Raw genomic sequence first — 115,343 nt, 5'->3', positions numbered from 1 at the left:
ACGTCCTGAGCACCACCGACTCGTCGAAGGTGACCCGCCAGCGCATCGCCAGCGGGCTGAAGGAACCGATGGGGATCAAGGAGGTCGACGGCAAGCTGTACGTGTCGGAGAAGACCCGGCTCGTCGAGCTGAACGACACCGACGGCGACGGCGTGACCGACGACTACCGCACCGTCGCCACCTGGCCCTACGGCGGCAACTTCCACGAGTTCGCGTTCGGCCTGCTGTACCGGGACGGATTCTTCTACGCCAACCTGTCGGTGTCGATCAATCGCGGTGGCGCGACGACCGACCCGCAGCCGGCGCCCAACCGCGGGACCACGATCAAGATCAACAAGGCGACCGGTGAGGTGTCCTACATCGCCGGCGGCCTGCGCACGCCGAACGGCATCGGCTGGGGACCGGAGAACGACCTGTTCGTCACCGACAACCAGGGCGGCTGGCTCCCGGCCAACAAACTGGTGCGGGTCAAGCAGGACCGGTTCTTCAACCACTACACCAACCCGGCCGGCCCGTTCGACTCCGAGCCGGTGACCGCGCCCGTGCTGTGGTTGCCGCACAACGAGATCGCCAACTCGCCGAGCAACCCGGTCATGCTCGCGCGTGGTCCGTTCGCCGGGCAGCTGGTGTACGGCGACGTGACCTACGGTGGTCTGCAGCGGGCCTATCTGGAGAAGGTCAACGGCGAGTACCAGGGCGCGGTGTTCCGGATGACCCAGGGGCTGGAGTCCGGTGTCAGCCGGATCAGCATCGGGCCCGACGGCGCCATCTACACCGGCGGCATCGGCGGCGGTGGCAACTGGGGCCAGCCCGGCAAGCTCAACCACGGCCTGCAGAAACTGACCCCGAACAGTGCCGCGTTCTTCGACATCCGCGCGATGCGGGCCGTCGAGGGCGGATTCGAACTGGAGTACACCCAGCCGGTGTCCGCCGAGACCGCGCGGAACCTGGCGGCCCGGTACCAGGTCCAGCAGTGGCGGTATCACCCCACCGCCGCCTACGGCGGTCCGAAGATCGACGAGCAGACGCTCGCGGTGAGTTCCGCGGAGCTGTCCGCCGACCGCACGAAGGTCACCCTGAAGCTGGCCGGGCTGCGGGCCGGCCACGTGGTGCACGTCCGTTCGCCCCGCCCGTTCACCTCGCAGGCCGGCACGCCGCTGTGGAGCACCGAGGCGTGGTACACGCTCAACTCCCTGGTCGGCGGCCCGCCGGCGGGTACGACGTACGAGGCCGAGCGGGCCGCCCTCAGCGGCGGCGCCGGGGTGGCCACTGACCACAGCGGTTACACCGGCACCGGTTTCGTCGACGGCTACGGCACCCAGGGCGCCGGCACGGCCTTCACGGTGACCGTGCCCAAGGCCGGGAACTACAACGCCGGCCTGCGGTTCTCCAACGGCCCCAACCCGCCGGGGATGGGAACCAAGTCGGTGAGCGTCCACGTCAACGGCACGAAGGTCCGGCAGATCAGGCTGGCCAGTACCGGCAACTGGGACACCTGGGCGACCCAGCCGGAAACCCTCCAGCTCGCCGCGGGCGAGAACACGATCACCTACCGCCACGACGAGGGCGACACCGGCCACGTCAACCTCGACAACCTCACCGTCACCGAGGCCCAGCGGATCCAGCTGTTCGACGGCACCGGCCTCGACGCCTGGGAGAAACGCACCGGCGGCCCGGCGACCTGGCCCGTCGCGGACGGCTCGATGGAGTCGCTCGGCGGTGACATCCGCACCAGGAAGCAGTTCGGCGACTTCCGGATGCACGTCGAGTGGTACGAGCCGCACTACCCGCCGGAGGTGACCGGGCAGGCCAGGGGCAACAGTGGCGTCTACATCCAGGAACGCTACGAGGTCCAGGTGCTGGAATCGTTCGGTGACACCACGCCCGCGAACAACGAGGCGGGCGCCATCTACCTGAAGAAGGCGCCGGACGCCAACGCCGCGGCACCGCCGGGGACCTGGCAGACCTACGACATCACGTTCCGCGCCGCACGGTTCGACGGCGCGGGCAACAAGACCGACAACGCCAGGGTCACCGTGGTGTGGAACGGCGTCGTGGTGCACGACGACGTCGCCATCGACGGCCCGACCGGCGCGGGCAATCCGGAGAACCCGAACCCGGGCGCCATCCGGCTGCAGGACCACGGTGATCCGGGCGAGAATCCGAGGTTCCGCAACATCTGGATCGAGCCCATCGCCTGACACTGGCGAAAAAGTAGAACGTGTTCTAACGTGGCCCTACGGATCACCGACGTGAGGAGCGTGGGGTGCGGTATGGCGTCGTGTTGTTCACCAGCGACCGCGGCATCACCCCCTCGGCCGCCGCCAGGGCGGCCGAGGAGGCGGGCTTCGCCTCGTTCGCCGTCCCCGAGCACACGCACATCCCGGTCCGGCGGGACGCGGCGCATCCGGGCACCGGCACCGGTGAGCTGCCCGACGACCGCTACCTGCGCACGCTCGACCCGTGGGTCGCGCTGGCGACGGCCGCGTCGGTGACCGAGCGGATCACCTTGTGCACCGCCGTCGCCCTGCCGACCGAGCACGACCCGATCGCACTGGCCAAGACCATCGCGACCCTGGATCACCTGTCCGGCGGCCGAGTCAAGCTGGGCGCGGGATTCGGCTGGAACACCGACGAGCTGGCCGATCACGGCGTGCCGGGCAACCGGCGCCGGACCGCGCTGCGCGAGTACCTGGCCGCCATGCGTGCACTGTGGACACAGGAGGAAGCCAGCTACGACGGCGAGTTCGTCCGCTTCGGGCCGAGCTGGGCATGGCCGAAACCCGGGCCGATCCCGGTGGTCCTCGGCGCGGGCGGCACCGACCGCAACCTGGCCTGGATCGCACGGCACGCCGACGGCTGGATGACCACGCCGGCCGACCGCGACATCGGCGAGCGGGCCCGGCAGCTGCGCAAGCTCTGGGACGAGGCGGGCCGCGACGGCACGCCGGAGGTGATCGCCCTGGCCGGTAAACCGAAGCCGGACCTGCTGGCCGAGTGGGCCGAGGCCGGGGTGACCGAGGTCCTCTTCGGACTGCCGGACGCACCGGCGGACGTCGTCACCGGCTACCTCGGCAAGCTCGCCGGGACCGTCGGCGTCACGCCTGGTTGAGGGCATCGACGGCCAGCAGCGCCGCACCGAGCTGGACGCGGGCCAGGGTGCGCAGCGGAATGGTCTCGCCCGGCGCGAACTCATGCGCCCGCGCATGCCAGTCGTCGAACAGGCGCGAAAGCCGGGCGTGCTCGGTACGGATCGCGGGGGTGGCGTTGCCCGCCGCCAGTTCCGCGTCGAGCTGACGCAGCAGCATTCCAGCCAGTCGCAGGCGGAACAGGTGTACTCGCTGCCGGCTGCTGAACAGTTCGGCGACGGTGGCGATTCGATCATGTCCTGGCGCGGCGACGGCCAGTTCCTCGACCGAGTCGAGGACGGTGAGGGTGTCGGCCACCGCGCGGCCGAACGGGGAGGGCACGACCAGGCCGGATTCGACCGCGGCCAGCGACGCCGTGACGATGCCCGCCAACTCCCGGTGCTCTTCGGCCTCGGCGGCGGCGACGGCGCCGCGGGTGATTCCGGCCGGTGCCTGGTCGGCGATCCTGGGATCGGTCCAGTACGGCACCTCGGTCACCAGGTGAAGCGCGCCGTAGGTAGCGGCGTAGTCGGCGCTGCCGGCACCGGCGCCGACGCCCGCGGCCAGGACGCTGCCGGCCGTGGTCTCGTACACAGCGGGCGCCATGAGCCTCGCGCCGGGCAGTTCGGGCTCGCCGTGGTGCAGTGGGATGCCTTCCGCCGTGGCGAGGTCGGCGAGCCGCCCGGCCAGTCCGGAAACGTCCCGGCTGAGGTAGTAGAAGCAGCCGTTGAACTCTCCGTTGTGCAGTGAGTACACGAATGCGGGCCGTGTCGCGTCGATGAGCCGCATCAGGGCCTGGGTCTCCGGGAGGCACCGGTCGAAGACGTAGTCCTCGGTGAACAGCGGGAAGGTCCACTCCACCTGCTCGGCCATCGCGGGACGATAGAAGTGACGGCTGTAGGTGTAGCGGTCACCAGGCCGGCGATACCAGGTCTCGTTGAGCCGGGCGCCGTCCGGATCGGCGCAGGGCAGCAGGTGCCAGCGGAAGCCGGACCGGTCGCGCAGGGTGGCGTCCTCGCACAGGAGCTGGGCCAGCACGCTGACGGTGAGCGCGCCGACCGGCTCGTTGGGGTGCGGACCGCCGATGATCACCGCGTCCCGCGATCCGGAACCGACGGTGATGACCCGCAACGGCTCGCCGAGCCGCGATGTGCCGATCCGGCGCAGGGTGACAAGGTCCGGATAGGTGGCGGCCAGTTCGTCGAGCTCGGCGTGCATCCGGTCGACCGAAGGGAACCGGTCGTGTTCGGGTACCCGGTCCAGCAGTGCCTGGACGTCCATGATCGACCTCGCTCAGATAGTCACCGTTATTCAGATAATGACGACTATACTGATTCTCATGCGCGTCAGTCGTTCGGAACAGCAGGAGCGCAACCGCCGGGCGTTGGTGGTGTCGGCCCGGAGGATGCTCGCCGCCGCCGGACCGTCGGTGACACTGGAGGCGATCGCGGACGACGCGGGCCTCACGACCGGCGCCGTCTATTCGATCTTCGGCAGCAAGCAGAAGCTTTTCGCCGCCGCGGTCGAGGACCAGTTCGCCGGGCAGATCGACATCGTGCGCGAGGTGTCCGCGACCGACCTGGACCTGCCCGGCGTGCTGGTGGCGTACGCCCGGCGGTTCCAGGCACTGGCCAGTGCCGCTGGGCCGGTGGCCTGCCGCACCGAGCTGTCCGAGATGTTGCTGCTGGTCGAGGACGACGACTTCCGGCTGCACTGCCGGGAGCTCAAACGTCAGGAACTGCAACGGCTCACCCGGATGCTGACCGGGCGGGTGATTCCGCATACCCGGCCTCGCCGCCGCACCACGGCCGAGCAGGCCGGGCAGCTGGCGGCGGCGTTGCGTGCCGTGCTGAGCGGGTTCGCCGTACAGGCGTACCTCGACGGTGGAACGCGGGACTGCGAGGTCGCCGAGAAGGCGTGTGCCGCCCTGGCCCGAATGGTCGGCTGACGCCTCAGCGGTGCGCACGGCTCCAGAGGGCCGTCCAGCCGCCCTTGCCGAGCAGCGCGGCCGGGACGAGCAGGCCGCGGCCGCCGAACGACTCCACCGGCGCGCCCAGTTCGGCCGCCGCCGGCAGCGCCCGCTGCCAGGGGCCGTCCTCGTCGAGCAGGTCCGTGGCGGGAAAGCCGGGAACCGTCGTGGACCCGGGACGCACCAGCCGCACCTCGCCGTCCACAGTGGACTCGCCGCAGGTCCGGGCGATCAGCACGGCACACAGCAGCTCGGGCGACGGCCTGCGGGCCACCGAGCGGATCAGCACGTCCTCGCCGACGAGCGTGCCCATGGCCGCGCGGACGGCCCGCGCCACCACGTCCATGGCATAGGCAGGGGCGATCTCCGGGCGGCGCACCAGGGCACTCAGCGTCCGGGGCAGCGGCGCGCCGCCGGTCAGCGTGGTGAGCCGGTCGTACTCGCGCAGCGCCGGGTCGAGGGCGCCGACCGCGGTGGCGAGCGGCCGGACGCCGGTGGCCCGCCAGAGGGTCGCCGCGGCGAGGCCGTTGCCCAGCGCCGTGCGCAGCAGTTCGGCGTGCCGGGACTGGCCGAGCCGCTTCAGCGCGATCACCGCCGCCTCCGGTTCGAAGTCGCCGAGTCCGCGCGCCAGCGTCGCGTAGGCCCGGCGGGCGGCCGCGGTCCTCGCCAGTGCCCGTTCGACCTCGGTGGTCAGCGCGCCGACGAGCTTCACCGGCAGGCGTGGAGCCGACCGCGAACCGCCACGTGCGCGCACCGGCGGCACGGGCACGGCGGGCGGGGGCTCGGGTGGCCTCGGCGGCGCCAGGCTGGTGACCCAGCGCCGCACCGGCTTCTCGAGCGCCGGCTGCAGGGTGTTGTTGAACCGCGCGAGCAGCTCGTAGACCTGCCAGCCCGCCGTGCGCCGCCGGATGTCGAGGTTGGCGACGATGCGGCCGTCGCCGTCGCGTAACGCCATCAGCACGCACTCACCTCGATGGGCCCGCTCGGCGTACCACTCCTGGCCGATGCAGTTGCCCATGTACGCCGACCAGCCTGCCAGCTGACGCGGGTCGCGGCCCACCTCGACGGTGAGCGTGGTGCCGGGGACGGGCTTGCCGTCCATGGCGGCCAACTCCGCGGGGACGGGGAAGGCGGCGACGCTCGCCTCGGTGGCCGCGGCGGCCGCGGCGACCCCGTCGGCCAGCTCGGCCCAGCCACGGCAGCGCGGCGGCGGTGTCACGCCGAACGCGACCAGCTGGGCGACCTCCGCGATCGCCAGCGGCACCGAGTCGGCACGCAGGCGGTCGGGCTCGGTGTCCGTCAGGTGGTAGGTCAGCCACGGGTTGGGCTGCTCGTGGCGCACGCCGGCGGTCTCGCGCCCGTGGAACGGCGCCAGCGCGTCGGCGAGGTCGGCGTACCAGAGCAGGTCGTGTGGCTGCTCGGCCGCGGCGGGGTCGGCGGCCAGCCGCTGGGCGAGTGTCTCCTTCGGACCGTCGGTGTGGGCGTCGCGCAACGGCGGCTGCTCCCAGCTGCCCGGTGCCCTGCCGTAACCCGCCACGCGACGCCACTCGTCCAGCCCGGCGACCCGCCACGGTTTGCAGGTGTCCCAGCAGTTGTGCAGCGGCTGCTCCTCGAGGTTGCGCAGGCTCGTGGCCACCTGGTCGAACACGACGACGCCGTAGTTGCGGGCCATCCCGGCCCGCTCCCGGACGTAGACCTCGGTCTTCGCGGTGAACGTCCGCCCCGGGCGCAACGGGCCCAGCAGGTCGGCGACATAGCAGCCCGGCCGCGCCGGATGGCTGTACTCGCCCTGCTTGCGGCGGGCCGCCGCGGACCGCTCCTTGCCGCTGAGGAAGGTGGCGGCCGCGGCCAGTTCGTCGTAGTGCCGGTGCGCGGCGGCCGTCAGCCCCTCGTCGGACAGTGTTCTGGCGAACCGCAGCAACGCGGTCGCCGCGATGGCGTCGTGCACCAGCCGCCTCAGCTCCCGCGCGGCCCACCACCGCGGCGGCCGCCAGCGGGCCGCGGTGGCCAGTGGCGGATCGTTGTCGACCTCCAGGTGCAGCTGACGCAGGATCGGCTCGTCGAAGTGGTCCCGGAAGCGCACGCGGAGCCGGTCGATCCGGTCGGACCGGACCTGGGTCGACGGCAGCGCGGCGAGCCGCTTGCGGTCCCGCAGCCGCGTGCAGACGTGCTCCCACAGGCTGACGATCAGCGCCAGCCGCCTCGGCCGCGGATACCGGGTCAGCACCGCGGCCAGGTGCCCGGCCAGCGTCGACGCCGTGCCCCGCGGGAACGGGTCGATCCCGTCCGGGGCACGCAGGCCGAGGACCTCCTCCAGCTGCTCAGGGCCCAGCAGATCCGACGCCGCCGAGGCCAGTTGCAGCGCCGCCCAGCGTTCCTCGTCGATCGCCGTGTTCGCCGCGGCGCCCACCCGCTTGGTCGCCGACAGCCCGAACAGCGACACGAGGACGCTGGCCCGGTCGCCTGCGCGGTGGGCCTCCCGCGTGCCGAGGTGCCGCAGCGCGGCGAGCACGGCGTCGCGCCGGTCGCCGTGGGCACCGGCCAGGCGGGCCGAGACGAACCCGCCGCCGAGGTCGACGCCCGCGCCAGCGGCGACGTCGGTTCCGCCGTGCACCAGCAGGGTCAGCTGCCGGACGGCTTCCCGCAGCTCGGCGGGCCCGGCGTCGTGCGGGCCGAGCACGACCGGCGCGCCGGCGGGGCCGGTCCGGTCGTCGGCGGGGCGCGCGGCACCGCCCGGGGCGGCCAGCCAGCAACGCAGCCCCGGTCCGGTGGTCACCCCGAAGGCCAGTCGCACGGACACGCTGACGATTATCCGGACGCCCGCCACCGATTTGCCCCGCTACTGCATTCGGGTTCGAGATCAGGTGAAGGCCATCACAGGCGCGCCTTAATACGCAGGTCGTCCCGTTACTGCAAGCTCGATCACATCGTGGGACAAGTTAGTGTTCGTTTTCGGCACCACGCCGCTTCCTCCGCCAGCTTCGAACCCGGGAACCCGGGGAATTCAGCGCGCCCGGGGGACCCCCATTTCCCGAGGAGAACCACGTTGAACGCCGAGTTCGAGCCTGCTCGACTTGACGACATCGATGAGCTGTTGAGCCTGTACCGGCGCGTCTACGGCGCCACCTACGCCCTGCCACTGGGCACCGACCCGGCCGTGATGGCCGCCGAGATCACCGGCGACACGACCACCTGGCTGATCGCCCGCGAACGCGGCGCGATCACGGCGTCGGTGCTGGCCACCGTCGAACCCGCCGACCGCCTGGGCAAGCTCCAGGGCCTGGTCGTCGACCCCGCCAGCCGCGGCTCCGGCATCGCGCACCGCGCGGTCGGCACGCTCGCGCGGACCCTGCTGGACAGCGGTACCGTCGACTCGGTCTACGGCACCGCCCGCACCACCGCCACGGCACCGCAGCGGATCTGCCTGCGCAACGGATTCGCCGCGCTCGGCCTGTTCCCCAACCTGCGCAAGGCAGCCCGGCACGAGACCATGGCGCTGCTGGCCCGCCACCGCGACGGCGTGCTGGCCCGGCGGCACCCCGTGCACAAGGTGCCCGCCCGCCTGGGCAGGCTGCTCGACGCCGCCGAGCGGACCGTCGGCCTGCCCGAGCGGCCCGAGCTGGTCGCCGAGTCGGACTACCGGGCCGCCGAACCCGCGGCGGAGCTGGAGATCGTCGACGCGCCGCGGTTCGTCAAGCGGTCCTTCGACCGCGCGGTGACCGATCCGGTCCGCCGCTTCTACCCCTTCCACACCCCGAACGTCCTGATTGCCGACGCGGACGCGGCGTTCGAGGTGTACGTGCACCTGAGCCGCTCCGACGGCTACTGCACGCTGCTCGGCGTCACCCCGGCCGCCATCGCGGCGGCCCCGCACCTGGAAGCCGTGTTCGACCTGCTCGGCCGGGCGGGCGCGCACTACATCGAGACCCTCGTCCCGCTGCACTGCTTCGAGGAGCTCTCGGCGTTGCTGGCCAACGGATTCCTGCCCGCCGCGCTGTACCCGGCGATGCGCCGCGACGGCGAGCTGTTCCACGACTACGTGGTGATGGCCCGCACCACCCAGCCGCTCAGCTTCCGCGGCCTGGCCATCGACGAGGCCTTCCGGCCCTACGCCGAGCAGTACATCGACCTGTGGACGCAGCGCCACCTCGACACCAGTGGAGTCTTCCGGTGAACCCGCACCTGACCAGCCCCGCGCTGGTACCCGATCCCGCGCTGCTGGCGGACGTCCAGCGGTTCTGCGACATCGCCGAGCCGTACCGGCACGACGCCGGGACCGACGCGCTGTTCCTGGCCGCGATGAACGAGGCCAACGCCTGGCACGCCGCCCGCTCGCCGTTCTTCGCCAGCCTGCACGACGGCCGCCCGCCGCTGGCGTCGATGGCCGACCTGGCCGGCCAGCCCTACATCCACGCCAACTTCTTCAAGGCACACGAGGTCCTCTCCGTCCCGCGGGACGAGGTCGCGGTGCACGCCACCTCGTCGGGCACCACCGGCCAGAAGTCGCAGATGTTCTGGGACGCCTGGACGCTGCGGGCCGGCCAGCGGATGGTGGCCCGGATCTTCGACCACTACGGCTGGATCGACGACACCACCCCGGTCCACTACCTCCTCTACACCAACCAGCCGCGGCCCGACGTGAAGCTGGGCAGCTCGTTCACCGGCCAGTTCATGACCGACTTCGCACCGGTCGCCTCGGTCGACTACGGCCTGGCCCACACCGGCACCACGCACGAGTTCGACGCGTTCGGCTGCATCCGCGCGCTGCGCCGGTTCGCCGAGACCGGCGCCCCGGTGCGGATCTTCGGCTTCCCGGCGTTCCTGTCGTTCACCCTGGACCGCATGCGGGCACTCGGCCTGCCACCACTGGAGCTGAACCCGCGGTCGCTGATCCTGTTCGGCGGCGGCTGGAAGGGCAACGCCGACCGCCAGCTCGCCAAACCCGAGCTGTACCGCAGGATCAACGCCCAGCTCGGCATCCCGGACGAGCGCATCCGCGACGGCTTCGGCTCGGTCGAGCACTCGATCCCGTACCTGGAGTGCCGCAACCACCGGCTGCACGTGCCCACCTGGTCACGCGTGCTGATCCGGTCGGTGCGCACGCTGGAGCCGCTGCCCTACGGCGAACGCGGCTACCTGCAGTTCCTCTCGCCCTACATCACCTCCGCCCCGGCGCAGAGCGTCCTCATGGGCGACCTCGCGTCGCTGCACCCGCACGCCGAGTGCGGGTGCGACACCCCGACCCCGTGGTTCGAGATCCACGGCAGGGCCGGGCTGACCCGCAACCGCAGCTGCGCCATCGCCGCCGCCGAACTTCTCAAGGACAAGTCGTGAACCACTTCTGGCAGGGAACCTGGGTCGGTGACGCCGAGGCAGGCCGGCTGCTCGGCACGCTGGAGGACACCACCCGCCGCGTGCTCGCCGCACCGCGGCTCAACCCGCTGACCGTGCTGGCCGCCGGCGAACGCCTGCGCGAGGCACTGGCCAAGCCGGACGCCCCGCTGCGGACCCGGCTGACCGAGCTGCTGCGTGCCGACGGCGTGGCCGCCGGCGAGATCGACCACGCCTTCGGCAGCCTGCTCACCGTGTTCGACCGCGCCGAGCTGGAACGCAAGCTGACCCGCGAGCTGGGCGGCATCGACCCGGCCCGGCTGTCCAGAGTGGACTTCCGGGAGACGGTGTTCGAGGCGTGGGTGCCGGTCGGCCTGCTCGCACACGTCACGGCAGGCAACGCGCCGGTGGTCGGCGTGCTGAGCGCCGTCGAGGGCCTGCTGTCCGGCAACCTCAACGTGATCAAGACCAGCGGCGACTCGGCGTTCACCGCCGAGGTCCTCGCCGCGCTGGCCGGGCAGGACCCGACCGGCGCGATCGCCGAGCGGCTCATCGTGCTGCGTTACCCGTCGTCGCGGCAGGACTGGCTGGAACGCATGTGCGCGCCCGCGGACGCCGTCGCCGCCTGGGGCGGCGAGGAAGCCCTCGCCGGCATCGCGCGCGTCGTCCGGCCCGGCACCCGGCTGATCGACTGGGGACCGAAGCTGTCGTTCGCCTACCTCACCGCGGCGTGCTGGTCGGACCCGGCGACCCTGCGTGGCGTCGCCGCTGACGTCTGCCGGCTGGACCAGCAGGCGTGCTCCAGCCCGCAGGTCGTCTACCTCGACACCGACGACGAGGGCGAACTGTTCGCGTTCGCCGACCGGTTCTCCGCCGTGCTGAACGACGTCGTCCGCTCCGGCGAACCGGGGGAGCCCGGCGACGCGGAGTGGGCCGAGATCACCAACACCACGCTGGTGGCCGAGCTGGAGCAGCACCTCGGGCTGACCAGGGTGGTCGCCGCGGGCGACGGCGCCTGGCGGGTCATCGCCGACACCCGCCCGGCGCTGCGGGCCTCGCCGCTGTACCGGACGGTGTGGGTGAAACCGCTGCCGCGGACCGAACTGGCCGGCGTGCTGCGACCGATGCGCCGCTACCTGCAGACCGTCGGCCTCGGCGCGTCCCGGCAGGACACCGCCGAGCTGGCCCGCACGCTGGTCGGCCTCGGCGCGGCCCGGATCACCGGGCCGGGCGCGATGCTGTCCGGGTACGCCGGCGAGCCGCACGACGGCGTGTACGCGCTGCAGCGCTACTCGCGCAGGGTCGACGTCCAGCTCGACGAGCGGTTCCGCACCGACGCCGCGCTGGACGACCTGATCGCCGCCGGGCAGCTGCCCGCCCCCGACGTCGCCGTCACGCCGAAGTCGGACTTCGGCACCCTGCCCGCCAGCGACCGGGCTGAGGTGTTCTTCCTGTCCGGCGGCAGCTCCGGTGCGCCGAAGCTGTCGGCGTTCAGCTGGGCCGACTACGACGAGCACATGCGCTTCGGCGCGGAAAGCCTGCTCGCCACCGGACTGGACCCGCGGACCGACCGGGTGATGAACCTGTTCTTCGGCGGGCACATGTACGGCAGCTACACCAGTTTCTTCTCCGCGCTGGAACGGCTGGGCGCGGTGCAGTTCCCGATGGGTGGCGACTGGGGACGGTTCACCGCGATCGCGCAGTCCATTGTGGACAACCAGGTGAACACGGTGATGAGCGTGCCCAGCTTCATCGTCCGGCTGTTCACCGAGGGCGGCGACATCCTGCGCCGCTACCGCGGTGTGCGCAAGGTGTTCTACGCCGGTGAGCACTTCGCCGAGGGCCAGGTCCGGTGGCTGCGCGAGGAGTTCGGCGTCGAGCTGGTGCGCTCGGCCGCCTACGGCGGCGTCGACGCGGGCCCGATGGGCTACCAGTGCCCGGACTCGCCCGCCCGCGTGCACCATTTGTTCACCGGGCTGCACACGCTGGAGATACTCGACGCCGCCGACCAGCCCGTCGCGGCGGGGGAGACCGGCAGGCTGGTGTTCACCGCGCACACCCGGCGTGGTCAGCGGCTGGACCGCTACGAGGTCGGCGACCTCGGCCGCTGGGTGGCCGAACCGTGCCCGTGCGGGCGGCGTACCCCGCGGTTCGAGCTGTTCGGCCGGGTCGGCGACGTGTTCCGTGTGCCATCGCAGACGCTGAACTACCGGCGGTTCGTGACCCTGATCGAGGACGCCTTCGGCTACACCGGCGCCCTGCAGCTGGTGCTGCACGGCGACACGCTCACCGTCCGGGTCGAGCCGGGCGCCGACCCGGCTGCCGTGCGTACCGCCCTGCTGGACGGCTACCCCGGACTGTCCGATGTGGTCACCACGAGCCGGATGCTGGACCTGGAGGTGGTGGCGCTGCCGATCGGCGACTTCACCCGCACCGCGACCAGCGGCAAGCTCGTCTCCGTCGTGGACAGGAGGGTGGAGGCGTGAACGACCGGCTGACCGAGCTCGTCGACTTCGTCCGCGAGCACTCGCCGTTCTACCGCGAGCTGTACCGGGACCTGACCGGGCCGTACCGGCTGACCGACCTGCCGGTGATCGACCAGGCGGCGTTCTGGGCGGCCAACACCGTGCGGGACAACAGGATCCTGACCGGCCGGCAGACCGGTGGCATCGTGTTCAAGACCGGCGGCACCACCAGCGCGCCGCGGGTGTCGGTCTACACCCGGCAGGAGTGGCGGGAGATGAGCGCCACGTTCGGCACCGGCCTGCGCGCCGCTGGCGTGCGCGACGGGGACCGGGTGGCGAACCTGTACTACGCGGGCGAGCTGTACTCGGGGTTCGTGTTCACGCTCAACATGCTGCAGGACGCCCTCGTCGACACCGTGCAGCTGCCCATCGCGGGCAACGCGCCGCTGGAGTTCGCGGTCCAGACGATGCTGGACTTCGACGCCACGGTCGTCGCCGCGTTCCCGACGTCGCTGGTGCGCCTGGCGCGGCACGTCCGCGACACCGCTGGCACGCTGCCCGGGATCCGGCTGATCCTGTTCAGCGGTGAGGCGTTCTACGGCGACCAGCGGGCCGTGGTGGAGGCGGCGTTCCCCGGTGCGGACGTCCGGTCCATCGGGTATGCCAGCGTCGACGGCGGCATCCTCGGCGCACCGGTGGCGGGGGAGCCGGACGTGCGGGTGTTCCGTGCCTTCACCGGGTCGCGGGTGCTGGAGATCCTGGATCCGGTGACCGGTGAGCCGATCGAGGACGCGGGCAGGCCGGGCAGGCTGGTGCTGACCGACCTGGGCAGGCGGCTGCTGCCGATCCTGCGTTACCCGGTCGGTGACCTCGCCGAGTGGACCGACCCCGGCGAGCGGGTGTTCCGCCTGCTCGGCCGGGCCGAGGAGGGTGCCCGTGTCGGCCACGCCACGTTGCACCTGGACCAGCTGCGTGACGCTGTCGACATGGCGACCGGCGCCCACCACGTCGACGGGTTCCAGGTGGTGCTGCGCCGCCGGGACGCCCGGGACGAGCTGGTGCTGCGGGTGTCGAGCCGGGTGCCCGACCGGGAGCGGGCGGCCGAGCGGATCCGCGCGCTGGTGGACGAGATCAGCCCGCGCTTCGCCGACCAGGCCCGGCGCGGCGTCGTCGCGCCGGTGTCGGTGGAGTGGGTGGGGGAGGACGGCATCCGCGTCAACCCGAGGACCGGCAAGTCCCTGCGGCTGATCGACGAGCGGCCGGTCTGACTGCCGTGAGGGCCCCGGCAACGTCCGGGGTGGGGCAGGGCAAGGTGGGTGGTCCCGAGCGTAGAACTCGCGTGCCGGAACGCAGAACTCGCGTGCGTGAGCGCAGAACTCACGGTGTGGACCGGGTTCTCACCCGGCGCCGGTCGGACGTGTGAACGGCCCGTTCGCGCGAGTCCTCCGTTCCCGACCCGCGAGTCGTACGTCCTGACGCGCGAGTTGTACGTTCCCGCCTGCCTGGTCCCACCGCCTGGCGCGCCGGTCCAGGGACGAATCCGTCTTCGCGTGGCCGAACGAGCCGCTCGCGCTGCCTGCCGGGCCGGAACGCGAGTGCCGCCTTCCGGAACGCGAATGACGTGCTCCGGAGCCCCTTCACGGCATGCTTGCCGCGGACACGTGGGCGGATCGCCCGGTCTCCGGGTGGAGGCCGAGTTTCTGTCGTCTCATGTGATGAAGGTGGCCTTCACGAACTCCACGCCCCGGCGTCGCGGCCTCACCGGTCACACCCGGCCCAACAGACCCAGCCGTCACCACGAAAGAGACCCAGCAAACTCCCCCAATGTGGCATTGGGGAACTTGAACTCCCCCAATGCCACATTGGGGGCGCACAGCACCGGGACCTTGCCACCTTCACGGCACTCGACACTTAGCCCTTGCGCTAAGTGTTGGGCCAGGGTAATACTTAGCCACATGGCTCAGTATTCGGCTGTTCTCGACGGCGTGTTCATCGCGCTCGCCGACCCGACGAGGCGCGCGGTGGTCCGCAGGCTGGGTCGCGGGCCTGCCAGCGTCGGCGACCTCGCCAGTGAGGCGCCCATGACGTTGCCGTCGTTCATGAAGCACGTGCGGATGCTCGAGTCGAACGGCCTGATCCGCACGGCCAAGTCCGGACGGGTCCGCACCTGCGAGCTCAACCGCGAGCGGTTCGCGCTCGTCGAGGACTGGCTCGCGGAGCAACGGCGCATCTGGACCGACCGCACCGACCGCCTGGAGCGGTTCGTCACCACAACGGAGGAGAACCCGTGAACCCCGACCTCGACCTCGGCATCGACCGGATCATCCGGGCACCCCGCAAACTCGTCTGGGAAGCCTGGACCGACCCGGCCAACCTCGCGCGGTGGTGGCTGCCCGAACCGTCCCGGTGCCGCGTCGAGCGGCTGGAGGTCCGGCCAGGCGGCGGGCTCGTCACGACGATGAGCGACGACGGCGAGGCGTTCGTCCCGCACATGGACGCCTGCTTCCTGGTGGTGGACGAGTACGAACGGATCGTGTTCACCAACGCCGTCGACAGCGGCTGGCGCCCGGCGAATCCCGCGCCGGTCCCGCTCACCGCCGAGATCGTCATGCTCGATCACGCCGACGGCACCGACTACCGGGTCACCGTCCGCCACGGCGACCCCGCCGCTCGCGACCGCCATGCCGAACTCGGCTTCGCCGACGGCTGGGGCACCGTCACCGGCCAGCTCGCCGCCCTGGTGGAGAGCCGCCGATGAGGCTCGTCGTCATGCAGTTCGTCACCCTCGACGGCGTGAGCCAGGGGCCGGGTTCGTCCACAGAGGACACCAGTGACGGCTTCGACCGGGGCGGCTGGCTGGTGCCGCACATGGACGAGCTGTTCGTGCGGCGGACGTCGCAGTGGCTCGGCCTCGCCGACGGCCTGCTGCTCGGCCGGCGCACATACACGGCGTTCGCCCGCGACTGGCCGGCGATCACCGACCCGGACGACCCGTACACCGGGCGGATGAACTCGCTGCCGAAGTACGTCGTGTCGAACACCCTGGAAACCGGCCAGTGGCAGCCGGCGACCGTGCTCCGCGGCGACGCCGCCGGGGCGGTGCGCGACCTGAAGGCCAAGCCGGGCCGGGAGCTGCAGGTCCACGGCAGCGCCCGGCTCGCGGGCGCGCTGCTGTCGGCGGGCGTCGTCGACGCGCTGCGGCTGGTCGTGGCGCCGGTCGTGCTCGGGTCCGGACGGCGCCTGCTCACCCAGCCCGCCGAGGCGGCCGGCCTGCGGCTGGTCCGGCACGAGGCGACCGGCAGCGGCCTGCTGTTGCTGGAGTACGAGACCGCCGGTGCCGCGCCGACCGCCGACTACGACGGCGTCACCGGGCTGGTCGGAGGCTAGGCTGACCCCGGTCGCACAGGGGGGAGCCGGGGATGCCGGACGGTCAGCCGGAGGGGGAGCGCTCCGGCGCGGTCCGGCTGCTGCGCCGCAACCGCCCGTTCGCCGCCCTGTGGTCCGCGCGCGCCATCTCCTTCCTCGGCGACTCGATGAGCCTGGTGGCGCTCATGCTCCACGTCGCAGACAACACCGGCCAGGCGGTCGCCGTCGCCGTGCTGTTGCTGGTGGGCGACTTCGCGCCGTCCCTGCTGAGCCCGCTGACCGGCACGATCAGCGACCGCTTCGACCTCAAACGGGTCATGGTCGCCTGCGAACTCGTGCAGGCCGCACTGGTCGCGGTGATCGCGCTGACCATGCCGCCGCTGCCCCTGCTGCTGGTCCTGGTCGCGTTCCGGGCACTGGCCGGTCAGGTGTTCCAGCCCGCCTCCCGGGCGGCCGTGCCCGCACTCGTGCGCGACCGCGACCTGGAGACCGCGAACTCCTCGCTCGGCTTCGGCACCAACGGCGGCGAGGCACTCGGTCCGCTGGTGGCCGCCGCGCTGTTCCCATTGCTGGGCGTGCGGGGCGTGCTGCTGATCGACGCGGCGACCTTCGTGCTGTCCGCGCTGCTGCTGGCCAGGCTGCCGAAGCTGCCGCCGGCCGCGCCGGACGAGGAGGCGCGCGGGTCGTTCCTCGGCGACGCCAGGGCCGGCATCGGCTACATCCTCTCGGTTCCGGCCGTGCGTGCCATCGCCGTCGGCTTCTGTGCCGTCGTCGCCTTCAACGGCGTCGACGACGTCGCGCTGGTCTTCCTCGCCAAGGACACCCTCGGCGGGGACGACTCGGCGGTGAGCCTGCTGCTGGCCGGGGTGGGCGTCGGGCTGCTGGCCGGCTATCTGGTCCTGGCCGGGCGGGCGTCCCGGCTGTCGATGACGGTGCTGTTCCTGGCCGGGCTCGCCGTGAGCAGCGCGGGCAACCTGCTCAGCGGACTGGCCTGGGCAGTGCTGGCCGCGTTCGTCCTGCAGACCATCCGTGGCATCGGGATCGCCGCACTCGACGTCGGCGCCAACACACTGCTGCAACGCCTGGTGCCGCCCACGATGCTCGGCCGGGTGTTCGGAAACCTCTACGGCGCGCTCGGTGCCGCCGCGGCACTGTCCTATCTGGCCGGTGGGCTGCTGCTCGACCTCACCTCCCCGGGGACCACCCTGATCATCGCGGGCGCCGGCGGCCTGCTGGCCACCGCCGTCACCGCGCTGGCGGTCACGCGGGAGAGGTGACAGGTCAGCGCTTGCGGTCGTAGATCATGGCGATCTCGCCGAGGTCACCGGTGTCGAGGCGGCTGAGTTCCCACTTCGACGCAGGCAGGCCGTCGTCCAGCAAACGCTTGCCGCCGCCCGCGATCTCCGGGCAGATCATCAGGTACAGCCGGTCGAGCAGGTCGGCCTCCAGCAGTGCCCGGATGACGCTGGCGCTGTTGTTGACCAGGATGTCGCCCTCGCCGGACGCCTTCAGCTCGGCGACGACGTCCGCGGCCGGGGCGTCGACGACGCGGGTGCGCTCCCACGGCGCCTCGGTCAGCGTCCTCGACAGGACCACCTTCTCCACGTCGGTCAGCCACTTGGCGTAGCCGCGGTCACGGGGATCAGCGTTCTCGTCGGCCGCGACCGACGGCCAGAAGCCCAGGAATCCCTCGGCGTTGAGGCGGCCGAGCAGGGCCGTCGTCGCCCCCTCCCACATGCGGGCCATGTGGTCGCGGGCGACGTCGGTGGCCGCGTACGCGACGATCGCGCCGAGGTCGCCGGGCCCGCCGGGGCCGCTGTAGCGCCCGTCCAGAGTGAGGCTCATGTTGGCGCGCACCCGGCGGCCACCCGTGTTCGTCATGATCGTTTCCTTTCCGTGGTGAGGACAGCGGTGAGGTTGTCGAGTACCTGCCCCCAGCCGGTCTCGATCCCGGCGATGTAGGGGACGGCCTCGACGGTGGTGCCGGTGATGCGTAACCCCAGCCGCAGCCGGGTCCCCTCCGGGACCACGTCGAGGCTGAGGTCGTAGTGACCGGTGAACGAGATCCCGCCCGCGGCGTCGTCGACCGAGAGGTCGAACGCGAGATGCCCCGGCCGCTTCGCGGCGTGGACCCGGCCGGCCGACCGGTAGCGGCCCTCCGCGTCGCGGTAGTCGAGAACCGCGCGCCCGCCCGGCTTCGGCTCGATGACGCACTCGGTGACCGTCAGCGACGGCGGCGCCCACCAGGAAGCCAGCAGGTCCGGTTCCGTCCAGTGCCGCCAGACGACATCCCGGGACGCGGGCAGCAGGCGCTCGAACGAGAAGGCCCGGCCGTCGGCCCAGCGATCCCGGTCGGCGATCGCGGACTCCGCCTCGATGGCCGCCTGGTAACGCGCGATGACGTCCCGCTCGCCGGCGTGCGCCTCGGCGGTCTCGGCCAGCGTCCGCAGCCGCCGCGCCAGCGCCGTCAGCGGCCCGGCCTCGACGGCGTAGACGCGACGCTGCCCGAGCGGGGTGACCGTGACCAGGCCCGCGCGGGCCAGCGTCTGCAGGTGCTTGGTGGTCTGCGGCTGACGCAACCCCGTCAGTTCCGCCAGCTCACCGACGGACCGGGGCCGCTCGGCGAGCAGCTCTACGAGGTGCCACCGGGCTCCGTCGCCGAGCGCCGCTGCGATCTGGTCCATGACCCGAAGTATTCACTACTCAGAATATTCGTGTCAAGGAATATCTTGGTGAACAGTGCGACGGCGGCGACGCCCAGGACCGCGCCGATCACGTCGGTGACGTAGTGCTCGGTCAGCAGGACCCGGCTGGCCATCGTCAGCAGGACCGCCAGCGTCTGCGTGGCCAGTACCGGCCGGAACCACGTCGGCAGCCAGGCGGTCGCGACGACCACGGCGGTGGCCGCGACGGCGCCGGCGACGGTGGCGTGCCCGCTCGGGTAGCTGAACGAGTCCGGCTGACCCGGCGGCCCCGGCCGGCCGAACACGTTCTGCAACGTCAGTGGCACCGCGCAGGCCACCAGCAGTGCGCCGCACCACAGCAGGCGCAGCGGCCTGCGCCACGCTGCCCGCGCCGCCGTCGCCACCAGTACGGCGAAGCCGCACAGCACCGCCACCGTGCTCACGACGGTGGCGGTGCCCTCCAGTGCGCTGCCCGCCTCGGCGACCGCGTTGTCCAGAGCCCACCGGTCGACCAGGGGCAGCCGGTGGGGCACGACGACACCGAGCGCGACGAAGGACAGGGCGCAGGCGCTTGCGGCGGCCAGGATCAAGGAGCGTCTCATGGGGTCCGGACGGTAGCCGCGATCGCCATCCGGCGGATCCGGGATTTCCCCGACAGGGTGGACGCGGGCGACCCGCCGTGATGCCGCACGGCCGAACGGGGGAGTCGGGAATGGACTAATCCTCACACCTTCGGTGCCGTTATGATGTGAGCCCTTCTGTTGTTCCGGAAATTGTGCCTGGCGAATTCCATGGTCATTTTCTTTCCATTTCCGGCGGCGGTGTGGTCAGCCTGCCGGACGTGGCTTTCACCGTGTTGGCCCAACGGAATGCCTTGCAGGTAGTGCATTTCCGGCACCGTTGTCGCCTTTCGAGTTGTCCTCGGAACGACGGGTGTTGTCCGGCGGTTGGTGTCGCGCATAGTGGCCCGGGGAACGACAGCGGACAGCAGGGAAGGACTAATCCACGTGACCATGACCCGTTCCAATCCCGGCAATGTGTTGCGCAGCGACTACCAGCGAGCGGTGGCGGCCTACTGGAACAAGGAGAAGGATCCGGTCAACCTGCGTCTGGGCGATGTGGACGGTCTCTACCACCATCACTACGGCATCGGTGAGGTCGACTGGTCCGTACTGGACGGTGACGAGGCCACCCGGGACGAACGGATCATCGCCGAGATGCACCGCCTGGAGACGGTCCAGGCCGAGGTCCTGCTCGACCACCTCGGCGACGTCCGGCCCGGCGACCGCCTGCTGGACGCCGGATGCGGTCGGGGCGGCAGCAGCATCATGGCCCATCTGCGGTTCGGGTGCCGGGTCGACGGGGTGTCGATCTCCGAACAGCAGGTCGAGTTCGCCAACGGGCAGGCGGCCGCGCGCGGGGTCGCCGGCAAGGTGCGTTACCACTTCCGCAACATGCTCGACACCGGCTTCGAGACCGGCAGCATGCGCGGGATCTGGAACAACGAGAGCACGATGTACGTCGACCTGTCCGAACTGTTCGCCGAGCACGCGCGGCAGCTGGCGTTCGGTGGACGCTACGTCTGCATCACCGGGTGCTACAACGACGTGACCGGTGGCCGGTCCAAGGCGGTCAGCCAGATCGACCAGCACTACACCTGCAACATCCATCCGCGCAGCGAGTACTTCCGGGCCATGACGGCCAACAGCCTCGTCCCGATCAGCGTCGTCGACCTGACCGCGCAGACCATCCCGTACTGGGAGCTGCGGGCGAAATCGCCGGTGGCGACCGGGATCGAGGAGCCGTTCCTCACCGCGTACCGGGAAGGCAGCTTCCACTACCTGCTCATCGCCGCCGACAGGGTCTGACCGATGACCGACGTACTGCCGCCCTTCCTGCCGGGGCCGACCGGCATCGGGACCTCGGCCGCCCGCCTGGCGAGCCGGCTGGCGACGGCGGACCCGGAACCGGAGGACCCCGTCGCCGAGGCGGATCCGGCCTACGCGCACCGGCCGTGGGGCGACGGATCCGCACCGCCGCTGTACTGCCCGGTCACCGAACGCGTCGACGACGTCCTCGCCGCCGAGGTCGACGACCGGCTGGCCGCCTGGATGGGCGAGTGCGGGTTCTCCGAGGAGGAGACCGGCCAGGTCCGCAAGACCCGGTTCGGGCGGCTGGTGACGCTGGCCCACCCCGACTGCGACGACGTGGACCGGCTGCTGGTGTCGGCGAAACTCAACGCGGCCTGGTGGGCCGCGGACGACCTCTGGGCCGACGACACCGCACTGGGCGCGGTCTCCGAGGAACTGCCCGCGAAGCTGACGCTGGCCATGGCGGCGATGGACCCGGTGCCGCCGGCGGGCGAGTTCACCCCCGGACTGGACGAGGCGCTGGGGAACGACCGGGTGCTGGTCGCGTTGCGGTCCGCCGTCGAATACCTGACCGGGTACGCCAGCCCGGCGCAGGTCCAGCGGGTCTGCTACTCGACGTTCGCGATGTTCGTGTCCTGGACGGCCTACGCCGCCTGGCGGCACACCGACCGCCGCCCGCCCGCGTGGGAGTACCTCGCCGCCCGCCAGCACGACAGCTTCTACACCTCGATGACGCTGATCGACGTCCTCGGCGGTTACGAGCTGACGGCCAACGTGTTCTACGGGCCGCCGGTGCGCAGCGCGGCCATCCAGGCGGGAACCGCGTCGGTGCTGGTGAACGACCTGCACTCGGTGACCAAGGACCTCGCCGACGAGTCACCGCCGTGCAACATGGTCCTGCAGATCGCGGCCGACCGGGGCTGTTCGGTGCGGGAGGCCACCGAGATCACCGTCGGCCTGCACAACGACCTGGTCCGCGACTTCCAGGCGGCACACCGGGAACTGCAGGCAGTGCCGGCCCCCGAGCTGCACCGGTTCCTGCGTGGCCTGCGGGCGTGGATGGGTGGCGGCTTCGAATGGCACGCCACCAACCCGCGTTACCGGTGAGGCTCCGTTTGACATGCAAGTGATGACTTGCCTATGGTGGGGTGGTGAACGCCGAACCGGACCTGTTCAAGGCCATCGGTGATCCGACCCGCCGAACCATCCTCGACGAACTGACCGAAAAGGACGGTCAGACGTTGTTCGAGATCTGCGGCCGGCTCACCATGAAGCACGGCCTGGCTTCCTCACGCCAGGCCATCTCGCAGCACCTCGCGGTGCTCGAGCAGGCCGGTCTGGTGCACACCCGGCGACAGGGCCGGTACAAGTTCCATCACATCGACACCGGCCCGTTGCGTTCGATCGTCGAGCGCTGGCCCGTCAACCGAGAGGACCCCGAACCGTGATCCGCGTCAACATCACCAGCGTGTTCGTCGACGACCAGGCCAAGGCGCTGGCGTTCTACACCGAGAAGCTGGGCTTCATCAAGAAGACCGACGAGCCCGCCGGCAGTGCCCGCTGGCTGACCGTCGTGTCCCCGGCCGACCCGGACGGCGTCGAGCTGCTGCTGGAGCCGGACGGGCACCCGGCGGCGGGGCCGTTCAAGAAGGCGCTGGTCGACGACGGCATCCCGTTCACCCAGTTCGCCGTCGACGACGTCCACGCCGAGGTCGAGCGGCTCAAGGCGCTGGGGGTCGAGTTCACCCAGGAGGCGACCGACCTGGGGCCGGTCGTCACCGCCGTCTTCGACGACACCTGCGGCAACCTGATCCAGCTCGCCGCCATGAAGTAGCCGTTACGCCCGCTCGCCGGTGCCGAAGCCGGGCCGGGCGCTGCGCTCGGCCAGCGACTCCAGCTCCTCGAACAGGGTGATCTGCAAGCCCGCCGGGGCGTCGAGCCGCGCGTTGCGCGAACGCCACGGGGTCACCGTGGGCGGAGCCACCAGCCGCGCACCCGCGCCGGTGAGGGCGGCCGTCGTCGTCTCGGCGTCGGTCACCTCGAAGGCCACCCGCAGGCGCGGCGAGACCTGCCTGCCCACCTCGACCTCGTCGATGAGCGCCTTCTGTGCGGGGTTGGCGATCTCCAGGGTGGCCCGGCCGGCCTCCAGGATCGCCACCCGCGCGTCGCCCTCCCCCTGGAAGGCCGCCTGCTCGGGCAACCCGAGCACATCGCGGTAGAACGCCACCGCTTCCTCGTAATCCTCGGCCTCGACCACGAGGCGCAGCTGCAACACCGTCATGCCCGGATGCTAGAACCTGACACTGGTGTCAAGAGCAAGTCTTGCACTCAACCCGGGTTCAGTTTGCACGCTGGCCCCGGCGGCGAGACACGCCGCCGGACGAGCCGGTGGAGGTTGTGGTGGTCCGGGTGGATTCGGTGGTCGAGGCCGGGAAGGCGTTGCGCCGCGGAGAGGTGAGCAGTACGGAGCTGGTGTCGGCCGCGCTGGCGGCCGCCGACGCCGCCGACGCCGGACTCGGCGTGTTCCTGACCCGGTTTCCCGAGCGGGCGCTGGCGGCGGCGCGGCGCGCCGACCTGGAGCTGGCGTCCGGAGTGGACCGTGGTCCGCTGCACGGAATCCCGCTCGGCGTCAAGGATCTCATCACGGTCGCGGAGGGCCCGACCACCGCGCAGAGCCTGGTGCTCGGCGACGGCTGGGGCCTGGGTGTCGACGCCGCCGTCACCACCCGGCTGCGGGAGGCGGGCGGGGTGATCGTCGGCAAGACGACGACGATGGAGTTCGGCTGCGGCGTACCCGACCCGGGCAAACCGTTCCCGGTCCCGCGCAATCCCTGGGACACCGGCCGCTGGGCTGGCGGGTCGAGTTCCGGCACCGCGAGCGGCATCGCCAGCGGAATGTTCCTGGCCGGGCTGGGCACCGACACCGCGGGCAGCATCCGCATGCCTGCCGCGTTCTGCGGCGTGACCGGCCTGATGCCCACCTACGGCCTGATCCCGGACGACGGCGTCCTCCCGCTGGCCCGCAGCCTCGACCGGATCGGGCCGCTGGCCCGCACCGCCCGCGACTGCGCCGAGCTGCTGGCGGTCCTCGACGGCACCCGGAGCTGTGCCCCGGCCGGGCACCTGCGCGGGCTGCGGGTGGGGGTGGTGCGGGACTGGCCGGGTGGCGCCGATCCGGCGCTGCCCGCGGTGTTCGGCGCCGCTCTGTCCACTGTGGAGGAGCTGGGTGCGCGGCTGGTCGACGTCACGCTGCCCTACCGAGCGGAGCTGACCGACGCGGTACTGCTCACCGTCGCCGCCGAGGGACTGGCCCAGTACCGGGCCGAACTGACCGCACGCCCGGATGACTTCTTCGTCTCCACCCGCGGGATCCTGGAGCCGGGAGCGGTCGTCTCCGGCGCCGACTACGTCGAGGCGCAACGGCTGCGGCAGCGCGCCCGGCAGGCACTGGCGGCGTTGTTCCGGACCGTCGACGTGGTGGCGAGCCCGGTCGCCGTCATCGGCGCGCCGCGGCTGGACGAGGTCGCCGACGCGGCCGGTCACCTGGACAGCGGCCTGGTCGCCAGGCTCTGCACGCCGTACTGGAACGGGGTCGGCAACCCGGTGCTCGCTCTCCCGATGGGACGGACCGCCGGCGGGCTGCCGCTGTCCCTGCAACTGGCCGCGGAACCGCACGGCGAGGCCACCCTGCTGCGGATGGGCGAGGTTTTCCAGCGCCACACCGCCTGGCACGAGGAGCGGGTGTGCCGGTGATCCTCCTGCTGGCCTGCGCCGGGTCCTTCGTGGTCATCCTCGACGCCACGATCGTGTCGGTGGCACTGCCCCCGATCCGCGCCGCGCTGGGGCTGGACCCCGAGACGCTGACCTGGGTGGTCAACGCCTACACGCTGGCGTTCGCCGGATTCCTGCTGCTGGGCGGCAGGCTCTGCGACGAGTTCGGCAGGCGCCGGATGTTCGTGCTGGGCCTGAGCCTGTTCACCGTGGCCAGGCTGGTCGCCGGCCTCGCCGGTTCGGCAGGGGTGCTGCTCGCCGCGCGGGCGGTGCAGGGCTTCGGCGCGGCACTGCTGATGCCGGTGACGCTGGCACTGCTGACCTCGACCTACACCGAACCCGCGCGGCGGGCACGGGTGCTGGGCACGTGGAGCGCGGTCGGCGCCATCGGTGCCGCGGCCGGCCCGGTCGTCGGCGGCCTGCTGACCGAGTGGGCGGGCTGGCGGTGGGTTTTCTTCGTCACCGTCCCGATCGGTGCCGTGGCCGTCGCCGTGGCGGCGCGGGCACTGCCGCCACCGGACCACGACGGTCCGCGCGGCAGGCTCGACGTTCTCGGCGCGGTGCTCTCGACGGCGGGTCTGGTCGGCGTGGTGTACGCCGTGATGCGGTCGTCGGCGGCGGGCTGGGGCAGCGGCGAGGTGGTGCTGCCGCTGCTGGCCGGGCTGGCGCTGCTGGTGGTCTTCGTGGTCCACCAGGGCCGGTGGGCGGCCGACCCGCTGCTGGCGCTGGACATCTTCCGGCTGCGGTCGGTCAGCAGCGGCAACGTCGTGATCCTGTTGCTGGGACTGGGTTTTCTCGCCAGCCCGGTGTTGCTGTCGCTGTATCTGCAGGACGTGCACGGTTACCCGCCGCTGGCCGCGGGCCTGGCGTATCTGCCGATCGGGGTGGCGATGTTCGCCGGTGCGCAGAGCGCGGGCCGGCTGTCGGTGCGGATGGGGCCACGGCGCGCGACGGTGCTGTTCTGCGTGCTCGCCGCGGCCGGCCTCGGCGGGGTGGCCGCACTGGCCGGGCCGCACGCGTCCTACCCGGCGTCGGTGCTGGTGCCCGGGATCGTGTTCGGGTTCGGGTCGGCCGCGGCGTTCACGCCGATCACCGTGTCCGCCACCAGCGGTGTTCCGCCTCGGCGCAACGGGCTGGCGGCCGGCGTGCTCAACACCGTGCGGCAGACCAGCGGTGCGGTCGGCCTGGCGGCACTGGGCACGCTCGCCGCGGCGGTGGCAGGCCGGACCGGCGCGGTGGACGCGTTGTCGGACGGCTACACGGCGGCGTTCGCCGCCTCGGCCTGCTGCCTCGCCGCGGCCGCGGTGGTCGCCGCGGTGGCCATGCCCCGCCGCTGAGCCCGGCCGGGCAGCTCGACCCCGGCGCGGAACTCGGGGCAGTGCTCGACGTTCTCGGCGTAGCGGCAGGTGGCCAGCCTGCTCAGGTAGCCGTGCGCCGCGTCCAGCCTGGCTCGCTCGGCCTCGATCTCGGCCAGTTGCGCGGCGACGGTGGCGCGCCAGCCGTCGCCGCTGGTGAGCAGCCGCGCGATCCGGTCGAGGCTGAGCATGCCGGTCTGCCGCCACAGCTTGATCACCGCGACGCGGTACAGCTGCTCTGTGTCGTAGAACCGCTGCCCCGAGCGCCGGTACGGCGTGACCAGCCCGCGGCGCTCCCAGTAGTGCAGCGTCGAGATGGCAAGCCCGAAGTGATCGGCGACCTCGCGGACGGGGACCAGGGTGTCCATGCAGGTAAGGCTACCCTAATTAACGAGCCGGAGAAGGGTGCTCACCACCTCGTCCACCGGCGCCGTGGTGTCGACCTCGTGGGTCGCCGACTCGCGCAGCAGCGGCTCGATCTCGGCGAGGTCACCGAGGACGCGGCGCAGCTCGTCCGGCCGCTTGCCGAACGGGTTGCCGGTGCGGGTGGCCAGCCGGCGGACCAGGACCGGTGCCGGGGCGCTGAGCAGGACGACGTGGTCGAACCGGGGAAGGAAGCCCGCCTGGTTCTCCTCGCAGCCGGCGACGAACAGGACCTCGGCGTCCTCGGTGTCCAGCAGGGTCGTGATCGCGTCCTCCCGCCACCGCTGCAGGCCGCCGGGTGCGGGTTCGCACCAGCCGTCGTCGGTGTCCACCGCCTTGTAGCCCCTGGCGACCAGCTGCCGCACGATCGTCGACTTGCCGGTTCCGGACATTCCGGTGATCAGGACTCGCTTCACCTGGCCAGCCTACGGACTGCGCGAATCTGCGCAGAACTGTTGACTTATGTGCGAAGTAGACCTAAAGATTGCACAAAAGAACGCATGGAGGGTCTGCCATGATCGCCCGTTCGCTGCTCGCCGCCGCTCTGCTGGCCGGCTTCACACCACCGGCCGCGGCCGCTCCCGCGCACCTGACGATCAGCTCGCCCGAGCTGGTGGTCGAGGTCGGCGCCGACTTCCCGCTGGTGCGCCGCTACACCGACCGGGCCAGCGGCGCGGTGCTCGACGGCCGCACGACCGCACTCGACGAGATCACCGTCGACGGTGTCGCCCGCCGGGTCTCCGGCCGGGGCGAGGTGGGCGCGGACGGCGTAGCGCGTTACCGGCTCACCGTCGACGGGCTGCCCGGGGTGGTGGTCGAGGCCTCGCTGCGGGTGACCGGGCGGGCCACCACGTTCCGCGTCGACCGCGTCACCGACACCCCGCGGGCACGGGTGGGCACGCTCGACATCCCCGGCCACGACCTGGTGTCGGTGTCCAGCGAGCAGGCCGGAGCGGGCACCGCGTTCACCACGCTCGACCCCAACGCCACCCGCACGGCCGACGTCATCGGCCCGCTCACCCGCGCGACCCCGGCCGACCCGGCGCCCGTCGGCGCGTCCTACGGCATCGTCCACACCGGACAGCTGGCGGCGGCCGTCGAGACGAACTCGTCCTACGACAAGCCGTCCGGCCCGGCCAACGGCGACGACGCGCGGCTGTGGCACCAGGCCCGGTCCGACGGCGACGGTATGCGGGTCGGCCTGTGGAGCGGGCAGTGGACCCACCGCGCCGCGGGATCGGACGCCACCGAGGAGGCGCCGTGGGCCACGGTCGTGGTGACCCCGGAGGTCAACGGCGACGGCCGGGTCGACTGGCAGGACGGCGCGGTCGCCTTCCGCGACATCGCGGTCACCGCCCCCGGTGCCGGCCGCACGGCCGAGCGGGTGATCACGCACATCCCGTTCAACTTCGCCAGCCAGGCGACCCACCCGTTCCTGCGCACCCTCGACGACGTCAAGCGCATCTCGCTGGCCACCGACGGGCTGGGACAGCTCGCCGTGCTCAAGGGCTACGGCAGCGAGGGCCACGACTCGGCCCATCCCGACTACGCGGACAACTACAACGAGCGCGCGGGCGGACTGCGTGACATCAACACCCTGGCCGCCGAGGGACAGCGGTGGAACGCCGACATCGGCGTCCACGTCAACGCCACCGAGTCCTATCCGGAGGCGAAGGCGTTCAGCGAGCGGCTGGTCGACCTGAACCGGAAGGGCTGGAACTGGCTGGACCAGTCCTGGGAGATCGACCAGCGGCGCGACAACGCCTCCGGCGCGCTGGCCGAACGGTTCCGCCGCCTGCGCGAGCAGGCCCACCCGAACCTCGACTTCCTCTACGTCGACGTCTACCGCAACCACGGCTACGTCGCCGACCACATGCTCACCGAACTGCGCCGCCAGGGCTGGACGGTCGGCACCGAGTGGTCGGACAAGCTGGAGCGGTCGTCGGTGTGGTCGCACTGGGCCAACGACCTCGACTACGGCGGGCAGACCAACAAGGGGCTGAACTCGCGGATCATCCGGTTCGTCCGCAACCACGAGCGTGACGTGTGGAACCCGCATCCGGTGCTGGGCAACAGCCGCATCGAGGAGTTCGAGGGCTGGACCGGGGAAACCGACTGGAACGCCTTCTACCGCAATATCTGGACGCACAACCTGCCGGCGAAGTTCCTGCAGCGGCAGCGGATCCTGCGCTGGGACGACCACGAGATCACGTTCACCGGCGGCGTGCGCGGCACCGACGCGTCCGGCCGCAGGGAGATCTTCGCCGGCGGGGCCAAGGTGCTCGACGGTGACAGGTACCTGTTGCCGTGGAACGGAAAGTACTACCACTACAACCCCGCGGGCGGCCGTACCGAGTGGACGGTCGAGGGGGACCGGCCGCTGACCGTGTACCGGCTCACCGACACCGGCCGCAGGGCCGTCGGCGAGGTGCGCCCGGCGGGCGGCCGGATCACCCTGGACGCCGAACCGGGCGTGCCCTACGTGCTCGACGACGCCGGCCGGCCGAGCCCGGACCCGGGGTGGGGGCAGGGCAGCGGGCTGAACGATCCCGGCTTCAACGCCGCCGGCCTGGCGGCCTGGCACCCGCGCGGCGACGTGCGTGCCGAGCGGACCGCGCAGGGACACACCGTCGCCCGGTTCACCGGCCCCGGAACGCTGGAGCAGCGGCTGGCCCCGCTGCGGCCGGGCACCTACAGCGCGTCGGTCTGGGTCGAGGTCGAACCGGGGGCCACGCGCCGGGCCACCCTGTCCGTCGGCGGTGCGAGCAACCACGTCGACTCGTCCACCGCACGCAACTACGTCGCGGCCGACGAGAAGCACGGCACGTACTTCCAGCGGCTGCGGGTGCTGTTCGACGTGCCGTCCGGGCAGCGGCCGGTGCTGCGGATCACCGGCGGGGCCGGGGTCCGGGTCGACGACGTGCGCGTGGTGCGGACCGAGCGGGTGGCCGGGCCGGGGATGGCCGCCGAGGACTTCGAGCACGTCGACCAGGGCTGGGGACCGTTCGTGAAGGGCGACGCGGGCGGCAGCACCGACCCGCGCACGCATCTGGCGCAGCGGCACGCGCCGTACACCCAGCGCGGCTGGAACGGCAAGCTGGTCGACGACGTGCTGACCGGCAGCTGGTCGCTGAAGGCCCACGAGGAGAACGCCGGGCTGGTCTACCGCACCGTGCCGCAGACCGTCCGGCTGCAGCCGGGCAGGCGGTACCGCGTGGAGTTCGCCTACCAGAACGGTCACGCGGGCCAGTACTCGTGGATCACCGGCACCGGCGCGGCCGAACGGGCCACGCCGATGCCGCGAGCCCTGACCACGACGCCCTTCGCCGAGGAGTTCACCGCGGGGCCGGACGCCTGGGTCGGGCTGCGCAAGCACCGGGTGGACACGCCGGCCGAGGCCGACTTCGTGCTGGACGACTTCCGCGTCACCGACCTCGGCCCGGCGTAGGTGCGCCGTTGTCGCGCACCAATGTGGAGTTCGGTGCGTTCAGCTCCCCCAATGCCACATTGGGGGAGCTGAGGTTCCCCAATGCCACATTGGGGGAGTTGAAGTACCCCAATGCCACATTGGGGGCGGCGGGCGGCGGGCGGCGGACAGTGCCGGTCAGTTGCGGCGGGCGCGGTCCTCGGCGGTGGGGTCGCGGTGCTCGCCCTGCGTCAGCCGCGGGGTGGACGCCGCGGCGTCGTCGAGGATGTCCATGATCCAGCTGACCAGATCCTGCTTCGTCGTCGACGCCGCCTCGGCCCACAGCCGTTTCTGGTCGGCCGGGACGTTGACCTCCAGGCTCTGCACGGCCTCGCCCTCGGCACCCTCGATCGGGCTCGCGTTGCGGCTGGCCTTGAGCCGGTTGCGCAGCTCGTTGCGCGACCAGCCGAACTTCTCGGCCCGGTCGAGCCACTTGTCCTGCTGGTCCTCGGGCAGGCTGGCCAGCTCGGCGTGGTGCTGGAAGCTCAGCCCGGCACGCCGCCGCGACGCCGGATAGCGCCGCGCGACCCAGGCGTAGTTGCGCAGTGTCTGGTAGTCCAGCGAGGTCTCCGCGACCGCGTGCAGGTAGCGGTCCGGGTAGTGCGACTGCCCGTAGATCAGCCAGTCGCCCAGCCACCAGGTGGACGACTCGGAGATGACGAAGATCTTGTGGCCGATCCGGCTCCACTCGTCGAGCGGGATCTGCGGCGGCAGGCTGAGGCTCGTGCGCTTGGTCAGCGCGCCGGACTGGGCGCGGCTCTCCAGCTGCTTGCCCGGCGGCGGGGCCGGGCGGTGCGTCGTCTCGGGGGGTCCGAACTCCTCGCCCCCATTGTTCGTGCCGTCCAAGAATCGCTCCTCGATTGGTCCCCTCTGGCAACGAACGAGTGTGCCAGCTTCGCGTACAAATCCAATACAAAAGCGTGCCCGATATGGTGTGACTTCGCCCGGCGGGCGGGGTCCACCGCGGGACGGCCTGGCGGTCCCGCCCGCGACCTGGTAAAGATCCTGTCCCGCGGCCGTCCCGCCGGCGAGACAGCCTCCCCGCCGCATTGACTGCCCGGCGCGCCGCTGCCTAGTCTCGATGTTGCGTTCCGGGGGTTCTGGGGAGAATAGGAATTGAGCCCCCTAATCAGCTGATTTCCTCGAACTGAACGGGTCATCACGTTCCCAGGAAATTCACAGAATGGATTAGCTCATGAAGGGCATCGTTCTCGCCGGTGGTAGCGGCACGCGGCTGTATCCACTCACCAAGGTGACCTCCAAGCAACTGCTGTCGGTCTACGACAAGCCGATGGTCTATTACCCGATCTCGGTGCTGATGCTCGCCGGCGTCCGGGACATCCTGGTCATCTCGACCCCGGACAGCCTGCCCTCGCTGCGAAACCTGCTCGGCGACGGCTCCCAGCTCGGCCTGAACTTCAGCTACGCGGAGCAGGACCAGCCGCGCGGCATCGCCGAGGCACTGATCATCGGCGCCGACCACATCGACGGCGGTCCGACGGCGCTGATCCTCGGTGACAACATCTTCCACGGCGCCGGATTCCCGAAACTGCTGCGTGACGCCCGTGAGCAGCTGACCGGCTGCACCCTGTTCGGCTACCCGGTCTCCGACCCCGAGCGGTACGGCATCGGTGAGACCGACGGCGATGGCGCGCTGGTGTCGATCGAGGAGAAGCCGCTGCGCCCGCGTTCGGACAACGCGATCACCGGGCTGTACTTCTACGACTCCGACGCCGTCGAGATCGCCCGCGGCCTGGAGCCCTCGGCCCGTGGCGAGCTGGAGATCACCGACGTCAACAAGCACTACCTCAAGAACGGCCGCGCCCGGCTGTTCCGCCTGGGCCGCGGGTTCACCTGGCTGGACGCCGGCACCCACGACTCGCTGTTGTCGGCCAGCCAGTACGTGCAGGTCATCGAGAAGCGGCAGGGCATCCGGGTCGCCTGTCTCGAGGAGATCGCGCTGCGGATGGGCTACATCACCGCCGACGCCTGCCACAAGATCGGCGCGCAGATGAAGAACTCCGAGTACGGCCAGTACCTGATGCAGATCGCCCAGTCGCTCGAATGACCGAGGCATACGCCGAGCGCGAGCCGCGACGGCTGCTGGAGGGCGGGTTGTCCGCGCCGGAGACCGTCGACGCGTCCTGGCACGTGCGGTGGGACCGGCTCGGCCCTTCGGAGGGCGAACGGCTGTGCCGGGACCTGCTGCCCGAGCAGATCGACTTCTCCACCTCGGGCACGACCGGGCCGAGCCGGACCTGGCGCAGGCTGGCACACCGGGTCTGGGACGAGGCGGGCATGCTCGCCGGGTTCGTCGCCGACGACGTGCCCGGCGCGGTGGTGTCGTTCGTCCCGCCCGCGCACCTGTTCGGCGCGCTCACCAGCGTGCTCGTTCCCGCCCACCTCGGGGTCCCGGTGTGGTACCGCCCGGCGTTCGTCGGGGCGATGCCGCGGGTCGGCCGGTCCCGGGTGGTGGTGATGGCGACGCCGTGGATCTTCCAGCTGCTCCTGCAGCACCTGGACTGGGTCCGCGGCTTCGAGCGGATCACCGTGCTCTACGGCGGCGCCATGCTGCCCGCGACCGCCGGCCGGTTCCTGCGCGAGGCAGGCCCGCGGCGGGCCCGCATCGTCGAGGTGCTCGGCTCCACCGAGGCGGGCGGGGTCGGCGTGCGGACCTGGCGGGAGGGCGAGCCGCCGCCGTGGAACCTGTTCCCCGACGTCGAGTTCGCCGAGAAGTCCACTGTGGACGAAGTGGTGCCGCTGGTGGTGCGCAGCCCGAGGCTGGCGTTCCGGCCCGGTGAGGCGCCGCCGCCGGTGTGGGAGGCCGACGACCGGGTCACCCACCTGCCCGACGGCCGGTTCCTGCTGGTCGGCCGCGGTGGCCGGCTGGTCAAGGTGAACGGCCGCCGCATCAACCTCGACGAGGCCGAGTACACGCTGCGGTCGGTGCTGGACTGCGAGGACCTCGCCCTGGTCCCGGTCCACGACGAGCGGATCGGCGAGCACGTCGAGCTTCTGCTGGTGCCCGCGGCCGGTACCGGCGTGGCCGACCTGGACCTCGCCGCCGCCTTCGCGCGGCTCGGGGTCCGCCCGAAGAAACTGCATGTGGTGTCCCGGATCGAACGTTCCGCGCTCGGAAAGCTGCGGCACGACCAGGTGGAGGTAGTGACAACGTGACGCAGGTGGTCGAAGGCCAGGCGGCGGAACTGGCCAGCACCGGGTATCTCCGGCGGATCGTGGCCAGCGCCGGCTGGGACGCCCGGCTCGCGCCCTGCGACGCCGACGACCTCGCCAGGATGGCGGCCAGCGCCCGCACCATCGAGGCGCAGCTCGCCGACGGCAAGCCGATCTACGGGCTCACCCAGGGGTTCGGCCCGCTGGTGACCTACACCGCCGAGTCCGAACTGGAGCAGGGCAGCTCGCTGATCTCCCACCTCGGCACCGGCCAGGGCGAACCGCTGAGCCCGGAGGTGTCGCGGCTGATCCTGTGGCTGCGTATCCAGAACATGCGCAAGGGCTACTCGGCCGTCTCGCCGGAGTTCTGGCAGGTCGTGGCCGACCTGTGGAACAAGGGCTTCACGCCGGTCATCCCGCGGCACGGCACGGTCAGCGCCAGCGGTGACCTCCAGCCACTGGCCCACGCCGCGCTGGCGTTCACCGGCCTGGGGGAGGCGTGGCAGCGCGACTCCGGCGGACGGTGGACGACCGTCCCGGCGGCCGACGCGCTGGCGGCGCTGGGCGCGCGGCCGTTCGAATGGCCGGTGCGCGAGGCGCTGGCGTTCGTCAACGGCACCGGCGCCAGCCTCGCCGTGTCGGTGCTCAACCACCAGTCGGCGGTCCGCCTGGTGCGGGCCGGAGCCGCCCTCACCGGCAGACTGGCGACCTTGTTGCGGGCCAACGCCGAGCACTACGACGCCGGGCACGGCATCGCCCGTGGCCAGCTCGGCCAGCTGACCGCCGCGGAATGGATGCGCCAGGAGATCCCGGCCGGGCTGGAGCGCGACGCACGGCGGCCGCTGCAGGAGCCCTACAGCCTGCGCTGCGCGCCCCAGGTGCTCGGCGCGGTGCTCGACCAGCTCGACGCCGCGGGCGACGTGCTGCGCCGCGAGGTCGACGGCTGCCAGGACAACCCGATCACGTTCGAGGGGGAGTTGCTGCACGGCGGCAACTTCCACGCCATGCCGGTGGGGCTGGCGTCCGACCAGATCGGGCTGGCCCTGCACATGGCGGCCTATCTGGCCGAGCGTCAGCTGGGACTGCTGCTCAGCCCGGCCACCAACGGCGACCTGCCGCCGATGCTCACCCCGCGGGCAGGCCGCGGCTGCGGCCTGGCGGGTGTCCACATCAGCGCGACGTCGTTCGTGTCGCGGATCCGCATGCTGGCGCAGCCGTCGTCGCTGACCACGCTGCCCACCAACGGCTGGAACCAGGATCACGTGCCGATGGCGCTCAACGGGGCCAATTCGGTGTCGGAGGCACTCGAACTGGGCTGGCTGGTGATGGGGTCGCTGGCGCTGGGTGTCGCGCAGCTCGCCGTGATGACCGGACACGACACCACCGGCGAGGGCGTCTGGGCGCGGCTGGCCGAGATCTGCCCGCCGCTGGACGCGGACCGGCCGATGGCGGCGGAGGTCCGAGCCGCCCGCGACCTGCTGTGCGAGCACGCCGCCGGCGCGCTGGCGGACGCCGATCGGTGAGCGGGGATCGAGTGTGAACAACAGCGCCCACGACTGTGCGCGGGGTAACCGCGACGCTACACTCGCCCCGCGAAAGACGGCCGGTCTCCGGCCGCAACCACAGTGCGTTCGACGGGGGTTCGATGGACATCAACCTGCTGCAGCGGCAGCAACAGTTCCACATGCACCAGAAGGTGACCATGATGGTCAACCGGTACCAGCTGTTCGCCGACGACGGCAATGGTGGTCCGGGCGAGCTGGTCGGATTCGCCGAGCAGAAGCGGATGACCTTCAAGGAACAGGTCACCGTCTACACCGACGAGGACAAGCGCGACGTGCTGTTCTCGTTCAAGGCACGCAAGGCGATCGACCTCGCCAGCGCCTACGACGTGACCACGCCGGACGGCCAGGCGGTCGGTGTGTTCGGCAAGAAGTTCGGCAAGTCCCTGCTGCGGTCCACCTGGCAGCTCGACAACCCGGGGCAGGAGCCGGTCACGATCCAGGAGCGGAGCATGGCGCTGGCCCTGTTCCGGCGGATCTGGGACAGCATCCCCGTCGTCGGCGACTTCCCGTTCATCTTCAAGTACCACTTCGACTTCCTGCGCGGCGAGCAGAAGGTCGGCTTCTTCGAGAAGAAGACGCGACTGCGCGACCACTACCTGCTGCGGATCGACGACCCGTCGCTGGACCGCCGCCTGGTGCTGGCGCAGGCCATCGCGCTGGACGCGCTGCAGGCCCGCTGATCCGGGAGCACCGAGGCCCGCTCCCCGGGCTCCGCCGCCGTCCGCGTAGCCCTTCGGACACCGCGCCGTGCGGTCCGAGTGCAACCGACTCCGCGGACTCCCGCGGTCGACAGTGTGGAACGGGGAAGCTATGAGCCTGGCCGTCAGAGGGATCTCGTACATGGTCGAGGAGGTCCCCCTCGACGCGGTGCGGCGTGACCTACGGGTGATCCGCGAGGAACTGCACTGCAACGCGGTCATCCTGATCGGGATGGACATCCAGCGGCTGATGGAGTCCGCGGAGTACGCGCTCGAGGTGGGGCTCGACGTCTGGATCGAGCCTCACCCCAGCGACATCCCCTACGTGAAGGTCGTGAGCAACCTGGCGGTCACGGCCGCCGCGGCGGAGCGGCTACGTGCCCGCTATCCCGGTCGCGTGTTCTTCATTCTGGGCTGCGAGTTCTCGCTGCACCTGCACGGGATGATCCCGGGGCGCCCGGAGACCGTCCGGATCCTGTTCACGATGAAGTGGCGGCACCGGTTCCGCAGGCGGATCAACCGCAAGGTCAACGACCTGCTCTCCGACGCGCTGGCCACCGTCCGCAGCGTCTTCAACGGACCGGTGACCTACGCGTCCGCAGCGTGGGAGGAGGTCGACTGGTCCGGGTTCGACTATGTCGGCGTCAACCTCTACCGGACGGCGTCCAACGCGCACCGGTTCACCGACCACCTGCGTGAGCTGCAGGAGACGTCCGGCAAGCCGCTGGTCATCACCGAGTTCGGCTGCGGGTCGTTCGTGGGTGCCCCGAAGAAGGGCCCGGGGTCGTTCAAGATCGTCAACTGGTTCAGCCTGCCACCGCGTATCCGCAAGGGGCACATCCGCAGCGAGCGGATTCAGGCCGCCTACATCGCGCATCTCATCGACGTCTACGACTCCCAGGGGGTGCACGGCTGCTTCGTGTTCACGTTCTCGCTGAAGGACTATCCGCACCACCAGGATCCGCGGTTCGACCTGGACATGGCGGCCTTCGGTGTGGTCAAGGTATCGGCGGAGGACCCTACCCGGTGGGAACGGAAAGAGGCGTTCCACGAGCTGGCCCGGCAGTACTCGGAGCTGGCCGGCCGGTCGTAGCGAACCCGCCAGGCGTGTCCTCCCGCCGGCGGGACACGGTGAGAATCAATCGATTTCCGGCCGGCCAAATCGTCGTCCACGAGTGAGCTCGGTCTCTGTGGAATCCCAGTAAGATAATAGCTACCCGCCGGGCGTCGCCTCATGTGACCATAACCGACTGAGTGCTCTCTATTGGCGTCATGAAAGAAAGATAACTGCCCGCCATGCCTTTGACGGCTCGACAAACTTGAGTGGACAAATGTATCAGATGTTCCAGAGTCGCTTCGCCGAGATCTACGACCTTCTCATGCGCAGCCGGGCCAAGGACTACGACACCGAGTCTGCTCAAGTGGAACGGGTTGTCCGTGCGCGGAATCCCAACGCCTCGTCACTGCTGGACGTCGCCTGCGGGACCGGTCTGCACCTGCGCTCCTTCGCGGAACGTTTCGACCGGGCCGTCGGGTTCGACCAGTCCAAGGACATGCTCAGCGTCGCGCAGGGCCACATCGCGGGACTGGAAACACGTTCGGGCGATATGCGGCATTTCGACCTGGGAGAGACGTTCGACGTCATCACCTGCATGTTCGCGGTCCCGCTGCTGCAGTCCGTGGCGGAACTCGAGTCGATGATCTCGTGTTTCCTGCGCCACCTGAATCCGAATGGTGTTCTGGTCATCGAACCGTGGCACAATCCGGAGCAGTTCATTCCCGGCTACATTTCCTCCGACCTGATCACCGACGGGCCGCGCAAGGTCTACCGGGTGTCGCACTCCATGCACCACCCCGACGGTAAGGACCGGGTGCACATGGTCGTGCACTACGTGGACACCGATCCCGAGTCCGGCATGCAGTACCTCACCGAGACCTGCGACATGACGCTGTTCACCCGGGAGCACTACGAGGCCACCTTCGCCAAGGTGGGCTGTGTCGCCGAGCACGTACAGCTGCAGCCGTTCGAGCGCGGCCTCTGGGTGGCCCAGCGGGCCTGAACCCCTCCGCGGCAAGGCGGCCCGCGAGTCCGGCGACTCGCGGGCCGTTTTCGTGCGGGATCGTGGGACTCGCGTTCCCGACGCTAGGCTCCCGGCGAAGTCGGGTGGCCGGGCAGGGCGAGGTGGGTGGTCCGGAGCGCAGAACTCGCGTGCGTGAGCGCAGAACTCACGATGTGGATCGGGGTTCTCACGTGGTGCCGGTCGTCCGGGTGAACGGCCCGTTCGCGCGAGTCGTCCGTTCCGGACCCGCGAGTTTCGCGTTCCCGAACACGACACTCACCACGTGACTGTGCCGTGAAGGGGGCCCTCACGGCATCAGATGCCGTGAGGGCCCCCTTCACGGCACCGGACGTCGGTGCCGCAGCCACGAAGGTTTACAGGGTGCGGATCTCCGGCCAGAGCTCGGACAGCGGCCAGTGCGGCGCCGTGCAGAAGAAGATCGGCGTGCCGACCAGCGTGCCGCGTTCGCCCTCCACGGCACCCATCGGGTGCACCTCACCGAACAGGTCCTTGAGGCCCTGCTCGTCCCAGCCGACGAACAACACGTGCTGCGCCTCGGCGGGCGGCGTCGAGATGTAGCCGAAACCACCGGAGAAGCTGTACGCCTGCGCCGGCAGTCCCCGCTCGGGGCCCAGGACTTCCAGCGCGGCGGCCAGCGGCGAGTCGATGGTGATGACGATCGTGCTCTCGCGGACCTCCGGGGGCAGTTCGGCGTAGGCCTTGGCGACCGAGTCGGCGAACTCCGGCCAGCCGAACTGCTTGAGCCAGTCGTTCCAGTTGATGACCTGGCTCACCAGGTCCTTCTGGTCGACCTCCTGCTGCATCTGCTCGGCGGTGGGCTGCTCGATCGACGACGCCGGCGCCAGCGGCAGGGCCAGCAGCACCGGAACGGCCGAGAGCGCGAACACCGGCCAGGTGGTCAGCCACCGCCACCACGCCGCGGGCCTGCCCAGCTCCAGCTGCACGGCACCGGCGGCGAACACGACCGGGAAGATCCCGGCCACGTAGGTGAACCGGCCACCGGAGATCAGGAAGATGGCGATCACGCCGACGGCGGTGAGCCCGAGGAAGCGGAAGTCCCGCAGCAGCGGCGACCGGAACAGCTTCCACAGGCCGTAGCAGAACAACACCAGGCCGACGATGATGCCGGTCATCAGCAGCATACGGGGCAGGAACATGAGCCTGCCGCCGAACAGGATCTCGTCCTGCGCGGTGAGCACGCGCGCCATCTCCACCTGCGGCCAGCCGTTGCTCGCCTGCCAGATCAGCCCCGGTACGGTGGTGAGCACGGCGATCGCGCCGCCCGCCCACAGCAGCGGCCGCCGCAGCATGGCGCGCGGGCCCACGATGAGCACGCTGACGATCAGCGCCACCCAGAACACCGGGATCAGGAACTTCACCTGCAGTGCGACCGCCGTGGCCACACCTGCCCACAGCAGCGGCAGGTCTGCGCTGCGGCCGGTGAGCCCCTCGCGCCGCAGTCGCACCCACCGGACCACCAGCCAGGAGACCAGCAGCCAGGCGAAGGCGTTGAACGAGTCGGTCTGCAGCAGGGTGGCGAAGGAGAAGAACGCGATCGAGTAGGCACCGGCCGAGACGAGCTGCGCCTTGCGGCCGCCGCCCATCTCCCTGGCCAGCTGGCCTGCGACGAACACGCCGATCAGCACCACGATCAGCGACGGCAGCCGCAGTGCGTAGACCGAGCCGGGGAACAGGGTGTCCATCAGCCAGGCCACGAACGGCACGAACGGCGGCTGGTCGGCGTAACCCCAGTCCAGATGTCCGCCCGCAGCGACGAAGTACAGCTCGTCCGGGTCGTAACCGTAGGCGCCCAGGGTCAGCAGCAGCGGCACCGCGACGAGAGCCGTGATCACCGACAGGCCCTTCCAGGCGAGTGGAGCAAGAGCTGGTTTCTCTTGCTCCGCGGGCCGTTCTGTCTCCACGATGCTCATCGTCGTCCTCCTAGGTGCGGTACTTGGTGGTGAGCTCTTCGATCCGGCCGACGAGCTCGTTGGGGGTGGGCAGTGCGGTGACCTCGTCCCGCAGTGCGGCCGCCCGCTCGGCGAAAGCCGGTTCGGTCAGCAGCCGCAGCAGGCCGGCGCGGACGTGCTCGCCGGACGCCTCGTCGGCGTGCACGGTGAGCCCCGCGCCCTGCTCGGCGAGCTTGCGGCAGATCAGCGGTCCCTCGAAGTCGTGCGGCAGGGTCAGCTGGGGGACCGCGTGCCGGATGAACGTGCTCAGGGTCCCGAAGCCGCCGTGGTTGATGGCCGCCGAGCAGGTGGCCGCCAGTGCGTCCAGCGGCACGTAGGACACGATCCGGGCGTTGTCCGGGACGGTGCCCAGCTTCGCCTGCTCGGGCTCGGCGAGGGTGGCGACCACCTCCACGTCCACATCGGACAGTGCGTCGAGGATACCCGCGACGTTGACCCGGTAGCCGGGCAGATCCTCGGTCGCCGAGGTCCCCAGGGTCAGCGCCACCCGGGGCCGTTCGGCGGGCCGCTGCAGCCACGGCGGGACCGTCGCCGCGCCGCCGTAGGGGCTGTACCGCATGGACAGGTACTCGTGGTCCGGCGCGGTGATCCGCAGGGACGCGGGGGACTGGTCGATGGTGAACTGGCCGGCCAGCAGGTCGGGGGTGAACTCGACACCGTGCTCGCACGCGGTCGACGTGAGCCACGCCGTCAGCGGATCGCCGGCGACGTTGCGGACGATCCAGTCGTGCGGCACGCCGAGGAAGTCGACGCTGAACAGCAGCCGGGCGTGCGCGGCGCCGCAGGCGGCCGCGGCGATCGGGCCGGCGTAGGTGAACGGTTCCCAGACGACGAGGTCCGGCTGCCACGCGCGGGCCAGGTCGACCAGTGCGGGCAGCATCGGGGCGTTGTCCTCGCCGAAGGCGTAGGTGACCATCACCTCGAACGCCTCCCGGCGCTCCTCGGTCCAGGTCACCGGGCCGGGCAGGGTGGTGGCGATGTCGTAGGGCAGGGGAAGCCCGCGGCGCAGTTCCTGCAGTGCCGCCACCGCCTCGGGCGAGTCGTCCTCGGGTTCGAGGTCCCAGCCGACCGGGACGGCGGTGAGCCCGGCCTGGGTGATCGTCGCGGCGAAGCCGGGCAGGCACGCGAACCGCACCTCGTGCCCGGCGGTACGCAGCGCCCACGCCAGCGGCACCATCCCCAGCACGTGCGTCTTCTGCGGCAGTGCGCAGAACAGGACCTTCACCGGGTCACCCCGGTCCGGAACTTCACGGTCAGCTCCTCGAGTTGCCCGACCAGCCGGCCAGGGGCGGGCAGGTCCAGGATCTCCTCGCGCAGCGCGGCGGCGCGCTCGCCGAAGGTGGCCTCGTCCAGCAGCCGCACGACCTGCTCGCGGATGTGCGCGCCGGTGACCGGACCGTCGTGCAGCGACACCACAGCGCCCTGCGCGGCGGCCCGGCGGGCCAGCTCGGGCTCGTCGAAGTCCCTCGGCAGGGCGAGCTGTGGCACCCCGGCCAGCGCCGAGGTGAGCAGCGTTCCCGGTCCGGCGTGGTTGATGACGGCCGAACAGGTCGGTGCCAGCGCGTGCAGTGGCACGTAGGACACGATCCGGGCGTTGCCCGGGACGGTGCCCAGCTTCGCCTGCACGGACCCGGCGACGGTGGCGACCACCTCGACGTCCAGATCGGACAGTGCGTGGAGAATCTCCCCGACACTGGCCGAGTACCCGGTGTACTGCTCGACGGCGGACGTGCCCAGCGTGAGCCCGATCCGCGGCCGGGCCGGCCGTTCGCGCAGCCAGGACGGCACCGTCGCGGCGCCGCCGTAGGGCACGTACCGCACCGGCAGGTAGTGCGGGCCGTCGGCCCGCATGCTCAGCGACCCGGGGAGCTGGTCGACGGTGAACTGCCCGGTGACCAGGTCCTCGCCGAACTCGAAGCCGTACTTGCGGGCGTAGCCGCCCAGCCAGCCGGCCAGCGGGTCCGGGCCGGTCCCGCCGGTGGCGCGCAGGAACCGCTGCCGGGTGACGCCGAAGACGTCGATGCTCCACAGCATCCGCGCGTGGGCCGCACCGCAGGCGCGGGCGGCGAGCGCGCCGGCGTAGGTGGTGGCCTCCCAGACGACCAGGTCCGGCTGCCACTGCCGGGCGAACTCCACCAGACCGGGCACCAGCGGGAAGTTGTTCAGCTTGTGACCGGAGTCGACCATGGTCCGGTAGGCCGCCCGCATGGCCTCCGGGTCGAGCGTGGTCTCGTCGGCCACCGCGCTGTCGTACGGCGGTGGCAGGCCTGCTCGCCGGCTGTCGGTGACGTCCGGGTCGATCTCCTGCAGCCTGCGCCAGTTGTTGGCCTGATGCCTGCCGACGCCGACGGCGGTGAGGCCGGCCTGGGTGATCTCGGCGGCGAACGAGGGCTGGCTGGCGACCCGGACGTCGTGTCCCGCGGTGCGCAGTGCCCAGGCGAGCGGGACCATCGGCTGGAAGATGGTCTTCTCCGGGTAGGTGGTGAACAGCACGCGCATCGGCATCACCCGTCGGCTCGGTGTTTGGTGGTGAGTTCCTCGATCCGGCCGACCAGCTCGTTGGGCGAGGGCAGCGCGGCCATCTCGTCGCGCAGCGCCACCGCGCGGTCGCGGTAGCCGGGTTCGGACAGCAGCCGCAGCACGCCTTCGCGGACCACGCCGCCGTCGATCCGCCTGCCGTGGATGTTGAGCGTCGCGCCCTGCTCGGCGACCCGGCGGGCCAGCTCGGGCGCGTCGAACTCCCAGGGCAGGGTGAGCTGCGGGACGGCGTGTGCCGCCGCGGTGAGCAGCGTTCCCGGCCCGGCGTGGTTGATCACCACCGAGCAGGTGGCCGCGAGCGCGTCCAGCGGTACGTAGGACACGATCCGGGCGTTGTCCGGCACGCTGCGCAGCTTGGCCTGTTCGGCCTCGGCGACCGTGGCGACCACCTCCGCGTCCACATCGGACAGTGCGTCGAGGATGTCCTGCACGCTGACGGTGTATCCGGCGAACTGCTCGACGGCGGTGGTGCCCAGCGTCAGCGCGATCCGGGGCCGCCGCGGCTGCCGCTGCAGCCAGTCGGGCACGACGGCGACGCCGTTGTGGGCGACGTAGCGCATCGGCAGGTAGTCCAGATGTCCCGCCCGCATGGCGATCGAGCCGGGCAGCGGGTCGATGGTGAACTGCCCGGTCGTCATGTCCTCGGTGAACTCGCCGCCGTACTTGCGGGCGTAGCCGCCCAGCCAGTCGGCCAGCGGGTCGATCCGGTCGTCGGCGGGCTGCTGGGCCTTGAGCCGCAGGAAGTGCTCACGGGTCACCCCGAAGACGTCGATGCTCCACAGCAGTCGGGCGTGCGCGGCCCCGCACGCCTTGGCGGCGATGGAACCCGCGTAGCTCAGTGGTTCCCAGACGACGAGGTCGGGTTGCCAGGCACGGGCGAACTCGACCAGGCCGCCGATCAGCGGGAAGTTCTCCAGCTTGTGGCCCTCGTCGACGGCGCCGATGTGACCCTGCACCTGCTCGTCCCAGCTGGCCAGTGCCGGGTCCGCGGCGATGTTCCACGGGCTGGGCAGGCCGTCGCGTGATTCCTCGAGCAGTTCCGGGTCGAGGCTCTCCATCCGCCAGATCGTGGCGTCCCTGCCCACGGGAACGGCGGTCAGCCCGGCCTGGGTGACCACCTCGGCGAACGCGGGCTGGCAGGCGACCCGCACCTCGTGGCCCGCGGTACGCATCGCCCACGCCAGCGGGACCATGGAGAGGAACATGGTCTTCTCGGAGATGATGGTGAACAGGACGCGCATGTGACTTTCCTAAACGGGTTGCCGGGTGCGGTACTTGACGGTGAGCCGCTCGATCTCGCCGACCAGCTCGTTGGGGGCGGGCATGGCGGCGATGTCCTCGCGCAGCGCCACCGCGCGCTCGGTGAACGAGGGTTCCTCCAGCAGGCGCAGCAGGTTCTCCCGGATGTTCTGCCCGCTGGTCGCCGTGGGGTCGATGGTCAGGCCCGCGCCCTGCTCGGCCAGCTTGCCCGCCAGCAGCGGCTCGTCGAAGTGGAACGGCAGGGTCAGCTGCGGCACGCCGTGCAGCGCGCTGGTGAGCAGCGTGCCGGGGCCGGCGTGGTTGACGACGGCGGAGCAGGTGGCGGCGAGCGCGTTCAGCGGGACGTAGGGCAGCAGGCGCGCGTTGTCCGGGATCCGCTTCAGCTTGGCCTGTTCCTCCTCGTCGATGGTGGCCACCACCTCGATGTCCAGATCGGACAGCGAGTCGAGGATGTCCTGGATGCTGACCGTGTAGCCGGCGAAGTGGTCGATGGCGGTCACGCCGAGCGTGATGGCCACCCGGGGCCGGGCCGCGGGTTTCTGCAGCCAGCCGGGGACGACCGCGGGGCCGTTGTAGGCGATGTAGCGCATCGGCAGGTAGTGCGGGTCCGCGGCGCGCATCCCCAGCGGGGCGGGCACCGGGTCGATGGTGAAGTGCCCGACGGCCATGTCCTCGGTGAACTCGCCGCCGTACCGGCGGGCGTAGCCGCCCAGCCAGTCGCCGAGCGGGTCCTCCCGCTCGGCGACTGGCTGGGCGTTGCGCTTGCCGAGGAAGCGTTCCCTGGTGATCCCGAAGACGTCGACGCTCCACACCACGCGGGCGTGCGCCGCACCGCAGGCCTTGGCCGCGATGGCCCCGGCTGGGGTGAACGGCTCCCACACCACCAGGTCCGGCTGCCACGCCCTGGCGAACTCGACGGTGCCGGCGAGCATGGCGAAGCCCTCCAGCTTGTACCGCTCGATGTCGCTGCCGTGCGCGTCACGGGTCTCCTCCCAGGTCAGGTCCGGGTTGTCGACGATGTCGAACGGCGCGGGCAGGCCGGCTCTGGCCTCCTCCATGACCTCGCCGGAGATGCCCTTGGCAGTCATCGCGCGCAGGAAGTCGGAGTTGCGGCCGACCGGAACGGCCGTCAGGCCCGCCGCGGTGATCACCTCGCCGAAGTAGTGCTGGCTGGCGACCCGCACGTCGTGGCCGGCGGTGCGCAACGCCCACGCCAGGGGCACCATCGAGTTGAAGATGCTCGTGGCGGGGTTGACGGCGAACAAGACACGCATGGGGGCCTCCGGGGTCTGTCGGTGGTGGTCATCTGATCCGGAACTTGGTGGTCAGCTCCTCGAGCGTGCCCACCACGTCGTTCGGCGCCGGCATGGCGAGCATCTCGTCGCGCAGCACCCCGGCGCGTTCGGCGAACCGCGGTTCGTCCAGCAGCCGCAGCACGTTCTCGCGCACGCCGGTGCCGGTGCACGCGTCACCGTGGATGGTCAGTGCGCCGCCCTGGGTGGTCGCGCGCCGGGCCAGCTCGGGCTCGTCGAGGTCCCACGGCAGCGTCAGCTGCGGAACGCCGTAGAGCGCGGTGGACAGGAACGTGCCCGCGCCCGCGTGGTTGATCACCACCGAGCAGGTCGGTGCCAGCGCGTGCAGTGGTGCGTACGACACGACCCTGGCGTTGGCGGGCAGCTCGGGCAGAGTGTCGCGGACGTTGTCGGCGATGGTGGCGACCACCTCGACGTCGAGGTCGCCCAGCGCGGTGAGGATGTCACCGACGTCGACCGTGTAGCCCTCGAACCGCTCGGCCGCGGTGGTGCCCAGGGTGAGGGCGACCCGGGGCCGCTCGGCGGGCCGGGTCAGCCACTTCTCGACGGTCGCGGCACCGCCGTAGGGCACGAACCGCATCGGCACGTAGTGCAGCCCGGGGTCGTGCATGGTCAGCGAACCGGGGAGCTGGTCGACCGTGAAGTGGCCGGTCACCATGTCCTCGGAGAACTCGAAGCCGTACTTGCGGCAGTAGCCGTCCACCCAGGCCGCGAACGGGTCGTAGGCCTGGTCGGCGGGCTGCTCGGCGAGCAGCCGGGTGAAGTGACCGCGGGTGACCCCCAGCAGGTCCAGCCGTCCGAGCAGGCGGGCGTGCGCGGCTCCGCAGGCCTTGGCCGCGATGGCCCCGGCGTAGCTCGACGGCTCCCAGACGACCAGGTCCGGCTCCCAGGCGCGGGCGAACTCGACCAGCCCGGCGATGACGGGGAAGTTCTCCGGCTTGTGGTCACCCTCGACCGTGCCCGCGTAGGAACCCAGCATGTGGTCCCAGGTGGCCCGCTCCGGGTACTCGACGACGTCGAACGGCGCGGGCAGGCCGGGCTTGAGGTCCAGCAGTGCGAGTGCCTCTTCGTCGGACAGGTCGCCGTAGGCCTCGCGCAGTTTCTCGTTGTGCTCCAGCGCGCTCATCACCGCCTGGATCCGGCGGTACATGTCGACGTCCCGGCCGACCCCGACGGCGGTGAGCCCGGCCTGGGTGATCCGGCCGGCGAAGCCGGGCTGGCTGGCGAACCGCACCTCGTGCCCGGCCGTGCGCAGCGCCCAGGCCAGCGGAACCATCGAGACGAACGCGGTGGGTTCCGGGTTCGCGGTGAACAGGATGCGCATGTCGTTCCTCCTGGGCCGGTCAGCGGCCGCGGTACTTGGTGGTGAGTTCTTCGAGCTGGCCGACGAGCTCGTTGGGCGAGGGGGCGGCGAGGACCTCGTCGCGCAGGTCGCGGGCCCGCTCGGCGAACCGCGGTTCGGACAGCAGGCGTTCGACCGCGTCGCGGATGCCCGTGCCGGTCGCTCTGGTCGTGTGGATCTCCAGGCCCGCGCCGTGCTCGGCGAGCGCGCGGCCGAGTATCGGCTGGTCGAAGTGGTAGTGCAGGGCAAGCTGCGGCACCGGATGCCGCATCGTCGTCCCCATGGTCGCGGCCCCGGCGTGGTGGATCACCGCCGAGCAGGTCGGTGCCAGCGCATGCCACGGCACGTAGGAGACCAGCCGGACGTTGGCCGGCACGGCGCCGAGCCCGGCCTGCTCGGACTCGGCGACGGTGGCGACCACCTCGATGTCCAGTTCGGACAGTGCGCCGAGGATGTCGGACAGCGGGATGTTGTAGCCGCTGAACACCTCGGTCGCGGTCAGACCGAGGGTGAGCCCGACCCGGGGACGCCGCGTCGGCTCCCACAGCCAGCGGGGGACCACGGCGGGCCCGCCGTAGGCGATGTACTGCGTGCGGACGTAGTGCAGGTCCGCCTCGGTCTGCAGGCTGGCGGGGAACTGGTCGATCGTGAACTGACCGACGACCATGTCTTCGCTGAAGGAGAAGCCGTAGGTCTCCCCGTAGCCGCCGAGCCAGTCCGCCATCGGGTCGGCGCGCCGCGACGGTGGCTGCTCGCCGCGGCGGCGCAGGAAGAACTCGCGGGTCAGGCCGAACACGTCGACACCGAACAGCATGCGGGCGTGAGCGGCGCCGCACGCCTTCGCGGCGACGGCACCCGCGTAGCAGAACGGTTCCCACACGACGAGGTCCGGTTCCCAGGACCGGGCGTAGCCGACCAGGTCGGCCAGCATCGGCTCGTTGTCCGGGTGGTGGATGGTCTCCACAGCGGCGACGTGGGCGGCCAGCGTCTGCTCCCACGTGGTGCCGCCGGGGTCGTCGAGCGCGTTCCACGGCGAGGGCAGGCCGGCGCGGGAGGCTTCCAGCAGCTCCGGGTTCTCCCTCGCCTCCTTCCACTTGTCCACGTCACGGCCGACGCCGACCGCGGTGAGACCGGCCTGGGTGATGGTCGGTGCGAACCCGGGCTGGCTGGCCACCCGGACCTCGTGCCCGGCCGTGCGCAGCGCCCACATCATCGGCACCAGGTACAGGAAGGTGCTCTTCTCCGGGTTGACCGTGAACAGAACGCGCATCAGAGTTCCTCGGGTGGCTAGCGGGCACAGTGCTTGCGGGTGAGTTCCTCGATGCGAGGCACCAGCTCGTTGGGGGTGGGCAGCTCGGCGATCTCGCCGGCCAGCCGGGCGGCGCCGCCACGCAGCTCCCGGTCCTCCAGCAGCCGCACGACGCCCTCCCGCACCGCCTCGCCGGTCGCCTCGGTGGGGTCGAGGTACAGGCCCGCGCCCTGCTCGGCGAGTTTGCGACCGAGCATCGGCTCGTCGAAGTGGTACGGCAGGGTCAGCTGCGGCACCCCGTGCGGCGCGAACGAGGTGAGGGTGCCGAACCCGGCGTGGGTGATGGCCACCGAGCAGGTCGGGGCGAGCACGTGCAGCGGCACGAACGACACCACCCTGGCGTTGTCCGGCAACGGGTCCAGCGCGGACTGTTCCTCCTCGGCGACGGTGGCGACCACCTCGACGTCCAGATCGGACAGTGCGTCGAGGATGTCGCGCACGTTGACCGTGTAGCCGGAGAAGTAGCCGGTGGCCGACAGGCCCATGGTCAGCGCCACCCTCGGCCGCTCGGGCCGGCGCTGCAGCCAGCCGGGCACCACGGCCCGTCCGCCGTAGGGGATGTACGGGGTACGCAGGTAGTGCAGGTCCGCCTCGGTCTGCAGGCTGGCCGGGATCTGGTCGATGGTGAAGTGCCCGACCGCCATGTCCTCGCTGTACTCCCCGCCGTACTTGCGGGCGTAGCCGCCCAGCCAGTCGGCGACCGGATCGCCCTGTTCGGGCTCCGGCTGCTCGTTCTTCATGGCCAGGAACTTCTGCCGGGCCAGGCCGAACGCGTCGATGCCGTAGAGCAGCCGGGCGTGCGCGGCGCCGCAGGCCTTCGCGGCGATGGCACCCACCGGGGTGAGTGGTTCCCACACCACCAGGTCCGGTTCCCAGGACCGGGCGAACTCGACCAGGGCGGTGGCGATGGCGAAGGTCTCGTACTTGGCGCCGTCCACCACCGCGCCGAACGCCGGCAGCGTGTCCTCCCAGCGGGCGCCGGCCGACTCCTCCCAGATGTTGTACGGCGGCGGGAAACCGGCCCGGGTCTCCTCGACCGTCGCCGAGTCCAGCCCCATCGCCAGCAGCAGCCGGGGGATGCCGAGGCTGCGCCCGACCGGCACCGCGGTCAGGCCCGCCTGGGTGATCTCGTCGGCGAACAGCGGCTGGCTGGCGACGCGGACGTCGTGCCCTGCGGTGCGCAGGGCCCAGGCCATCGGCACCATGGCGTTGAACGTGGTCGTTCCCGGGCTGACGGTGAACAGGATGCGCATGGTGTCGTCTCTCGGTCGGGTGTGGTGGTCAGCGGACGCGGTGTTTGGTGACGAGAGCCTCGATCTCGGGCACCAGCTCGTTGGGGGTGGGCAGTGCGAGCAGGTCGTCCCGCAGTTCGGCCGACTTCTCGGTGAACGACGCCTCGGTCAGCAGCCGCACCACGCCGTCGCGGATGAGGCGGCCGGTGGCTTCGTCGGCGCGGATCGTCAGCGACCCGCCCTGTGCCGCGGCGCGGCGGGCGAACTCGGGTGCGTCGAAGTCCCACGGCGCACTGAACTGCGGTACTCCCTGCAGTGCCATCGTGAGGAACGTGCCGAACCCGCCGTGGGTGATCACCGCCGAGCAGGTGGGTGCCAGTGCGTGCAGCGGGACGTAGGACACCATCCGGGTGTTGGCCGGAACCCTGGCCAGCTTGCGCTGTTCGGACTCGGGAATGGTGACCACCAGCTCGATGTCCAGATCGGCCATCTCGTCGAGGATGTCCTGCAGGTCGACGAAGTAGCCGGCGTCGTGGTCGATGAGGCTGATCCCCATGGTCAGCGCGACCCGCGGCTTGGCGGGTTTGTCCCACAGCCAGCGGGGCACGACGGCGGGCCCGCCGTAGGGCACGTGCCGCATCGACAGGTAATGCAGGTCGGCTTCGAGCCGCAGCGAGTCGGGGAGCTGGTCGATGGTGAAGTGCCCGGTGATCATGTCCTCGCCGAACTCGGCGCCGTGCTTGCGGGCGTAGGCGCCGAGCCACTCGCCGAGCGGGTCCTCGTGGTACTCCGCCGGGAGCGAGTTCTTGACCTGGTTGAAGGTCTGCCTGGTCACGCCGAACACGTCGATGCCCCAGAGCATCCGGGCGTGCGCGGCACCGCACGCCTTGGCCGCGATCGGCCCGGCCATGGCCAGCGGCTCCCAGATGATCAGATCCGGCTGCCACGCCTTGGCGAAGTCGACCAGCCCGCCGATCATCGGGAAACAGGCCGGTTTGTGCCAGTACCTCAGGATCAGCCGGTAGGCCTCGGGCAGGTACTCCCAGACGGCCTTCTCCGGGAACTCGGCCACCTCGTAGGGCACGCTCAGCCCGTACTTGGGTTCCCAGCGCTGTCCCTTGAACTCCGGGTGCCTCGGCATGAGCTTCCAGATGTCGGCGTCCCGGCCGACCGGGTTCGCGGTCAGGCCCGCCTGGGTGAGGGCGCCGGAGAAGTGCGGCTGGCTGGCGAAGCGGACCTCGTGGCCCTCGGTCCGTAGTGCCCAGGCCAGCGGAACCATGGGAAAGCAGTGCGCCTTCTCCGGGTTGGCGACGAACAGGACGCGCATGTCAGCTCGCCGCCGCCACGGGACGGCGGTGCTCGGCCACCAGCTTCTCCAGCCTGCCGGCCAGCTGGTTGGGCGAGGGCATCGCCTGGATCTCGTCGCGCAGCCGGCCCGCGGCCTCGGTGAACCTCGGCTCGGTGAGGATGCGGGTGAGCCGGTTGCGCATGACGCCCCATGCCACGGCCTGGCCCACGTGCAGCGACAGCCCGGCGCCCTGGGCGGCGACGCGACGGGCCAGCGTCGGCCCGTCGGCGTTCCACGTCACGATGATCTGCGGCTTGCCGTGCAGTGCCGTGGTCGCGAGCGTGCCGTACCCGGCATGGTGGATGACCGCCGTGCACGTCGGGATCAGTGCGTGCAGCGGCACGTAGGACACCATCCGGACGTTGTCCGGCACCTTGGCGATGCTCTTCTGCGCCTGCTCGGGCAGGGTGGCGACCACCTCGACGTCCAGGTCGGCGATCTCCTCGAACACGTCCTCCAGCTGGAGCACGTCGGCGGCGGTCGCGCCGACGCTCAGCCCCATGGTCAGCGCCACCCTCGGCCGTTCCGGCGGAGTGGACAGCCACTGCGGGACCACCGCGGGCCCGCCGTAGGGCACGTAACGCAGCGGCTCGTAGGTCAGGTCGGCCTCGATCCCGAGCGACGGGGGCAGCTGGGTGATGGTGAACTGCCCGGTGATCAGGGACTCGCTGAACTCGAAGCCGTAGCGGTCGGCGTAGGGCGCCAGCCACTCGCCCAGCGGGTCGGCCCGGTCCTCGGGCGGCTGCTGCTCGCGCAGCCGCAGGAAGTGGTCGCGGGCCACCCCGTAGGTGTCGAGGCTGAACAGGATCCGGGCGTGTGCGGCGCCCACGGCCTCGGCCGCCACCGCGCCGGCGTAGGTCGAGGGCTCCCAGACCACCAGGTCCGGCTGCCAGGACCGGGCGAACTCCACCAGGTCCGGGATCATCGGGACGTTGCTCATCTTGTGCCACTTGGGCACGTGGATGTCGTAGCCGTCCTTGAGGTAGTCCCAGGTGACGTCCTGCGGCCGCCAGTCGACGGTGTCGTAGGGCACCGGCAGGCCGTTGAGGCCGAGGCTGAACCAGTTCAGGTCCCGCGACATCAGCTGCCACAGGTCGCGGTCCGGCCCGATCGGGACGGCGGTGAGCCCGGCCTGGGTGACGACATCGGTGAACTTCGGCTGGCAGGCCACGCGGACCTCGTGGCCCGCGGTGCGCAGCGCCCACGCCAGCGGTGCCATGGCCAGGAAGTGGGTCTTCTCCGGGTATGTGGTGAACAGAACGCGCATCGACATCATCCGTTGCTTCGGTGTTTGGTGGTCAGCTGTTCGATCTGGGCGACGAGCTGGTTGGGAGCCGGCTGGGCGAGCATCTCCTCGCGCAGCGCCCCGGCCGCACGCGCGAACGACGGTTCGGACAACAGCCGCAGCACCGCCTCCCGCAGCGCGGGCACGGTCACCTCGGTGGCAGGGATGCACAGCCCCGCCCCCTGCTCGGCCAGCCGCCGCCCGATCATCGGCTGGTCGACGTCCCACGGCAGCGTCAGCTGCGGGACCGCGGCCAGTGCCGTGGTGGCCAGCGTGCCCACTCCGGCGTGGTGGATGGCCGCCGAACAGGTCGGCATCAGCGCCTGCAGCGGGACGAACGGCACCAGCCGCGCGTTGTCCGGGATCCGGTCCAGTGCCTCGCGGCCGGCGTCGGTGACGGTCGCGACCAGTTCGACGTCGAGGTCGGCCACGGCGTCGAGGACGTCCTGCAGGTTCACCGGGTACTCCCCGGTGCGGTCGTTGGCCGTCAGTCCCATGGTCAGCGCGACCCGGGGCCGCGGCGGCGGAGTGGACAGCCAGCCCGGCACGACCGCCGGTCCGCCGTAGGGCGTGTAGCGGGCGTGCAGGTAGTGGTGGCCACCGTGGAAGGCCAGCGACGGCGGCAGCTGGTCGATGGTGAAGTGACCGGTGACCATGGCCTCGGTGAACTCGCCGCCGTACTTGCGCGCGTAGCTGCCCAGCCAGTGGGCCAGCGGGTCCTCCCGCTCGGGGATCGCGTGCTCGCGGATCAGCCGCGTCGCGTGGTCGCGGGTGATGCCGAAGACGTCGGCGCCGATCAGGATCCTGGCGTGGGCGGCCCCGCAGGCCGTCGCGGCGATCGCGCCCGCGTAGGTGGTGGGCTCCCAGATCACCAGGTCCGGTTCCCAGGACCGGGCGAAGTCGACCAGGTCGGCCACGATCGGGACGTTGCTGGTCTTGTGCCAGCGGACCGCCACGTCGCGGTAGCCGGTGCGCAGCTGTTCCCAGGTGACTTCGGCGGCGTCCTGCTCGGCGGAGTCGTACGGCGCGGGCCAGCCGGTTTCCTTGCCGAAGAAGTTCATCGCGCCGGTGCGGGGGATCAGGTCCCACAGATCGCGGTCGTGCCCGACCGGCACCGCCGTCAGCCCGGCCTGGGTGACCGTGTCGACCAGCTTGGGCTGTACCGCGACCCGGACTTCGTGCCCGGCCGTGCGCAGCGCCCAGGCCAGCGGGACCAGCAGCAGGAAGTGGGTCCGCTCGGCGTAGGTGGTGATCAGTACCTTCATCCCGCTCACCGGCCGCGGTGCTTCGTGGTCAGTTCTTCCAGCCTGCCGACGAGCTCGTTGGGCGTGGGCAGGGCGAGGATCTCGTCGCGCAGTGCGACGGCTCGCTCGGTGAACCGGGGTTCGGACAGCAGGCGGGCGACGGCGTCGCGGACGGCTCCGCCGGTGGCCTTGCTGGTGTGGATCTCCAGCCCGGCGCCCTGCTCGGCGAGCTTGTGCGCCAGCAGCGGCTGGTCGAAGTGGTAGTGCAGGGACAGCTGGGGGACCGGGTAGCGGGCGGTGGTGGCCAGGGTGGCCGCGCCGGCGTGGTGGATGACCGCCGAGCAGGTGGGCACCAGTGCCTGCCAGGGCACGTAGGACACGACCCTGGTGTTGTCCGGGATCGTGCCGAGCTTGTCCTGTTCGGACTCGGCGACGGTGGCGACCACCTCGACGTCCAGTTCGGACAGTGCGGCGAAGATGTCGGGCAGGGACAGGGTGTACCCGCCGTACACCTCGGTGGCGCTCAGGCCGAGGGTGAGCGCCACCCTCGGCCGCTCGGCGGGCTTGTGCAGCCAGCCGGGTACGACGGAGGCGCCGCCGTAGGGGATGAACTGCGTGCGCACGTAGTCCAGGCCGGTCTCGGCCTGCAGGCTGGCGGGGAACTGGTCGACGGTGAAGTGCCCGGTGACCAGTTCCTCGGAGAAGGCGAAGCCGTACTTGCGGCCGTAGGCACCCAGCCAGTCGGCCAGCGCGTCACCGCGTTCGGCCTCCGGCTGCTCCGCCTGCAGCCGCAGGTACAGCTCGCGGAAGCCGCCGGTCACGTCGTAGCCGATGAGCAGACGGGCGCTGGCGGCACCGCAGGCGGCCGCGGCGATGGCACCCGCGTTGCACAGCGGATCCCACACCACCAGGTCGGGCTCCCACGAGCGGGCGAAGTCCACCAGTCCGGCCACGACGGGGAAGTTGCCGTACTTGACCGACTCCATCCCCGGACCGGCCAGCGCCGTGCGCACGTAGTCCCAGTTCGCCTTCTCCGGGGTGTCGTAGGCGTCGTAGGGCGCGGGCAGCCCGGCACGTTCGGCCTCGACGCCGGTGCGCTCGGCGACCTTCGGCATGTCCCTGCTGTGACCGACCGGAACGGCGGTGAGCCCGGCCTGGGTGATCTCGCTCGCCAGCGCGGGCTGGGCGGCGAAGCGCACCTCGTGCCCGGCCGTGCGCAGCGCCCACGCCAGCGGCACCATGTAGCGCAGGACGCTGCGCGGCGGGTTGGTGGCGAACAGGACACGCATCGACGATCCCTTCCGGCCGGTCAGGCCCGGTACTTGGTGGCCAGTTGTTCCAGCGGCTCGACCAGCTCGTTGGGGCTGGGCAGTGCGGCCATCTCGGCGGCCAGCCCGGCCGCGTCGGCCGCGAACGACGGTTCGGACAGCAGCCGCAGGACGTTGTCCCGGATGCCGCGCCCCGCGTCCTGGTCGCCGACGACGGTGAGTGCGGCGCCGCGCTGGGCGACCTGCCTGGCCAGCTCGGGCTCGTCGAACTCGTACGGCATGGTCAGCTGCGGGGTGGCGTTGACCGCGGTGGTCAGTACCGTGCCGGGGCCGGCGTGGTTGACGATTACCGAGCAGGTCGGCGCCAGGTCGTGCAGCGGGACGTAGGAGACCAGCCGGGTGCCGTCGGGAACCCGCTCCAGCTCACCCTGCTTCGACTCGGCGACGGTGGCCACGATCTCGACGTCCAGGCCCGCCAGCGCGTCCAGGATGTCCTGCACGCTGACCGTGTAGCCGGTGAAGATCTCGGTGGCCGAGGTGCCCAGGGTCAGCGCGACCCTTGGCTTGGCGGGCGGCGTTCGCAGCCACGACGGCGCCACCGCGGCGCCGTTGTAGGGCACGTACCGCATCGGGAGCTTGTCCAGCCCGGAGTCCAGCCGGATGGACTCCGGCAGCGGGTCGATGCTGAACTGGCCGGTGGCCATGTCCTCGGAGAATTCGAACCCGTACCGGCGGCCGTAGGAGCCCAGCCAGTCCGCCAGCGGGTCCGGGCCCTGGTCCGGCTTCAGGTCCAGGAAACGCTCCCGGGTGACGCCGAAGATGTCGACACTCCACAGCAGCCTGCCGTGCGCGGCGCCGCAGGCCTTGGCCGCGATGGGACCGGCGTAGGTGTGCGGTTCCCAGATGATCAGGTCGGGTTCCCACTGCCTGGCGAACTCCACCAGCCCGGTGATGAGCGGGAAGTTGTTCTGCTTGTGCCAGATCTCCAGCACGTTGCGGTAGCCGGAGACCATCCGGTCGAAGGTGATCGGCTGCTCGCCCGGCGCGGCCGCGTCGTAGGGCGAGGGAAGCCCGACCCGCTCGGCCTCGGCCAGCTCGGGGTTGGCCTCGGCGAGCCTGCGCAGCGTGTTGGTGTGCTGCCTGCCGATCGGCACGGCGGTGAGGCCGGCCTGGGTGATCTCGCCGGCGAACGAGGGCTGGCTGGCGACCCGGACGTCGTGTCCCGCGGTGCGCAGCGCCCAGGCCAACGGGACCATCGGCTGGAAGATGGTCCGCTCCGGGTAGGTGGTGAACAGCACGCGCATGGTGTCGTCCTCGGGTCGCGGTCTATCGGGTGCGGTACTTGGTGACGAGCTGCTCGACCTCGGGTACGAGCTGGTTGGCGGTGGGCATGCGCAGGATCTCCTCGCGCAGCGTCGCGGCTCCCCGCCGGAACTCCGGCTCGGTGAGCAGCCGCCGGGTGGCGGCGGCGACGTCCGGGCCGGTGGCGAGGTCGTTGTGGATCTGCAGTCCCGCGCCCATGCCGACCAGCCGCTCGGCGAAGATCGGCTCGTCGAAGTGGTAGGGCAGGGCCAGCTGGGGAACGCCGTGCAGGGCGAACGTGGTCAGCGTGCCGAACCCGGCGTGGTGCACGGCGGCCGAGCAGGTGGGCGCCAGCGCGAGCAGCGGGATGTAGGACTCCATCCGGACGTTGTCCGGCAGGGTGCCCAGCTTCGCCTGTTCGGACTCGGCGACGATGGCGACGATCTCGGCGTCCAGTTCGGACAGTGACTCGAGTAGTTCGCCGGCCGGCAGGCTGTATCCGCCGAACAGCTCGGTGGCGCTCACCCCCATGGTCAGCGCGACCCGTGGGCGCTGCGCCGGCCGTCGCAGCCAGTCCGGCACGGTGGCGGCACCGCCGTAGGGGGTGAAGCGCATCCCGACGTTGTGCACGTCGGCAGGGATCTGCAGGCTGGGCGGGATCTGGTCGATGGTGAAGTTGCCGGTGACCATGTCCTCGCTGAACTCGAAGCCGTACTTGCGCCCGTAGCTGCCGAACCAGTCCGCGAAGGGGTCGGTCTTCTCACTGTCGGGCTGGGCGGCCAGGTGGCGCAGGTACTTGTCACGCACCCCGCCCCAGACGTCGACGCTCCACAGCAGCCGCGCGTGCGCCGCTCCGCACGCCTTGGCGGCGATCGGGCCGGCGTAGTTGAGCGGGTCCCAGATGACCAGGTCGGGCTGCCATGACCGGGCGAACTCGACCAGCCCGCCCAGCATCGGGAAGCTGCTGGTGCGGTGCCAGCCCCACACGGCCTCGGCGATGCCCGGCTTCAGGTACTCCCAGTTGTCCCTGTCCGGGTTGTCGAACGCGTCGTAGGGCTCCATGATGCCCACCCGCAGCGCGGCCAGCCGGTCCGGCTTGCTGGACATGATGCGCCAGAACTCCCGGTCGTGCCCCACCGGGACGGCGGTGAGCCCGGCCTGGGTGATCGTGCCGGCGAACCGCGGCTGGCTGGCGACCCGGACCTCGTGGCCGGCGGTGCGCAGCGCCCACGCCAGCGGCACCATCGGCTGGAAGAGCGTCTTCTCCGGGTAGGTGGCGAACAGGACGCGCATAGTCGTGTCTTTCCTCGATCTCGGTCGATCCTGGTGGTCAGCGGGAACGGTGTTTGGTGGTCAGCTCCTCCAGCTGGGCGACGGCCTCGTTGGGGGAGGGCAGCGCGAACATCTCGTCGCGCAGCGCGGCGGCCCGCTCGGTGAACCGGGGCTCGGTCAGCAGCCGTGCCACCGCGTCGCGCACACCGTCGCCGGTGACCTGGGTGGTGTGGATCTCCAGGCCGGCGCCCTGCTCCGCGAGCTTGCGGGCCAGCGTCGGCTGGTCGTGGTGGTAGTGCAGGGCGAGCTGGGGGACCGGGTGCCGTGCGGTGGTGGCCAGCGTGGCGGCTCCGGCGTGGTGTACCACGGCCGAGCAGGTCGGCACGATGGCGTGCCAGGGCACGTAGGACACGATGCGGACGTTGCCGGGCAGCGTGCCGAGCTTGTGCCGCTCCGAATCGGCGACGGTGGCGACCACCTCGATGTCCAGTTCGGACAGTGAGCCGAGGATGTCGGACAGCGGGACGTTGTACCCGTTGAAGATCTCCGTCGCGGTCAGGCCGAGGGTGAGTGCCACCCGGGGCCGCTCGGCCGGCCGCTGCAGCCAGTCCGGGACCACGGCCGTGCCGCCGTAGGGGATGTACTGCGTGCGCAGGTAGTTCAGGCCGGCCGCCTCGACCGAGAGGCTGAGCGGGAACTGGTCGATCGTGAAGTGACCGGTGACCATGTCCTCGGAGAACTCGCCACCGTACTTGCGGGCGTAGCTGCCCAGCCAGTCGGCGAAGGGGTCCGTGCGTGCCTCCGGCGGCTGCTCCTCCCGCCTGCGCAGGAAGTGCTCCCGGGTGGGACCCCACACGTCGACACCGAACAGCATCCGCGCGTGTGCCGCGCCGCTGGCCTTGGCCGCGATCGGGCCGGCGAAGCACAGCGGTTCCCAGATGATCAGGTCGGGTTCCCACTGCCTGGCGTACTCGGTGAGCCCGGCGATGAGCGGGAAGCTGGTGAGCCAGTGCCAGCCCTGCACGGCGTTGGCCAGTTCCGGTTCGAGGTACTCCCACGTGGCCCGCTCGTAGTCGTCGAACGCGTCGTACGGGGCGGGCAGGCCCTTGCGGCCGCGCTCGCGTTCCTCGGGCATGTCGGCGGTGATCCGCCACGGGTCGCGGTCCCGGCCGACCGGGACGGCGGTGAGTCCCGACTGGGTGATCGTGTCGGCGAACCTCGGCTGGCTGGCGACCCGGACCTCGTGACCGGCGGTGCGCAGCGCCCACATCATCGGCACCAGGTACAGAAAGATGCTCTTTTCTGGGCTCGTGGCGAGCAGGATGCGCATCGTGTGGTCTCTTTCGGGTCGGTGGTGGGCGGTTACCGGACGCGGTGCTTGACGGTCAGCTCCTCGACGAGGCCGACGGCCTCGTTCGGGCTCGGCAGGGCGAACATCTCGTCGCGCAGTGCGACGGCTCGCTCGGTGAACCGGGGTTCGGACAGCAGGCGGGTGACGGCGTCGCGGACGGTGTCGCCGGTGGCCTTGCTGGTGTGGATCTCCAGCCCGGCGCCCTGCTCGGCGAGCCGGCCGGCCAGGAACGGCTGGTCGTAGTGGTAGTGCAGGGCGAGCTGGGGGACCGGGTGCCGGGCCGTGGTGGCCAGGGTGGCCGCACCGCCGTGGTGGATGACGACCGAGCAGGTGGGCGCCAGCGCGTGCCAGGGCACGTAGGACACGACCCTGGTGTTGTCCGGGATCGTGCCGAGCTTGTCCTGTTCGGACTCGGCGACGGTGGCGACCACCTCGACGTCCAGTTCGGACAGTGCGGCCAGCAGGTCGGCAAGCCCGACGGTGTAGCCGTTGAACGACTCCGTCGCGCTCAGTCCCATGGTCAGTGCCACCCGTGGCCGCCGAGGCGGCTCCCGCAGCCAGCCGGGCACGACGGCGGCGCCACCGTAGGGGATGTACTGGGTGCGGACGTAGTCGAGGTTCGCCTCGACGCCGAGGCTGCGCGGGAACTGGTCGATGGTGAAGTTGCCGGTGACCATGTCCTCGGAGAACTCGAAACCGTACTTGCGACCGTAGCCGCCCAGCCACTCGGCGAACGGATCCGCCCGCCCGGCGGGCGGCTGCTCGGTCCAGCGGCGCAGGAAGTGGTCGCGGGTGGGGCCCACGACGTCGACCCCGAACAGCATCCGCGCATGTGCGGCGCCGCTGGCCTTGGCGGCCACGGCGCCGGCGAAGGTGAACGGGTCCCAGATGACCAGGTCGGGTTCCCAGCGTCTGGCGTACTCGGTGAGCCCGGCCACCAGCGGCGCGTTGGTGAGCCAGTGCCAGCCCCGGACCGCCTCGGTCATCGAGGGCAGGAGATAGTCCCAGCTCGCCCGGTCGAAGTCGGTGAACACGTCGTAGGGAGCCGGAATCCCGGCCCGGTCGGCTTCGTGATCGGCGTCGCCGCGGCCGGCTGCCCGGCCACCGCGGTCCCGGCCGACGGGAACCGCGGTCAGCCCGGCCTGGGTGATCGTGTCCGACAGCGAGGGGGTGCTGGCGACCCGCACGTCGTGACCGGCCGTGCGCAGCGCCCACAGCATCGGCACCAGGTAAAGGAAGACGGCTCGTTCCGGGTTGACGGCCACCAGGATGCGCACGGTGCCCCCTCTCTGCGTCGGTTCGCGGTCAGCGGGTGGTGGCCGTGCTCTCCGAGATCATGGCGCCGGCGAGCCGGTCCAGGCCTTCGAGCAGCGGCACCCGCGCGGTCCATCCGGTGCTGGACTGGAAGGCCGACGGGTCGAGGACGAAGTCGAGCAGGTCGGTGGGCATGGAATGCTCGGCAGGCTCCACCGAGGTCACCGGGACCGGCGCGTCGCCGGTGCGGGTGGCGACGGTCTTGGAGATCATCCCGAACAACTCGGCGACGCTGGTCGCCTGACCGCTGCCGATCAGCCACGGGCGCCCCGCGGTGACGTCGATCTGCTGGTAGGCCGTGATGAACGCGCTCGCCACGTCGTCGACGCAGATCAGGTCCCGCTTCACGGTGCCGTCGTGCCACATGGTCAGCGGCTGGCCGGCGAACGCGCGCCGCATCATCCCGGCGACCACACCGCGGTCCAGCGAGGGGGAGTCCGACCCCTGCGTGTACAGCGTGGCCAGGCGCAGCGAACTGCCGCGGATCAGGCCTTCGGCGTGGGCGTTCAGGATCGCCTTCTCCGCCTCGAGCTTCTGCTTGTCGTAGGTGGTCAGCGGGCGGTCCGGCTCGCTGCCGTCGATCCGGGCCTTGGAGACCCTGCCCGCCTGCGACATCGATCCGGCGAACAGCACGATCGGCGCAGTGGCACGGCGTTCCGTGCGAATGGCGTCGACCAGATCGTGGACCAGGCCGGTGTTGACCCGCTCGGCGACCGGGTCACCGGAGGACACCCGCCACGTGCTGGCGCCGCTGATGTGGGCCACGAGGTGGAACACGGTGTCGGCACCGGTCACGGCCTCGGCCACGGCGCCGGGCGTCGCGAGGTCGAGGGTGCGGACCTCCACGTCGGCTTCGCACGAGCGGGGCACCGTGGTCTCGCGGCGGCCGACGAGCCGCAGCCGGACCGGCTGGGAGGCCAGCATCCGGGTGATCGCGGTCCCGAGCAGGCCCGACGAGCCGAGAACGGTAATGAGTGGTTTCGCCGCCTGCTTGCCCACGGATTCTCCTTCGGTCACCTATGGGTGGGAAACGTTCCGGTAGCCGCGGCAGCGCGTGCGAATGACACCACGGCATTTCTCGGGGAATGCCGGAATGAGCCCGGCCAACCCGTTTCACTTCTCCGGTGAATACAGTCTGGTCGGTGCGGGCGCCGAACGTAAGGTTTGCCGGACGGCGATTTGCCCTCCGGCGGCGTCTCGCTGGCGGGACGCCGCTCAGCTGCCCGTGGGTGCGGGCGCGGACCGGAAGCGGTCCCAGACCATCTCGCCGTCCGCCTTGGGCAACGCGGCGATGTCGCGCAGGTCCTCGACGGTCAGCCGCAGCCGTGCGGCGGCCGCGTTCTCCTCCAGCCAGCGCAGCCGCCGGGTGCCGGGGATGGGCACGACGTTGTCGCCGTGGGTGAGGGTCCACGCGATCGCCACCTGGGCGGGGGTGGCGCCGTGCCGCGCGGCGATCCGGTTCAGTCCGTCGACGATGGCCTGGTTGCGTGCCATCGCCGCGGCGGCGAAGCGGGGATCGCGCTTGCGCGAGTCGTCCTCGCCGAGCTGGTCCTGGTTGACCCGGCCGGACAGGTAGCCGCGGCCGATCGGGCAGAACGCCAGGAACCCCACGCCGTTCTTCTGCGTCCACGGCAGGATGTCGTCGAGGCTCTTGGTGACCCAGACCGACAGCTCGTACTGGATGGCCGTGATCGGGAAGATCGCGTGGACCTCCTCGAGCTCCTCCGGGGTGGCGTGCGAGATGCCGAGACCGCGCACCTTGCCCTCGGTGACCAGCTCACCCAGCGCACCCCAGGACTCGGCCAGGGGCACGGCGGGGTCGACCCGGTGCAGCTGGTACAGGTCGATGGCGTCCACCCGCAGCCTGCGCAGGGAGGCCTCGCAGGCCGCGCGCAGGTGCTCAGGACTGCCGTTGCGGCTGAACTTGCCGTCCGGACGGGGGACCAGGCCGCACTTGGTCGCGATCCGGACCTTGTCCCGGTGCGCCGACAACGCGCGCCCCAGCAGGTACTCGTTGCTGTAGGGGCCGTAGACGTCGGCGGTGTCGAAGATCGTGATCCCCAGTTCGACCGCCCGGTGGAGCACCCGGATCGACTCCTCGTCGTCGCGCTCCGCGGGGCCGTAACCATGTGACATCGAACTACAGCCGAGGCCGATTTCGCTCACAGAAAATCCGTCTGCGAGGGTGGTCTGCCGCATAACTCAACTCCCAAATCTACCTCGGTGGGTGATCTAGGTTCCGTCTTGAAAGTACCGCGATCGATCGCGTTTTCACAGCCGCGCGGACGACGTATTCAGTGCTGCCGAAATGAGCGGCGAGGTGTGGCCGTCAATGCGATTCTTCGATGAACTCGGCCGCCAGCCCGGGGGTGGCGCCGGAGATGAACGAAAGGGCCTGCTTCGTGCTGACGTCCGGTGCTCGATAGTAGCGGTCGCCGGCCGCGGTCGGAATCCCCACGGTCACCCGGCCACGCAATCGCTGGAAGATGGTCTGCCGCACCCGCCAGCCGATGACCGCGCGGGAGAGCAGCACGGACGTCGCCCGCGCGGTGACCCCGCTGCGCACCACCAGGTACGGCCCCACCAGAGTGTGGCCGAGTGCGCGGTAGGCCACCAGTGCCAGCACCCACATCAACGGCCACGTCCACAGTGGAATGACCCAGATGTCGTCGGGCACTATGTCGATGGCGCCGAGCCAGAACAGGATCCCGGCCACCGCGGCCGGTACCCAGGTCGCCCACCAGAGCCGCCGGGTCAGGGCACTGAACGGGTGCCGGTTCAGCGGCACCTCCAGCGGTCTGAGCCGTCCGGGGATGACGTAGGTCGCCGCGTGCAGTGCCTCGTGCAGCGGCCCGCGGGGAAGGATGTTCGCCGTCTCGCCCTGCGAGGCGGCCTGCAGCCCGGTGGTGATGACCTTCGTCTCCGCGAGCTTCATCCACCGCCACACCAGTGGTTCGCGGATCTGGATGCCGCGGATCCGGCGGGCCGCCCGGTGGACCGTGCGCGTACTGAGCAGGCCCTGGCGGGTGAGCAGCGTGGTGCCGTCGGTGGAGTTGGTGGTGCGCACCAGCTCGAAGTTCCAGTGCCGGACGAAGAACTCCACGGCGCTGGCGAAGACACCGAGCAGGAACACCACGCCGACGCAGGCCGCGATGGTCCAGCCGACGCCGAGGTCGGCCCACACGATGAGGTCGTGCGCGACCTCCAGCAGGTCGATGCCGAACGTCTGGAAGGAGAAGTAGTTGGTGACCAGCAGCAGCGCGCCGTAGAGCAGCGACCAGACGTGGATGTTGTAGAAGTTCCAGTACCAGTGGATGCGGGAGATGAGGGTCTCCCCGCTGTCGTCGGCGGGCTGGACGTCCTGTTCGGGCAGCAGCTCGTGCCGGAGCTGGTCGGCGGCCTCGCGGGACAGCGCGTCCAGCTTGAACGCCGAGGACAGGGTCGCCTGCGCGGATCCGATGTGGACCACGCGCAGCTTCACCAGCCGGTGCCGCAGTTTCGCGCTGGTGTCGACGCTGCGGATGCGTTCCCTGGGAACGTGCCGGTACTGCTTGATGAACAGGCCGGTCCGGCGTTCGACCCGCTCGTCGGTGATGCGGTATCTCGTGGTCAGCCAGCGCAGGAAGTCCCGGATCGTGCTGATGAGACCGATCGCGCTGAGGATCAGCAGCTCCCAGATCGGGCCGTCGGGGGACACGACCAGGCCGATCAGGCCGGGAATCGAGGAGATGATCCCCTTCGCGGCGTTGATCCAGACCACCCGGAAGTTCAGGCCCAGCCAGGGGATGTCCGGCTCCGCTGCCGTCTCGGGCTCGGCGGGCAGGGTGGCGGGCTCGTCCGCCGTCGAGGTCACCGGGCCCGTGGTCATGTCGCGTCCCCGGGGGTGACCTGGGTGATCTCGTTGAGGTGGCGGACGGTCTCCTCGGCCACCGCGACCGACAGTCCCTCGATCGTGATGCCGCCCTCGCCCGAGGCGGTGGTGACCTTCACCGTCGCCAGGCCGAGCAGCTGCTGCACCGGCCCCTTGACGGTGTCGATGCTCTGGATGCGGGATATCGGCACGATCCGCCACTCCCTGGTGATCCATCCGGTGAGGGAGTAGACGGCCTCGTCGCTGGTCTCCCAGCGATGGACGAAGTAGCGGTAGGTCGGCATGAAGAGCAGGTTCACGACGTAGATGCCGGCGATGACCCAGATGATCGGGCCCAGCCACCGGTTCGTCGACTCCCACATGAAGTAGGGGAACAGCAGCACACCGAGCGTGCCGATGCCCCAGAAGAGGGTGTTGAGCGTGCGCCAGACGATGAACTTGGGGTCCAGCCGGTGGCGGGGTGAACGGATCCTGAGCAGTTCGGCGTCGATCGGCGGCTGTGGTGTCTCGGCCGCCTGCTCGGTCCCCGGGCTCTCGGTCATGTCGCCATCGTGCATCAGCTCATCCACGGCAACAACGGACCGTGGCCCGTCCGGCGGCGTCGTTTCCATCGCGGTGGGGTCCCCTTCGTCTCGCTGGCGGGACGGCGGGGCTCAGCCGCGTCCCGCCACCAGTTCCTCCAGTGTGCCGACCAGCCGGCTCGGTGTCGGCATGGTGAGCATCTCTTCGCGCAGCGCGGCCGCGGAGTCCCGGAACGAGCTCTCCTCCAGCAGCCGGAGCAGGTTCTCCCGCACCAGCGCGCCGGTGGCCTCCTTCGCCGGCACCGTGAGACCACCACCCTGCGCGGCCAGCGCCCTGGCCAGGTGTGGCTGGTCGGCGTCCCAGGGAAGGGACAGCTGCGGCACGCCGCGCACCGACGTGGTGGCGAGCGTGCCGATGCCGGCGTGGTGGATGACCGCGGCGCAGGAAGGCACGAGGTGGTTCATCGGGGCGAACGCGACGAGCCGGGCGTTGCCGGGCACGCGGCGCAGCTTCTTCTGCTCGGCCTCGGCGATGGTGGCCACCAGTTCGATGTCCAGGCCGCCCAGCTCGTCGAGCAGGTCCTGGACGTCGACGATGTAGCCGCCGGCGCGCTCGGAGATGATGCTGGTGCCCAGGCTCAGCGCGACCCGCGGCTTGGCCGGCGGCGGGTCCCACAACCACGGGTCGACGGTCGCCTGGCCGTTGTACGGGACGTACTGCAGCGGCAGCCGGGCAAGGCCGGTGGCCAGGCCCAGTGAGCTGGGCAGCGGGTCGATGGTGTACTGCCCGGTCACCAGTTCCTCGGCGAACTCCACGCCGTACTTGGTGGTGTAGGCGGTGATCCAGTCGGCCAGCGGATCGGCACGGTCGCCTGTGGGTCGCTGTTCCTTCAGGCGCAGGAAGTGCTCCCTGGTCGCGCCGAACACGTCGACACTCCACAGCAGGCGGGCGTGGGCCGCGCCGGTGACCTGGGCGGCGATCGGGCCCGCGTAGTACCCCGGCTCCCAGATCACCAGGTCCGGCCGCCACTGCTCGGCGAACCCGACCAACTGGTGGATGGCCGAGGCGTTGAGGATCTTCCACCAGGCGATCGTCGTGGCGTAGCCGGAGCGCATGTAGTCCCACTCGATCTTCTCCGGGTGGTCCACCACGTCGTGCGGCGGGGGGAAGCCGGTGTTGTCCTCCTCCAGCACCTCTTCCTGCTCGGCGAAGGCGGGGTTGCGCCCGAACCGCCTGCCGATGGGCACGGCGGTGAGTCCGGCCTGCCGGATCGACGGGGCGAACTCCGGCTGGCTGGCGACGACCACCTCGTGACCGGCCGAACGCAGCGCCCAGGCCAGCGGAACCATGAAGTGGAACAGGGTTTCCGCGGGCTGGGTGCCGAACAGGACACGCATGATCTCTCCTTCGGGTGCGTCTCGGGACGGGTGCCGCGTGGCGCCGGCATGACGAAGGCCACCGCCGTCACCGTGCGACGGCGGTGGCCTCCTCGGGGCCTGTCGCAGGCATGACCCGCGGTGACCGCGGAGGTCAGCTCCCGGTCTTGGCCTGTCCGTTCTCCTCGGCGGCAGGCTGGCCGTTGCCCTCGGCCTTCGCGGCCTCCTCGGCGTCGACCTCGGCGACGATCTTGACGATGAACTCGGCGAGGTCGCGGAACTCCTCGCCCTCGGTGAAGTCCTCGAACTTCTCCAGCAACTTGCGGTTGGTGGTGTTCTCCACCTCGAGCAGGACCTGCACCACCGAGAACGAGTCCAGGTCGCGCAGGCTCTCCGGCTCCGGCATGTCGGGCTGCTCGGCGCAGATCATCTTGGCGATGTTGCGCACCATCGCCTCGACGTCGTCGACGTCGGTCAGATCGACCTTGGTGGCGAGATCGTTGTCGGACATGTCTGGACCAGACCCTTCTTGTTCATTCCTTCGTGCGACCGAAGCGACGACATCGACGACATCGCGGGAGAAAGGGAAATACGATGGCCGGGTCGGCGCCTCGAGCGAGTGGGTGGGAGACCGTCTGCCAGGTGGGCAGCCCGAACCCGAACCGACAGTAGCCAAGTCCCGGTACCGGGTCAATGAATCCGCTGTCCGTGAATTATGGCCCGTGCGTGAGCGAATACATAACCGGGATCTCGCTGTCAAGGTCGTGCGCCTTTCCTTTCGTCCCGCTGGCGGGACGCCCGATGACCGTCGCGGACCGAAGGCCGGCCTGCCTTGCCCTGCCGCTGCCAACTGGGCTGGAATGGGACGGCCGAGACCGCTGCGCGGCCGGCGGAAATGCGAGGTCAGCGTTGCTTGCCGCGTGGTCGGCCGGTGTGATCCGATAAGGACGGAAGCGAGTGCTTCCTCCGGAAATGCTTCCGGGCGCCGGTGTCCTGCCGAGCAGATCATTTCAATTCGATGTCCCCTGAACTAGTTCATTGTTGGCCGGATTACGGCTGGCCCTGACGGAGGTGACCTGCCTGATGACGCAGTATGTCTGGGGTTATTTGCCCGAGTACGAGAAGGAAAGGGACGACATACTGGACGCGGTCGACACCGTCTTCCGCTCAGGCAAGCTCGTCCTCGGCCCGAGCGTGAAGGCGTTCGAGGAGGAGTACGCCGAGTACCACGGCCTCGCGCACTGCGTGGGTGTCGACAACGGGACCAACGCCATCGTGCTCGGCCTGCGCGCGCTCGGCGTCGGCCGGGGCGACGAGGTGATCACGGTGTCCAACACCGCGGCCCCGACCGTACTGGCCATCGACGCCGTCGGCGCCACCCCGGTGTTCGTCGACATCGACCCAGACACCTACCTGATGCGGGTCGACCAGGTGGAGTCGGTGATCACCGAGCGCACCAAGGCCCTGCTGCCGGTGCACCTGTACGGCCAGTGCGTCGACATGGCCCCGCTGGAGGCCATCGCCGCCAAGCACGGCCTGCCGATCCTGGAGGACTGCGCCCAGTCGCACGGCGCGCGCCACCACGGCCGGATGGCGGGCACGATGGGCAAGGCCGCCGCGTTCTCCTTCTACCCCACCAAGGTTCTCGGTGCCTACGGTGACGGCGGTGCCGTCATCACCGACGACGCCGAGACCGACGCCAAGCTGCGCAGGCTGCGTTACTACGGCATGGAGAAGGTCTACTACGTCGTCGAGACCCCCGGCTACAACAGCCGGCTCGACGAGGTGCAGGCGGAGATCCTGCGGCGCAAGCTGACCCGTCTCGACGGCTACCTCGCCCGGCGCCGGGTCATCGCCGCCCGCTACGAGGAGGCGTTCGCCGGAACCGAGCTGATCACGCCGCGGCTGGCCCCGGGCAACGACCACGTCTACTACGTCTACGTGGTGCGCCACCCCAAGCGCGACGCGATCATCGAGGCGCTCAAGGAGCACGACGTCTCGCTGAACATCAGCTACCCGTGGCCGGTGCACACCCAGTCCGGGTTCGCGCACCTCGGCTACCAGAAGGGGTCGTTGCCGGTCACCGAGGAGGTCGCCGACCAGATCTTCTCGCTGCCCATGTACGCGTCGCTGTCCGACCTGGAGCAGGAGCGGGTCGTCGGCCTCGTCCAGGACATTCTCAAGAAGGTCTGACGGTCTTCGTTTCTCGGGTCGGGACCGCGAGTACAGCTCCGCGGCCGGCGGTAATCCACTTCGGACGACAGGAGGGCTCACGAGCATGAAACGACTCGCGGTTCTGCCCGGGGAACTGGACAACCGGCCCTGGGCACCGGACAGCACGCTGATGTCCATCAGCGACTTCCACGCCTGGTGGGCGCAGCGGATGGCAGCGGGCCACTTCTCGGTCGAGCGCAAGCCGTTGACTGCGCTGAAGGACTGGCACTTCGAATCCGACACCGGCAACCTCGCGCACGCCAGCGGGCGGTTCTTCACCATCGAGGGACTGCAGATCCGCAGCGGTGGCGTGGAAACCGGTTCGCAGCCGATCATCAACCAGCCCGAGATCGGCATCCTCGGCATCGTCGTCAAGGAGTTCGACGGCGTGCTGCACTGCCTGATGCAGGCCAAGATGGAGCCGGGCAACGTCAACACGCTGCAGCTCTCGCCGACCGTGCAGGCGACCAGGAGCAACTACACCCAGGTGCACAAGGGCAGCACCACGCGCTACCTCGAGTACTTCGTCGGCCCCGGCCGCGGGCAGGTGCTCGTCGACGTGCTGCAGTCCGAGCAGGGCGCCTGGTTCTGGCGCAAGCGCAACCGCAACATGGTCGTGCTGGTGACCGGCGACGTCGAGGTGCACGAGGACTACTGCTGGCTCAGCCTCGCGCAGATCGGCGAGCTCACTCAGGTCGACAACCTGGTGAACATGGACGCGCGCACCGTGCTGTCCTGCATGCCGTTCTCACTGCCGGGGGAGGCCGACGCCCCCACCGGCGACGACTTCCGCGACGCCCTCATCCGCTCCTACCAGTACCAGCCCGACCGGTCCGCGCCCGCCCGGCACACGGCGGGGGAGATCCTGAGCTGGTTCACCGAGGCCAAGACCCGCTGCGACTGGTCGGCCCGGCTGGTTCCGCTGGCCAAGGTCAGCGGGTGGACGCGTGGTGAGCACGAGATCGCCGACCACGAGGAGCGCAGCTTCCGCATCATCGGCGTCGAGGTCGAGGCAGGCACGCGGGAGGTCAAGAGCTGGCAGCAACCGCTGCTCTACCCGCGCGGGGAGGGGCACGCGGCGTTCGTCGCCCGGCCCATCGACGGCGTGCTGCACCTGCTGGTGCAGGCCCGGCCGGAGTACGGGCTGATGGATATGGTGGAGATGTCGCCGACCATCCAGCTGCACCCCGGGCAGACCGTGTCCGACATCAAGGAGCCGTTCCTGCGGGACTTGCTCGTCTCCGGTGGCGGGACCACGCACTACGACCGGATGCTGTCGGAGGAGGGTGGCCGGTTCTACAACGCGCTGACCCGCTACCAGCTGATCGAGGTGGGCCAGGACTTCCCGGTCGACGTGCCGCCGAACTTCTGCTGGATGACCGTGCGGCAGCTGATCGACCTGCTGCGGCACGGTCACTACCTCAACATCGAGGCACGCAGCCTGCTGGCCTGCATCCACAGCCTGTCCTGACGGAGGCGGTCCCGGCACATCGAAACGACGGCAAGGAAGGGATCAGGCGTGCGACTGCTGTTCACGACCGCGCCACTCGGGGGCCAGTTCTTCCCGATGGTCCCGCTGGCGTGGGCGGCGCGGGTCGCCGGGCACGACGTGCTGGTGGCCACGACGGAACGGTTCGCGCCGGTGGTGCTGCGGTCCGGGCTCCCGGTGGTGTCGTGGGGTGACCCGCCCGGTTTCGTCGACCTGGTCGCCGACCAGCCGGCGGCGTCGCAGGACACGGTGCTGGCACGGCGCCGTGCCCACGGCAGGGCATTCGGCCGGATCGCGGCGGACTGCCTGCCCGGCGCACGATCCGTCGTCGCTGCATGGAAGCCGGACGTCGTGATCAGTGAGCGGGCCGAGTTCGCCGGGCCGCTGGCGGCCGCGGCACTCGACGTGCCGAGGGTGAGCTTCCACTGGGGGGTCGCGCCGCTCGCGGAGTACGCCCCCGAGGTGGCGGCGCAGCTCGGCGGCGACGACGTACTCGCCGGCCTGCCGGAACCGATGGAGACGCTCAACCCCTGGCCACGCCGGATGCGACTGCCGTACGCGGCGGGACACCGGGGGATCCGGGCGGTCGCCTACAACGGCGACGCCCGTGTCCCGGACTGGCTGCTGGGCGAGCCGCCGCGCAGGCGGATCTGCGTCACGTTCGGGACCCTGTTGCCCCGGATGGCCGCGCTGGGACTGCGTGACGTCGTCGCGCCGCTGCTGGCCCGGCTCGCGCTCCTGGACGCCGAGCTGTGTGTCGCGGCCGACGACGACGTACTGGCGCAGTGGCCGGAACTGGCCGAGCACGCCGTCCACATCGGACGCCTGCCGATGGCGCAGTTGCTGCGTACCTGCGATCTGGTGGTCAACCACGGCGGACAGGGCACCGTCCTGACGGCGCTGGAGGCCGGCTGCCCGCAGCTCGTCCTGCCGCACATCGACGACCAGTTCGACAACGCCGACGCCGTCGTGCGCGCGGGGGCCGGCCTCAGCCTGGCGCTCGACGAGATCACCCCCGAGCGGGTGACCAGCCGGTGCCGGACCCTGCTCGAGGACGACCCCGGAGGCGGCAGATCCGCGAGTTCGGCGGGACGGACGTTCACGGCGGCGGCGGGTAGGGTCTCCGACGAGATCGCCGGGCAGCTCTCGCCGGTCGAAATCGTTGACCTGCTGGGGAAGCTGGTGGGCTGATGCGCACTCCATCACGGACAATCTTGGGAGTTGGTGGACCATGTCGAGCACGATGACGATCACCGAGACGGCGATCGCCGATGCCTACCGGATCGTGCCGAAGCAGTACCCGGACCGTCGTGGCCGGTTCCACGAGGCGTTCCGCGCGGACGCGCTGTCGGAAGTGATCGGCTACCCCTTCGTCGTCGGTCAGGCGAACTACTCGACCAGCTGCAAGAACACGGTGCGCGGGATCCACGGGACGGCCTTGCCGCCGGGACAGGCGAAGCTGGTCACCTGCGTGCGTGGCGCGGTCATGGACGTGGTGGTGGACCTGCGGGTCGGGTCGCCGACCTACGGTATGTACGACGTCACCCACCAGGACGAGGACTCGGGCATCGCGGTGTACCTGGCCGACGGTCTCGGGCACGCGTTCATCGCGTTGACCGACAATGCCTGCATGAACTACCTCTGCTCCGAGGAGTACGTGCCAGGGACGATGCTCGAGATCAACCCGATGGACCCCGATGTCGGTATCCCCTGGCCGCTGACCGGACCGGCGATCATGTCCGACAAGGACGGCGGGGCGGTGAGCCTGAAGCAGGCCGAGGCGGATGGTCTGTTGCCCACCTATGACGAGTGTGTGGCGCACTACGCGGCGCTGAAGGCCGGAAGGCCGCCGCGGCTGACCGCGAAGTGACCTGCCTGCCCCTGTCCACCTCCGACCACCCGGAGCTTTCACATGATGAGTGACAACACAGCCCAGCGGGTACGTTTCGGTGTCATCGGCTGTGCTGACATCGCGTGGCGGCGGACCCTGCCGGCGATGGTGGCGAACCCCGCGATCGACGTCGTCGCGGTCGGCAGCCGCGACCTGGCGCGCGCCAGGACGTTCACCGACCGCTACGGCGGGGAACCACTGGGCAGCTACCAGGCGGTCGCCGAACACCCCGGCGTGGATGCCGTCTACATCCCGCTGCCGCTGATGATGCACGCGGAATGGGTGGAGAAGTGCCTCGAGGCCGGCAAGCACGTACTGGTCGAGAAGCCGATGACCGACGGCTACAAGGAATCGCACCGGCTGATGGACCTCGCTCGGTCACGGGGGCTCCTGCTGCTGGAGAACTACATGTTCCTCCACCACACGCAGCACGCGGAGGTCCGTAAGATGATCGCCGAGGGCGACATCGGCGAAGTGCGTGGATTCAACGGGTTCTTCACCATCCCGCCGAAGCCCGACGGCGACATCCGTTATCAGCCCGACGTGGGCGGGGGTGCCTTCCTCGACTTCGGCGGCTATCCGATCCGCGCCGCCCTGCACGTGCTGGGCAAGGAGCTCTCGGTCGTCGGCGCGGTGTTCCGGGAGACCGCGGACACCGGCGTGGTGATGTCGGGCAGCGTGTTGCTGACCAGCCCGGAGGGAATTCCGGCGCAGCTGTCGTTCGGGATGGAGCATTCGTACCAGAATTCCTACAGCGTGTTCGGCAGCACCGGGCGGCTGCTGGTGGACTGGGCGTTCACGCCTCCGGAAACCCACCGGCCGGTCGTGCGCATCGACCGCCAGGACCACCGCGAGGAGATCACGCTGGCCGCCCATCACCAGTTCGCGAGCATCATCGGGTCGTTTGTCAACGCCGTGCTGAGCGGCGAGGAACTGCGGGCCGAACAGGAGGGCACCCTGGAGCAGGCCGCGCTGATGGAGCAGGTCTCGCAGCAGGCGGTCCGGATCAAGATCTGACGTTGCCAGGCCCACCATGAGGCCATCGCCGGTTCCGGCGATGGCCTCGCCTCGTTTCGGCGTCCGTACCGCCAGCGGGACACCGATCCGGGGTCGTGCGCACTTCCATTCGGAGGTGCTCATGGGTCACACTCGTAGTCGTGTGGTCGCACGGACTGAATGCTGCGGCAAAGCATTCGGAAGTCCATTTCGACGCGAATCTGTTTTCCTAGTCGCTGGCCCGGTCTTTCAGGAGTCTCAATGCCCAACACGTCCCAGTGCCGCGTGTGCGGTGGAACCGTTACGGAGTTCTTCGACTTCGGCCGGCAGCCGCTGTCTGACGCGTTCCTCAAGCCCGGTACCGACTTCGACAAGGAGTTCTTCTTCCGCCTGGCGGTCGGCCTCTGCGAGACCTGCACCATGGTGCAGCTCATGGAGGAGGTACCCCGTGACCTGATGTTCAACGAGTCCTACCCGTACTTCTCGTCGGGCTCGACCTTCATGCGTAACCACTTCGAGTCGCTGGCCAAGCGCCTGCTCACCACCGAGCTCACCGGTGCGGACCCGTTCGTCGTCGAGATGGGCTGCAACGACGGCGTCATGCTGAAGACGCTGGCCGACGCGGGCGTCCGGCACCTCGGCGTCGAGCCCTCGGCCAGCGTGGCCGACGTCGCGGCCTCGAAGGGAATCCGGGTCCGCACGGCGTTCTTCGAGCTGGAGACCGCGCAGGACATCGTGAAGACCGAGGGCAACGCCGACGTGATCTACGCGGCCAACACCCTGTGCCACATCCCGTACATGGACTCGATCCTCGACGGCGTCGCGGCGCTGCTGAAGCCGACCGGGGTGTTCGTCTTCGAGGACCCCTACCTCGGCGACATCGTCGAGCGCACCTCGTTCGACCAGATCTACGACGAGCACTTCTACTTCTTCACCCTGCAGTCGGTGCAGGAGATGGCCTCGCGGCACGGCCTGGAACTGGTGGACGCCGAGCGGCTCACCGTCCACGGCGGCGAGGTGCGCTACACGCTGGCGCCCAAGGGCTCCCGCAAGCCGACCCAGGAGATGCTGGACCTGCTCGCACAGGAGAAGGCCCGCAAGCTCAACGACCGTGCCACCCTGGAGGCCTTCGGCGCCAAGGTGCTCAAGATCCGCGAGGACCTGGTCGCGCTGCTGACCCGCCTGCGCGACGAGGGCAAGCGCGTGGTCGCCTACGGCGCCACGGCCAAGAGTGCCACCGTCACCAACCTGTGCGGCATCGGCCCGGACCTGGTCGAGTTCGTGTGCGACAGCACGCCGGCCAAGCAGGGCAGGCTCAGCCCCGGTACGCACATTCCGGTGAAGGAGTCGGCGGCGTTCTCCGCTCCCTACCCCGACTACGCGCTGCTGTTCGCGTGGAACCACGCCGAGGAGATCATGGCCAAGGAGCAGGCGTTCCGCGACGCCGGTGGCAAGTGGATCCTCTACGTCCCCGAGGTGCACGTCGTCTGACGACGACTGTGAGCAACCGGCCCGCGTGACCGGACGGTGGTCACGCGGGCCGGACCCATCTGGTGTTTCCGGCCGCGGTGAAGGGAAGAGCGTGGGCACACGGAGCGCGAGCATCTTCAACTCGACGGTGGCCGGGTTCGCCATCGCCACCGCGTGGGAGGTGGGCGTGCTCGACGAGTTGCACGACAGCCGCCTTCTCGACCTTCCCGAGTTCTGCGAGAAGCAGAACCTGCACGAGCAGTCGGTGCGGGCGATGGTCACCGCGCTCGCCGCCGCCGACGTCGTCGTCCGCGACGGCGACATGGTGCTGCCGGGACCGGCCTTCGCCGAGGTCTACCAGGACAAGTCGTTCTTCCACTGGCTCACCATCGGCTGCGGCGAGCTGTTCTCGAAGATGCCGGCCGTGGTACGCAACGAGAACCGGGTGGGCCAGTTCTACCGGCGCGACGCCGCGGCGATCGGCTTCGCCTGCCGGGACATCAACCAGCGGGCGTTCGACCCGGTGTTCTGGGAGGCCATGGACGCGCTGGACTTCGACGTCACCACGGTCGCGGACCTCGGCTGCGGCAGTGGTGGCAGGCTGGCCCAGATCGCCGCCCGCTACCCGCACGCCCGCGGGATCGGCGTCGACATCGCGCAGTCCACCTTGGACAGTGCGGTCGAGTATGCCGGCAGCCTCGGCTTCGCCGGGCGGCTGGACTTCGTCCGCGGCGACGTGCGGTCACTCGAGCCCGACCCGCGGTTCAGCGAGGTCGAACTGCTCACCTGCTTCATGATGGGACACGACTTCTGGCCGCGGGAGGACTGCGTCGCCACCCTGCGCAAGCTGCGCGGTGCCTTCCCGAAGGTGCGGCGGTTCCTGCTCGGCGACACGGCGCGTGCCGACGGGTTCGCCGACCGGGACAAACCGGTGTTCACCGTCGGCTTCGAGACCGCACACGACCTGATGGGTGTGTACCTGCCGACGCTGGCCGAGTGGGAAGGTGTGTTCGCCGAGAGCGGCTGGCGGTGCGTGAACGTCCGCCCGGTCGACGTCCCCGCCGCGTCGGTCGTGTTCGAGCTGGCCTAGTGTCCTGAGTATCCTCGCGTCGTGATCCGCGACGCGACGGAAGCGGACGCGGTGGCGTGTGCGGCGATCTACGCACCGTACGTCACCGGTACCGCGATCAGCTTCGAGACCGAACCGCCGACGCCCGAGCAGATGGCCGGCCGCATCGCCGCCGCGCTGCGCACCCACGCCTGGCTGGTGCTGACCGAGGACGACCGGGTCGTCGGCTACGCCTACGGCGGGCCGTTCCGCACCCGGGAGGCGTACCGGTTCACCTGCGAGGTCAGCGTCTACCTGGAGCAGGGCCTGCGCCGCCGCGGCGGTGGGCGGGCGCTGTACGAGGCGTTGTTCGAGCGGCTGGCCGCCCGCGGCTACCGCACCGCGGTGGCCGGCATGACCCTGCCCAACGACGCCAGCGTCGGCCTGCACAAGGCGCTCGGGTTCACCGAGGTGGGCGTCTACCGTGGCGTCGGCTGGAAGCTGGACGCCTGGCACGACATCGCCTGGGTGCAGCGCCCGCTGGCCGCGCTCACGACCGGTGGTCCGCCGCCGGAGCCGCGCTGACCGCCTCCGGCCTGCGCGCCCGCCCGCGGGAGACGGCGACCCCGGCCAGGCAGAGCGCGCCGCCCGCCAGCGTCAGCACGGCGGGGATCTCGTCGAGAACCAGCCAGGACAGGCCGACCACGATGACCGGCACGGCGTAGGTGGTGGCGCCCATCCGGCCTGCGGTGGTGCGGGCCAGCGCGAACGCCCACGTGGTGAACGCCAGCGCGGTCGGGAACACCCCGAGGTAGACCATGTTCAGCGTCGCAGGCAGCGGCGCGGTGGCCGCCTCGGTGATCAGCGTCCCGGCGAACGGCAGGCAGGCGATCGTGCCGACGAGACAGCCGAACGTCGTCACCTGCAGTGCCCCGGCGTGGCGCAGTGCCGGTTTCTGCGCGACCACGCCGCCGGCGTAGGTCACCGCGGCGATCACGCAGAGTACGACGCCGAGCACCGAGGAATGCCCGTCCGCGCCCTGGGACATGGAGAACCCGACCACCACGGCGCCCGCGAACGACACGGCCATCCCGGCGAGCAGCCGCGGCGGCAGTCCCTCGCCGAGCAGGCGGCTGCTGAGCAGGGCGATGAGGATCGGCCCGATGTTGACGATCATCGCCGCCGTGCCGGCGTCGACCTCGCGCTCACCCCAGTTCAGCGCCACCATGTAGGCGCCGAACCAGAGCAGGCCGGAGCCGAGGATGCCCGGCCACGCCGCCTTCGGCGGGAAGCCGACCCGCCGGATCAGGCAGATCACGACCAGCACGAGCGACCCGGCCGCCAGCCTGCCCAGCGCCAGCGCGCCCGGCGAGTAGGACTCGCCCGCGCTGCGGATGGAGACGAAGGCCGACGCCCACAGGACGACGGTGACGGAGGCGGCCGCGATGGCCGGCCAGTTGCGCGAGCCGGTCTGCATGGGCCCGACGCTAGCCGGTGGCCACGACAGTCCTCACGCGGTTTTCCGACGTCGCGCTGGTCACTCCGCGGAGCGCGACTCGGCGGTCAGCGGCAGCTTGGCCAGCGTGCCGACCAGCACCGACAGGACCAGCAGGATGCCGCCGCCCCAGAAGAAGATGTCGTTGCCGTCCTTGAACGAGGCCAGCAGCATCTCGTCACTCACCGTGAAGCCCAGGATCAGGCAGACGACACCGACCACGGCGGCGGCGACGGCCATGATCGGCTCGGGCTTGATCTGCGGGTAGTCCACCTCGGCGCTCATGCCCGCAGTCTAGTCATCGCCGTGACGGCATCGCCGCCGCCCGGCCGGGGCCCGGCGGGATGTGGGCGGGAAGGTGGAGTTCGCGTGCCGGAGGGTGGGGTTCGCGTGCACGAGCGTGGAGTTCATACGGTGAGACGTCCCTCTCGGGGTACGGGCGCGCGAGTCCCACCGTCGTGCACGCGAGTCCCACGCTCCCGCACGCGAACTCCACCCTCCCGCACGAACCGAGCCGCGGACCATTGCCGTGAAGGGGGCCCTCACGGCATGAGACGCCGTGAAGGCCCCCTTCACGGCAGCGCCGCGGGAGCGGGTCAGTGCACCACCAGGCCCTCGGGCCGGGCCGGGGCCGCCGCGATGTGGAACAGCCGGGTGAAGGTTTCCAGGTGCTGCGCCGGGCCCTCGATGCCGACGTGCCCGCCGGCCAGCGCCTCGGCGGCGGACAGGCCGCCGTTGAGCAGGAGCAGCATGGCCATGCCCCGCGGCTTGATCACCAGGTCCGCGTCCGCGCACGGGCCCCGGTCGGCCTTGATGGCCCCGTTGTCGATCCGCGCGTGCACGATCAGCTCGGCAGAGTGCCGGATCTCCACGGTCAGCGCGGTGCCCAGCGCGGCCTCGGGGCGGAAGGTCGTGTACAGCGACAGGATCGCGGCGTCCGGTGTGAACACGTCGTCGGCCGCGGGCTCGCCGAGTGACCGCGCGCCCCACAGGCCGAGCTGCAGCAGGATCCGGTCCAGCTCGCTGCCGTACTCGGTCAGCTCGTAGACCACGGCCGCGTCGAGGTCGGGCAGGACCCTGCGGCGGACCACGCCGGCCTCCTCCAGCTCGTTGAGCCGGGCCGACAGGATGCTCCGCGCGATCTTGGGCAGGCCCCGCTGCAGGTCGGTGAAGCGTTTCGGGCCCAGCACGAGGTCCCTGATCACCAGCAGCGACCATCGTTCGCCGATGATCTCCATGGCGCGGGCCAGACCACAGAACTGTCCGTAGGTGCGAGCGGTCATGCGTTCCTCCGTGTCGTTGCCGGGTGGTGCCGGTCAGCTGGCCTTGAGGTGGCCGTCGGACAGCAGCTGCCGGTGCAGCAGCTGGAGTTCCCCGCAGGGTTCGACGCCGAGCTCCTCGTTGAGCCGGGCGCGCAGCTGGCGGTAGGACGCCATCGCGTCGGAGCGGCGGCCGCTGCGGCCGAGGACGCGCATCAACTGGCCGTGGACGCCCTCGTCCAGCGGGTTGGCCGCGGCGAGCGCACGCAGCTCGCCGATCAGCTCCCGGTGCGCCCCGCCACTGATCTCCGCCTCGATCCGCAGATCCTGGGCGTGCCGGCGCTGTTCCAGCAGCTGCACACCGTAAGCGGTCAGCAACGGTCCACAATGGACGTTGGCGAGCGGGGGGCCCGACCAGACCGCCTGCGCCGCCCGGAACCGGGCGGCGGCCTCCAGGAATTCCTGCCGGCGCAACAGGTCCCGGCCCTGCTGGCACTCCCGGTGGAAGGCGGACACGTCGACCTGCGCCGGTGCGATCCGCAGCTGGTACCCAGGCGTCCTGGTGACGAGCACGGCGTCGGGCGCGTACCCCAGCTGCTCCATGATCCGCCGCAGGTGGTGGACGTAGGTGTGCACCGTGGTGCGCACGCTGCGCGGCGGACGGTTCGCCCACAGCTCCTGGATGATCGAGTCGATGTGGATCACCTCACCGGGCCGGGTCAGCAGCAGCGCCAGCAGCTGGCGCACCTTCGGCGTGGTGGGTGCGTGGTCGGCGCCGTCACGGAGAACCTCCACGGGGCCGAGCAAGGTGAACGTGACCTCGTCCGGCCCGGTGAGGGGCCGCCGAGCGGAGTTGATCGCTGCGTCTCCCGTGTGCATGTCGCATGCCCCCTGCGGTTCCGGCCACGGTGGTTCGGCATCGACAGTGGCAGAGCGCCGCGGTCGGCGAACAGTGAGTCCGCCACCAGCGGCCGCGTGCGTTTCGCCCGGCCGGATGTGAAATTCACATGCCGGACCGGTGAGCCGGACACTGGGCGCCGCGGCCCGCGCGCAGCAAGATCCCATCAAGCGGCGTGCGGTGCGCCGGGGAGGCGGTGCGACCATGAGCGACCGGGTGCTGCATTTCCGGCGCCACCTGCGTGCCGAGGTCGATCCGGGCCAGGCGGCCTACCTGTTCTCCGAACGGGGTGTCGTCGCCATGCGGGGAGCGCAGATCGCCGCCCTCGCGGCCCTGCTGGACGGCACCAGGGACTTCGCGAGCGTGGTGCGGGCGCGGCCGGCGGGCATGGGACACGACGAGGTCGCCGCGTTGCTGGCCCGCCTGGTCGAAGCCGACCTGCTGACGGTGCGCGCGCCGGACGATCAGGTCACCGACGGGCGCGCGGCCGCCTACTGGGACGCCTGCGGGATCGACGCCGGCGCGCCGGCCGGGGGAGTGCACGTCGTCTCCCTCGGCGACGAGGTGGACGCCGGTGCCGTGAAGACCGCGCTGCTCGGCGCCGGGCTCGACCTCGCCCCGCGGCACCAGGCAGGCCCGGCTCTCACGCTGGTCCTGTGTGCCGACTACCTCGATCCCCGGCTGGCCGAGGTCGACGCGGCGCAGCGGGCCGCGGGCACCCCGTGGCTGCTGGCCAAGCCGGTCGGCTCCGAGGTCTGGCTCGGCCCCGTGCTGCGCCCCGGCGAGTCGGCCTGCTGGCACTGCCTGACGGCCAGGCTGTGGATCCACCGGCACGCCGAGGCGTGTGTGCAGGCCGAACTGGGACACACCGGCCCGGCGCCCGCACCGGTGGCCTCGGTACCCCCGCTGACGGCCGCGGCGGCCCACCTCGTGGCACTGGAGATCACCAAGTGGCTGGCCGGGTACCGCTACCCGGGGCAGGACTGCGTGTGGGTCCTCGACTCCCTCGACCTTCGGGGCACGGTGCACGAGCTGCGCCGCCGCCCGCAGTGCCCGGAATGCGGCGACCCCGGGCTGGTGGCCGAGCGCACCCGGCAGCCGGTGGTGCTGCGGCAGGCCCGCAAGATCGCCGGGTCCACCGGCGGGCACCGGACGTCCACACCCGCCCAGGTCCTCGACCGCTACCGGCACCTGGTCAGCCCGGTCACCGGGGTGGTCGCCGAGGTCGGCGCCGACCCGCGCAGTCCCGCGTTCGCCAACGCGTTCCGGTCCGGCCCGAACGTGGTCCGGGGCCTGACCGGCATGAACGAGCTGCGGGCCTGCCTGCGGGGTGCCAACGGGGGCAAGGGCGTCACCGCGCTGGACGCCGAGGTCGGCGCGCTGTGCGAAGCCGTGGAACGGTACTCCGGCAACTTCCAGGGCGACGAGCTGCGGATCCGGGGCTCGCTGCGGTCGCTGGGCGCCGACGCCGTTCACCCCAACGACTGCCTGCTCTACTCCGAGCGCCAGTACCGCGACCGCCGCGAGTGGAACCGCGACCACGCCGCGTTCCAGCACGTGTGCGAGCCGTTCGACGCCGGGGCCGAGCTGGACTGGACCCCGCTGTGGTCGCTCACCCGGCAGCGGCAGCGGTTGCTGCCGACCGGCCTGCTCTACTACGGCGCGCCCGACGACGGCGGCCTGCGGTGTGTCCGGGCCGACTCCAACGGCACCGCCGCGGGCAGCAGCCTGGAGGACGCCATCCTGCAGGGCCTGCTGGAGCTGATCGAGCGGGACGCGGTGGCGTTGTGGTGGTACAACCGCACGCCGGTGCCCGGGGTGGACCTCGCGGCGTTCGGTGACGGCTGGCTGGCCGAGATGCCCGGCCACCACGCGGGCCTGGGCAGGCAGCTGTGGGTCCTCGACGTCACCGCCGACCTGGGCGTGCCGGTGATGGTCGCGGTCTCCCGGCGCACCGGTGCGGGCGCCGAGCGCATCCTGTTCGGGTTCGGCGCACACCTCGACCCGGTGATCGCCGCACGCCGGGCGGTCAGCGAGCTGAACCAGTTGCTGCCGGTGGTCCTCGACGACGGCCGCCCGCTCGACGACCCCGACGCCAACCGGTGGCTGGAGCACGCCACCGCGGGCGGGCAGCCCTACCTCCGCCCGCTGGCGGAGGTACCGGGACGCGTTCCCGCCGACTTCCGGTACGAGCCCGCCGCCGACGTCCGCGACGACGTCGGCCGCCTGGTCACCCTGCTCGCCGGGCACGGCATGGAGACGCTGGTGCTCGACCAGACCCGGCCCGACATCGGGCTGCCCGTGGCGAAGGTGCTGGTGCCCGGCCTGCGGTCGTTCTGGGCCCGGTTTGCCCCCGGCCGCCTGTTCGACGTGCCCGTGCGGCTGGGCCGGCTCGCCGGGCCGACGCCGTACGCCCAGCTCAACCCCTACCCCCTGTTCCTGTGACACGCGAGGAGCACCGTTCCGTGACGACGCCGGAGACCATGCCGCTGTGGTCGCTCACCGAAGACACCCTCGTCGAGGTCAGCGACGACGGCAGGCTGGTCGTGGTCACCAGGCAGGCCGAGTTCGAGATCGGCGAGGCGGCACCCGTCGTGGTGGAGTCGTTGCGCCGCATGGCACTCGGCCCGATCAGCCTCAGCAATGTCACCTCCCCGGCACGCAGGCCCGCGGCGACCGACCCGCCGGAGTCGCCGGTGCTGACCCGGGTACTGGACCGGCTCAGCGGTTCGGTCGTGCGCTCGCTGGGACTGCGGGACGGGCGGGGGCCGCTGCTGTCGGTGCTGCCGGTGGGGCTGGCGCCCCCGCTGGCCCCGCGGCCGGTGCCCGACCACGTGCCGGTGCGGCTGTCCCGGTTCGCCGTGCTGCGGCCGGTGGGCGGCCTGCTCGTGCTGGAATGCCCGCGCAGCCACTTCCGGGTCCAGCTGGCCCGCAGCGCGGCCACCCGGGTGGCCGCCGTCCTGAGCACGCCTGCCTCGATCACCGACCTGGCCGGCCGGACCGGGGTGGCCCGGCATGTCGTCGCCGACGTCGTCGCCTACCTGGCGGCGGCGGGGGTGGTGCTGGTCGGGGACGGCGGCGCGCGGTTCGACGAGGACACCGATCCCGAGCTGACCAGGTGGGAGCCGCACGAGCTGTTGTTCCACGTGCACAGCAGGGCCCGCCCGTCGAACGGGCCCGCCGAGCGGTCGGAACCGGGCGAGCCGCCGCTGCTGCGCCGCCCGCCGGCGGGCAGCCGCACCGGCCTGCCCGTCCCGGCGCTCGGTGACCTCCCGGCCGACGAACCCTCCCTGGCGGCACTGCTGGAGTCCGACCACCGCTGTCCGCCCTTCACCGGCGCACCGGTCACGGCAGCGCTGCTGGGCGAGCTGCTGTACCGGTCCGCGCGGGTCCGCTCGGTCGGCACCGCCTCGCCGGTCGCCGGGCCAGGACGGCTGGCGACGCAACGCCCGTACCTGAGCATCGCGAACCTCTACGAACTCGAGCTGTACGTGACCGCGAACGACTGCACCGGTGTGCCGAGGGCCGTTCACCACTACGACCCTGCCGAGCACGTCCTGACCCTGGTCAACGACGATCCCGCCGACGTCGCGGCCCTGCTGGACATGGCGATGGTGGCCGGAGCGGGCCAGCGCAGGCCGGCCGCGGTGATCACCGTGACGGTCCGCATGGAACGGGTGTCGCACGTCCTCGGGCCCGCCGCCTACGCCGCGGCGCTGCTGCACCTCGGCGCGTTCCAGCAGACCCTGTACCTCACCGCGAAGGCCATGGGACTGTCCGCGCACCCGGTCCCGGCCGACGCGAGCGACCGCGTCGACCGTGCGCTGCGCCTGTCCTGGCCCGCCGAGGTCAGCATCGGCGAATGCGTTCTGGACGCCGGAAGCTAGCCCCGCGTCAGAGCCATTCCGAGTCGTTGGCTATCCGGATGGCGTCCACCCGGTTACGGGCGTTCAGCTTGGTGACGACGTTCGCCAGGTAGTTTCGTACTGTGCCGGTGGACAGGAAAAGTTTGGCGGCGATATCGGAAACCTGGCTACCGTTTGCGGCGAGGCGGAGAATTTCGACTTCTCGCGGGGTGAGAGGGCACTCTTCGGCCTCCCATGCCGACAGGGCCAGTTCCCCGTCGATGACACGTTGCCCGATCGCCACGGAACGCACCGCGTTCGCCAGTTTGTTCGAGGGAGCGTCTTTGAGCAGAAAACCGTTGACGCGTGCGTTCAGTGCACGGCGCACCGTCGCGGGCCGCCCGAGTGAGGTGAGAACCAGGATGTGGCAGCAGGGCACGTGCCTGCCCAGCTCGGCCGCGGCGGTCAGCCCGTCCTTTCCGGGCAGGTCGATGTCGATGATGGCGACGTCCGGTTTCGTTTCCTTAGCCATACCAAGGATCTTGTCGCCTTCGGCGACCTCGGCGACCACCTCGATGTCGTTTTCCAGATTCAGCAGCGCGGCGAGTGCGCCGCGTACCATGTGCATGTCTTCGGCAAGCAGGACGCGAATCATCCTGCTCCTCCTGTCTCCCCGAACCCCAGATGCCCCAGCTATTGTGCGGAGTCTACGTGATTCTCCGTGAGTGAAATATCTCATTTTCGCCGCGTTGCCGCGATGCGACGAATGGGTGACGAGGGTGATTGTGGATCTTTGTGGGTAATTATCTCCGCAGGTGGTCACGGTTCGTAGCCGTGGTCGCACGGTTACCCGGTGCATCTGTTCGGTCAAGCTAGGGGCCATTTGGAGTAATTTCACCGTCGCGGAAAAGAAAGCTCGGTGAACGAATTTATTTCTCCTTGCCTGCTGTGCTGTCCGGCGAATGCGGTGTTTTCCGGCCGGCTCAATCGAGCGTCAAGTGCCGCGCAACATTCCGCGGCTTCGCTGGGGGCACAGGAAGAATTCGTCTGACTCGAGGATCCGACAAATGGTGAAACTACACGTTGCCGATCGCGGCCAGGCCAGGGGGGCCGACCCCGGTGCGCGGACGGAGCCCGAGCCCTGCCTGCGGCCTGCGGTACACCAGGCCATCTCGGCGATGCACGCCCGCTATTTCGAGCCGCTCACGCTGACCGAACTGGCCGCGGAGGTCTACGTCAGCCCGTTCCACTTCTCCCGGATCTTCGCCAGGGCGGTGGGGGTGACGCCGGGCCGCTATCTCACCGCCGTCCGGCTGTTCGAGGCGAAGCGGCTGCTGCTGACCACCTCGCTGACCGTCTCCGACATCGTGTGCGGTGTCGGCTACAGCAGCGTCGGCACGTTCACCAGCCGGTTCACCCGCGCGGTCGGCATGACCCCGACGCAGTTCCGTGACCCGGAGGTGGGTGAGCTGCTGATCGCGCTGTCACCCCGGCTGCGCCGGGTTCCCTCGGTGCACCAGCTGCGCGAGTCGAACGTCGGCTGTGTCCCCGCACCCTCCGGCGGCGGAGTCGTCACCGGTCACGTCGACGTGGCGGGCACGGCCGCGAACCTGGTCATCGGGGTGTTCCCGGACGCCGTTCCGCAGCGTGGGCCGGTCGCCTTCACCGGGCGCAGCGACGCCGGCTCGACCGACTTCGTGATCGAGGGCGTTCCCGACGGCGAGTGGGTGGTCATGGCGGTGGCCGAGCACCCGGGTCCGGCCGTCACACCGTTCACCGTCGGCAGCGCGCGCTGCGTGGTGCGGCGCGGCAGCGGAACGGTCACCAGGCTGAGCCTGCGTGCGCCGCGGCCGACCGACCCGCCGATCGCCATCACGCTGGCGGGCCGGCAGTACCCGACCGCGAACCACATGCACGCCGGGCGGCCCCGGCTGCGGGCCGTGGCGGCGCCGGGCGGAATCCGGGAGGTGCACGATGTTCGGCCTGCTGCGTAGGCGCCTGCTCACGCCGTCGCTGCGGTCGGTCAGCTTCGCCGGGCGGGGCTTCCCCGTCACGCCGACGCCGGCCACCGAGCGGCTGGAGAGCGTGCCGAGGGCGGTGATCTGCGGCTTCGAATGGGGGATCGACGCGCCCTCGCTGTGGGAGCTGGAACGCAGGCTCGCGCTCGTGGAGCCGGAGCAGCGGGGGTTCGCCTACGAGGGCGCGACCATGGCCTGCACCGTCCTCGACGTCATGCCGGGCGGGCGGCGCGACCGCACCGCCGAACTGCTGACCGGTCCCGGTGCGCAGCACATCTTCCTCGCCTACATCGGCATCGGGTTCGCCATGGCCCGCCTGCCCAGGCCGCTGTGGAAGAAGGTCCTGCCGGACCTGACCGGATCGCCCTACCACCCCACGATGAGCTGGCTGGCCGTCGACGGGTACGGCTTCGACCTGGCCTACTTCCACACCGGACGGTGGGTCGACGGCCAGGAGGAGCCCCGGCCCTACCCGTGGCTGGGCCGGGAGGACTACTTCCCGCGGGCGGTGGACCAGGGCATCGGCCGGGCGCTGTGGTTCATCCACGGTGGCGACCCGGTGGCCGTCGCCGACGCCGTGGACCGCTTCGCCGAGCGGCGGCGGCCCGACCTGTGGAGCGGTGTCGGCCTGGCGGCGACGTTCGCCGGCGGGTGCGACCGCACCGGCCTGACCACGTTGCGGCGCCGGGCCGGAGAGCACCACGCCGAGCTGGCGCTGGGCACGGTGTTCGCCGCCAAGGCCCGCACCTACGCGTCGTTCGTGCCGCCGCACACCCGCCGCGCGGCCGCCGTGCTCGCCGACCTGACCGTCGACGCGGCACGCGAGCTGGCCGACGGCACGGCGGTCGCGCCGGACGAGCGGGGGCCACAGCCCGCCTACGAGCAGTGGCGGGAGCGGATCCGGCGGCACTTCACCGCGGGCGCCGTCCAGGCCGCGGCGTAACGGGAATTGCGCAGGAATTGAGAAAGCGGGCGCGCAACGGGGGAGTAGCTGGGCCGCCGGAGTACGTGTGAGCCTATATCGGAAAATCAATTCTACCCGTAAGGGGGAGAGCGAGTTGGGTTACGGTTTTCGGGCGCTGCGGCGCCGGGTCCTGACGCCGGACGTCTCCGAGACCTCGCTGGACAAGCGGGGATTCCACAAGAAGAGCCCAGCCGCTGTCGAACTGCTGGAAAAGGTCGGCAGGATCTTCCTCGAAGGGTACGGCAACGCCGTCGAGGCCCGTACGGTCGCCGACGCCCAGGCGCGGATCGACCGGATAGAGGAACGTTTCCGCGGCTTCGCCTACGAGGGCGCGGGAATGGGCTGGGCGATGCTGGACGGGCTGCCGTTCGGCGGCCGCGGCCGGGTGCGGGCGAGCCTGAACGGGCCCGGCGAGCCGCACAACTACCTGATCTACGTCGGGGTCGGCTGGGCCATGGCCCGGCTGCCGCGGTTCCGCTGGCCCTCGCCGGAGGCGTTCGACCCGTTGCTGCGCTGGCTGGTCCTGGACGGCTACGGGTTCCACCAGGCCTACTTCCGCACCCACCGCTACATCGACCAGCAGTACCAGGAGGAGCGGTTCCCGTGGCCTGGCGGTCCGGCCGGCGGCTACGCCAACCGCGCCATCGACCAGGGCATCGGCCGCGCGCTGTGGTTCATCGGCGGCACCGACGTCGACGTGGTCACGTCGATCATCGAACGGTTCGCCGCGCACCGGCGCTCCGACCTGTACGCCGGCACCGGCCTGGCCGCCACCTACGCGGGCGGCGTCACCGAGCGGGAACTGGAGCAGCTGCGCGAGCGAGCCGGCGAGCACCGCGCGGCGCTGGCGCAGGGCAGCGCGTTCGCCGCCGAGGCCAGGGCCAGGGCCGGGCTGCTGGGCGAGCACAGCAGGCTGGCCGCCCGGATCCTCTGCGGCACCGACGCCGAGACCGCCGCCCGGGTCACCCAGGACGTCCGGCCCGCCCACCCGGTCGACGGCGCGGAGCCCGCGTTCGAGACCTGGCGCCGGGACATCGGCGCCCAGTTCGTTTCCCTTGGAGGTGTCACGTCATGACCGCGACCGTTCGCTGGTTGCGCAAGCAGCTGGCCGGGATCGTCGCGCTGGCGCTGGTCGCGGCGATGTTCCTGGTCAGCCGCCTGCCCGAGACGTCGGCTGCCGAGCAGGACTCGCTGGCCGCCGGGTACCGGTTCGAGCCGCGGTCCATCGCCATGCCCAGCGGGTTCCCGCAGCAGGAGATCCGCGAGGTCAACCAGGACTACAAGCACATCGACGCGTGGATCTCCTCGGTGGGCGCCGGCATCTCGATGAACGACCTCGACGGCGACGGGCTGCCCAACGACCTGTGCATCACCGACCCGCGCATCGACCAGGTCGTCGTCACCCCCACCCCGGGGGCGGGCGACCGCCGGTACGCGCCGTTCGCGCTGCGCCCGGGCACACTGCCGATGAACGACGTGCTGGCGCCGATGGGCTGCGCGCCCGGCGACTTCAACGAGGACGGCCGGATGGACCTGCTGGTCTACTACTGGGGCCGCACGCCGATCCTGCAGCTGGCCCGGCCCGACGGCCGGGGCCTCGGCGCCGGTTCCTACCACGCCGTCGAGCTGGTTCCCGGCTCGTCGGCACCGCGATACAACGGTCCACAGTGGAACAGCAACGCGGTCGCGGTCGACGACTTCGACGGCGACGGCCACGTCGACATCTACCTGGGCAACTACTTCCAGCACGGCCCGGTGCTCGACCCGTCGGTGTCCGGCGGGGTGACGATGAACGACTCGCTGTCCAACGCCGCCAACGGCGGTGAGGACTACTTCTTCCGCTTCACCGGCGTGGGCAGGCCCGGCGGGCCGGACGAACCGGCGCCGGTGACCTTCCAGCAGCTCGACGACGTGCTGCCGAAGGACCTGTCCAAGGGCTGGGTGCTGGGGGCCGGTGCCAACGACGTCGACGGTGACGCGCTGCCGGAGCTGTACCTGGCCCAGGACCACGGCAAGGACGCCATGCTGCACAACCGGTCCACCCCCGGCGACATCAAGTTCGAGCCGGTGCAGGCCGCCCGCAACCCGGCGGTGCCCAAGTCCAAGCGGATCGGCGCCGACTCGTTCAAGGGCATGGCCGTGGACTGGGGCGACCTGGACCGCGACGGCCTGTACGACCTGTTCGTCAGCAACATCACCACCCCGTGGGGCATCCAGGAGAGCAACTTCCAGTTCATGGCCGACGCGAGCAGTCCGTCCGAACTGCGGGCCCGGCTGCAGAACGGCGAGGCGCCGTGGGTCGACCGCAGCACCGACCAGAACACCGCGTGGACCGGCTGGGCGTGGGACATCAAGATGGAGGACTTCAACAACAGCGGTGAGCTGGCCATCGCGCAGGCCACCGGCTTCGTCAAGGGCCAGCACAACCGCTGGCCGCAGCTGCAGGAGCTGGCCACCGCCAACGACCTCGTGGTGGCCGACCCGGCCTGGTGGCCGCACGTGGTCAAGGGCGACGACATCGCGGGCAACCAGCGCCTGGCGTTCCTGGTCAAGCGCGAGGGCGGCGGCTACGAGAACCTGTCCGAGCAGCTCGGGCTCGCCGTCCCGGTACCGACCCGCGGCATCGCCACCGGTGACGCCGACGGCGACGGCCGGATCGACATGGCCGTCGCACGGCAGTGGGACCAGCCGGTCTTCTACCAGAACAGCGCGCCGGCGGCCGGGTCGTTCCTCGGCCTGCGGCTGACCCACGACACCCCGCTCGCCCCGGGCACCCAGCCGGGCCCCGGCTCGCCGGTGGTGGGCGCGCAGGTGTGTGTCCGGACGCCGGACGGGCGGACGCTGCTCGGTCACGTCGACGGGGGCAGCGGCCACTCCGGCAAGCGCAGCACCGACGTCCACATCGGACTCGGCGCGGACGTCAACGGCCCGCTCGACGTCAAGCTGACCTGGCGCGACCGGTCCGGCCAGGTCCGTGAACAGGAACTCAAGCTGACCCCGGGCTGGCACTCGCTGACGCTCGGCGCGCAGGCCAAGGAGAGGTGAGTCATGGCCGAGCAGAAGACCACGCTCAAGCCGGCGGGGCCGCCCCGGCACGACCCCAAGGTGACCATCGCGCTGCGGCGGTTCGCCATCTCGATGACCGTGTTCAACATCCTGGGTTACGCCTGGTTCGGGTTCGAGCAGCCGTGGCTGTGGCCGTTCGTCGCACTGGCCACCGGCTACTCGGTCGAGCTGGGGCTGGAGATGATCGCCGCGCGTAACGAGGGCAGGCTGCCCCGCTACGCCGGCGGCGGGTTCAAGGGTTTCGTCGAGTTCCTCATGCCCGCCCACATCACCAGCCTCGCGGTGAACATGCTGACCTACCCCAACGACCAGCTGCTGGTGATGATGTTCGGGGTCGTGGTGGCCGTGGGCGCCAAGTGGATCCTGCGTGCCCCGGTGCGCGGCAACCTGCGGCACTACATGAACCCGTCCAACTTCGGGATCGCGGTCATCCTGCTGCTGTTCCCGTGGGCGAGCATCGCGCCGCCGTACCACTTCACCGAGAACGTCAGCGGCGTGATCGACTGGATCATCCCGGCGGCGATCCTGGTGGCCGGCACCATGCTGAACGCGAAGCTGACCGGCCGGATGTGGCTGATCTTCGGCTGGCTGAGCTTCTTCGCCCTGCAGTCGGTGGTGCGTGGCTGGATCTTCGACACCGCCATCCTCGGCGCGCTGGGCACGATGACCGGGGTCGCGTTCGTCCTGTTCACCAACTACATGATCACCGACCCCGGGACGACCCCGTCGAAGCCGGCGTCCCAGTTCGCCTTCGGGGCCGGGGTGGCGGTCGTCTACGGGTTCCTCACCGGCGTCGGCATCGCCTACGGCCTGTTCTTCGCCACGGCGGCCGTCTGCCTGATCCGCGGTGGGTTCCTGTGGGCACTGCACTTCGTGAACAAGGCCCGCCTGCGGTACGAGGCCGAGCAGCGCAGGCTGGTCCCCGCCACCCCGCTGGCGGCACCGGCCGAGCCCGCCGTGGTGAAGCCGGGCGAGCACAACGGCGCGGTGGCGGCGTGACCACGCCGGACCGGCGCACCCGGGTGGCGCGGGCCGCCGTGCCACCCGGGCCCCCGCGCCGCAGCACGTTCAGCCTGCTGCGCAAGCTGTTCACCGACCGGCTCGCGCTGATGACCGACGCCGCCGCCTACGGCGACGTGGTCCGGGTAGCCATCGGGCCGAAGTCGCTGTACCTGGTCAACCATCCCGAGCACGCCAAGCACGTGCTCGCCGACAACGCCGCCAACTACCACAAGGGAATCGGGCTGCGGGAGGCCAAGGCCGTCCTCGGCGAGGGTCTGCTGACCAGCGACGGTGAGGTCTGGCGGCAGCAGCGCCGCCGGGTTTCCCCGGTGTTCCAGGCCAAGCGGGTCGCCGCGCACGCCGGCCTCGTCGCGTCCGAAGTGGACGGACTGGTGCGCAGGCTGCGGGCGCGGGAGGGGCACGGCGCCCTGGAGATCGGGCACGAGCTGACCGGGCTGACTCTCGGCGTGCTGGGCAGGGCCCTGCTGGAGACCGACCTCGGGCCCTACGCCTCGCTCGGCCACTCCTTCGAGGCCGTGCAGGACCAGGCCATGTTCCGGGCGGTCACGCTGGGCATGGTGCCCAGGTGGCTGCCGCTGCGCATCCAGCGCCGGTTCCGCTCCTCGCGGGCCGACCTGTTCCGTGTCGCCGACGAACTGCTCGACCGCCATCTCGCCGAGCCGCCCGGCGCCGACCTGCTGCGCAGGCTGGTGCCCGGCGGCGACCGGGCGGACCGGGCGCAGGCCCGGGCGGAGCTGATCACCGTCCTGCTGGCCGGGCACGAGACCACGTCGAGCACGCTGGGCTGGGCGTTCCACCTGATCGACCGGCACCCCGAGGTGGCGCAGCGGCTGCACGAGGAGGCCGTCGAGGTGCTGGGCGACCGGCTGCCCGGCTACGACGACCTGCACCGGCTGCGGTACACCGCGATGGTCGTCGAGGAGGTCATGCGGCTCTACCCGCCGGTGTGGCTGTTGCCCAGGGTCGCCCAGGAGGCCGACGAGATCGCCGGCTACCGCATCCCGGCGGGTGCCGACGTGGTCGTCGTGCCCTACACGATGCACCGGCACCCGGAGTTCTGGGCCGACCCCGGACGGTTCGACCCGGAGCGGTTCCACCCGGACCGGGCCGCGGGCCGCCCGCGGTACGCCTACATCCCGTTCGGCGCCGGTCCCCGCTTCTGCGTGGGCAACACCTTCGGGATGATGGAGGCCGTCTTCGTCCTCGCGCAGGTGTCCCGCGAACTGCGACTGTCCACTGTGTCCGGTTACCGCGTCGTGCCAGAGGGCATGCTGTCGCTGCGCGTGCGGGGCGGGCTGCCGATGACCGTGCACGCCGTCGGCACCTCCCGCGGACGGCTCGCCGCGGCGGCCTGAACACCGAAACCACCACACCACAGGGAGGCAGGCCGGTGCACACCACCGACAGCGAACGCGACCAGGTGCAGACCCTGGAGGCATTCGCCGACACCATCATCCCCGGCGAGAAGCGCTCGCCGGACGACCGCGCGGTCGCCGGCGCCGCCGACGGCCCCGGTGCCGTGGCGGCCGGCGCGCTGGAGCTGCTCAACACGCCCGCCACCGGCGTCACCGCGGGCCTGCCGTTCCTGGCCGAGTCGCTCAACGGCCACGCCACGGCCTACGCCGCCGAGCACGGGCTCGACCTGGACACCGGCGTGCCCCCGTTCGTGGCGCTGAGCTTCGAGCACCGCACCGCGCTCGTCGCGCGGCTGGTGGCGCCCGGGCACCCGGAGAAGGACGGCTGGGTGGGCCTGGCCCTGTTCAGCAACATGGCCTACGACAGCGCCGCCCACCTGCACACCGCCGAGGCCATCGCCGCGGGCCACCCGGGCCTGCTGGCCATGGGCTGGGGCCCGCCCGACGCGGACGGGCTGTGGCGGTTCCCGCGCTACGGCTACGGCCGCCCGCTGGCCAAACTGCACCCGGACACGACCGCCTCAGGGAGCCCGGCATGAGCACCGACACCACCGAGAAGACCGACGTCCTGATCGTCGGCAGCGGCTTCGGCGGCGCCATCACCGCCTACCACCTCGCGGCGGGCGGCGCGAAGGTCACCATCCTGGAACGCGGGCCGTGGCTGGAAACCTCCGAGTTCGAGCACGACTTCCTGCTCGGCTCGTCCTACACCCGGGCCTTCGACTTCGTCATCGGCGACGGGATGAGCATCCTCGGCGGCAACTGCGTCGGCGGCGGCAGCGTGGTGTACTTCGCCGCCATGCCGCGCGCGCCGCGGTTCGTGTTCGAGCGGCACGGCAGCATCGGCCGTCGCATGTGGCCGGCCGAGCTGACCCGCGACACGCTGGACCCGTGGTACGACCGGGTGTCGGAGTCGCTTCCGGTGTCCACACAGGACTGGAACGACGTGTCCTACGCCGGCGGGCTGTGGGCGGCAGCCTGCCACCACTCCGGCCGGACCGCCAACCCGGCCCCGGTGGCCGTCGACAACTCGACCTGTGTCAACTGCAACTGGATGATGGCGGGCTGCCGCTTCGACGCGAAGCGGTCGCTGCTGACCAACTACCTGCCCGCGGCACTGGCCCACGGCGCCACCATCCGGCCGCTGCACGAGGTCCAGCGGCTGGCCCGTACCGACGACGGCGGCTACCGCGTGCACTACAGCGTCATCGACGCCGAGGACTACCGGGTGCACACCGGCGCGGGCGCCATCGACGCCAAGATCGTCATCCTCGCCGCCGGTGCCGGTGCGACGCCGGTCATCCTGCAGCGCTCCGCGGAGGCACTGGGCGAGCTGCCGCACGCCGTCGGGCGGTACTTCTCCGGCAACGGCGAGCGGCTCAACACCGCGGTGCTCAACGAGGACCGCGTGCGCGAGGTGCTGGGCCTGAGCCGGGAGGACGGGATCGCCTACGAGGCCAACCAGATCGGCAAGGGGCCGACGGTGGCCTGCTGGGACCGGCTCGACGGCTCGCTGCCCGAGTACGAGCGGTACTCGCTGGAGCAGCTGTACTTCCCGCCGGGCCTGGGTACCATCCTCGCTCAGGTGCCCGGCGCGGACAGCCCGGCCTGGTTCGGCCCGCGCAAGAAGGAGATGCTGGCCCGCTGGAAGTCCTGGCTGACCATCTTCCTGATGACCGAGGACGACAACGAGGGCGTCTTCGGCGCCCCGCCGGCCACCGGCAACGCCTTCCGGATCTCCCAGCAGATGCTCGGCCGCGGCTCCCTGCGGTACGACCCCACGCCCAACACCCGGCGCGGCTGGGCGCTGGCCGACGCCGAGTGCAAGGAGATCATGGAACGCGACGGCCTGGCCACCGTCGAGCCGTGGACCAACGACGTCGTGGGCGCCTACACCGTGCACCCGCTGGCGTCGTGCCGGATCGGCGACGACCCGGCGACCTCCGCGCTGACCCCCGGCCACGAGCTGCGCGGCCACCCGGGCATCTTCGTCACCGACGGCTCGGCGGTACCGGGCGCGCTCACGGTCAACCCGGCGATGACCATCGCCGCGCTCGCCGAACGTGCCGTCCCCGGCATCGTGCGGGCGGCCAGGGAGCGGGGCATCGACGTCGGCTACGGCGCGCCCGCGCCCGACGGCGGCACCAGCGGCAGGCGCGGGGTGGCCGGGCTGCCGGTGGTCGGCTCGGCGGTCCGGCGGTGACCTCGGCCCTGCTGCGGCTGGCGCTGCGCGGCGCGCTGCGGGAGGTCCGCTACGTGCGGCCCGTCCCGCCGCGCCGGGCCACCGGGCTCGTCGAGGCCGTCTACCGCCAGGTGGAACGCGACTTCGGCATGCTGGCGCCGCCGGTGGCACTGCACTCGCCCGCGCCGGAGGTGCTGGCGGCGAGCTGGGCGCTGCTGCGGGAGTCGCTGGTGGCCACCGGCGTCACCGGCCGGGCGGACCGGGAGCGGGTGGCGACCGCGGTGTCGCTGGCCAACGAATGCTCCTACTGTGCCGAGGTGCACGGCCAGGCGCTGACCACGCTGGGCGCCGGGGAGGTCACCTTCGAGCTGGACCGCTGGGTGCGCGGGGCCGGGCCGCCGCCCGCGCTGCCCGCCGGCGGGCTGGCCGAGCTGATCGCCGTCGCCGTGACGTTCCACTACCTCAACCGGATGGTCACGGTGTTCCTCGGCCGTTCCCCGCTGCCCGACCGGGTACCCGCGTCCGCCCGCGGTCCGGCCCGCGCGGTGCTCGGGCGGGTCATGCGGCTGGTTCCGGCGCGGGCCGGGGCGGCCACCGGCCTGCTCCCGGCGGCGCCGCCGCCCGCGGACCTGGCCTGGGCGGGCACCGGCCCGCTCGCCGAGGCGTTCGCCGCGGCGGCCGCCGCCGTCGATGCGGCAGCGGCGCGGTCGGTTCCCTCTCCGGTGCGGGAGCTGGTCGCCGACACGTTGTCCACATGGGACGGAGTCATGCCCGGGCCGGGCCGGTCCTGGGCCGGCCCGCTCGCCGCCACCGTGCCCGGGCCGCACCGGGCGGCCGCCCGCCTGGCCCTGCTCACCGCGCTGGCACCGGCACAGGTGGACGCGGCGGTCGTCGACGGGTTCGGCGACCGCGACCTGATCGAACTGACCGCCTGGGCGAGCCTGGCCGCAGCCAGGGTCCTCGGCGCCCGGCTCACCCCCGTCAGCAGGGAGGAAACGGCATGACGACCGGACAGCTCATGACCTCGCCCGCCTCGCCCGTCTCCGGCGCACCACCGGCCAGGCGATGGCGCCTGGTGCTGTTCAGCCTGCTGGCCGGGGCGGCGCTCGCGGTCATCTGGTCCCCGCACCTGGTCGACCGGGTGATCGCGGGCGGGATCGCCGACCCGGTGTTCGGCGGCAACATCGGTGACGTCGCCATCACCGGCTCCGGCATGGCTGTGGCGTTCGCGTTCGTCACCGGCGTCGCCGGCATGTTCACCGCCTGCAACGTCGCGGTGTTCTGCGCGCTGGCCCCGATGACGGCGCAGCGCCAGTCGGTACGCGGCGTGCTGGCCACCCTGGCGAGGCCGATCGCGCTGCTGCTGGCCGGGGCCGTCGTCGTCGCCGGGCTCTACGGTTTCGTGGCGGTGCTGGTGGGGCCGGACATGCCGCAGCTGTCCAACGCCAGGATCGGTGACCCGGAAACCGGGGTGCGGGTGCGGTCGGTGCAGGCCGGTGTCGTGTTCGGACTGATCGGCCTGATCATGGTGTGGCGTGGCCTGGCCTACGCCGGTGTCGTGCGCAACCCGCTGGCGGGACTGTTCCGGCGCAGGCCCGGGGTGGAGATGGTGCTGCTGGGCGGGTTGATCGGCGCGTTCCTCATCGGCAGGCCGTTCGGGCCGTTCCGCAACATGTTCTCCTACGCCGTGCGCACGGAGAACCCGCTGCTCGGGTTCGTCACGTTCGCGCTGCAGTCGGCGGGCAACATCGTCGGTGTCGCCGTGCTGTTCGTCCTGGTCACCGTGCTGACCCGGGGCCGGTTCCAGCGGTGGCTGGCGGCCCGGCCCGGCCGGTCGGACCGGTTCGCGGCCGGTGCGTTCCTGGTCGTCGGCATGTTCTTCGTCGTCTACTGGGGCGTCAAGATCGCCACCCGCCTGGCGGGCGCCTGGTGGCCCATGATGCCCTACAACTCCTGACCCGCTCCGCGCCGCCGCCGCGTCGCCCCGCTTCGAGCCCGGCAAAGGCACGTGAAGGCCCCCTTCATTACGTCTCATGTGGTGAAGGTGGCCTTCACGTGCTTGGGCTTTCACGCGACGGCTGGTGGTCAACGGCGAGGGGAGGGCCGGAACGGAGAAGACCGGCCGGATTCCTTTGCATACAGTCGAAATCGTTGTTCGCAACTGGAGGGTGGTGGCATGAGCGCTGCGCGGATTTCGGTCGTCGGCATCGGCCTGAGGTACCCGGACGCCGGATCGCCGGACGAGCTCTGGGAGAACGTGCTGGCCGGCCGCCGGGCGTTTCGCCGGCTGCCCGACGAGCGGATGAACCGGGCCGACTACTACTCGGCCGATCCCGATGCCCCCGACCGGTTCTACACGGAGAACGCCGCCGTGCTGCGGGACTTCGAGTTCGACCGGGTCGGCTACCGGGTGGCCGGCAGTACCTACCGGTCGACCGACCTGACGCACTGGCTCGCCCTCGACGTCGCCGCCGCCGCGCTGGCCGACGCCGGTTTCCCCGGCGCCGAGGGCCTTCCCCGGCAGACCACCGGCGTGGTCCTCGGCAACAGCCTCACCGGGGAGTTCTCCCGTGCCAACGTGATGCGGCTGCGCTGGCCCTACGTCCGGCGCACGGTCGCCGCCGCACTGGCCGGCAAGGGCTGGTCCGACGACGACACCGCGGACTTCCTGCGTGAGCTGGAAAGCCGGTACAAGGCACCGTTCCCGGAGATCGACGAGGACGCGCTGGCGGGGGGCCTGGCCAACACCATCGCCGGGCGCATCTGCAACTACTTCGACCTGGCCGGCGGCGGGTTCACAGTGGACGGAGCCTGCTCGTCGTCGCTGCTGTCGGTGGTCACCGCCGCCAACGCGCTCGTCGCGGGCGACCTGGACGTCGCCGTCGCGGGCGGTGTCGACCTGTCGATCGACCCGTTCGAGGTGATCGGCTTCGCCAAGACCGGCGCGCTGGCCACCGGGGAGATGAAGGTCTACGACCGCGACTCCAACGGGTTCTGGCCCGGCGAGGGCTCCGGCATGCTGGTGCTGATGCGCGAGGACGACGCGCTGGCCCGCGGTGCGCGCATCTACGCCACGCTCAGCGGCTGGGGCGTGTCCTCCGACGGCAAGGGCAGCATGACCCGGCCGGAGGCCGAGGGGCACCGGACCGCGCTGCGGCGCGCGTACGGGCGGGCGGGCTACGGCGTGGAGACCGTGTCCTACTTCGAGGGCCACGGCACCGGCACCGCGCTGGGCGACGCCACCGAGATCGACGCGCTGTCCACCGCCCGCCGCGACGCCGACCCGCTGGCCCCGCCCGCGGCGCTGAGCACCATCAAGGGCAACATCGGGCACACCAAGGCCGCGGCCGGGGTCGCCGGGCTGATCAAGGCGATCCTCGCCGTGCACAACCAGGTCATCCCGCCGGGCACCGGCCAGCGGGACCCGCATCCGGCGCTGCTCGGCGACTCGGCCCGGCTCTACGTCCCCTCGGGGGCGCAGCCGTGGCCGTCCGACCTGCCGATGCGGGCCGGGGTGTCCGCGATGGGGTTCGGCGGCATCAACTCGCACGTCGCCGTCTCCGAGGCCCCGGGCGTGGTGCGCCGCGGGCGGCTGGACAGCCGGACCACCGCTCTGGTCGCCGGCCGCCAGGACGCCGAGGTGCTGCTGCTCGACGCCGCCGACGCCGCCAGGTTGCGCGAGCGGGTCCGCGAGCTGTGCGACGTCGTGGCGAAGCTGTCGTTCGCCGAGCTGGCCGACCTGGCGGCCGCGCTGGCGGGCGACCTGGCCGGCCGCCCGGTACGGGCCGCCGTGGTGGCCACCGACCCGGCCGACGCGCGGCGGCGGCTGACCCGGCTGCTGGAGCGCCTCGGCGACGCCGACGGCCCGGTGGACGTGTTCGCGCCGGGGGAGGGCGTGTTCGCCGCCGAACGCACCACCGCACCCCGGATCGGTTTCCTGTTCCCCGGCCAGGGTTCGGGCACCGGGGCGACCGGTGCGCTGCGCCGCCGGTTCCCCGCCGCCGACGAGGTTTTCCACACCGCGGGCCTGCCCGCGGGCGGCGACCAGGTGGCCACCGAGGTCGCCCAGCCCCGCATCGTGGCCGGGTCCCTGGCCGCCCTGCGCGTGCTGCGGCACCTCGGCGTCGACGCCCACGTCGCCGCGGGCCACAGCCTCGGCGAGCTGACCGCCCTGCACTGGGGCGGGGCGCTGGGTGAGCAGGACGTGCTGCGGCTGGCCGGTGTCCGCGGCGCGGTCATGGCGCGGGCGGGCGACGGCGGCGGCGCGATGGCAGGCCTCGGCGCGGAGCCGGGCCGGGTGGAACGGCTCGCCGACGGCGCCGACGTCGTCATCGCCGGGTACAACGCCCCGGACCAGACCGTCATCTCCGGACCCGCGCCCGCCGTCGAGCAGGTGTGCGAGCGGGCCCGGGCCGAAGGTGTGACCGCCACCCGGCTGGCCGTGTCGCACGCGTTCCACTCACCGGGTGTCGAGCCCGCCGCGGAGGCGATGACGCAGCGGCTGGGCGAGTTCGTCTTCACCCGGCTCGACCGGCCCGTGGTGTCCACGGTGACCGGCGACGTCCTGCACGCCGCCGAGGACCTGCACCAGCTGCTGCGCGACCAGATCGTGCTGCCGGTGCGGTTCCGCGAGGCCGCCGCGGAGGTCGCCGGCCGCAGCGACCTGGTCGTCGAGGTCGGGCCGGGGCGGGTCCTCGCCGGGCTGTGCGGGCGGATCGCGCCGGACGTCCCGGTGCTGTCCGTCGACGCCGAGAGCGCGTCGCTGACCGCGCTGCTGCGGGTGATCGCCGCCGCGTTCACCCTGGGCGCGCCGGTGGACCTGCCGGCGTTGTTCGCCGACCGGGTCGTCCGGCCGCTGCCGCTGGACGGGTCGATGACGTTCCTGGCCAGCCCGTGCGAGGCCGCGCCGGCCATCGACGCCGGGCTGGCCACCGAGCCGGCGGCACCCGCGGACGGTCCACAGCGGACCGAACCGGCGGTGGCCACGGACGGCACCGCGACACTGGACCTGCTGCGCAGGCTCGCGGCCGAACGGGTCGAGCTGCCGCTGGACGCGGTCACCGCGGACACCCACCCGCTCGACGACCTGCACCTGTCCTCGATCACCGTGGGCCAGCTGGTCAACGACGTGACCCGCGCGCTGGGCAGGCCCGCGCTGGAGGCCATGCCCAACTTCGCCACCGTCGGGCTCGGCGAACTCGCCGAGCTGATCGACGAGCTGGCCGGCACCGAGGGGCAGGCGGGCGGCCAGAGCCGGGACGAGATCGCCGGGGTGGCGCCGTGGGTGCGCCCGTTCGCGGTCGAGTACCTGCCCGCCCCGGCTCCCGCGCCGGTCGTCGCCGGACAGGGCCCGATCGGCGACTGGACGGTGTTCACCACCGACGGGCACCCGCTGGCCGAACCGCTGCGGGCGGGCCTGGCCGGGGCCGGTCTCGGCGACGGTGTGCTGGTCTGCCTGCCCGCCGACTGCGACGAGCGGCACCTGGGGTTGTTCCTCGACGCGGGGCGGGCCGCGATGGCCGCGGCCAGCAACACCCGCTTCGTCGTGGTGCAGCACGGCCTCGGCGCCGCGGGACTGGCCAGGACACTGCACCTGGAGGACCCGTCGGTGCGGGTCACGATCGTCGACCTGGCCGACCCGGCACCCGGCAGCGAGCCCGGGATCGCTGCCGCCGTAGCCACGGTGCTGGCCGAGACCGCGGCCACCGGCGAGTTCAGCGAGGTGCGCTACGACGCCGCCGGCGTCCGCACCGTCCCGGCGCTCACCGCGCTGCCGCCCGCACCGGAGGACGGCGAACCGCCACTGGGGCCCGGCGACGTGCTGCTGGTGACCGGCGGCGGCAAGGGCATCACCGCGGAGAGCGCGCTCGCGCTCGCGCTCGACTCCGGTGCCGCACTGGCCCTGCTCGGCCGGGCCGACCCCGCCGCCGACGACGAGCTGGCCGCCAACCTGGCCCGCTTCGCCGAGCACGGCGTGCGCTACCGCTACGAGCGGGCCGACGTCACCGCGCCCGAGCAGGTCGCCGACGCCGTGCGGCGCATCCGCTCCGATCTCGGCGAGGTCACCGCGGTGCTGCACGGCGCGGGCCGCAACGAGCCGACCGGCCTGTTCAGCCTCACCGAGGAGGTCTTCGCCAGGACGGTCGCGCCCAAGATCGGCGGCCTGCGGGCGGTGCTCGCCGCCGTCGACCCGGACCGCATCCGCCTGCTGGTGACCTTCGGCAGCATCATCGGCCGCGCCGGCCTGCGTGGCGAGGCGCACTACGCCACGGCCAACGACTGGATGACCGAGCTGACCGCCCGGTTCGCCCGGCGCCACCCGCGGGCGCGGGCCGTCGCGCTGGAGTGGTCGGTGTGGTCGGGCACCGGCATGGGGGAGAAGCTGGGCGTGGTCGGCGCGCTGCTGCGCGACGGCATCACCCCCGTCTCCACCGAGGACGGCATCGCCACCCTGCGCAGGGTGCTGGCCGATCCCGCCGCCCCGGGCACGCTGGTCGTGTGCGGCCGCACCGCGGGACTGCCCACCCTGCCGGCCACCCCGCGCGCGGAGCTGCCGCTGACCCGGTTCGTCGACCGGGCGGTCGTGCACTACCCGGGCATCGAGCTGATCACCGAGGCGGACCTGTCCGCGGGCAGCGACCCGTACCTGGCCGACCACCTGCTCGACGGCGACCTGCTGCTGCCTGCCGTGCTCGGCATGGAGGCGATGACCCAGGTGGCCTGCGCCGTGTCCGGGCACACCGGCGTGCCGGTGCTGGAGGACGTGCGGTTCCTGCGGCCGGTCGTGGTGCCGCCCGCCGGGTCGACCACCGTCCGGCTGGCCGCGCTGGTCCGCGACGCGGACACCGTCGACGTGGTGCTGCGCAGTGCGGACACCGGTTTCTCCGCCGACCACTTCCGCGCCCGGCTGAGGTTCGGCCTGCCCGTTCCGGCCGGCGAGCCGGGCCCGCGCCCGCAGCTGCCGCCGGTTCCGGTCGACCCGGTCACCGAGCTGTACGGCGACGTGCTCTTCCAGGGCAAGCGGTTCCAGCGGGTGCTCGCCTACCGCAGGGCGGCCGCGCGGCACGCGGTGGCCGAGATCGCCACCGACGCCGCGGTGGCGTGGTTCGCGCCGTTCCTGCCGCAGCAGCGGCTGCTGGCCGACCCGGGCACCCGCGACGCGATGATGCACGCCATCCAGTGCTGTGTCCCGGACGCCACGCTGCTGCCCGAGGGCGTGGACCGGCTCCACCTCGCCGATCCGTCCGCTGTGGACGGTGGCGCCGCCGACCACCTGGTGCTGGACGCGCGGGAACGCTCGCAGGACGGCGACTCCTACGTCTACGACCTCGACGTCCGCGACCCCGGCGGCAGGCTGGTGGAGCGCTGGGAGGGCCTGCGGCTGCGGGCCGTGCGCAAGCGTGACGGTGCGGGGCCGTGGGTTCCGGCGATGCTGGGGTCCTACCTGGAACGGGCCTGCGAGCGGGTGCTCGGCGGGCAACGGGCCGTCGTCGTGGAACCGGATCCGGCCGGTGCCGAGGTCGCCACCACCGCGCAGCGGCGGGCGCAGACCGAGCTGGCGGTGAGCAGGGCGGTGGACCGGCCGCTGCGGCCGCGTTACCGGCCCGACGGCAAGCCCGAGGCGGACGGCGTGACCGTCTCCGCCTCGCACGGTGCCGGGCTCACCCTCGCGGTCGTCGGCACCGCCGGGCTGACCTGTGACGTGGAGACCGCCGTCGCGCGGGGCGAGCAGGACTGGGCCGGGCTGCTCGGCGAGGACCTGCTCGCCGTCGGCAGGCTGCTGTCCGCCGACACCGGTGAGCCCGCCGACGTGGCCAACACCAGGGTGTGGTGCGCGCTGGAGTGCCTGCGCAAGACCGGCGCGATGACCCAGGCCCTGACCGTGCAGCGGGTGCACGCCGACGGCTGGGTGCTGCTGTCCGGCGGGAGCAGCCGCGTCGCCACCTGGACCACCACCGTCACCGGCCGGCCCGATCCCGTCGTGTTCGCCGTGCTGCACACCGACCCGGAACCGTTGGAGGGCTGAGGATGCCGGACTACTACGAGATCCGCCACACCGTCGGGTTCGAGGAGACCAACCTCGTCGGCAACGTCTACTACGTCAACTACCTGCGCTGGCAGGGCCGCTGCCGGGAGATGTTCCTCAAGGAGAAGGCGCCCGCGGTGCTGGAGGAGGTCCGCGACGACCTGAAGCTGTTCACGCTCAAGGTCGACTGCGAGTTCTTCGCCGAGATCACCGCGTTCGACGAGCTGTCGGTGCGGATGCGGCTGGAGGAGCTGACCCAGACCCAGGTCCAGTTCGCCTTCGACTACGTCCACCTCGCCCCGGAGGGCGAGCGGCTGGTCGCCCGCGGCCGCCAGCGCATCGCCTGCATGCGCGGGCCGAACACGGCCACCGTGCCCGCCCGCGTCCCCGACCAGCTGCGTGCGGCGCTGGTGCCCTACTCGTCGGCGGCGCTGACCGGAGGGCGGTGAGGTGGCGGCAGAGGAGGAGCACCCGCCGGTGGTCCGGCTGCCGACGCCGCCCGCGCGGTCGTCCCGGTTGTCCGGGCAGGCCGGGCTGCGTGAGGTGATGGCCCGGTTCGCCACCGGTATCACCGTGCTCACCGCCGCCGGGGAGCGCCCGCACGGCATGACGGCGAACGCGTTCAGCTCGGTGTCGCTGGACCCGCCGCTGGTGCTGTGCTGCGTGTCGCGGGCGGCGCGGATGCACGCGTCGATCGTCGCCGCGGGCTCGTTCGCGGTGTCCATCCTCGCCGCAGGCCAGCGCGAGACCGCCCGGCACTTCGCCGACTGGCGACGGCCTGCCGGGATGGCCCAGTTCGACGCCGTCGGCTGGGAACCCGGTCCGCGCACCGGCGCCCCGCTGCTCGACGGGGCGCTGGCCTGGCTGGAATGCGACCTGGAGCAGGCCCACGAGGCAGGCGACCACTCGATCTTCGTCGGAGCCGTGCTGAACGCGGGCCGCGGCTCCGCCGCCGACGCGCTGGTGTTCTACGCCGGCGGATACCACCTGTTCGACGACCACACGCGGGCGACGGCGTGACGCCCGGGGAAGGCCGACCATGACCGAGGACGACCGCGAGACATCCACCGAGATCCCGGCCGAGCAGCGGTGGCCGCGCCCGGCCGCCGTCTCCGACTACCTGCCGCCCGTCTCGACCCATCCCCAGCTGGGCGCCGGGGTGGTGTGGAGCGAGGTGGTGGCCCGGATCGAGGCCGACCACCGGGAGCGCCTGGCCCGCCGTACCCCGCGGGCGGCGTGATGTCCCACGGCGAGGCCGCCGGCGAGTCCACCGTCGTCCCGCTGCCGCCCGCGGCTCGCCAGCGAACCGCGGGCGGGCGGGTCATCCCGCTGGCACGGACGATGGCGGCGCTGCGCGAGCAGCGGGACCGGCTGCGCGGCGAGATCACCCGGGGCCGTCCCGAGGGTGTGCGGCGGCAGCACCAGCTGGGCAAGCGCACCGCGCGGGAACGCCTCGAGCTGCTGCTCGACGAGGGGTCGTTCACCGAGGTCGAGCCGTACCGGCGGCACCGCGCCACCGCGTTCGGCCTGGGCGAGACCCGCCCGCACACCGACGGCGTCGTCGCTGGTTCGGGCACGATCGACGGCCGCAGGGTGTTCGTCTACGCCCAGGACTTCACCGTCTTCGGCGGTTCGCTGGGCGAGGCGCACGCGGCGAAGATCCACAAGGTGATGGACCTGGCCGTCGCCACCGGGGCGCCGCTGATCGGCCTGAACGACAGCGGCGGCGCCCGCATCCAGGAGGGGGTGCTGGCCCTGCACGGCTACGGCGGCATCTTCCGCAGGCAGGTCGCGGCGTCCGGGGTGATCCCGCAGATCAGCGTGGTGCTCGGGCCGTGTGCCGGGGGAGCGGCCTACTCGCCGGCGCTGGCCGACGTCACGTTCATGGTGCGCGACACCGCGCGGATGTACCTGACCGGGCCCGACGTCGTCGAGGCGGTGACCGGGCAGCGGGTCAGCCACGAGGAACTGGGCGGCGCCGACGTGCACGGCACGCACTCGGGGGTGGCCACCGTCGTGCACGACGACGAGGACAGCTGCCTGGCCGACGTGCGGTACCTGGTGTCGCTGCTGCCGGCCAACTACCTCGAACCGCCGCCGGCCACCGCGGCGTGCGGTGCCGCGGCCGACGTCCGGCCGCGGCTGGCCGAGCTCGTCCCGGTGGAGCCGGGCAAGCCCTACGACATGCGCGACGTGCTGGCCGAGATCCTCGACGACGGGGAGTTCTTCGAGCTGCACGAGGGCTGGGCCGGCAACGTGATCTGCGCGCTGGGCAGGCTGGACGGTCACGTCGTCGGCGTGGTCGGCAACCAGCCGGTGGTCGCCGCCGGGGTGCTGGACGGTCCCGCGTCGCAGAAGGCCGCGCGCTTCGTGCGGTTCTGCGACGCGTTCGGTATCGCCCTGGTGACGCTGGTGGACGTGCCGGGCTTCCTGCCCGGCGTCGACCAGGAGCACTCCGGGATCATCCGGCACGGCGCGCAGCTGCTGCACGCCTACTGCGAGGCCACCGTGCCGCGGGTGCAGGTGATCCTGCGCAAGGCCTACGGCGGCGCCTACATCGTGATGGACTCGCGCTCGATCGGCTCGGACCTGTCGCTGGCGTGGCCGACCAACGAGATCGCGGTGATGGGCGCCGAGGGTGCGGTGAACGTGTTGTTCCGCAAGGACCTCGCCGCGTCGGAGGACCCGTCGGCGTTGCGGGACGCGCTGACCGCGCGCTACACCGACGAGTTCATGCATCCGCAGTACGCCGCCGAGCGCGGGCTCGTCGACGACGTCATCGACCCGGCGGACACCCGCGCGGCACTGGCCCGCGGGCTGGACATGCTGCGTGGCAAGCGGGCCGACCCGCCGCGGCGCAAGCACGGCAACCACCCGATGTAGGAGGGACCATGGTCGCGTGGCTCGTCGTGCGGCGGGGCTGCCCCGACGAGGAGGAACTGGCCGCGCTGGCCGCGATGCTCGGTGCCGTGCTGCGGGCTCCGGCGCCCCCGGTGCCCGTGCGGGCCTGGGGTTCGCCCGCGCTGGCGCCCGGCGAGCCGGACCGGCCCGGCCCGGACGCCTGGCGCCTGTCGGCCCTGCCGTGACCGGGACAGCTCAGGCGGCCTCGGCGGTGCCGGGCGGCGGCTCCGCGGGCCGGCGGCGGGGCGGCGGGTGGGTGCTGTGGCCGGGATGGACGGCCACGTACCGGATCATCCCGTCGATGAGCGGCTCCACCTCGGTCCGCTCGTTGTCGGTGAAGGCTTTCCCGCAGCAGGCGCAGCTGCGCTGGCGTTTGGCGGCACTCATGACTGTCCTCGAAGGTCACCTGATGGAACTGTCCTGTGTGGACGCCACGTCAGCCCACACAGGACAGGGCTGTCGGCCGGTCCGTTCAGGCCGCGCTGCCCGCGGCGGCGGGAGCGGTGGTCCGTTCGGGCGGGGCGAGCAGAACCGGCGGATCGAACGGCCGCACCGGCCGCAGCCGGATGTCCAGCAGCCGGTCGACAGGTCCGGACCGGATGGTCAGCGGCCCCTCGTGGGCCACCTGGCGGGTCGGGGCGCCGGGGTCGTGCGGGTAGGCGTGCAGATGCCAGCTGCCGTCGGGTACGCCGGGCAGCACGTAGGGGCCGGGGCCGTCGAGCACGGTGTGGCAGACCGGCCGGCCTTCCGGGATCCGGCCGGGGAACAGGCCGACGAACACCGGTCCCTGTGCGGTGAGACGCCCGCGGACCACGGCTCGCGACCCGGTGTTGCCGGGGAGCTGGTTCGCCGGCGCCACGCCGCCGCGCTGCCGGAACAGCGTGGGCGAGATTCCCACGCGGGCGCTGAACCGGGTGCTGAACGTGCCGACGCTGTTGTACCCGACCTGATGGCTGATGTCGGCGACACTGTTCGGAGTCGACAGCAGCAGACGCTTCGCCTCGGCCAGTCGCAGCGCCGAAAGAAAACGCCCGGGCGTGACCCCGGTCGCCTGCTGGAACATGCGCGTGAAATGGAATTTGCTGAACATGGCGGCGCGCGCGACGTCGTCGATCGTCAGCTGTTCCCCAAATTTTTCCGACATTGTGTCGATGGCTCTTTGCACCGCACGCCGAACGATCTCGTCCACGGGCTCGCCCTTCGTTCGAACCGGAGATTTCCCACCGGTTCTCACGGTAGGCTCTCGTGGTATCGCCGTTGAAGTGCGCAGTTCACCAGTGGGTTCGGAGGAATCAACCGCGCCGGGTGTGAACAATGCATACCCCGTCCGGAGTATGCGGAACACACAGTCGTCTCGTGCGGAAACGTACTGGTTCGAAAGCTCTGTTCGACGCGAACATTCTCCTGCTCGTAACAGTTCCAAGCATTTCCGGGGAGAGGCACATGATCACGATTACGTCCGACCGCGTTTCGTCGTTCTTCGCCAAGCTGGGTGCTGAGGTCCCCAGTGCGGATGCCGATTTGAACATCGACAGGTTCGAGCGCGGTGCGAGACCGCAGGGCCAGGCTACGTCGACCTTCTGCGCCGTGGCGCCGACCGCGTCCGACCCGGCGTAGGAGTCAGGTGGGAAATTCTTTTCCCGTACGCCGTCAGCCGGCCGTCGCCCCGGGGGATGCCCCCTTCCGGGCGACGGCCGCACCCTTCCGGTCACCCGTTCGGTCTACCCTTGACCGGGTGTGCCCATTCGGGTGACTTCGGGCCGGAAACCGCCGTTTGGTAGAACATGGCGGGGGGAGGTCCCGGCACGGGAGGTACCGGCGTTCATGATCAGGGTCCTGGTGGCCGAGGACATGCACATCATTCGTGGCGCGCTCGTCGCGCTGCTTCAACTCGAGCCCGACATCGAAGTCGTCGCCGAGGTGGCCAACGGCGACGAGATTCTCGAGGTCGCCCAGCAGACCGGCCCGGATGTGGCACTCATCGACGTCGACCTGCCACACAAGGACGGCCTCACCGCGGCCGCCGAGCTGCGCGAGCAGTTACCGCAGTGCCGGACGCTGATCCTCACCAGCCTCGGCACGCCCGGAACACTGCGTAAGGCCATGGCCGCGAAGGTGGGCGGCTTCCTGCTCAAGGACGCTCCCGCGGACAAGCTCGCCAGTGCGGTGCGCGGGGTCGCCGCGGGGCAGCGTGTCCTCGACGGCGAGCTGGCCATGGCGGCCTACGACACGGTCGACAATCCGCTCACCGACCGGGAGATCGAGGTACTGCGGCTGGCCGCCGACGGGGCCGGGCCGGAGGAGATCTCGACCGTGCTGCACCTGTCGGCCGGAACGGTGCGGAACTATCTCAGCACGGCGGTCACCAAGGTCGGCGGGCGCAACCGTCTCGACGCGGTCCGGATCGCCCGCGAGGCCGGCTGGATGTAGCCGGCGGCAGGCACTCAGGACGGTACGACCGCACGGAGGCGGAACCGGCCCCCCGGACGCGACTCCGCGGTCAGCTCACCGCCGAGCGCGCTCACCCGCTCGGAGAGATTGCGGATCCCGTTGCCACCCGGCTCCCGCCGTGCCGGACGCGACCTCTCGCCGGGGGCGCGGACGCCGTCGTTGACGATCTCCAGCACGACGGACCGGTCCTGCTGCCGGAGCGTGATCTCGCAGTGCTCCACCTTGCTGTGCCGCAGTACGTTGGTCACCCCCTCGCGCAGGACCACGGCGAGCACGGTCCGCACCTGCACCGGCAGGTTGTCGTGGTGCATTCGCATGTCGACCTCGACGTCGGCCGCGGTCAGGGCGGCGTGTGCCGCCCGCGACTCCTCGTCCAGCGACAGCTGCTGATGGCCACTGGCCACCGAACGGACGTCGGCCAGCGCGTGCCGGCAGAGCACCAGGATCTCGGCCAGCTCGTCGGCCGCCCTGCCCGGGTCGACGACGAGCAGCCGGTCGGTGAGCTCGGTCTTCAGCGCGATGGCCGACAGGCTCAGCCCCAGCAGGTCGTGCAGATCCCTGGCGAACCGCAGCCGTTCCTCGGTGACCGCCACCTCGGCCAGCCGGTGCCGGGTCGACTCCAGTTCACCGGTGAGGCGGGTGAGCCAGGTCAGGCCGAAGACGAGCGTGCCGGTGTTGATCGTGGCGAGGACGTTGAACGGCAGGTCGCCCGGATCGGTGGTGAACCCACCGCGCACGGCGGCGATGCTGGCCACCACGGCGGCGAACGCCGGCAGCCCGAATGCCGGCCGCAGCACCAGCAGGGCACTGCCCGCGAGCAGGCCGGGCAGGCTCACCCAGTTCGGTCCCAGCTCGATCAGTGGCAGGTAGACCAGCGCGGCCTGTGCCACCAGCAGCGCCTGGCTGCGCCGGGAGCGGAGAACGGTGGTGGGCCTGCTGAAGTAGCCCAGCTGCAGCGCCAGGATGCCGGCCAGCGCCCCGACGGTCAGTGCCAGATGGCCCGCGGACTCGGTGAGGTAGAAGAGGTGGATGACCGCGGCGACCCCGAAGCCGGCGAACACGGTGGTGAGCAGGCCGTGCGCCAGCCGTCCGCTGAGCTGCGGCGACGGGGCCGCTTCGGCGACCGGAGCGTCGCCGCCCGGGGCGGGCAGGGGTAGCTCCACCCGCAGGCGGAAGCGTCCTGGGGCCTCGGGCCCGGCCGTGACCGTGCCGCCCAGGTTCTGTGCCCGGGCCGCGAGCCGGCGGATGCCGTTGCCCCAGCCGGCCGCGGCGGGGTCGTCGCCGTCGCCGGCGCCGTCGTTGACCACCTCGAGCGACACGACGTCCGGGGAGGCCCGCAGGGTGATGTCACAGCGCCGGACGCGGCTGTGCCGCAGCATGTTCGCCACGGCTTCGTGCAGCGCCGTGGCGAGTACGCCGAGCGGCTCGGCGGGGAGGTCGGGGCGGTCCAGGTCCAGCCGCACGTCGACGTCGGAGGCGCTCAGCACCGACTGGGCGACCCGCGATTCCTGCTCGAGCGAGCGTTCCCGGTACTCGCTGGCCACGGACCGGACGTCGGACAGCGCACGCCGGGCGACCGCGGTGATGTCGGCCAGCGCCGTCTTCGCCAGGTCCGGGTCCCGGTGGACCAGCCGATGGGCCACCTCGCCCTTGAACGCGATCGACGACAGGTTCAGTCCCAGCAGGTCGTGCAGGTCCTTGGCGAACCGCAGCCGCTCGTCGGCGACCGCCCGGTCGGCCAGCTCGCGGCGCGCCAGGTGCAACTCGTTGACCAGCCGGGCCAGCGAGGTGAGCAGGAAGACCGACAGGCCGCCGAGCGCGGCGCCGACGGTCGTGTAGCAGATGTCGAGCACCTCGCCGCCGAGCGCGGCCTGGATGGCACCCATCCCGGCGACGATCGTGCCGAACAGCACCCAGGCGGCGGGGCGGGGCAGCACCAGGAGCACGCTGCCGGCCAGGAAGCTCGGCATGTTGATCCAGGCCTGGCCGAACTCCAGCAGCGGCAGGTAGCCGAGTGCGGCCTGGGCGCCGAGCATGAGGTACCCGTTACGGGACCGCAGTGCCTGCATGTCCACCGACGGGCGGCTGAAGTACAGCAACTGGATCGCCAGGAGGGCGCCGAGGCTGGCCACCGCCAGAACGAGCCTGGCCGGGGTCAGGCCCGCGGCCATGGCGTGGAGCAGCCCGATGACACAGAAGCTGCAGAACACGATGGTGACGACGGTGACGGCCAGTAGCCACGCCCAGTGTGGTCGTCTGTCGGTTACCTCTTCAGGCTCAGCCGCAACGGACACGTGTGTGCTCCCCCCGGGCAGAGCTCCCCAGTGCTCCTTGCCACGTCGGAATCGCGGGGAATTCTAGCGGACTTTGCGGTTTCTCAAGCTAGACGCGTGCGGCGCGAACAACAAACACGCCGTGGTGCCGGTGGGAAACATTCCGTCCGGGCCTTCTCGGCTGGGCGCGCGAGAAGAAGACGGCCGGCCAGGAGGCGCCGACACTGGCCTGCGACGGCCGGTTCGACGGGAGGACTCCTTACCATGACTGACCCACGCAGGGTGATCGACGATCTGACCGAGGAAGGCCGGGAGGTCGACGGCCTCGTCGCCGGGCTCGCCGCCGACGCGTGGGCCCTGCCCACGCCGGCCGCGGGATGGACGGTGGCGCACCAGATCGGTCACCTGGCCTTCATCTTCCGCATCGCCGGGCTCGCCGCCGCCGATCCCGCGGCGTTCCAGCGGATGACCGCCGGCCTCACGCAGGGGTTCGACGCCGCGGTCAACGCGGCGCTGGCCGACTACGTCGACGACCCGCCGGAGGCGCTGCTCGCCCGGTGGCGCGCGGAGCGCGACGCCGGCATCAAGGCGCTCGCCGCCGTCCCCGCCGACCAGCCGGTGCCCTGGCTGGTCAACCCGCTGCCCCCCGCGGTGCTGGCCAGTGCGGGGATGATGGAACTGTTCGGGCACGGGCAGGACATCGCCGACGCGCTCGGAGTCACGCGGCAGCGTACCGACCGCATCGGTCACCTCGTCGGCTTCGTCGTCCGTACCTGGGAGTTCGGTTACCAGGCACGGCAGCTCACCCCGCCGGCGACGCGGTTCCGCTTCGAGATCACCGCGCCCTCCGGTGCACTGTGGACGTTCGGCCCGGAGGACGCGGGGGACCGGATCACCGGCACCGCCGAGGATCTGTGCCTGCTCGCCACGCGCAGGCGGCACCGGGCCGACCTGGGACTCACCGCGACCGGCGCCGAGGCGGACCGGTGGCTTGACATCGCGCAGGCCTACCGCGGCCCCGCGGGGCCCGGCCGCAGGCCCGGTCAGTTCGCCTGACCGGGTGCGGCGCCCCGAGCGCAAGCTCGTGAAGGCCACCTTCATTACGTGTGACGTGGTGATGGTGGCCTTCACGTGCTCTGGTGCTTGGTGGGTTGTCTCGTTCGTGGTGGCTGGTGGGGTGGCTGTGGTGCTCGAGGCAGGTGGGGCGGGCGTGCCGGGGTGAGGGCGGATGTGGTGGCATCTGAGCGACCTACGAGAGAGCGCTGCCACCGGGTGCGCAGCCAGAGAGATGTCCGGCCGGGTGCCCGCCGCTCATGCTGCTCGGCATGAGAACTGAGCCGCTCGGTCTCGGGACGCGTTCGCCGGTCGAGGCACCGTCGCCGACGACCACGAGAACCGTCCCCCTCTGGTGGCTGGGTCTGGCCGGCTGCCTCGCACTCGCCCTCGCGCTCCGGATCTGGGGTGCGGCGTCGGCGGGCGGGTGGGGCAACGCCTACTACGCCGCCACCGCCCTGACCATGTCGCAGGACTGGACCGCGTTCCTGTCCGGCGGCCTGGACGCCGGCCACTTCATCTCCATGGACAAGCCCGCGGTGTGGCTGTGGCCCTCCGCGTTGCTGATCAAGTTGTTCGGGCTGAACTGGGCGACGCTGTTCCTGCCGACCGCGATCGCCGGCGTGGCCTCGGTGCTGGTGCTGGCGCTGGCCGTGCGCGAGGCGTTCGGCGGCAGCCGGGCGGGCCGGATCGCCGCGCTGCTGGCCGGTCTGGGCCTGGCGATCAGCCCGGTCAACGTCGCCGTCGACCGGGCCAACACACCGGACGCCATCATGGTGCTCGCCCTGCTGGTCGCCGCCTGGCTGACGGTGCGGGCCGTGCGCCGTGGCAGGCTGGTGCCGCTGCTGGGAGCGGCGGCGATGGTGGGACTCGCGTTCGACGCGAAGTACCTGCAGGCATACCTGGTTCTTCCGGCACTCGCGCTGGTGTGGCTGGTCTGCGGCCCCGGCAGGATCGGCAGGCGGCTGCTGGGGGCCGGCGGCGCGGCGGTGACCGTGCTGGTCACGTCGGCGGTGTGGCCACTGCTGGTCTCGCTCGTCCCCGAGGGAAGCAGGGCCTGGACGGCCGCCAGTCCGGACGGCACCATCCTCGGCCGGGTCGGCAACGTCCTGGGCGTGCACCTCGACGCGCCCACCGCCGGGAACGACATGGCCGGGCAGATCATGGCCGCGTTCAAGACCGGTGAGGTCTTCCACAGTGGCCCGGCCGGCGCCGGAAGGCTGTTCAGCGGAGCACTGGCAGACCAGGTGTCGTGGTGGTTCCCGCTGGCCATCGTCGCGGCCGGGGCGACGGCGGTCGCTCTGCGGGGCCGCGGGCGCACCGACCCGGCCGTGGCGGCCCTGCTGCTGTGGACGGGCTGGGCTGCCTGCTGCTGGGCGGTGTTCAGCTTCATGGGCGGCGTGCTGCACCCGTACTACACCGGCATGCTCGTGCCCGCGCTCGCCGCGCTGGCGGCCGTCGGGCTGGTGACGGCCTGGGGAGCGTGGCGGCGCGGCGAAGGCCTCGGCACCGCGCTGCTGGCCGCGCAGATCGTCGCGGTCACCGGCTGGACGGTGCTCGTGCTGCGGGAGACCGGTGCCAGCTATCCCGGATGGCTGCTGGCTGTCGTGCTGCTGGCGGGTGTGCTGGCCCTGGTCGGGATCCGGATCGCCCGCGGCCGCGCACCGGTCGTCACCGGCGTCGGACTGCTGGCGGCGGTCGCGGTGCTCGCGGCGCCCCTCACCTGGTCGGTTCGCACTGCGGACCAGCAGCTGTCCGGTCTCAACCCGCTGGCCAACCAGGAGGGCCGCTACCTGCTGGCGGCGGTTCCGCCACCGCTGGCCGAAGCGTTCGCCGTCGCGTCACAGCCGCCGGTCGACCCGCGGATGGTCGCGTTCCTCAGGGAGAACCACGGCACCGAACGGTGGATGGTCGCCACGTTGACGGCGATGTCGGCCGCCCCGCTGATCCTGGCGGCCGACGGCACCCCGGTGCTGGCCATGGGCGGCTTCGACGGTAGTGACCCGGTGCCGACCGCCGGGTCGTTCCGCGAGCTGGTGCGCTCGGGACAACTGCGGTTCGTGCTGGCACCACCTCCGGGGCCGGGCACCGCGGCGTTCGTCAGCGGGCCCGCGGTGGAGGCCGTGCAGTGGGCGGCGCAGGCCTGCCGCCCGGTCGGCGCCGCGCCTCCGCCCGGACTGCCCGTGCCGGTTCTGCTGGACTGTCGCGGGGCCGCATGAGCGACTGGCTGGACTTCTGGAGCCGAACACAGCGCGTCTACGTCAACGACCGGCACCGCGAGGCACATTTCCGCAAGGTCGCCACCGATGTCCTCGCGGTGCTGGACGACCCGTCCATCCGGGTGCTCGACTACGGCGCCGGCGAGGCACTGCACGCCGACCGCATCGCCGCGGCGGCCGGGCACGTGATCCTGTGCGAGCTGGCGGACGGTGTGCGGCGCAGGCTGGCCGCACGCTTCGCGGACCATCCGGGCATCTCCGTCGTCGGCGACGTGTCCGGTCTGGAGCCGGGGTCGGTGGGACTGATGGTCGTCAACTCCGTACTGCAGTACCTCAGCGACGCCGAGCTGGACCGGCTGCTCGCCGACGCCGCCCGGCTGCTGCCGGCGGGCGGCCGCCTGCTCGTGGGGGATGTCGTACCGGTCCGGACGAGCCTGGCGGGCGACGTCGCCGCACTGCTGCGGTACGGGGCGAGGCACGGTTTCCTCCTCGCCGCGGTGGTCTCGCTCTGCGCGACCGCGATGTCGCCGTACACCAAGGTCCGCAGGCGCCTGGGACTGAGCCGGCACGACGAGGCCGGTCTGGTGGCGCGGCTCGCGGCCGCCGGTTTCACCGCGCACCGGCACCTGCCCAACCTCAGCCACAACCCGAACCGCATGTCCTTCATGGCCATCCGGGATCCAGCAACGCGGAAGACGCAGGAGGCCGCGGCCGCCTGACACGATGCGAAACCAGACAAGCGCAACCGGAAAGGGGACTCCCGTGTCGGAGACAGCGGTGCCCGTCGACATGGACGGCGTCGTCGAACGCCGCGATCTCGTGGTGGAGAAGGTGACCTCGGCCGACGGCACGTCGATCGCCTACGAACGCTCCGGCGAGGGGCCGCCCGTGGTGATGCTCGGCGGCGGCCTCACCCAGAAGGCGATGTTCGCGCCGCTGGCCCGCTTCCTCGCCGAGAACTTCACCGTGTACAACTACGACCGCCGCGGGCGCGGCGACAGCGGCGACAACGGCAACGGTGACACCTACACGATCGACCACGAGGTCGCGGACCTGGAAGCCGTCGTGCGGTCGATCGGGGAGCCGTGCAACGTATGGGCCAACTGCACCGGCGGCATCATCGCGCTGCGGGCCGCGGCCCAGGGCGTGCCGATGGCCAAGCTCGCCGTCTACGAGCCGCCCTACTCGGCACCGGACACGCCTCCGGACTATCTGGACCGGGTCAAGGAACTGGTGGCGGCGGACCGCTCCGAGGACGCGGTCGAGCTGTTCTGGCGGGAGTACGTGCGCTTCCCCGACGAGCTGATCGCGAACTTCCGGTTCCACCCGAGCTGGGACACCTTCGTCGCGCTGGCGCCGACCATCGTCTACGACGGCGTCATCGGCAACGACCACGCCGCCCTGCCCCACCGGCAGCTGGCCCGGACGACCGTGCCGGTCCTCGTCGTCGACGGCGGCGCGAGCCCCCAGTGGCAGCGTGAGGCGTGTGAGACGGTCGCGCGGGAGGTCGCCGACGGCCGCCACGTCCGCCTCGAGGGCCAGACCCACCTGTTCGACCAGGCCACCCTGGCACCGGTGCTGGCGGAGTTCTTCTCGGCCTGACCGGTATGAGGAATTCACGTCGGGAAGGTGAGCCATCGACTACCGGCGCCCCGCGCGCGGGTTCCATACTGCCGGTTCCGACCAGCCGGGCAGGAAGGTGTTCACGGTGGGTGTCGCGGCGAACAAGACGGTGAGCCCGGGTTACATCCGTGTCGCCGGCGCGAGGGAGAACAACCTGGCCGACGTCTCGGTGGAGATCCCGGTCAACCGGATCACGGTGTTCGTGGGGGTGTCGGGTTCGGGGAAGTCGTCGCTGGTGTTCGACACGATCGCGGTGGAGGCCCAGCGTCAGCTGAACGCGACCTACCCGTGGTCGGTGCGCTCACAGCTGCCGGCCTACGAGCGCCCGCACGTGGACGCGGTCGAGAACCTGACCGCGCCGGTGGTGGTGGACCAGCGGCCGCTCGGGGGCAACGCCCGCTCCACCGTGGGCACGATCACCGACGTCTACTCGGTGCTGCGCGGCCTGTACGCCCGGTTCGGCGATCCGGTGCTCGGCCGTCCCGGGCGGTTCTCGTTCAACGACCCGGAAGGCATGTGCCCCGAGTGCGACGGGCTCGGCCGCACCCTGCGGCCGGACCCGGACCTGATGCTGGACAGGTCCAAATCGCTCGCCGAGGGCGCGATCCTGGTTCCCGGCTATCCGGTGGGCAGCCCCGGGTGGCAGTTCTACACCAACTACCCGGGGCTCAACGCGAGCAAGAAGCTGTCCCGCTACAGCGGCGAGGAGATGGAGACCTTGCTGCACGGCAGCGAGGGCCACACCGAGCTGAAGTTCAAGAACGGCAGGACCCAGCGCGTGCGCTACGAGGGCCTGGTGGCCAACTTCACCCGGCGCAACCTCAAGCGGGACGTGGGCACGCTGAGCGAGAAGACCCGGGCGGCGGCCGAGCGGTTCATCGCCGAGGGCCCGTGCCCGTCGTGTGCGGGCGCCCGGCTGAACGCCGAGGCGCTGGCCGTCCGGCTCGACGGCCACACCATCGCGGACCTGGCGGCGATGCAGGTCAGCGACCTGCTCGAGGCGCTGCGCTCGATGCGGTCGGTGCCGGCGGAGCTGCTGGAACCGGTACGGGCGGCACTGGAGCGGATCGACGGGATCGGCCTGGGCTACCTGACACTGGACCGGGCGACGGCGAGCCTGTCGGGCGGTGAGGCGCAGCGGCTGAAGCTCGTCAACCACCTCGGCAGCGACCTGCGCGGGCTGACCTACGTGTTCGACGAGCCCAGCGTCGGCCTGCACCCACACGACGTCGGCCGGCTCACCGGGCTGCTGCGGGCGTTGCGCGACAAGGGAAACACCGTACTGGTCGTCGAACACGACCCGGACGTGGTCGCGGTCGCCGATCACGTCGTGGAGCTGGGCCCCGGCGCGGGCAGCCACGGCGGGCACGTGGAGTTCACCGGCACGGTGGCGCGGTTGCGCAAGGCACGGACGGTCACCGGCGCGGCCCTGCGCCGGCGGGCCGCGGTCAACGGCACGCCGCGCCGCCACACGGGAACGCTGCCGGTGCGCAACGCGTCGCTGCACAACCTGCGCGACGTGTCGGTCGACTTCCCCGCCGGTGTGCTCACGGTGGTGACCGGGGTGGCCGGGGCGGGCAAGAGCAGCCTGGTCGGCGGTGTGTTCCGCCAGGCGTACCCGGACGCGGTGTGGGTCGACCAGTCGCCGATCGCGGCGTCGTCGCGGTCGACGCCTGCCACCTACCTCGGCCTGTGGGACGGGGTGCGCAAGCTGTTCGCGAAGAGCACCGGCGCGGACGCGGGCCTGTTCAGCTTCAACTCCGCCGGGGCGTGCGAAGCCTGCCAGGGCAAGGGCGTGCTGATCACCGAGATCGCCTTTCTCGACCCGGTCACCACCCACTGCGACCGCTGTGACGGCCGCCGGTTCACCGACGCCGTACTGGAACACCGGGTCCGCGGCACCACGATCGCCGACGTACTGGCCATGACGGCCGAGCAGGCCGTGGAATTCTTCACCGAACGGCCTATCCGCACCCGCCTGCAGGCGTTGCTCGACACCGGGCTCGGCTATCTCGGGCTGGGCCAGTCACTGTCCACATTGTCCGGCGGGGAACGGCAGCGGCTCAAGCTCGCCGACCAGCTCGCCGCCACCGGCAGCGTCTACCTGCTCGACGAACCGACCAGCGGCCTGCATCCGGCGGACACCGGCACCCTGCTCGCCCTGCTCGACGGCATGGTCGACCGGGGCAACACGGTCATCGTCATCGAGCACGATCCCGCGGTCATCGCCCACGCCGACTGGGTCGTCGACCTCGGTCCGGAAGGCGGCCACCGCGGTGGCCGCGTCCAGTTCACCGGCACCCCCGACAAGCTCGCCAGAGCCGAGAACAGCCTGACCGGCGAGCACCTGCGCCGCTATCTCGGCGAGTGAACACGTTTCCGAGGAGGACCCATGCCCAAGACGTTCGTCGTCCAGTACGCGATGCGGCCGGACACGGCCGACGAGAACCAGCGGCTCGTCGAGCGTGTCTTCGCCGAGCTCGCCGAGCGTGCACCCGGCGGGCTGCACTATGCCTCGTTCCGTCTCGCGGACGGGGTCACCTTCGTCCACATCGGATCGTTCGAGGGAGATGGTGACGGGTTGACCGAAACCGAGGCATTCCGGGAATTCCAGCGACAGTTCGCCGACCGCGCGGCCGGAGCACCCACGGCCAGCGACGCCACCCTCGTCGGCAGCTACGGTTTTCTCGGCTGACGCCGGTCAGCGAGAGGGCCCCGGGCGACAACTCGCCCGGGGCCCTTCGGCGTGCGACCGGTCAGCCCCGCGTGAGGGTGCGGGCGAACCGTCGCAGGTCGTCGACCAGCAGCTCGGGAACCTCCATGGCGGGGAAGTGGCCGCCGCGGTCGTACTCGGTCCACTGCACGATGTTCGGGAAACCGTGTTCGGCGAAGCGGCGCACCGGCAGTGCGGGGTCGCCGGGGAACACCGCGACGCCGAGCGGAACCGGCAGCGGTGGCGGCGGGGCCGGGGGAGTCGGCGCCGTGGGCAGCACGTCGGCGATGTCGAAGTAGAAGTTCGCCGAGGATCCCGCGGTGGCGGTCAGCCAGTAGATCATGACG

General features: G+C 71.3%; 98 protein-coding genes (2 of these 98 cut by a window edge). 58 read left to right on the top strand and 40 right to left on the bottom strand.

Features of this window, described 5'->3' with window-relative positions; translation table 11 throughout:
* A protein-coding gene (locus EWH70_RS25325; protein WP_130478014.1) for a 3-keto-alpha-glucoside-1,2-lyase-like domain-containing protein crosses the window boundary here: on the top strand, nucleotides 1–2,201 show its 3' portion. It extends 787 nt beyond the left edge of the window; the window shows 2,201 of its 2,988 coding nt (coding positions 788–2,988); its start codon lies beyond the left edge, outside the window; it ends in the stop codon at nucleotides 2,199–2,201.
* A gap of 65 nt (nucleotides 2,202–2,266) precedes the next feature.
* Nucleotides 2,267–3,112, top strand: a complete 846-nt coding sequence (locus EWH70_RS25320; RefSeq protein WP_130478013.1) for an LLM class F420-dependent oxidoreductase — start codon at nucleotides 2,267–2,269, stop codon at nucleotides 3,110–3,112.
* Here the strand turns inward: EWH70_RS25320 and EWH70_RS25315 are convergent.
* Nucleotides 3,099–4,409 carry a M14 family zinc carboxypeptidase gene (locus tag EWH70_RS25315; RefSeq protein ID WP_130478012.1) on the bottom strand — a complete coding sequence of 437 codons (1,311 nt, stop codon included), beginning with the start codon at nucleotides 4,407–4,409 and terminating at the stop codon, nucleotides 3,099–3,101. The two genes, EWH70_RS25320 and EWH70_RS25315, sit on opposite strands and share 14 nt — an antisense overlap.
* 58 nt (nucleotides 4,410–4,467) lie before the next feature.
* Between EWH70_RS25315 and EWH70_RS25310 the strand changes: the two genes are divergently transcribed.
* The gene (locus tag EWH70_RS25310) at nucleotides 4,468–5,076 is read left to right on the top strand and encodes a TetR/AcrR family transcriptional regulator (RefSeq protein ID WP_165436411.1); all 609 of its coding nucleotides are present in this window, start codon (nucleotides 4,468–4,470) and stop codon (nucleotides 5,074–5,076) included.
* A 4-nt stretch (nucleotides 5,077–5,080) separates the two neighbouring features.
* Here EWH70_RS25310 and EWH70_RS25305 read toward each other — a convergent pair whose 3' ends face one another.
* On the bottom strand, nucleotides 5,081–7,897 hold the full coding sequence (locus EWH70_RS25305; protein WP_130478010.1) for a hypothetical protein: 2,817 nt from the start codon (nucleotides 7,895–7,897) through the stop codon (nucleotides 5,081–5,083).
* Nucleotides 7,898–8,143: 246 nt separating this feature from the next.
* Here EWH70_RS25305 and EWH70_RS25300 point away from each other — a divergent pair, with 246 nt between their 5' ends.
* From EWH70_RS25300 to EWH70_RS25265, 8 genes are all read left to right on the top strand, one after another.
* Nucleotides 8,144–9,271, top strand: coding sequence for a GNAT family N-acetyltransferase (locus tag EWH70_RS25300; RefSeq protein WP_130478009.1), 1,128 nt, complete (start codon nucleotides 8,144–8,146; stop codon nucleotides 9,269–9,271).
* Complete coding sequence (locus EWH70_RS25295; RefSeq protein ID WP_130478008.1) at nucleotides 9,268–10,431, top strand: LuxE/PaaK family acyltransferase; 1,164 nt, start codon at nucleotides 9,268–9,270, stop codon at nucleotides 10,429–10,431. The genes EWH70_RS25300 and EWH70_RS25295 overlap by 4 nt, the downstream gene beginning before the upstream one ends.
* Nucleotides 10,428–12,914: an acyl-CoA reductase gene (locus EWH70_RS25290; protein WP_130478007.1), complete on the top strand. Its 2,487-nt coding sequence runs from the start codon at nucleotides 10,428–10,430 to the stop codon at nucleotides 12,912–12,914. Before EWH70_RS25295 ends, EWH70_RS25290 begins: the two co-directional genes overlap by 4 nt.
* Nucleotides 12,911–14,161: a phenylacetate--CoA ligase family protein gene (locus EWH70_RS25285; RefSeq protein WP_205669249.1), complete on the top strand. Its 1,251-nt coding sequence runs from the start codon at nucleotides 12,911–12,913 to the stop codon at nucleotides 14,159–14,161. Before EWH70_RS25290 ends, EWH70_RS25285 begins: the two co-directional genes overlap by 4 nt.
* Before the next feature lie 687 nt (nucleotides 14,162–14,848).
* Nucleotides 14,849–15,184, top strand: coding sequence for an ArsR/SmtB family transcription factor (locus EWH70_RS25280; RefSeq protein ID WP_130478006.1), 336 nt, complete (start codon nucleotides 14,849–14,851; stop codon nucleotides 15,182–15,184).
* Nucleotides 15,181–15,651, top strand: coding sequence for an SRPBCC domain-containing protein (locus EWH70_RS25275; protein ID WP_130478005.1), 471 nt, complete (start codon nucleotides 15,181–15,183; stop codon nucleotides 15,649–15,651). The genes EWH70_RS25280 and EWH70_RS25275 overlap by 4 nt, the downstream gene beginning before the upstream one ends.
* The gene (locus EWH70_RS25270; protein ID WP_130478004.1) at nucleotides 15,648–16,280 is read left to right on the top strand and encodes a dihydrofolate reductase family protein; all 633 of its coding nucleotides are present in this window, start codon (nucleotides 15,648–15,650) and stop codon (nucleotides 16,278–16,280) included. The genes EWH70_RS25275 and EWH70_RS25270 overlap by 4 nt, the downstream gene beginning before the upstream one ends.
* Before the next feature lie 32 nt (nucleotides 16,281–16,312).
* Nucleotides 16,313–17,536: an MFS transporter gene (locus EWH70_RS25265; RefSeq protein ID WP_130478003.1), complete on the top strand. Its 1,224-nt coding sequence runs from the start codon at nucleotides 16,313–16,315 to the stop codon at nucleotides 17,534–17,536.
* Nucleotides 17,537–17,540: 4 nt separating this feature from the next.
* Here EWH70_RS25265 and EWH70_RS25260 read toward each other — a convergent pair whose 3' ends face one another.
* From EWH70_RS25260 to EWH70_RS25250, 3 genes are read right to left on the bottom strand one after another with little or no spacing between them, the layout of a single operon-like run.
* Nucleotides 17,541–18,140, bottom strand: coding sequence for a dihydrofolate reductase family protein (locus EWH70_RS25260; protein WP_130478002.1), 600 nt, complete (start codon nucleotides 18,138–18,140; stop codon nucleotides 17,541–17,543).
* Complete coding sequence (locus EWH70_RS25255) at nucleotides 18,137–18,943, bottom strand: metalloregulator ArsR/SmtB family transcription factor (RefSeq protein ID WP_130478001.1); 807 nt, start codon at nucleotides 18,941–18,943, stop codon at nucleotides 18,137–18,139. Before EWH70_RS25255 ends, EWH70_RS25260 begins: the two co-directional genes overlap by 4 nt.
* Nucleotides 18,892–19,545 (bottom strand): phosphatase PAP2 family protein, encoded by a 654-nt coding sequence (locus EWH70_RS25250; RefSeq protein WP_130478000.1) that lies wholly within the window; start codon nucleotides 19,543–19,545, stop codon nucleotides 18,892–18,894. Before EWH70_RS25250 ends, EWH70_RS25255 begins: the two co-directional genes overlap by 52 nt.
* 411 nt (nucleotides 19,546–19,956) lie before the next feature.
* Here EWH70_RS25250 and EWH70_RS25245 point away from each other — a divergent pair, with 411 nt between their 5' ends.
* Genes EWH70_RS25245 through EWH70_RS25230 form a run of 4 tightly spaced genes read left to right on the top strand, consistent with a single transcriptional unit; the run spans nucleotide 19,957 to nucleotide 22,648 of the window.
* Nucleotides 19,957–20,811, top strand: coding sequence for a geranyl diphosphate 2-C-methyltransferase (locus EWH70_RS25245; protein ID WP_130478122.1), 855 nt, complete (start codon nucleotides 19,957–19,959; stop codon nucleotides 20,809–20,811).
* A 3-nt stretch (nucleotides 20,812–20,814) separates the two neighbouring features.
* Nucleotides 20,815–21,921, top strand: coding sequence for a family 2 encapsulin nanocompartment cargo protein terpene cyclase (locus EWH70_RS25240; RefSeq protein WP_130477999.1), 1,107 nt, complete (start codon nucleotides 20,815–20,817; stop codon nucleotides 21,919–21,921).
* A 44-nt stretch (nucleotides 21,922–21,965) separates the two neighbouring features.
* Nucleotides 21,966–22,262: an ArsR/SmtB family transcription factor gene (locus EWH70_RS25235; protein ID WP_130477998.1), complete on the top strand. Its 297-nt coding sequence runs from the start codon at nucleotides 21,966–21,968 to the stop codon at nucleotides 22,260–22,262.
* Nucleotides 22,259–22,648, top strand: a complete 390-nt coding sequence (locus EWH70_RS25230) for a VOC family protein (RefSeq protein ID WP_130477997.1) — start codon at nucleotides 22,259–22,261, stop codon at nucleotides 22,646–22,648. The genes EWH70_RS25235 and EWH70_RS25230 overlap by 4 nt, the downstream gene beginning before the upstream one ends.
* Nucleotides 22,649–22,651: 3 nt before the next feature.
* Here the strand turns inward: EWH70_RS25230 and EWH70_RS25225 are convergent, their stop codons facing one another.
* Nucleotides 22,652–23,095, bottom strand: a complete 444-nt coding sequence (locus EWH70_RS25225) for a VOC family protein (protein ID WP_130477996.1) — start codon at nucleotides 23,093–23,095, stop codon at nucleotides 22,652–22,654.
* A gap of 128 nt (nucleotides 23,096–23,223) precedes the next feature.
* Between EWH70_RS25225 and EWH70_RS25220 the strand changes: the two genes are divergently transcribed.
* Nucleotides 23,224–24,567: an amidase gene (locus EWH70_RS25220; protein ID WP_338078611.1), complete on the top strand. Its 1,344-nt coding sequence runs from the start codon at nucleotides 23,224–23,226 to the stop codon at nucleotides 24,565–24,567.
* Nucleotides 24,558–25,922: a DHA2 family efflux MFS transporter permease subunit gene (locus tag EWH70_RS25215; protein WP_240687218.1), complete on the top strand. Its 1,365-nt coding sequence runs from the start codon at nucleotides 24,558–24,560 to the stop codon at nucleotides 25,920–25,922. The genes EWH70_RS25220 and EWH70_RS25215 overlap by 10 nt, the downstream gene beginning before the upstream one ends.
* Here EWH70_RS25215 and EWH70_RS36295 read toward each other — a convergent pair.
* Both EWH70_RS36295 and EWH70_RS25205 read right to left on the bottom strand, forming a co-directional pair.
* Nucleotides 25,841–26,308 carry a MerR family transcriptional regulator gene (locus EWH70_RS36295; RefSeq protein ID WP_130477994.1) on the bottom strand — a complete coding sequence of 156 codons (468 nt, stop codon included), beginning with the start codon at nucleotides 26,306–26,308 and terminating at the stop codon, nucleotides 25,841–25,843. The two genes, EWH70_RS25215 and EWH70_RS36295, sit on opposite strands and share 82 nt — an antisense overlap.
* A 15-nt stretch (nucleotides 26,309–26,323) precedes the next feature.
* Nucleotides 26,324–26,779 carry a shikimate kinase gene (locus EWH70_RS25205; protein WP_240687217.1) on the bottom strand — a complete coding sequence of 152 codons (456 nt, stop codon included), beginning with the start codon at nucleotides 26,777–26,779 and terminating at the stop codon, nucleotides 26,324–26,326.
* 98 nt (nucleotides 26,780–26,877) lie between these two features.
* Here EWH70_RS25205 and EWH70_RS25200 point away from each other — a divergent pair, with 98 nt between their 5' ends.
* Nucleotides 26,878–29,811 carry an endo-alpha-N-acetylgalactosaminidase family protein gene (locus EWH70_RS25200; protein ID WP_130477993.1) on the top strand — a complete coding sequence of 978 codons (2,934 nt, stop codon included), beginning with the start codon at nucleotides 26,878–26,880 and terminating at the stop codon, nucleotides 29,809–29,811.
* A 156-nt stretch (nucleotides 29,812–29,967) separates the two neighbouring features.
* Here the strand turns inward: EWH70_RS25200 and EWH70_RS35885 are convergent, their stop codons facing one another.
* Nucleotides 29,968–30,675 (bottom strand): LmbU family transcriptional regulator, encoded by a 708-nt coding sequence (locus EWH70_RS35885; RefSeq protein WP_276320577.1) that lies wholly within the window; start codon nucleotides 30,673–30,675, stop codon nucleotides 29,968–29,970.
* Nucleotides 30,676–31,024: 349 nt separating this feature from the next.
* Here EWH70_RS35885 and rfbA point away from each other — a divergent pair, with 349 nt between their 5' ends.
* From rfbA to EWH70_RS25165, 6 genes are all read left to right on the top strand, one after another.
* Complete coding sequence (rfbA, locus tag EWH70_RS25190) at nucleotides 31,025–31,897, top strand: glucose-1-phosphate thymidylyltransferase RfbA (protein WP_130477992.1); 873 nt, start codon at nucleotides 31,025–31,027, stop codon at nucleotides 31,895–31,897.
* Nucleotides 31,894–33,006, top strand: coding sequence for an AMP-binding protein (locus EWH70_RS25185; RefSeq protein WP_130477991.1), 1,113 nt, complete (start codon nucleotides 31,894–31,896; stop codon nucleotides 33,004–33,006). The genes rfbA and EWH70_RS25185 overlap by 4 nt, the downstream gene beginning before the upstream one ends.
* The gene (locus tag EWH70_RS25180; protein WP_130477990.1) at nucleotides 33,003–34,526 is read left to right on the top strand and encodes an aromatic amino acid ammonia-lyase; all 1,524 of its coding nucleotides are present in this window, start codon (nucleotides 33,003–33,005) and stop codon (nucleotides 34,524–34,526) included. Before EWH70_RS25185 ends, EWH70_RS25180 begins: the two co-directional genes overlap by 4 nt.
* Nucleotides 34,527–34,648: 122 nt before the next feature.
* Nucleotides 34,649–35,248 carry an LURP-one-related family protein gene (locus tag EWH70_RS25175; protein WP_130477989.1) on the top strand — a complete coding sequence of 200 codons (600 nt, stop codon included), beginning with the start codon at nucleotides 34,649–34,651 and terminating at the stop codon, nucleotides 35,246–35,248.
* Nucleotides 35,249–35,408: 160 nt separating this feature from the next.
* Entirely contained in the window at nucleotides 35,409–36,359 is a 951-nt protein-coding gene (locus EWH70_RS25170; RefSeq protein WP_240687216.1) for a glycoside hydrolase family 113, read from the top strand.
* A 247-nt stretch (nucleotides 36,360–36,606) separates the two neighbouring features.
* Nucleotides 36,607–37,326: a class I SAM-dependent methyltransferase gene (locus EWH70_RS25165; protein WP_165436410.1), complete on the top strand. Its 720-nt coding sequence runs from the start codon at nucleotides 36,607–36,609 to the stop codon at nucleotides 37,324–37,326.
* A gap of 374 nt (nucleotides 37,327–37,700) precedes the next feature.
* On the opposite strand, the gene EWH70_RS25160 is transcribed toward EWH70_RS25165, so the two are convergent.
* From EWH70_RS25160 to EWH70_RS25055, 22 genes are all read right to left on the bottom strand, one after another.
* Nucleotides 37,701–39,278, bottom strand: coding sequence for a glycosyltransferase family 39 protein (locus EWH70_RS25160; RefSeq protein ID WP_130477986.1), 1,578 nt, complete (start codon nucleotides 39,276–39,278; stop codon nucleotides 37,701–37,703).
* Between the two features lie 10 nt (nucleotides 39,279–39,288).
* On the bottom strand, nucleotides 39,289–40,542 hold the full coding sequence (locus EWH70_RS25155) for a nucleotide disphospho-sugar-binding domain-containing protein (protein WP_130477985.1): 1,254 nt from the start codon (nucleotides 40,540–40,542) through the stop codon (nucleotides 39,289–39,291).
* A complete protein-coding gene (locus tag EWH70_RS25150) occupies nucleotides 40,539–41,816 on the bottom strand; it encodes an activator-dependent family glycosyltransferase (RefSeq protein WP_130477984.1) in 1,278 nt (425 codons plus the stop codon). The genes EWH70_RS25155 and EWH70_RS25150 overlap by 4 nt, the downstream gene beginning before the upstream one ends.
* A gap of 5 nt (nucleotides 41,817–41,821) precedes the next feature.
* Nucleotides 41,822–43,096: an activator-dependent family glycosyltransferase gene (locus EWH70_RS25145; protein ID WP_130477983.1), complete on the bottom strand. Its 1,275-nt coding sequence runs from the start codon at nucleotides 43,094–43,096 to the stop codon at nucleotides 41,822–41,824.
* 9 nt (nucleotides 43,097–43,105) lie between these two features.
* Complete coding sequence (locus EWH70_RS25140; protein ID WP_130477982.1) at nucleotides 43,106–44,389, bottom strand: activator-dependent family glycosyltransferase; 1,284 nt, start codon at nucleotides 44,387–44,389, stop codon at nucleotides 43,106–43,108.
* 28 nt (nucleotides 44,390–44,417) lie between these two features.
* Nucleotides 44,418–45,752, bottom strand: coding sequence for an activator-dependent family glycosyltransferase (locus EWH70_RS25135; protein WP_130477981.1), 1,335 nt, complete (start codon nucleotides 45,750–45,752; stop codon nucleotides 44,418–44,420).
* 19 nt (nucleotides 45,753–45,771) lie between these two features.
* Entirely contained in the window at nucleotides 45,772–47,040 is a 1,269-nt protein-coding gene (locus tag EWH70_RS25130) for an activator-dependent family glycosyltransferase (RefSeq protein ID WP_130477980.1), read from the bottom strand.
* A gap of 17 nt (nucleotides 47,041–47,057) precedes the next feature.
* Nucleotides 47,058–48,332 carry an activator-dependent family glycosyltransferase gene (locus tag EWH70_RS25125; RefSeq protein WP_130477979.1) on the bottom strand — a complete coding sequence of 425 codons (1,275 nt, stop codon included), beginning with the start codon at nucleotides 48,330–48,332 and terminating at the stop codon, nucleotides 47,058–47,060.
* Between the two features lie 28 nt (nucleotides 48,333–48,360).
* Nucleotides 48,361–49,638 carry an activator-dependent family glycosyltransferase gene (locus EWH70_RS25120; protein ID WP_130477978.1) on the bottom strand — a complete coding sequence of 426 codons (1,278 nt, stop codon included), beginning with the start codon at nucleotides 49,636–49,638 and terminating at the stop codon, nucleotides 48,361–48,363.
* 1 nt (nucleotide 49,639) lies between these two features.
* Entirely contained in the window at nucleotides 49,640–50,926 is a 1,287-nt protein-coding gene (locus EWH70_RS25115; protein ID WP_130477977.1) for an activator-dependent family glycosyltransferase, read from the bottom strand.
* Nucleotides 50,927–50,931: 5 nt separating this feature from the next.
* A complete protein-coding gene (locus EWH70_RS25110; RefSeq protein ID WP_130477976.1) occupies nucleotides 50,932–52,209 on the bottom strand; it encodes an activator-dependent family glycosyltransferase in 1,278 nt (425 codons plus the stop codon).
* Nucleotides 52,210–52,214: 5 nt separating this feature from the next.
* Nucleotides 52,215–53,477 carry an activator-dependent family glycosyltransferase gene (locus EWH70_RS25105; RefSeq protein WP_130477975.1) on the bottom strand — a complete coding sequence of 421 codons (1,263 nt, stop codon included), beginning with the start codon at nucleotides 53,475–53,477 and terminating at the stop codon, nucleotides 52,215–52,217.
* A gap of 20 nt (nucleotides 53,478–53,497) precedes the next feature.
* A complete protein-coding gene (locus tag EWH70_RS25100; RefSeq protein WP_130477974.1) occupies nucleotides 53,498–54,760 on the bottom strand; it encodes an activator-dependent family glycosyltransferase in 1,263 nt (420 codons plus the stop codon).
* A 22-nt stretch (nucleotides 54,761–54,782) separates the two neighbouring features.
* Nucleotides 54,783–56,051, bottom strand: a complete 1,269-nt coding sequence (locus EWH70_RS25095; RefSeq protein WP_130477973.1) for an activator-dependent family glycosyltransferase — start codon at nucleotides 56,049–56,051, stop codon at nucleotides 54,783–54,785.
* A 37-nt stretch (nucleotides 56,052–56,088) separates the two neighbouring features.
* The gene (locus EWH70_RS25090; RefSeq protein WP_130477972.1) at nucleotides 56,089–57,360 is read right to left on the bottom strand and encodes an activator-dependent family glycosyltransferase; all 1,272 of its coding nucleotides are present in this window, start codon (nucleotides 57,358–57,360) and stop codon (nucleotides 56,089–56,091) included.
* Nucleotides 57,361–57,392: 32 nt separating this feature from the next.
* On the bottom strand, nucleotides 57,393–58,658 hold the full coding sequence (locus tag EWH70_RS25085; RefSeq protein WP_130477971.1) for an activator-dependent family glycosyltransferase: 1,266 nt from the start codon (nucleotides 58,656–58,658) through the stop codon (nucleotides 57,393–57,395).
* A 28-nt stretch (nucleotides 58,659–58,686) separates the two neighbouring features.
* Nucleotides 58,687–59,694, bottom strand: coding sequence for an NAD-dependent epimerase/dehydratase family protein (locus EWH70_RS25080; RefSeq protein WP_240687215.1), 1,008 nt, complete (start codon nucleotides 59,692–59,694; stop codon nucleotides 58,687–58,689).
* A 216-nt stretch (nucleotides 59,695–59,910) separates the two neighbouring features.
* Nucleotides 59,911–60,861 carry an aldo/keto reductase gene (locus EWH70_RS25075; protein WP_240687214.1) on the bottom strand — a complete coding sequence of 317 codons (951 nt, stop codon included), beginning with the start codon at nucleotides 60,859–60,861 and terminating at the stop codon, nucleotides 59,911–59,913.
* A gap of 163 nt (nucleotides 60,862–61,024) precedes the next feature.
* On the bottom strand, nucleotides 61,025–62,563 hold the full coding sequence (locus EWH70_RS25070) for a PH domain-containing protein (RefSeq protein ID WP_130477969.1): 1,539 nt from the start codon (nucleotides 62,561–62,563) through the stop codon (nucleotides 61,025–61,027).
* On the bottom strand, nucleotides 62,560–63,108 hold the full coding sequence (locus tag EWH70_RS25065) for a PH domain-containing protein (RefSeq protein WP_130477968.1): 549 nt from the start codon (nucleotides 63,106–63,108) through the stop codon (nucleotides 62,560–62,562). The genes EWH70_RS25070 and EWH70_RS25065 overlap by 4 nt, the downstream gene beginning before the upstream one ends.
* Nucleotides 63,109–63,219: 111 nt before the next feature.
* Nucleotides 63,220–64,485: an activator-dependent family glycosyltransferase gene (locus tag EWH70_RS25060; RefSeq protein WP_130477967.1), complete on the bottom strand. Its 1,266-nt coding sequence runs from the start codon at nucleotides 64,483–64,485 to the stop codon at nucleotides 63,220–63,222.
* Nucleotides 64,486–64,618: 133 nt separating this feature from the next.
* The gene (locus EWH70_RS25055) at nucleotides 64,619–64,975 is read right to left on the bottom strand and encodes a hypothetical protein (protein ID WP_130477966.1); all 357 of its coding nucleotides are present in this window, start codon (nucleotides 64,973–64,975) and stop codon (nucleotides 64,619–64,621) included.
* Between the two features lie 572 nt (nucleotides 64,976–65,547).
* Here EWH70_RS25055 and EWH70_RS25050 point away from each other — a divergent pair.
* From EWH70_RS25050 to EWH70_RS25015, 8 genes are all read left to right on the top strand, one after another.
* The gene (locus EWH70_RS25050; RefSeq protein WP_130477965.1) at nucleotides 65,548–66,657 is read left to right on the top strand and encodes a DegT/DnrJ/EryC1/StrS family aminotransferase; all 1,110 of its coding nucleotides are present in this window, start codon (nucleotides 65,548–65,550) and stop codon (nucleotides 66,655–66,657) included.
* Between the two features lie 85 nt (nucleotides 66,658–66,742).
* A complete protein-coding gene (locus tag EWH70_RS25045; RefSeq protein ID WP_130477964.1) occupies nucleotides 66,743–68,149 on the top strand; it encodes an NDP-hexose 2,3-dehydratase family protein in 1,407 nt (468 codons plus the stop codon).
* Nucleotides 68,150–68,197: 48 nt separating this feature from the next.
* Nucleotides 68,198–69,358, top strand: a complete 1,161-nt coding sequence (locus EWH70_RS25040) for a nucleotide disphospho-sugar-binding domain-containing protein (protein WP_130477963.1) — start codon at nucleotides 68,198–68,200, stop codon at nucleotides 69,356–69,358.
* A gap of 40 nt (nucleotides 69,359–69,398) precedes the next feature.
* The gene (locus tag EWH70_RS25035; RefSeq protein ID WP_240687213.1) at nucleotides 69,399–70,037 is read left to right on the top strand and encodes a dTDP-4-dehydrorhamnose 3,5-epimerase family protein; all 639 of its coding nucleotides are present in this window, start codon (nucleotides 69,399–69,401) and stop codon (nucleotides 70,035–70,037) included.
* 45 nt (nucleotides 70,038–70,082) lie between these two features.
* The gene (locus tag EWH70_RS25030; RefSeq protein WP_130477962.1) at nucleotides 70,083–71,075 is read left to right on the top strand and encodes a Gfo/Idh/MocA family protein; all 993 of its coding nucleotides are present in this window, start codon (nucleotides 70,083–70,085) and stop codon (nucleotides 71,073–71,075) included.
* A 240-nt stretch (nucleotides 71,076–71,315) separates the two neighbouring features.
* Nucleotides 71,316–72,545 carry a class I SAM-dependent methyltransferase gene (locus EWH70_RS25025; RefSeq protein WP_130477961.1) on the top strand — a complete coding sequence of 410 codons (1,230 nt, stop codon included), beginning with the start codon at nucleotides 71,316–71,318 and terminating at the stop codon, nucleotides 72,543–72,545.
* Between the two features lie 91 nt (nucleotides 72,546–72,636).
* Nucleotides 72,637–73,614 (top strand): class I SAM-dependent methyltransferase, encoded by a 978-nt coding sequence (locus EWH70_RS25020; RefSeq protein ID WP_130477960.1) that lies wholly within the window; start codon nucleotides 72,637–72,639, stop codon nucleotides 73,612–73,614.
* Nucleotides 73,615–73,635: 21 nt separating this feature from the next.
* Nucleotides 73,636–74,157 carry a GNAT family N-acetyltransferase gene (locus EWH70_RS25015; RefSeq protein ID WP_130477959.1) on the top strand — a complete coding sequence of 174 codons (522 nt, stop codon included), beginning with the start codon at nucleotides 73,636–73,638 and terminating at the stop codon, nucleotides 74,155–74,157.
* Here the strand turns inward: EWH70_RS25015 and EWH70_RS25010 are convergent.
* From EWH70_RS25010 to EWH70_RS24995, 4 genes are all read right to left on the bottom strand, one after another.
* On the bottom strand, nucleotides 74,123–75,049 hold the full coding sequence (locus EWH70_RS25010) for a DMT family transporter (RefSeq protein ID WP_130477958.1): 927 nt from the start codon (nucleotides 75,047–75,049) through the stop codon (nucleotides 74,123–74,125). The genes EWH70_RS25015 and EWH70_RS25010 overlap by 35 nt on opposite strands.
* A 60-nt stretch (nucleotides 75,050–75,109) precedes the next feature.
* Nucleotides 75,110–75,352 carry a hypothetical protein gene (locus EWH70_RS25005; RefSeq protein WP_130477957.1) on the bottom strand — a complete coding sequence of 81 codons (243 nt, stop codon included), beginning with the start codon at nucleotides 75,350–75,352 and terminating at the stop codon, nucleotides 75,110–75,112.
* 311 nt (nucleotides 75,353–75,663) lie between these two features.
* Entirely contained in the window at nucleotides 75,664–76,350 is a 687-nt protein-coding gene (locus EWH70_RS25000) for a winged helix-turn-helix transcriptional regulator (RefSeq protein ID WP_130477956.1), read from the bottom strand.
* 33 nt (nucleotides 76,351–76,383) lie between these two features.
* The gene (locus tag EWH70_RS24995; RefSeq protein ID WP_130477955.1) at nucleotides 76,384–77,205 is read right to left on the bottom strand and encodes an AfsR/SARP family transcriptional regulator; all 822 of its coding nucleotides are present in this window, start codon (nucleotides 77,203–77,205) and stop codon (nucleotides 76,384–76,386) included.
* A 223-nt stretch (nucleotides 77,206–77,428) separates the two neighbouring features.
* On the opposite strand from EWH70_RS24995, the gene EWH70_RS24990 reads away from it, so the two are divergent.
* Both EWH70_RS24990 and EWH70_RS24985 read left to right on the top strand, forming a co-directional pair.
* The gene (locus EWH70_RS24990; protein ID WP_130478116.1) at nucleotides 77,429–79,669 is read left to right on the top strand and encodes a TOMM precursor leader peptide-binding protein; all 2,241 of its coding nucleotides are present in this window, start codon (nucleotides 77,429–77,431) and stop codon (nucleotides 79,667–79,669) included.
* Between the two features lie 20 nt (nucleotides 79,670–79,689).
* A complete protein-coding gene (locus EWH70_RS24985; protein WP_240687212.1) occupies nucleotides 79,690–81,111 on the top strand; it encodes a SagB family peptide dehydrogenase in 1,422 nt (473 codons plus the stop codon).
* Nucleotides 81,112–81,118: 7 nt separating this feature from the next.
* Here the strand turns inward: EWH70_RS24985 and EWH70_RS24980 are convergent, their stop codons facing one another.
* A complete protein-coding gene (locus tag EWH70_RS24980) occupies nucleotides 81,119–81,724 on the bottom strand; it encodes a response regulator transcription factor (RefSeq protein ID WP_130477954.1) in 606 nt (201 codons plus the stop codon).
* A 412-nt stretch (nucleotides 81,725–82,136) separates the two neighbouring features.
* Between EWH70_RS24980 and EWH70_RS24975 the strand changes: the two genes are divergently transcribed.
* From EWH70_RS24975 to EWH70_RS24900, 16 genes are all read left to right on the top strand, one after another.
* Nucleotides 82,137–83,063: a helix-turn-helix transcriptional regulator gene (locus EWH70_RS24975; RefSeq protein WP_130477953.1), complete on the top strand. Its 927-nt coding sequence runs from the start codon at nucleotides 82,137–82,139 to the stop codon at nucleotides 83,061–83,063.
* Nucleotides 83,044–84,030 (top strand): DUF1702 family protein, encoded by a 987-nt coding sequence (locus EWH70_RS24970; RefSeq protein WP_130477952.1) that lies wholly within the window; start codon nucleotides 83,044–83,046, stop codon nucleotides 84,028–84,030. The genes EWH70_RS24975 and EWH70_RS24970 overlap by 20 nt, the downstream gene beginning before the upstream one ends.
* A 115-nt stretch (nucleotides 84,031–84,145) precedes the next feature.
* Nucleotides 84,146–85,126 carry a DUF1702 family protein gene (locus EWH70_RS24965; protein WP_130477951.1) on the top strand — a complete coding sequence of 327 codons (981 nt, stop codon included), beginning with the start codon at nucleotides 84,146–84,148 and terminating at the stop codon, nucleotides 85,124–85,126.
* Nucleotides 85,123–87,096, top strand: coding sequence for a CRTAC1 family protein (locus tag EWH70_RS24960; RefSeq protein WP_130477950.1), 1,974 nt, complete (start codon nucleotides 85,123–85,125; stop codon nucleotides 87,094–87,096). The genes EWH70_RS24965 and EWH70_RS24960 overlap by 4 nt, the downstream gene beginning before the upstream one ends.
* Nucleotides 87,097–87,099: 3 nt before the next feature.
* Complete coding sequence (locus EWH70_RS24955; protein WP_130477949.1) at nucleotides 87,100–88,116, top strand: RnfABCDGE type electron transport complex subunit D; 1,017 nt, start codon at nucleotides 87,100–87,102, stop codon at nucleotides 88,114–88,116.
* Nucleotides 88,113–89,495, top strand: coding sequence for a cytochrome P450 (locus tag EWH70_RS24950; RefSeq protein ID WP_240687211.1), 1,383 nt, complete (start codon nucleotides 88,113–88,115; stop codon nucleotides 89,493–89,495). Before EWH70_RS24955 ends, EWH70_RS24950 begins: the two co-directional genes overlap by 4 nt.
* 35 nt (nucleotides 89,496–89,530) lie before the next feature.
* Nucleotides 89,531–90,094, top strand: coding sequence for a DUF5987 family protein (locus EWH70_RS24945; RefSeq protein WP_130477948.1), 564 nt, complete (start codon nucleotides 89,531–89,533; stop codon nucleotides 90,092–90,094).
* Nucleotides 90,091–91,758, top strand: coding sequence for an FAD-dependent oxidoreductase (locus tag EWH70_RS24940; RefSeq protein WP_130477947.1), 1,668 nt, complete (start codon nucleotides 90,091–90,093; stop codon nucleotides 91,756–91,758). The genes EWH70_RS24945 and EWH70_RS24940 overlap by 4 nt, the downstream gene beginning before the upstream one ends.
* Nucleotides 91,755–92,741, top strand: a complete 987-nt coding sequence (locus EWH70_RS24935; protein WP_205669247.1) for a carboxymuconolactone decarboxylase family protein — start codon at nucleotides 91,755–91,757, stop codon at nucleotides 92,739–92,741. Before EWH70_RS24940 ends, EWH70_RS24935 begins: the two co-directional genes overlap by 4 nt.
* Nucleotides 92,738–93,694 carry a hypothetical protein gene (locus tag EWH70_RS24930; RefSeq protein ID WP_130477946.1) on the top strand — a complete coding sequence of 319 codons (957 nt, stop codon included), beginning with the start codon at nucleotides 92,738–92,740 and terminating at the stop codon, nucleotides 93,692–93,694. Before EWH70_RS24935 ends, EWH70_RS24930 begins: the two co-directional genes overlap by 4 nt.
* Before the next feature lie 219 nt (nucleotides 93,695–93,913).
* On the top strand, nucleotides 93,914–99,763 hold the full coding sequence (locus EWH70_RS24925; protein ID WP_130477945.1) for a type I polyketide synthase: 5,850 nt from the start codon (nucleotides 93,914–93,916) through the stop codon (nucleotides 99,761–99,763).
* A 2-nt stretch (nucleotides 99,764–99,765) separates the two neighbouring features.
* On the top strand, nucleotides 99,766–100,212 hold the full coding sequence (locus EWH70_RS24920) for an acyl-CoA thioesterase (protein ID WP_130477944.1): 447 nt from the start codon (nucleotides 99,766–99,768) through the stop codon (nucleotides 100,210–100,212).
* A gap of 1 nt (nucleotide 100,213) precedes the next feature.
* Nucleotides 100,214–100,783 (top strand): flavin reductase family protein, encoded by a 570-nt coding sequence (locus EWH70_RS24915; RefSeq protein ID WP_420809090.1) that lies wholly within the window; start codon nucleotides 100,214–100,216, stop codon nucleotides 100,781–100,783.
* 19 nt (nucleotides 100,784–100,802) lie between these two features.
* Nucleotides 100,803–101,003, top strand: a complete 201-nt coding sequence (locus tag EWH70_RS24910; protein WP_130477943.1) for a DUF6222 family protein — start codon at nucleotides 100,803–100,805, stop codon at nucleotides 101,001–101,003.
* Complete coding sequence (locus EWH70_RS24905; protein WP_130477942.1) at nucleotides 101,003–102,646, top strand: acyl-CoA carboxylase subunit beta; 1,644 nt, start codon at nucleotides 101,003–101,005, stop codon at nucleotides 102,644–102,646. The genes EWH70_RS24910 and EWH70_RS24905 overlap by 1 nt, the downstream gene beginning before the upstream one ends.
* 8 nt (nucleotides 102,647–102,654) lie before the next feature.
* Nucleotides 102,655–102,849 carry an acyl-CoA carboxylase epsilon subunit gene (locus EWH70_RS24900; protein WP_130477941.1) on the top strand — a complete coding sequence of 65 codons (195 nt, stop codon included), beginning with the start codon at nucleotides 102,655–102,657 and terminating at the stop codon, nucleotides 102,847–102,849.
* A 10-nt stretch (nucleotides 102,850–102,859) separates the two neighbouring features.
* Here EWH70_RS24900 and EWH70_RS24895 read toward each other — a convergent pair whose 3' ends face one another.
* The gene (locus tag EWH70_RS24895) at nucleotides 102,860–103,051 is read right to left on the bottom strand and encodes a hypothetical protein (RefSeq protein WP_130477940.1); all 192 of its coding nucleotides are present in this window, start codon (nucleotides 103,049–103,051) and stop codon (nucleotides 102,860–102,862) included.
* Nucleotides 103,052–103,136: 85 nt separating this feature from the next.
* A complete protein-coding gene (locus tag EWH70_RS24890; protein ID WP_240687210.1) occupies nucleotides 103,137–103,853 on the bottom strand; it encodes a helix-turn-helix domain-containing protein in 717 nt (238 codons plus the stop codon).
* A 254-nt stretch (nucleotides 103,854–104,107) separates the two neighbouring features.
* Here EWH70_RS24890 and EWH70_RS35570 point away from each other — a divergent pair, with 254 nt between their 5' ends.
* Together EWH70_RS35570 and EWH70_RS24885 are read left to right on the top strand one after the other, a co-directional pair.
* Nucleotides 104,108–104,281 (top strand): hypothetical protein, encoded by a 174-nt coding sequence (locus EWH70_RS35570; protein WP_165436409.1) that lies wholly within the window; start codon nucleotides 104,108–104,110, stop codon nucleotides 104,279–104,281.
* 207 nt (nucleotides 104,282–104,488) lie between these two features.
* On the top strand, nucleotides 104,489–105,094 hold the full coding sequence (locus tag EWH70_RS24885; RefSeq protein ID WP_130477939.1) for a response regulator transcription factor: 606 nt from the start codon (nucleotides 104,489–104,491) through the stop codon (nucleotides 105,092–105,094).
* A 14-nt stretch (nucleotides 105,095–105,108) separates the two neighbouring features.
* Here EWH70_RS24885 and EWH70_RS24880 read toward each other — a convergent pair whose 3' ends face one another.
* Nucleotides 105,109–107,325 carry a sensor histidine kinase gene (locus tag EWH70_RS24880; RefSeq protein WP_240687209.1) on the bottom strand — a complete coding sequence of 739 codons (2,217 nt, stop codon included), beginning with the start codon at nucleotides 107,323–107,325 and terminating at the stop codon, nucleotides 105,109–105,111.
* 327 nt (nucleotides 107,326–107,652) lie between these two features.
* Between EWH70_RS24880 and EWH70_RS24875 the strand changes: the two genes are divergently transcribed.
* From EWH70_RS24875 to EWH70_RS24850, 6 genes are all read left to right on the top strand, one after another.
* Nucleotides 107,653–108,444, top strand: a complete 792-nt coding sequence (locus EWH70_RS24875) for a TIGR03084 family metal-binding protein (protein WP_130477938.1) — start codon at nucleotides 107,653–107,655, stop codon at nucleotides 108,442–108,444.
* Nucleotides 108,445–108,713: 269 nt separating this feature from the next.
* A complete protein-coding gene (locus EWH70_RS24870; RefSeq protein ID WP_205669246.1) occupies nucleotides 108,714–110,660 on the top strand; it encodes a glycosyltransferase family 39 protein in 1,947 nt (648 codons plus the stop codon).
* Entirely contained in the window at nucleotides 110,657–111,379 is a 723-nt protein-coding gene (locus tag EWH70_RS24865; RefSeq protein WP_130477936.1) for a class I SAM-dependent methyltransferase, read from the top strand. Before EWH70_RS24870 ends, EWH70_RS24865 begins: the two co-directional genes overlap by 4 nt.
* A gap of 43 nt (nucleotides 111,380–111,422) precedes the next feature.
* Nucleotides 111,423–112,262, top strand: a complete 840-nt coding sequence (locus EWH70_RS24860) for an alpha/beta fold hydrolase (RefSeq protein WP_240687208.1) — start codon at nucleotides 111,423–111,425, stop codon at nucleotides 112,260–112,262.
* Between the two features lie 106 nt (nucleotides 112,263–112,368).
* Complete coding sequence (locus EWH70_RS24855) at nucleotides 112,369–114,654, top strand: ATP-binding cassette domain-containing protein (RefSeq protein WP_240687207.1); 2,286 nt, start codon at nucleotides 112,369–112,371, stop codon at nucleotides 114,652–114,654.
* A gap of 21 nt (nucleotides 114,655–114,675) precedes the next feature.
* Nucleotides 114,676–114,978, top strand: coding sequence for a hypothetical protein (locus EWH70_RS24850; protein ID WP_130477934.1), 303 nt, complete (start codon nucleotides 114,676–114,678; stop codon nucleotides 114,976–114,978).
* A 61-nt stretch (nucleotides 114,979–115,039) separates the two neighbouring features.
* Here the strand turns inward: EWH70_RS24850 and EWH70_RS24845 are convergent, their stop codons facing one another.
* Nucleotides 115,040–115,343, bottom strand: partial view of an epoxide hydrolase family protein gene (locus tag EWH70_RS24845; protein ID WP_130477933.1) — the 3' end only. It continues 860 nt past the right edge of the window; only the last 304 of its 1,164 coding nucleotides appear in the window; its start codon lies off the right edge, out of view — the gene reads right to left on this strand; the stop codon is at nucleotides 115,040–115,042.

Origin of the sequence: Amycolatopsis suaedae, from assembly GCF_004214935.1 — a bacterium.
GTDB lineage: Bacteria > Actinomycetota > Actinomycetes > Mycobacteriales > Pseudonocardiaceae > Amycolatopsis > Amycolatopsis suaedae.
The sequence above is the reverse complement of the archived record's forward strand: the minus strand, read 5'-3'. Positions and strand labels throughout refer to the sequence as shown.

Coding starts and splice junctions, on each gene's coding strand:
- EWH70_RS24905 (WP_130477942.1), top strand. CDS start 101,003: ATGTCCCACGGCGAGGCCGCCGGCGAGTCCACCGTCGTCCCGCTGCCG.
- EWH70_RS25315 (WP_130478012.1), bottom strand. CDS start 4,409: ATGGACGTCCAGGCACTGCTGGACCGGGTACCCGAACACGACCGGTTC.
- EWH70_RS24930 (WP_130477946.1), top strand. CDS start 92,738: ATGACGACCGGACAGCTCATGACCTCGCCCGCCTCGCCCGTCTCCGGC.
- EWH70_RS25030 (WP_130477962.1), top strand. CDS start 70,083: ATGAGTGACAACACAGCCCAGCGGGTACGTTTCGGTGTCATCGGCTGT.
- EWH70_RS24870 (WP_205669246.1), top strand. CDS start 108,714: ATGAGAACTGAGCCGCTCGGTCTCGGGACGCGTTCGCCGGTCGAGGCA.
- EWH70_RS25010 (WP_130477958.1), bottom strand. CDS start 75,049: ATGCAGACCGGCTCGCGCAACTGGCCGGCCATCGCGGCCGCCTCCGTC.
- EWH70_RS35570 (WP_165436409.1), top strand. CDS start 104,108: ATGATCACGATTACGTCCGACCGCGTTTCGTCGTTCTTCGCCAAGCTG.
- EWH70_RS25120 (WP_130477978.1), bottom strand. CDS start 49,638: ATGCGCGTCCTGTTCGTCGCCAACCCGGAGAAGGCGCACTGCTTTCCC.
- EWH70_RS25035 (WP_240687213.1), top strand. CDS start 69,399: ATGTCGAGCACGATGACGATCACCGAGACGGCGATCGCCGATGCCTAC.
- EWH70_RS24850 (WP_130477934.1), top strand. CDS start 114,676: ATGCCCAAGACGTTCGTCGTCCAGTACGCGATGCGGCCGGACACGGCC.
- EWH70_RS25005 (WP_130477957.1), bottom strand. CDS start 75,352: ATGAGCGCCGAGGTGGACTACCCGCAGATCAAGCCCGAGCCGATCATG.
- EWH70_RS25000 (WP_130477956.1), bottom strand. CDS start 76,350: ATGACCGCTCGCACCTACGGACAGTTCTGTGGTCTGGCCCGCGCCATG.
- EWH70_RS25025 (WP_130477961.1), top strand. CDS start 71,316: ATGCCCAACACGTCCCAGTGCCGCGTGTGCGGTGGAACCGTTACGGAG.
- EWH70_RS25260 (WP_130478002.1), bottom strand. CDS start 18,140: ATGACGAACACGGGTGGCCGCCGGGTGCGCGCCAACATGAGCCTCACT.
- rfbA (WP_130477992.1), top strand. CDS start 31,025: ATGAAGGGCATCGTTCTCGCCGGTGGTAGCGGCACGCGGCTGTATCCA.
- EWH70_RS24920 (WP_130477944.1), top strand. CDS start 99,766: ATGCCGGACTACTACGAGATCCGCCACACCGTCGGGTTCGAGGAGACC.
- EWH70_RS25135 (WP_130477981.1), bottom strand. CDS start 45,752: ATGCGCATCCTGTTCACCGCGAACCCGGAACCCACCGCGTTCGTCTCG.
- EWH70_RS25250 (WP_130478000.1), bottom strand. CDS start 19,545: ATGAGACGCTCCTTGATCCTGGCCGCCGCAAGCGCCTGCGCCCTGTCC.
- EWH70_RS25165 (WP_165436410.1), top strand. CDS start 36,607: ATGTTCCAGAGTCGCTTCGCCGAGATCTACGACCTTCTCATGCGCAGC.
- EWH70_RS24925 (WP_130477945.1), top strand. CDS start 93,914: ATGAGCGCTGCGCGGATTTCGGTCGTCGGCATCGGCCTGAGGTACCCG.
- EWH70_RS25140 (WP_130477982.1), bottom strand. CDS start 44,389: ATGCGTGTCTTGTTCGCCGTCAACCCCGCCACGAGCATCTTCAACTCG.
- EWH70_RS25185 (WP_130477991.1), top strand. CDS start 31,894: ATGACCGAGGCATACGCCGAGCGCGAGCCGCGACGGCTGCTGGAGGGC.
- EWH70_RS25265 (WP_130478003.1), top strand. CDS start 16,313: ATGCCGGACGGTCAGCCGGAGGGGGAGCGCTCCGGCGCGGTCCGGCTG.
- EWH70_RS25125 (WP_130477979.1), bottom strand. CDS start 48,332: ATGCGCATCCTGTTCACCGTCAGCCCGGGAACGACCACGTTCAACGCC.
- EWH70_RS25095 (WP_130477973.1), bottom strand. CDS start 56,051: ATGCGCGTCCTGTTCGCCACCTACCCGGAGAAGACGCTCTTCCAGCCG.
- EWH70_RS25110 (WP_130477976.1), bottom strand. CDS start 52,209: ATGAAGGTACTGATCACCACCTACGCCGAGCGGACCCACTTCCTGCTG.
- EWH70_RS25175 (WP_130477989.1), top strand. CDS start 34,649: ATGGACATCAACCTGCTGCAGCGGCAGCAACAGTTCCACATGCACCAG.
- EWH70_RS25160 (WP_130477986.1), bottom strand. CDS start 39,278: ATGAGCATCGTGGAGACAGAACGGCCCGCGGAGCAAGAGAAACCAGCT.
- EWH70_RS25115 (WP_130477977.1), bottom strand. CDS start 50,926: ATGCGCGTTCTGTTCACCACATACCCGGAGAAGACCCACTTCCTGGCC.
- EWH70_RS25310 (WP_165436411.1), top strand. CDS start 4,468: ATGCGCGTCAGTCGTTCGGAACAGCAGGAGCGCAACCGCCGGGCGTTG.
- EWH70_RS24910 (WP_130477943.1), top strand. CDS start 100,803: ATGACCGAGGACGACCGCGAGACATCCACCGAGATCCCGGCCGAGCAG.
- EWH70_RS25060 (WP_130477967.1), bottom strand. CDS start 64,485: ATGCGTGTCCTGTTCGGCACCCAGCCCGCGGAAACCCTGTTCCACTTC.
- EWH70_RS24990 (WP_130478116.1), top strand. CDS start 77,429: ATGAGCGACCGGGTGCTGCATTTCCGGCGCCACCTGCGTGCCGAGGTC.
- EWH70_RS25050 (WP_130477965.1), top strand. CDS start 65,548: ATGACGCAGTATGTCTGGGGTTATTTGCCCGAGTACGAGAAGGAAAGG.
- EWH70_RS25170 (WP_240687216.1), top strand. CDS start 35,409: ATGGTCGAGGAGGTCCCCCTCGACGCGGTGCGGCGTGACCTACGGGTG.
- EWH70_RS24940 (WP_130477947.1), top strand. CDS start 90,091: ATGAGCACCGACACCACCGAGAAGACCGACGTCCTGATCGTCGGCAGC.
- EWH70_RS24975 (WP_130477953.1), top strand. CDS start 82,137: ATGGTGAAACTACACGTTGCCGATCGCGGCCAGGCCAGGGGGGCCGAC.
- EWH70_RS24895 (WP_130477940.1), bottom strand. CDS start 103,051: ATGAGTGCCGCCAAACGCCAGCGCAGCTGCGCCTGCTGCGGGAAAGCC.
- EWH70_RS25045 (WP_130477964.1), top strand. CDS start 66,743: ATGAAACGACTCGCGGTTCTGCCCGGGGAACTGGACAACCGGCCCTGG.
- EWH70_RS24970 (WP_130477952.1), top strand. CDS start 83,044: ATGTTCGGCCTGCTGCGTAGGCGCCTGCTCACGCCGTCGCTGCGGTCG.
- EWH70_RS24885 (WP_130477939.1), top strand. CDS start 104,489: ATGATCAGGGTCCTGGTGGCCGAGGACATGCACATCATTCGTGGCGCG.
- EWH70_RS36295 (WP_130477994.1), bottom strand. CDS start 26,308: ATGGACACCCTGGTCCCCGTCCGCGAGGTCGCCGATCACTTCGGGCTT.
- EWH70_RS25145 (WP_130477983.1), bottom strand. CDS start 43,096: ATGCGCGTCCTGTTCACCATCATCTCCGAGAAGACCATGTTCCTCTCC.
- EWH70_RS24955 (WP_130477949.1), top strand. CDS start 87,100: ATGGCCGAGCAGAAGACCACGCTCAAGCCGGCGGGGCCGCCCCGGCAC.
- EWH70_RS25150 (WP_130477984.1), bottom strand. CDS start 41,816: ATGCGCGTGCTGTTCACCACCTACCCGGAGAAGACCATCTTCCAGCCG.
- EWH70_RS24980 (WP_130477954.1), bottom strand. CDS start 81,724: ATGATTCGCGTCCTGCTTGCCGAAGACATGCACATGGTACGCGGCGCA.
- EWH70_RS24865 (WP_130477936.1), top strand. CDS start 110,657: ATGAGCGACTGGCTGGACTTCTGGAGCCGAACACAGCGCGTCTACGTC.
- EWH70_RS25055 (WP_130477966.1), bottom strand. CDS start 64,975: ATGTCCGACAACGATCTCGCCACCAAGGTCGATCTGACCGACGTCGAC.
- EWH70_RS25065 (WP_130477968.1), bottom strand. CDS start 63,108: ATGACCGAGAGCCCGGGGACCGAGCAGGCGGCCGAGACACCACAGCCG.
- EWH70_RS24900 (WP_130477941.1), top strand. CDS start 102,655: ATGGTCGCGTGGCTCGTCGTGCGGCGGGGCTGCCCCGACGAGGAGGAA.
- EWH70_RS24875 (WP_130477938.1), top strand. CDS start 107,653: ATGACTGACCCACGCAGGGTGATCGACGATCTGACCGAGGAAGGCCGG.
- EWH70_RS24960 (WP_130477950.1), top strand. CDS start 85,123: ATGACCGCGACCGTTCGCTGGTTGCGCAAGCAGCTGGCCGGGATCGTC.
- EWH70_RS25245 (WP_130478122.1), top strand. CDS start 19,957: ATGACCCGTTCCAATCCCGGCAATGTGTTGCGCAGCGACTACCAGCGA.
- EWH70_RS25200 (WP_130477993.1), top strand. CDS start 26,878: ATGATCGCCCGTTCGCTGCTCGCCGCCGCTCTGCTGGCCGGCTTCACA.
- EWH70_RS25240 (WP_130477999.1), top strand. CDS start 20,815: ATGACCGACGTACTGCCGCCCTTCCTGCCGGGGCCGACCGGCATCGGG.
- EWH70_RS25090 (WP_130477972.1), bottom strand. CDS start 57,360: ATGCGCATCCTGCTCGCCACGAGCCCAGAAAAGAGCATCTTTCTGTAC.
- EWH70_RS25280 (WP_130478006.1), top strand. CDS start 14,849: ATGGCTCAGTATTCGGCTGTTCTCGACGGCGTGTTCATCGCGCTCGCC.
- EWH70_RS25105 (WP_130477975.1), bottom strand. CDS start 53,477: ATGCGTGTCCTGTTCGCCACCAACCCGCCGCGCAGCGTCCTGCGCTAC.
- EWH70_RS25255 (WP_130478001.1), bottom strand. CDS start 18,943: ATGGACCAGATCGCAGCGGCGCTCGGCGACGGAGCCCGGTGGCACCTC.
- EWH70_RS25130 (WP_130477980.1), bottom strand. CDS start 47,040: ATGCGCGTTCTGTTCACGGTCAACCCGGAGAAGAGCACCTTCCTGTAC.
- EWH70_RS25100 (WP_130477974.1), bottom strand. CDS start 54,760: ATGCGCGTGCTGTTCACCACCTACCCGGAGCGGACCATCTTCCAGCCG.
- EWH70_RS25270 (WP_130478004.1), top strand. CDS start 15,648: ATGAGGCTCGTCGTCATGCAGTTCGTCACCCTCGACGGCGTGAGCCAG.
- EWH70_RS25070 (WP_130477969.1), bottom strand. CDS start 62,563: ATGACCACGGGCCCGGTGACCTCGACGGCGGACGAGCCCGCCACCCTG.
- EWH70_RS24995 (WP_130477955.1), bottom strand. CDS start 77,205: ATGCACACGGGAGACGCAGCGATCAACTCCGCTCGGCGGCCCCTCACC.
- EWH70_RS25225 (WP_130477996.1), bottom strand. CDS start 23,095: ATGACGGTGTTGCAGCTGCGCCTCGTGGTCGAGGCCGAGGATTACGAG.